The sequence below is a fragment of the Streptomyces sp. IBSNAI002 genome (genome assembly GCF_052244475.1).
Classification (GTDB): Bacteria; Actinomycetota; Actinomycetes; order Streptomycetales; family Streptomycetaceae; genus Streptomyces.
This window is the reverse complement of record NZ_JBQPXG010000002.1, coordinates 4,832,608-4,942,201: the sequence shown is the minus strand read 5'-3', so window position 1 is coordinate 4,942,201 and position 109,594 is coordinate 4,832,608. Positions and strand designations below refer to the sequence as shown.

At 72.4% G+C, this 109,594-nt stretch carries 109 protein-coding genes, 1 tRNA gene and 1 riboswitch (2 of these 111 running past the window's edge); of the genes, 54 read left to right on the top strand and 56 right to left on the bottom strand.

The window, feature by feature from the left end; all coding sequences use genetic code 11:
* A protein-coding gene (locus ACTVZO_RS23985) for an NACHT domain-containing protein (RefSeq protein WP_443300342.1) crosses the window boundary here: on the bottom strand, positions 1–1,775 show its 5' portion. Its footprint begins 826 nt before the window's first position; the window shows 1,775 of its 2,601 coding nt (coding positions 1–1,775); its start codon is at positions 1,773–1,775; its stop codon lies off the left edge, out of view.
* A 273-nt stretch (positions 1,776–2,048) separates the two neighbouring features.
* Between ACTVZO_RS23985 and ACTVZO_RS23980 the strand changes: the two genes are divergently transcribed.
* Positions 2,049–2,360, top strand: coding sequence for a hypothetical protein (locus ACTVZO_RS23980; protein WP_443300341.1), 312 nt, complete (start codon positions 2,049–2,051; stop codon positions 2,358–2,360).
* Here the strand turns inward: ACTVZO_RS23980 and ACTVZO_RS23975 are convergent.
* Positions 2,357–3,043 carry a GDSL-type esterase/lipase family protein gene (locus ACTVZO_RS23975; protein ID WP_443300340.1) on the bottom strand — a complete coding sequence of 229 codons (687 nt, stop codon included), beginning with the start codon at positions 3,041–3,043 and terminating at the stop codon, positions 2,357–2,359. The two genes, ACTVZO_RS23980 and ACTVZO_RS23975, sit on opposite strands and share 4 nt — an antisense overlap.
* 76 nt (positions 3,044–3,119) lie before the next feature.
* Between ACTVZO_RS23975 and ACTVZO_RS23970 the strand changes: the two genes are divergently transcribed.
* A complete protein-coding gene (locus ACTVZO_RS23970) occupies positions 3,120–4,115 on the top strand; it encodes a WD40 repeat domain-containing protein (RefSeq protein ID WP_443300339.1) in 996 nt (331 codons plus the stop codon).
* A 16-nt stretch (positions 4,116–4,131) separates the two neighbouring features.
* Here the strand turns inward: ACTVZO_RS23970 and ACTVZO_RS23965 are convergent, their stop codons facing one another.
* The 3 genes from ACTVZO_RS23965 to ACTVZO_RS23955 all read right to left on the bottom strand — a co-directional run bounded on the left by ACTVZO_RS23965 (position 4,132) and on the right by ACTVZO_RS23955 (position 8,224).
* On the bottom strand, positions 4,132–5,445 hold the full coding sequence (locus ACTVZO_RS23965) for an ABC transporter ATP-binding protein (protein ID WP_443300338.1): 1,314 nt from the start codon (positions 5,443–5,445) through the stop codon (positions 4,132–4,134).
* A gap of 10 nt (positions 5,446–5,455) precedes the next feature.
* Positions 5,456–7,198 (bottom strand): ABC transporter permease, encoded by a 1,743-nt coding sequence (locus ACTVZO_RS23960; RefSeq protein WP_443300337.1) that lies wholly within the window; start codon positions 7,196–7,198, stop codon positions 5,456–5,458.
* A gap of 108 nt (positions 7,199–7,306) precedes the next feature.
* Positions 7,307–8,224, bottom strand: a complete 918-nt coding sequence (locus ACTVZO_RS23955) for a DUF3027 domain-containing protein (protein ID WP_443300336.1) — start codon at positions 8,222–8,224, stop codon at positions 7,307–7,309.
* A gap of 327 nt (positions 8,225–8,551) precedes the next feature.
* On the opposite strand from ACTVZO_RS23955, the gene ACTVZO_RS23950 reads away from it, so the two are divergent.
* The 4 genes from ACTVZO_RS23950 to ACTVZO_RS23935 all read left to right on the top strand — a co-directional run bounded on the left by ACTVZO_RS23950 (position 8,552) and on the right by ACTVZO_RS23935 (position 12,181).
* Complete coding sequence (locus ACTVZO_RS23950; protein WP_443300335.1) at positions 8,552–9,931, top strand: MFS transporter; 1,380 nt, start codon at positions 8,552–8,554, stop codon at positions 9,929–9,931.
* A 166-nt stretch (positions 9,932–10,097) separates the two neighbouring features.
* On the top strand, positions 10,098–10,586 hold the full coding sequence (locus tag ACTVZO_RS23945; protein ID WP_443300334.1) for a DUF2771 domain-containing protein: 489 nt from the start codon (positions 10,098–10,100) through the stop codon (positions 10,584–10,586).
* Positions 10,587–10,599: 13 nt separating this feature from the next.
* Positions 10,600–11,325 (top strand): futalosine hydrolase, encoded by a 726-nt coding sequence (locus ACTVZO_RS23940; RefSeq protein ID WP_443300333.1) that lies wholly within the window; start codon positions 10,600–10,602, stop codon positions 11,323–11,325.
* The gene (locus ACTVZO_RS23935; protein ID WP_443300332.1) at positions 11,312–12,181 is read left to right on the top strand and encodes a 1,4-dihydroxy-6-naphthoate synthase; all 870 of its coding nucleotides are present in this window, start codon (positions 11,312–11,314) and stop codon (positions 12,179–12,181) included. Before ACTVZO_RS23940 ends, ACTVZO_RS23935 begins: the two co-directional genes overlap by 14 nt.
* Positions 12,182–12,261: 80 nt before the next feature.
* Here ACTVZO_RS23935 and ACTVZO_RS23930 read toward each other — a convergent pair whose 3' ends face one another.
* A complete protein-coding gene (locus ACTVZO_RS23930) occupies positions 12,262–12,645 on the bottom strand; it encodes a cold-shock protein (RefSeq protein ID WP_322975534.1) in 384 nt (127 codons plus the stop codon).
* A gap of 178 nt (positions 12,646–12,823) precedes the next feature.
* Here ACTVZO_RS23930 and ACTVZO_RS23925 point away from each other — a divergent pair, with 178 nt between their 5' ends.
* Positions 12,824–13,075, top strand: coding sequence for a hypothetical protein (locus ACTVZO_RS23925; RefSeq protein WP_362303208.1), 252 nt, complete (start codon positions 12,824–12,826; stop codon positions 13,073–13,075).
* Between the two features lie 34 nt (positions 13,076–13,109).
* Here the strand turns inward: ACTVZO_RS23925 and ACTVZO_RS23920 are convergent, their stop codons facing one another.
* Complete coding sequence (locus ACTVZO_RS23920) at positions 13,110–13,745, bottom strand: HAD family hydrolase (protein ID WP_443300331.1); 636 nt, start codon at positions 13,743–13,745, stop codon at positions 13,110–13,112.
* 94 nt (positions 13,746–13,839) lie between these two features.
* Between ACTVZO_RS23920 and ACTVZO_RS23915 the strand changes: the two genes are divergently transcribed.
* From ACTVZO_RS23915 to ACTVZO_RS23905, 3 genes are read left to right on the top strand one after another with little or no spacing between them, the layout of a single operon-like run.
* Positions 13,840–14,862, top strand: a complete 1,023-nt coding sequence (locus ACTVZO_RS23915; RefSeq protein WP_443300330.1) for a FecCD family ABC transporter permease — start codon at positions 13,840–13,842, stop codon at positions 14,860–14,862.
* Positions 14,859–15,902, top strand: coding sequence for a FecCD family ABC transporter permease (locus ACTVZO_RS23910; protein ID WP_443300329.1), 1,044 nt, complete (start codon positions 14,859–14,861; stop codon positions 15,900–15,902). The genes ACTVZO_RS23915 and ACTVZO_RS23910 overlap by 4 nt, the downstream gene beginning before the upstream one ends.
* Complete coding sequence (locus ACTVZO_RS23905) at positions 15,899–16,693, top strand: ABC transporter ATP-binding protein (RefSeq protein ID WP_443300328.1); 795 nt, start codon at positions 15,899–15,901, stop codon at positions 16,691–16,693. The genes ACTVZO_RS23910 and ACTVZO_RS23905 overlap by 4 nt, the downstream gene beginning before the upstream one ends.
* Positions 16,694–16,800: 107 nt before the next feature.
* Here ACTVZO_RS23905 and ACTVZO_RS23900 read toward each other — a convergent pair whose 3' ends face one another.
* Positions 16,801–17,814 (bottom strand): hypothetical protein, encoded by a 1,014-nt coding sequence (locus tag ACTVZO_RS23900; RefSeq protein WP_443300327.1) that lies wholly within the window; start codon positions 17,812–17,814, stop codon positions 16,801–16,803.
* Positions 17,815–17,899: 85 nt separating this feature from the next.
* Between ACTVZO_RS23900 and ACTVZO_RS23895 the strand changes: the two genes are divergently transcribed.
* The 3 genes from ACTVZO_RS23895 to ACTVZO_RS23885 all read left to right on the top strand — a co-directional run bounded on the left by ACTVZO_RS23895 (position 17,900) and on the right by ACTVZO_RS23885 (position 22,849).
* Positions 17,900–20,407, top strand: a complete 2,508-nt coding sequence (locus ACTVZO_RS23895) for a helicase C-terminal domain-containing protein (RefSeq protein ID WP_443300326.1) — start codon at positions 17,900–17,902, stop codon at positions 20,405–20,407.
* Between the two features lie 79 nt (positions 20,408–20,486).
* Complete coding sequence (locus ACTVZO_RS23890; protein ID WP_443300325.1) at positions 20,487–21,077, top strand: DUF4291 domain-containing protein; 591 nt, start codon at positions 20,487–20,489, stop codon at positions 21,075–21,077.
* A gap of 128 nt (positions 21,078–21,205) precedes the next feature.
* Positions 21,206–22,849, top strand: a complete 1,644-nt coding sequence (locus ACTVZO_RS23885) for a DNA repair helicase XPB (protein ID WP_443300324.1) — start codon at positions 21,206–21,208, stop codon at positions 22,847–22,849.
* 18 nt (positions 22,850–22,867) lie between these two features.
* On the opposite strand, the gene ACTVZO_RS23880 is transcribed toward ACTVZO_RS23885, so the two are convergent.
* Positions 22,868–23,053 (bottom strand): hypothetical protein, encoded by a 186-nt coding sequence (locus tag ACTVZO_RS23880; RefSeq protein ID WP_384229918.1) that lies wholly within the window; start codon positions 23,051–23,053, stop codon positions 22,868–22,870.
* A 347-nt stretch (positions 23,054–23,400) separates the two neighbouring features.
* On the opposite strand from ACTVZO_RS23880, the gene ACTVZO_RS23875 reads away from it, so the two are divergent.
* A complete protein-coding gene (locus ACTVZO_RS23875) occupies positions 23,401–25,533 on the top strand; it encodes a HelD family protein (RefSeq protein ID WP_443300323.1) in 2,133 nt (710 codons plus the stop codon).
* A gap of 137 nt (positions 25,534–25,670) precedes the next feature.
* On the opposite strand, the gene ACTVZO_RS23870 is transcribed toward ACTVZO_RS23875, so the two are convergent.
* Positions 25,671–26,357, bottom strand: coding sequence for a copper homeostasis protein CutC (locus ACTVZO_RS23870; RefSeq protein ID WP_443300322.1), 687 nt, complete (start codon positions 26,355–26,357; stop codon positions 25,671–25,673).
* A 110-nt stretch (positions 26,358–26,467) separates the two neighbouring features.
* Here ACTVZO_RS23870 and ACTVZO_RS23865 point away from each other — a divergent pair, with 110 nt between their 5' ends.
* Both ACTVZO_RS23865 and ACTVZO_RS23860 read left to right on the top strand, forming a co-directional pair.
* Complete coding sequence (locus tag ACTVZO_RS23865) at positions 26,468–27,148, top strand: HD domain-containing protein (protein WP_443300321.1); 681 nt, start codon at positions 26,468–26,470, stop codon at positions 27,146–27,148.
* 57 nt (positions 27,149–27,205) lie between these two features.
* Complete coding sequence (locus tag ACTVZO_RS23860; protein WP_443300320.1) at positions 27,206–28,432, top strand: Cmx/CmrA family chloramphenicol efflux MFS transporter; 1,227 nt, start codon at positions 27,206–27,208, stop codon at positions 28,430–28,432.
* 47 nt (positions 28,433–28,479) lie between these two features.
* Here the strand turns inward: ACTVZO_RS23860 and ACTVZO_RS23855 are convergent, their stop codons facing one another.
* Together ACTVZO_RS23855 and ACTVZO_RS23850 are read right to left on the bottom strand one after the other, a co-directional pair.
* A complete protein-coding gene (locus ACTVZO_RS23855; RefSeq protein ID WP_443300319.1) occupies positions 28,480–28,746 on the bottom strand; it encodes a DUF4031 domain-containing protein in 267 nt (88 codons plus the stop codon).
* Positions 28,743–29,114, bottom strand: coding sequence for a hypothetical protein (locus ACTVZO_RS23850; protein WP_443300318.1), 372 nt, complete (start codon positions 29,112–29,114; stop codon positions 28,743–28,745). The genes ACTVZO_RS23855 and ACTVZO_RS23850 overlap by 4 nt, the downstream gene beginning before the upstream one ends.
* A gap of 233 nt (positions 29,115–29,347) precedes the next feature.
* On the opposite strand from ACTVZO_RS23850, the gene ACTVZO_RS23845 reads away from it, so the two are divergent.
* From ACTVZO_RS23845 to ACTVZO_RS23835, 3 genes are all read left to right on the top strand, one after another.
* On the top strand, positions 29,348–30,202 hold the full coding sequence (locus ACTVZO_RS23845) for a MurR/RpiR family transcriptional regulator (RefSeq protein WP_443303253.1): 855 nt from the start codon (positions 29,348–29,350) through the stop codon (positions 30,200–30,202).
* 56 nt (positions 30,203–30,258) lie between these two features.
* The gene (gene murQ / locus ACTVZO_RS23840) at positions 30,259–31,194 is read left to right on the top strand and encodes an N-acetylmuramic acid 6-phosphate etherase (RefSeq protein ID WP_443300317.1); all 936 of its coding nucleotides are present in this window, start codon (positions 30,259–30,261) and stop codon (positions 31,192–31,194) included.
* Positions 31,195–31,279: 85 nt separating this feature from the next.
* Positions 31,280–32,755 carry a PTS transporter subunit EIIC gene (locus tag ACTVZO_RS23835; RefSeq protein ID WP_443300316.1) on the top strand — a complete coding sequence of 492 codons (1,476 nt, stop codon included), beginning with the start codon at positions 31,280–31,282 and terminating at the stop codon, positions 32,753–32,755.
* Positions 32,756–32,775: 20 nt separating this feature from the next.
* Here ACTVZO_RS23835 and ACTVZO_RS23830 read toward each other — a convergent pair whose 3' ends face one another.
* From ACTVZO_RS23830 to ACTVZO_RS23815, 4 genes are all read right to left on the bottom strand, one after another.
* Positions 32,776–33,174 carry a hypothetical protein gene (locus ACTVZO_RS23830; protein WP_443300315.1) on the bottom strand — a complete coding sequence of 133 codons (399 nt, stop codon included), beginning with the start codon at positions 33,172–33,174 and terminating at the stop codon, positions 32,776–32,778.
* A complete protein-coding gene (locus ACTVZO_RS23825; protein ID WP_443300314.1) occupies positions 33,174–33,440 on the bottom strand; it encodes a hypothetical protein in 267 nt (88 codons plus the stop codon). Before ACTVZO_RS23825 ends, ACTVZO_RS23830 begins: the two co-directional genes overlap by 1 nt.
* Positions 33,441–33,535: 95 nt before the next feature.
* Positions 33,536–34,198, bottom strand: a complete 663-nt coding sequence (locus ACTVZO_RS23820) for a hypothetical protein (protein ID WP_443300313.1) — start codon at positions 34,196–34,198, stop codon at positions 33,536–33,538.
* Positions 34,195–34,413: a hypothetical protein gene (locus tag ACTVZO_RS23815; RefSeq protein WP_443300312.1), complete on the bottom strand. Its 219-nt coding sequence runs from the start codon at positions 34,411–34,413 to the stop codon at positions 34,195–34,197. The genes ACTVZO_RS23820 and ACTVZO_RS23815 overlap by 4 nt, the downstream gene beginning before the upstream one ends.
* A 115-nt stretch (positions 34,414–34,528) precedes the next feature.
* Here ACTVZO_RS23815 and ACTVZO_RS23810 point away from each other — a divergent pair, with 115 nt between their 5' ends.
* The gene (locus ACTVZO_RS23810) at positions 34,529–35,365 is read left to right on the top strand and encodes a helix-turn-helix domain-containing protein (protein WP_443300311.1); all 837 of its coding nucleotides are present in this window, start codon (positions 34,529–34,531) and stop codon (positions 35,363–35,365) included.
* On the top strand, positions 35,349–35,603 hold the full coding sequence (locus ACTVZO_RS23805) for a DUF397 domain-containing protein (RefSeq protein WP_443300310.1): 255 nt from the start codon (positions 35,349–35,351) through the stop codon (positions 35,601–35,603). The genes ACTVZO_RS23810 and ACTVZO_RS23805 overlap by 17 nt, the downstream gene beginning before the upstream one ends.
* Before the next feature lie 25 nt (positions 35,604–35,628).
* On the opposite strand, the gene ACTVZO_RS23800 is transcribed toward ACTVZO_RS23805, so the two are convergent.
* Positions 35,629–36,828 carry a S8 family peptidase gene (locus ACTVZO_RS23800; protein ID WP_443300309.1) on the bottom strand — a complete coding sequence of 400 codons (1,200 nt, stop codon included), beginning with the start codon at positions 36,826–36,828 and terminating at the stop codon, positions 35,629–35,631.
* 273 nt (positions 36,829–37,101) lie between these two features.
* Positions 37,102–38,283, bottom strand: a complete 1,182-nt coding sequence (locus ACTVZO_RS23795; protein ID WP_443300308.1) for a S8 family serine peptidase — start codon at positions 38,281–38,283, stop codon at positions 37,102–37,104.
* 361 nt (positions 38,284–38,644) lie between these two features.
* Between ACTVZO_RS23795 and ACTVZO_RS23790 the strand changes: the two genes are divergently transcribed.
* Both ACTVZO_RS23790 and ACTVZO_RS23785 read left to right on the top strand, forming a co-directional pair.
* Positions 38,645–39,004, top strand: a complete 360-nt coding sequence (locus tag ACTVZO_RS23790; RefSeq protein WP_443300307.1) for a protease inhibitor I9 family protein — start codon at positions 38,645–38,647, stop codon at positions 39,002–39,004.
* Positions 39,005–39,096: 92 nt separating this feature from the next.
* Positions 39,097–40,743, top strand: coding sequence for a serine/threonine-protein kinase (locus tag ACTVZO_RS23785; RefSeq protein ID WP_443300306.1), 1,647 nt, complete (start codon positions 39,097–39,099; stop codon positions 40,741–40,743).
* 83 nt (positions 40,744–40,826) lie between these two features.
* On the opposite strand, the gene ACTVZO_RS23780 is transcribed toward ACTVZO_RS23785, so the two are convergent.
* The 3 genes from ACTVZO_RS23780 to ACTVZO_RS23770 form a co-directional block, all read right to left on the bottom strand.
* Positions 40,827–42,281: an alanine/glycine:cation symporter family protein gene (locus ACTVZO_RS23780; protein ID WP_443300305.1), complete on the bottom strand. Its 1,455-nt coding sequence runs from the start codon at positions 42,279–42,281 to the stop codon at positions 40,827–40,829.
* 89 nt (positions 42,282–42,370) lie between these two features.
* Positions 42,371–43,114, bottom strand: coding sequence for a beta-glucanase (locus ACTVZO_RS23775; RefSeq protein WP_443300304.1), 744 nt, complete (start codon positions 43,112–43,114; stop codon positions 42,371–42,373).
* A 69-nt stretch (positions 43,115–43,183) separates the two neighbouring features.
* The gene (locus ACTVZO_RS23770; protein ID WP_443300303.1) at positions 43,184–43,807 is read right to left on the bottom strand and encodes a phosphoribosylanthranilate isomerase; all 624 of its coding nucleotides are present in this window, start codon (positions 43,805–43,807) and stop codon (positions 43,184–43,186) included.
* A 27-nt stretch (positions 43,808–43,834) separates the two neighbouring features.
* On the opposite strand from ACTVZO_RS23770, the gene ACTVZO_RS23765 reads away from it, so the two are divergent.
* A complete protein-coding gene (locus tag ACTVZO_RS23765; protein WP_443300302.1) occupies positions 43,835–44,284 on the top strand; it encodes a GNAT family N-acetyltransferase in 450 nt (149 codons plus the stop codon).
* A gap of 69 nt (positions 44,285–44,353) precedes the next feature.
* On the opposite strand, the gene groL is transcribed toward ACTVZO_RS23765, so the two are convergent.
* The 4 genes from groL to thrC form a co-directional block, all read right to left on the bottom strand.
* Positions 44,354–45,976 (bottom strand): chaperonin GroEL, encoded by a 1,623-nt coding sequence (groL, locus tag ACTVZO_RS23760; protein WP_069921331.1) that lies wholly within the window; start codon positions 45,974–45,976, stop codon positions 44,354–44,356.
* A gap of 304 nt (positions 45,977–46,280) precedes the next feature.
* Positions 46,281–46,487: a cold-shock protein gene (locus tag ACTVZO_RS23755; protein WP_030009783.1), complete on the bottom strand. Its 207-nt coding sequence runs from the start codon at positions 46,485–46,487 to the stop codon at positions 46,281–46,283.
* Between the two features lie 382 nt (positions 46,488–46,869).
* Positions 46,870–47,145 carry a MoaD/ThiS family protein gene (locus ACTVZO_RS23750; RefSeq protein ID WP_069921330.1) on the bottom strand — a complete coding sequence of 92 codons (276 nt, stop codon included), beginning with the start codon at positions 47,143–47,145 and terminating at the stop codon, positions 46,870–46,872.
* Positions 47,146–47,182: 37 nt separating this feature from the next.
* On the bottom strand, positions 47,183–48,481 hold the full coding sequence (gene thrC, locus ACTVZO_RS23745; RefSeq protein ID WP_443300301.1) for a threonine synthase: 1,299 nt from the start codon (positions 48,479–48,481) through the stop codon (positions 47,183–47,185).
* Positions 48,475–48,626: riboswitch (SAM riboswitch) on the bottom strand. Its footprint overlaps the gene before it by 7 nt.
* A gap of 196 nt (positions 48,627–48,822) precedes the next feature.
* On the opposite strand from thrC, the gene ACTVZO_RS23740 reads away from it, so the two are divergent.
* Positions 48,823–49,800, top strand: a complete 978-nt coding sequence (locus tag ACTVZO_RS23740) for a glucosyl-3-phosphoglycerate synthase (RefSeq protein WP_443300300.1) — start codon at positions 48,823–48,825, stop codon at positions 49,798–49,800.
* 47 nt (positions 49,801–49,847) lie between these two features.
* Positions 49,848–51,308: an alpha,alpha-trehalose-phosphate synthase (UDP-forming) gene (locus ACTVZO_RS23735; RefSeq protein ID WP_443300299.1), complete on the top strand. Its 1,461-nt coding sequence runs from the start codon at positions 49,848–49,850 to the stop codon at positions 51,306–51,308.
* An 81-nt stretch (positions 51,309–51,389) separates the two neighbouring features.
* Here ACTVZO_RS23735 and otsB read toward each other — a convergent pair whose 3' ends face one another.
* The 3 genes from otsB to ACTVZO_RS23720 form a co-directional block, all read right to left on the bottom strand.
* Positions 51,390–52,238, bottom strand: a complete 849-nt coding sequence (otsB, locus tag ACTVZO_RS23730) for a trehalose-phosphatase (protein ID WP_443300298.1) — start codon at positions 52,236–52,238, stop codon at positions 51,390–51,392.
* A 62-nt stretch (positions 52,239–52,300) separates the two neighbouring features.
* Positions 52,301–52,537, bottom strand: coding sequence for a DUF3263 domain-containing protein (locus ACTVZO_RS23725; protein ID WP_069921326.1), 237 nt, complete (start codon positions 52,535–52,537; stop codon positions 52,301–52,303).
* A gap of 58 nt (positions 52,538–52,595) precedes the next feature.
* Entirely contained in the window at positions 52,596–53,900 is a 1,305-nt protein-coding gene (locus ACTVZO_RS23720) for an extracellular solute-binding protein (protein WP_443300297.1), read from the bottom strand.
* A 205-nt stretch (positions 53,901–54,105) separates the two neighbouring features.
* Here ACTVZO_RS23720 and ACTVZO_RS23715 point away from each other — a divergent pair, with 205 nt between their 5' ends.
* The 3 genes from ACTVZO_RS23715 to ACTVZO_RS23705 all read left to right on the top strand — a co-directional run bounded on the left by ACTVZO_RS23715 (position 54,106) and on the right by ACTVZO_RS23705 (position 57,186).
* A complete protein-coding gene (locus ACTVZO_RS23715; protein WP_443303252.1) occupies positions 54,106–54,999 on the top strand; it encodes an ROK family protein in 894 nt (297 codons plus the stop codon).
* A complete protein-coding gene (gene nagA / locus ACTVZO_RS23710) occupies positions 54,999–56,162 on the top strand; it encodes an N-acetylglucosamine-6-phosphate deacetylase (protein WP_443300296.1) in 1,164 nt (387 codons plus the stop codon). Before ACTVZO_RS23715 ends, nagA begins: the two co-directional genes overlap by 1 nt.
* A 100-nt stretch (positions 56,163–56,262) precedes the next feature.
* Complete coding sequence (locus ACTVZO_RS23705) at positions 56,263–57,186, top strand: 1-phosphofructokinase family hexose kinase (protein WP_443300295.1); 924 nt, start codon at positions 56,263–56,265, stop codon at positions 57,184–57,186.
* A gap of 15 nt (positions 57,187–57,201) precedes the next feature.
* Here ACTVZO_RS23705 and ACTVZO_RS23700 read toward each other — a convergent pair whose 3' ends face one another.
* Positions 57,202–58,236, bottom strand: a complete 1,035-nt coding sequence (locus ACTVZO_RS23700; RefSeq protein ID WP_443300294.1) for a CBM35 domain-containing protein — start codon at positions 58,234–58,236, stop codon at positions 57,202–57,204.
* A gap of 68 nt (positions 58,237–58,304) precedes the next feature.
* Complete coding sequence (locus tag ACTVZO_RS23695; protein ID WP_443300293.1) at positions 58,305–60,137, bottom strand: diguanylate cyclase domain-containing protein; 1,833 nt, start codon at positions 60,135–60,137, stop codon at positions 58,305–58,307.
* 386 nt (positions 60,138–60,523) lie between these two features.
* Between ACTVZO_RS23695 and ACTVZO_RS23690 the strand changes: the two genes are divergently transcribed.
* Positions 60,524–61,009, top strand: coding sequence for a flavin reductase family protein (locus ACTVZO_RS23690; protein ID WP_443303251.1), 486 nt, complete (start codon positions 60,524–60,526; stop codon positions 61,007–61,009).
* A 71-nt stretch (positions 61,010–61,080) separates the two neighbouring features.
* Here the strand turns inward: ACTVZO_RS23690 and arfB are convergent, their stop codons facing one another.
* Positions 61,081–61,506 (bottom strand): alternative ribosome rescue aminoacyl-tRNA hydrolase ArfB, encoded by a 426-nt coding sequence (arfB, locus tag ACTVZO_RS23685; RefSeq protein ID WP_443300292.1) that lies wholly within the window; start codon positions 61,504–61,506, stop codon positions 61,081–61,083.
* Between the two features lie 167 nt (positions 61,507–61,673).
* On the opposite strand from arfB, the gene ACTVZO_RS23680 reads away from it, so the two are divergent.
* Entirely contained in the window at positions 61,674–62,249 is a 576-nt protein-coding gene (locus ACTVZO_RS23680; protein ID WP_384218622.1) for a TerD family protein, read from the top strand.
* Between the two features lie 115 nt (positions 62,250–62,364).
* The gene (locus tag ACTVZO_RS23675) at positions 62,365–62,922 is read left to right on the top strand and encodes a GNAT family N-acetyltransferase (RefSeq protein WP_443300291.1); all 558 of its coding nucleotides are present in this window, start codon (positions 62,365–62,367) and stop codon (positions 62,920–62,922) included.
* Here the strand turns inward: ACTVZO_RS23675 and ACTVZO_RS23670 are convergent.
* A complete protein-coding gene (locus tag ACTVZO_RS23670) occupies positions 62,919–64,331 on the bottom strand; it encodes a M1 family metallopeptidase (RefSeq protein ID WP_443300290.1) in 1,413 nt (470 codons plus the stop codon). The genes ACTVZO_RS23675 and ACTVZO_RS23670 overlap by 4 nt on opposite strands.
* 39 nt (positions 64,332–64,370) lie before the next feature.
* Positions 64,371–64,931 carry a GlcG/HbpS family heme-binding protein gene (locus tag ACTVZO_RS23665; RefSeq protein WP_443300289.1) on the bottom strand — a complete coding sequence of 187 codons (561 nt, stop codon included), beginning with the start codon at positions 64,929–64,931 and terminating at the stop codon, positions 64,371–64,373.
* Positions 64,932–65,690: 759 nt separating this feature from the next.
* On the opposite strand from ACTVZO_RS23665, the gene ACTVZO_RS23660 reads away from it, so the two are divergent.
* From ACTVZO_RS23660 to ACTVZO_RS23650, 3 genes are all read left to right on the top strand, one after another.
* Positions 65,691–66,953 carry a sensor histidine kinase gene (locus ACTVZO_RS23660; RefSeq protein WP_443300288.1) on the top strand — a complete coding sequence of 421 codons (1,263 nt, stop codon included), beginning with the start codon at positions 65,691–65,693 and terminating at the stop codon, positions 66,951–66,953.
* Positions 66,950–67,573 (top strand): response regulator, encoded by a 624-nt coding sequence (locus ACTVZO_RS23655; protein ID WP_443300287.1) that lies wholly within the window; start codon positions 66,950–66,952, stop codon positions 67,571–67,573. Before ACTVZO_RS23660 ends, ACTVZO_RS23655 begins: the two co-directional genes overlap by 4 nt.
* Positions 67,574–67,641: 68 nt before the next feature.
* On the top strand, positions 67,642–68,145 hold the full coding sequence (locus tag ACTVZO_RS23650) for a hypothetical protein (protein WP_443300286.1): 504 nt from the start codon (positions 67,642–67,644) through the stop codon (positions 68,143–68,145).
* Positions 68,146–68,535: 390 nt separating this feature from the next.
* On the opposite strand, the gene ACTVZO_RS23645 is transcribed toward ACTVZO_RS23650, so the two are convergent.
* Positions 68,536–69,237, bottom strand: coding sequence for a pentapeptide repeat-containing protein (locus tag ACTVZO_RS23645; protein WP_443300285.1), 702 nt, complete (start codon positions 69,235–69,237; stop codon positions 68,536–68,538).
* A 118-nt stretch (positions 69,238–69,355) separates the two neighbouring features.
* Here ACTVZO_RS23645 and ACTVZO_RS23640 point away from each other — a divergent pair, with 118 nt between their 5' ends.
* Positions 69,356–70,348 (top strand): zinc-binding dehydrogenase, encoded by a 993-nt coding sequence (locus tag ACTVZO_RS23640; protein WP_443303250.1) that lies wholly within the window; start codon positions 69,356–69,358, stop codon positions 70,346–70,348.
* Positions 70,349–70,505: 157 nt separating this feature from the next.
* Here ACTVZO_RS23640 and ACTVZO_RS23635 read toward each other — a convergent pair whose 3' ends face one another.
* From ACTVZO_RS23635 to ACTVZO_RS23625, 3 genes are all read right to left on the bottom strand, one after another.
* Positions 70,506–70,985 carry a GNAT family N-acetyltransferase gene (locus ACTVZO_RS23635; RefSeq protein ID WP_443300284.1) on the bottom strand — a complete coding sequence of 160 codons (480 nt, stop codon included), beginning with the start codon at positions 70,983–70,985 and terminating at the stop codon, positions 70,506–70,508.
* 84 nt (positions 70,986–71,069) lie between these two features.
* On the bottom strand, positions 71,070–71,981 hold the full coding sequence (locus ACTVZO_RS23630) for an aminoglycoside phosphotransferase family protein (RefSeq protein ID WP_443300283.1): 912 nt from the start codon (positions 71,979–71,981) through the stop codon (positions 71,070–71,072).
* Positions 71,982–72,092: 111 nt separating this feature from the next.
* Positions 72,093–72,845 carry a DsbA family protein gene (locus ACTVZO_RS23625; protein WP_443300282.1) on the bottom strand — a complete coding sequence of 251 codons (753 nt, stop codon included), beginning with the start codon at positions 72,843–72,845 and terminating at the stop codon, positions 72,093–72,095.
* A gap of 155 nt (positions 72,846–73,000) precedes the next feature.
* On the opposite strand from ACTVZO_RS23625, the gene ACTVZO_RS23620 reads away from it, so the two are divergent.
* Positions 73,001–74,401 carry an NAD(P)/FAD-dependent oxidoreductase gene (locus tag ACTVZO_RS23620; protein WP_443300281.1) on the top strand — a complete coding sequence of 467 codons (1,401 nt, stop codon included), beginning with the start codon at positions 73,001–73,003 and terminating at the stop codon, positions 74,399–74,401.
* 40 nt (positions 74,402–74,441) lie between these two features.
* On the opposite strand, the gene ACTVZO_RS23615 is transcribed toward ACTVZO_RS23620, so the two are convergent.
* A complete protein-coding gene (locus tag ACTVZO_RS23615) occupies positions 74,442–74,603 on the bottom strand; it encodes a hypothetical protein (RefSeq protein WP_443300280.1) in 162 nt (53 codons plus the stop codon).
* A 71-nt stretch (positions 74,604–74,674) separates the two neighbouring features.
* Positions 74,675–74,749 (bottom strand) — tRNA-Thr (locus ACTVZO_RS23610).
* 209 nt (positions 74,750–74,958) lie between these two features.
* On the opposite strand from ACTVZO_RS23610, the gene ACTVZO_RS23605 reads away from it, so the two are divergent.
* The 3 genes from ACTVZO_RS23605 to ACTVZO_RS23595 all read left to right on the top strand — a co-directional run bounded on the left by ACTVZO_RS23605 (position 74,959) and on the right by ACTVZO_RS23595 (position 77,455).
* Positions 74,959–76,047 (top strand): ABC transporter ATP-binding protein, encoded by a 1,089-nt coding sequence (locus ACTVZO_RS23605; RefSeq protein WP_443300279.1) that lies wholly within the window; start codon positions 74,959–74,961, stop codon positions 76,045–76,047.
* A gap of 204 nt (positions 76,048–76,251) precedes the next feature.
* Positions 76,252–76,668 (top strand): hypothetical protein, encoded by a 417-nt coding sequence (locus tag ACTVZO_RS23600; RefSeq protein WP_384218584.1) that lies wholly within the window; start codon positions 76,252–76,254, stop codon positions 76,666–76,668.
* A 28-nt stretch (positions 76,669–76,696) separates the two neighbouring features.
* On the top strand, positions 76,697–77,455 hold the full coding sequence (locus tag ACTVZO_RS23595) for a nucleotidyltransferase family protein (RefSeq protein WP_443300278.1): 759 nt from the start codon (positions 76,697–76,699) through the stop codon (positions 77,453–77,455).
* 175 nt (positions 77,456–77,630) lie between these two features.
* Here ACTVZO_RS23595 and ACTVZO_RS23590 read toward each other — a convergent pair whose 3' ends face one another.
* From ACTVZO_RS23590 to ACTVZO_RS23560, 7 genes are all read right to left on the bottom strand, one after another.
* Complete coding sequence (locus ACTVZO_RS23590) at positions 77,631–79,154, bottom strand: DoxX family protein (RefSeq protein WP_443300277.1); 1,524 nt, start codon at positions 79,152–79,154, stop codon at positions 77,631–77,633.
* A 174-nt stretch (positions 79,155–79,328) separates the two neighbouring features.
* A complete protein-coding gene (gene rlmB, locus ACTVZO_RS23585) occupies positions 79,329–80,300 on the bottom strand; it encodes a 23S rRNA (guanosine(2251)-2'-O)-methyltransferase RlmB (protein ID WP_443300276.1) in 972 nt (323 codons plus the stop codon).
* 95 nt (positions 80,301–80,395) lie between these two features.
* Complete coding sequence (cysS, locus tag ACTVZO_RS23580) at positions 80,396–81,796, bottom strand: cysteine--tRNA ligase (protein WP_443300275.1); 1,401 nt, start codon at positions 81,794–81,796, stop codon at positions 80,396–80,398.
* Positions 81,797–81,890: 94 nt separating this feature from the next.
* On the bottom strand, positions 81,891–82,433 hold the full coding sequence (gene ispF / locus ACTVZO_RS23575) for a 2-C-methyl-D-erythritol 2,4-cyclodiphosphate synthase (protein WP_443300274.1): 543 nt from the start codon (positions 82,431–82,433) through the stop codon (positions 81,891–81,893).
* Entirely contained in the window at positions 82,423–83,169 is a 747-nt protein-coding gene (ispD, locus tag ACTVZO_RS23570; RefSeq protein WP_443300273.1) for a 2-C-methyl-D-erythritol 4-phosphate cytidylyltransferase, read from the bottom strand. Before ispD ends, ispF begins: the two co-directional genes overlap by 11 nt.
* Positions 83,170–83,471: 302 nt before the next feature.
* Complete coding sequence (locus ACTVZO_RS23565) at positions 83,472–83,954, bottom strand: CarD family transcriptional regulator (RefSeq protein WP_003953493.1); 483 nt, start codon at positions 83,952–83,954, stop codon at positions 83,472–83,474.
* A 316-nt stretch (positions 83,955–84,270) separates the two neighbouring features.
* Entirely contained in the window at positions 84,271–84,456 is a 186-nt protein-coding gene (locus ACTVZO_RS23560) for a hypothetical protein (protein ID WP_443300272.1), read from the bottom strand.
* A 207-nt stretch (positions 84,457–84,663) separates the two neighbouring features.
* On the opposite strand from ACTVZO_RS23560, the gene ACTVZO_RS23555 reads away from it, so the two are divergent.
* Complete coding sequence (locus tag ACTVZO_RS23555) at positions 84,664–85,365, top strand: DUF461 domain-containing protein (RefSeq protein WP_443300271.1); 702 nt, start codon at positions 84,664–84,666, stop codon at positions 85,363–85,365.
* 79 nt (positions 85,366–85,444) lie between these two features.
* Here ACTVZO_RS23555 and ACTVZO_RS23550 read toward each other — a convergent pair whose 3' ends face one another.
* Entirely contained in the window at positions 85,445–86,125 is a 681-nt protein-coding gene (locus tag ACTVZO_RS23550) for a response regulator transcription factor (protein ID WP_030387286.1), read from the bottom strand.
* Entirely contained in the window at positions 86,122–87,360 is a 1,239-nt protein-coding gene (locus ACTVZO_RS23545; protein ID WP_443300270.1) for a sensor histidine kinase, read from the bottom strand. Before ACTVZO_RS23545 ends, ACTVZO_RS23550 begins: the two co-directional genes overlap by 4 nt.
* A 214-nt stretch (positions 87,361–87,574) precedes the next feature.
* On the opposite strand from ACTVZO_RS23545, the gene phoU reads away from it, so the two are divergent.
* The 4 genes from phoU to ACTVZO_RS23525 all read left to right on the top strand — a co-directional run bounded on the left by phoU (position 87,575) and on the right by ACTVZO_RS23525 (position 91,080).
* The gene (gene phoU, locus ACTVZO_RS23540; RefSeq protein ID WP_112449136.1) at positions 87,575–88,252 is read left to right on the top strand and encodes a phosphate signaling complex protein PhoU; all 678 of its coding nucleotides are present in this window, start codon (positions 87,575–87,577) and stop codon (positions 88,250–88,252) included.
* Positions 88,253–88,364: 112 nt separating this feature from the next.
* On the top strand, positions 88,365–88,514 hold the full coding sequence (locus tag ACTVZO_RS23535) for a hypothetical protein (RefSeq protein ID WP_167344738.1): 150 nt from the start codon (positions 88,365–88,367) through the stop codon (positions 88,512–88,514).
* A gap of 195 nt (positions 88,515–88,709) precedes the next feature.
* Positions 88,710–90,299: a hypothetical protein gene (locus tag ACTVZO_RS23530; protein WP_443300269.1), complete on the top strand. Its 1,590-nt coding sequence runs from the start codon at positions 88,710–88,712 to the stop codon at positions 90,297–90,299.
* A gap of 559 nt (positions 90,300–90,858) precedes the next feature.
* A complete protein-coding gene (locus ACTVZO_RS23525; protein ID WP_443300268.1) occupies positions 90,859–91,080 on the top strand; it encodes a YozE family protein in 222 nt (73 codons plus the stop codon).
* 1,400 nt (positions 91,081–92,480) lie between these two features.
* On the opposite strand, the gene ACTVZO_RS23520 is transcribed toward ACTVZO_RS23525, so the two are convergent.
* The 3 genes from ACTVZO_RS23520 to ACTVZO_RS23510 all read right to left on the bottom strand — a co-directional run bounded on the left by ACTVZO_RS23520 (position 92,481) and on the right by ACTVZO_RS23510 (position 95,018).
* Positions 92,481–93,038, bottom strand: a complete 558-nt coding sequence (locus ACTVZO_RS23520) for a hypothetical protein (RefSeq protein ID WP_443300267.1) — start codon at positions 93,036–93,038, stop codon at positions 92,481–92,483.
* Positions 93,039–93,276: 238 nt separating this feature from the next.
* The gene (locus tag ACTVZO_RS23515; protein ID WP_443300266.1) at positions 93,277–94,524 is read right to left on the bottom strand and encodes an XRE family transcriptional regulator; all 1,248 of its coding nucleotides are present in this window, start codon (positions 94,522–94,524) and stop codon (positions 93,277–93,279) included.
* A gap of 161 nt (positions 94,525–94,685) precedes the next feature.
* A complete protein-coding gene (locus tag ACTVZO_RS23510) occupies positions 94,686–95,018 on the bottom strand; it encodes a GntR family transcriptional regulator (protein WP_443300265.1) in 333 nt (110 codons plus the stop codon).
* Between the two features lie 214 nt (positions 95,019–95,232).
* On the opposite strand from ACTVZO_RS23510, the gene ACTVZO_RS23505 reads away from it, so the two are divergent.
* The 5 genes from ACTVZO_RS23505 to ACTVZO_RS23485 all read left to right on the top strand — a co-directional run bounded on the left by ACTVZO_RS23505 (position 95,233) and on the right by ACTVZO_RS23485 (position 100,678).
* Entirely contained in the window at positions 95,233–96,150 is a 918-nt protein-coding gene (locus ACTVZO_RS23505; protein WP_053679338.1) for a sigma factor-like helix-turn-helix DNA-binding protein, read from the top strand.
* Entirely contained in the window at positions 96,147–96,920 is a 774-nt protein-coding gene (locus ACTVZO_RS23500; RefSeq protein ID WP_443300264.1) for an HNH endonuclease, read from the top strand. The genes ACTVZO_RS23505 and ACTVZO_RS23500 overlap by 4 nt, the downstream gene beginning before the upstream one ends.
* Complete coding sequence (locus ACTVZO_RS23495; protein WP_443300263.1) at positions 96,917–98,569, top strand: ATP-binding protein; 1,653 nt, start codon at positions 96,917–96,919, stop codon at positions 98,567–98,569. Before ACTVZO_RS23500 ends, ACTVZO_RS23495 begins: the two co-directional genes overlap by 4 nt.
* 250 nt (positions 98,570–98,819) lie before the next feature.
* A complete protein-coding gene (locus ACTVZO_RS23490) occupies positions 98,820–99,056 on the top strand; it encodes a helix-turn-helix transcriptional regulator (protein WP_443300262.1) in 237 nt (78 codons plus the stop codon).
* Positions 99,057–99,442: 386 nt separating this feature from the next.
* Positions 99,443–100,678 carry a tyrosine-type recombinase/integrase gene (locus tag ACTVZO_RS23485; protein ID WP_443300261.1) on the top strand — a complete coding sequence of 412 codons (1,236 nt, stop codon included), beginning with the start codon at positions 99,443–99,445 and terminating at the stop codon, positions 100,676–100,678.
* 78 nt (positions 100,679–100,756) lie between these two features.
* Here the strand turns inward: ACTVZO_RS23485 and ACTVZO_RS23480 are convergent, their stop codons facing one another.
* Positions 100,757–101,518 carry a phosphoglyceromutase gene (locus tag ACTVZO_RS23480; RefSeq protein WP_361759427.1) on the bottom strand — a complete coding sequence of 254 codons (762 nt, stop codon included), beginning with the start codon at positions 101,516–101,518 and terminating at the stop codon, positions 100,757–100,759.
* A gap of 151 nt (positions 101,519–101,669) precedes the next feature.
* Here ACTVZO_RS23480 and ACTVZO_RS23475 point away from each other — a divergent pair, with 151 nt between their 5' ends.
* On the top strand, positions 101,670–103,034 hold the full coding sequence (locus ACTVZO_RS23475; protein ID WP_443300260.1) for an MDR family MFS transporter: 1,365 nt from the start codon (positions 101,670–101,672) through the stop codon (positions 103,032–103,034).
* Here ACTVZO_RS23475 and ACTVZO_RS23470 read toward each other — a convergent pair.
* A complete protein-coding gene (locus ACTVZO_RS23470) occupies positions 103,006–103,494 on the bottom strand; it encodes a YbjN domain-containing protein (protein WP_443300259.1) in 489 nt (162 codons plus the stop codon). The genes ACTVZO_RS23475 and ACTVZO_RS23470 overlap by 29 nt on opposite strands.
* Positions 103,487–104,872, bottom strand: coding sequence for a D-inositol-3-phosphate glycosyltransferase (gene mshA, locus ACTVZO_RS23465; protein ID WP_443300258.1), 1,386 nt, complete (start codon positions 104,870–104,872; stop codon positions 103,487–103,489). Before mshA ends, ACTVZO_RS23470 begins: the two co-directional genes overlap by 8 nt.
* 218 nt (positions 104,873–105,090) lie before the next feature.
* On the opposite strand from mshA, the gene ACTVZO_RS23460 reads away from it, so the two are divergent.
* The 3 genes from ACTVZO_RS23460 (at position 105,091) to ACTVZO_RS23450 (ending at position 108,991) form a co-directional block, all read left to right on the top strand.
* A complete protein-coding gene (locus tag ACTVZO_RS23460; protein WP_443300257.1) occupies positions 105,091–105,912 on the top strand; it encodes a class I SAM-dependent methyltransferase in 822 nt (273 codons plus the stop codon).
* Between the two features lie 324 nt (positions 105,913–106,236).
* Positions 106,237–107,340: an NlpC/P60 family protein gene (locus ACTVZO_RS23455; protein ID WP_443300256.1), complete on the top strand. Its 1,104-nt coding sequence runs from the start codon at positions 106,237–106,239 to the stop codon at positions 107,338–107,340.
* Between the two features lie 316 nt (positions 107,341–107,656).
* Entirely contained in the window at positions 107,657–108,991 is a 1,335-nt protein-coding gene (locus tag ACTVZO_RS23450) for a PP2C family protein-serine/threonine phosphatase (protein WP_443300255.1), read from the top strand.
* 33 nt (positions 108,992–109,024) lie between these two features.
* Here ACTVZO_RS23450 and ACTVZO_RS23445 read toward each other — a convergent pair whose 3' ends face one another.
* Both ACTVZO_RS23445 and ACTVZO_RS23440 read right to left on the bottom strand, forming a co-directional pair.
* Positions 109,025–109,363 carry a DUF2516 family protein gene (locus ACTVZO_RS23445; RefSeq protein ID WP_443300254.1) on the bottom strand — a complete coding sequence of 113 codons (339 nt, stop codon included), beginning with the start codon at positions 109,361–109,363 and terminating at the stop codon, positions 109,025–109,027.
* 167 nt (positions 109,364–109,530) lie between these two features.
* Positions 109,531–109,594 carry the final stretch of a hypothetical protein gene (locus ACTVZO_RS23440; RefSeq protein ID WP_443300253.1) on the bottom strand. Its footprint extends 509 nt past the window's final position, so only the last 64 of its 573 coding nucleotides appear in the window; its start codon lies off the right edge, out of view; the stop codon is at positions 109,531–109,533.

The window sequence follows — 109,594 nt, the reverse complement described above, 5'->3', positions numbered from 1 at the left end:
CGGCTCCGCGCGTCCCCGCCCGCGCGCCGCGGCGTCCGCAGCAGGTGCTCCTCCGAACGGGCCGCCTGGGCCGCGGTGTTGCACACCATGGCCAGCGCCACGGCCGCGGCGCCCGGCACACTGGTGTGCAGCACCCCGGCCCGGTCCGCCGCCGCCAGCCACAGCACGGGGATCGCGAGGGCGCAGCCGGCCATGGCCACGGTCGGGACGACCTTCGGCAGGATCCCCTCCCGGCGCGACAGCCAGCTCAGGTCCAGCCGGTCCAGGTACAGGACGTGCTCGCCGCGTGCGGTGAGCGTCCGGGCCAGCCAGGTCAGCCAGGTCAGCGTCCGCTCCGGCGCGTCGTCCCGGCGCGGGCGCTCGCGCCGCAGGCACTCCTTCACGTACGCGTCGAAGATCCGGCTCCGGCGGTCGGCGGTACTGCCCCCGAGGCGCAGGTCGTCCGCCGGCCGGTTGGCGTACGCGACGCGGATGACGTGGAGCATCATCGGCGACTGGAGCAGCGGCCACAGGTCCTGGTTCTCCGCCAGCGCCGCGTGTACGTCGGCGAGGGCCGCCTCGTCGGCGTTGAGGAAGGTCTGGACGTCCTGCCGGGTCGGCGGCTGGATCTCGACGTAGCGCAGTGCCCGCAGGCCGCGGGCGAGGCGCCGCAGGTCGCCCTCGTCCGTCCGGCAGCCGACGGCCATGCCCGGGCACAGCGTGCGCAGGCGCAGCAACTCCCTGACGCACTGCGGCCGGTCCGCCTCCGGTACCTCGTCCAGGCCGTCCAGCACCGGGAGCAGCAGGTGCTCGTCCAGCCAGCTGCGCACCAGCACGCGCGAGACGCCCTGGAACCTGCTCATCACGGTGGCCAGCCATTCCTCGATCGGCTCGCCGCGGTAGCTGTCGAGGCGCAGGTAGACCGGGATGTACGAAGGGTCCGTGCCCTCGCCCCCGGCCAGCGCCTCCTCGGCCAGCCGGTGGGCGAGCAGGGCGAGCTGGGTGGTCTTGCCCATGCCCGGTCTGCCCAGCACCACCAGCTCGTCCATGTCCCCGTAGAGCGCGCGGACGCTGCTCACCGCGGTCGGCACCGGTACGGGCTCGGCCCGCCGCTGCGTGCGGCCGCGGCGCCGGCTCCCGGTGTCCTGCTCCGGCGGCTCCTCGAGGATCACGAACCGCGGCTCCAGGTAGTGGTGGGCCTCGGCGCGCCCGAGGTCTTCGGCGACCCGCCCCATGACCTGCTTGATCAGCCGCCGCCGCATCCGCACCGCGCGCCTGTCCCTGCGGGCGCGCACCGGGAAGGCGAACACCGCCGTCGCCCACGCGAGGAGGGTGCGCACGAGGCGGCGCAGGGGGTAGCGGCGCAGGGCGGCGCCGGGGCCGGAGAGGGGCTGCGCCGGGCCCGCCGGGCCTTGGGGGCCTGCGGGGCCTTCGTCGGCGACTCCGGGAAGCGGTGGGGGCTCCGCCCCCGCGGCCGGCTGCTGCTGCCGGGCCGCCGCCCGGTGCCAGCGCGGCTCCCACGCACCGGGGTCCCCGCCGAGCGCCCCGACGATCGAGCGGAAGGCGGTCAGGCCCGGGCGCCGCTTGCCGGAGAACGCCTCCGAGACGTAGGCGGGGCTGAGGTGTGCCGCGTCGGCCAGTGCCCTGACCGTCGGGCGGTCCGCTGGTTCCAGCTCCATGTAGAGCTCGTCGTGGACGCGGCGCATGAGCGCCGCCCAGGGCCGCAACTCCGGTGCTGCCGACTGTGGATCGGGCCGCTGCGGGCCCTTCGGACGGAAGCCCCCCGCTCCTGCCATTCACTCTCCCCGTTCGTGACCGGTTCATTCGCGTTCACCGTTCACCGCTGCCCGAAACCCCTGGTCAGGGGCTTGCGGCGGGCGTAGAAACGTTCTCGGCGGGGGTCGCCGCCGGCGGTGTCGCCGGGGTGCTCCGCCTCCGCCGCCGCCTCTGCCCGGGGCACCATCTTGGCCAGCCGGGCGGCGCTTGTACGGCCAACCGCCGGGTTCGGCCCGCTTGTTGTCGGATCCGCCGAAGTCCCCCTGCCCGCCCGTCCTTCGAGGAGTTCACCGATGACCGCAGCACGCCTTCTCGCCCCCCTCGGCGGCCTGTTGACGGCCGCACTGGGTGTCGTGGCCGAAGCACCCTGGTGGGTGGCCGTCGCCCTGCTGTTCGCCGTCCTGCTGGTGCTGCGGGCCGAGGCTCTCGTCAACGCCCGCAACGAAGCGCGCCGCGGGCTGCACGAGGACCGGCTCCTGGGCGAGGTGACCGGGAAACAGGCCCTGGACTACCTGAGGGAGATCAGGCGGGCCCAGCAGCCGGGCGCGGACCCGGGCGCGGCCGCGGACCCGGGCCCGGGCGCGGACCCGGAAGGGACGGCCTAGTCCCGCGGCCGGTACGGGCCGCCGATGCCCCAGGCCTGGTGGAGGACCGCCGCGAACTCGCCCGCCAGGCGGTGCTCCCCCGAGGCGTTGGGGTGGGTGCCGTCGTAGGTGTCGCGGTGGATGTCGTACGCCTCCGGGCGCGCGCCCAGCAGGATCGGCGAGGCGGCGGTGGTCAGATCGGCCACCGCCTTCGCCAGGAGCTCGTTGAAGCGGGTCACCTCGGCCGCGAAGGGGGCGTCCTCCTCGGCGCGGATGTTCGGGATCACCGGGAGGAGCACCATCCGGATGCCGGGGCGGGCCTCCCGGGCGGCCGCGACGAAACGGCGGACGTTGGCGGCGGTGTCGTCGGCGCCGGTGTAGAAGCCGAGGTCGATCAGGCCGAGGGAGACCAGCAGGACGTCGGGGCGGCCTTCGCGGGCGGCGGGACCGATCAGGGGGGCCATGTGCTGCCAGCCCTCGCCCCAGCCGGCCAGGTGGCGGCGGGCGTCCTGCGGGAAGCCGGGGTCGGCGTAGGCGTGGCTGGTGGGCGCGTCGGCGGCGGTGTCGTACAGCTCGCTGCGCGGGCCGACTATCCCGTACGGCCCGCCGGGGGTGGAGCCCAGGTGCTGCCACATCCGGTAGCGCCAGGTGTAGTCGCCGGCGCGTCCGATGGTCATGGAGTCGCCGACGAACATGAAACGCATCCGGTCATCATCGCGGATCACCCGACCCGAGCCCCTGTGATGCCGGACACGCCGGGCGGGCTGGCAGGCTGGGGGCATGCGCCTGCTGCCGTTGTCGTCCGCCTCCGCCGTCCTGGTACTCGCCGTGCTCCCGTCGTCGTCCGCCCTCGCGGCCGGGTCGGAGGGGCCCGCGGCCTCCTCGTTCACCATCTCCGATCCGCGGATCAAGGAGTCGAGCGGGCTGGCGGCCAGCCGTCTGCACCCGGGCGTGTACTGGACGCACAACGACAGCGACGACGGCCCGTACGTGTACGCGGTGGACTCGGCGACCGGCAGGACGGTGGCGCGGATCACCCTGACGGGGATCGGGCGGCCGCGGGACGTCGAGGCGATCTCGCTGGGGCCGGACGGGCAGCTGTACGTCGGAGACATCGGGGACAACAAGGACGGCACCTGGGACCACGTGTGGATCTACCGGTTCCCCGAGCCGAAGGAGCTGGGCGACGCCACGGTCAAGGCCGCGCAGTTCACCGTGAAGTACGCGGACGGGCCGCGGAACGCGGAGGCGCTGATGGTGCATCCGGTGACGGGACGGGTGTACATCGCGAGCAAGCACGAGAGCACGGGCGGGCTGTACGAGGGCCCGGAACGCCTGTCCGCGAGCGGGCCCAACGTGTTCCGGCGGGTCGCGGACGTGCCGTGGGTGACGGACGGGGCGTTCTCCCCCGACGGGAGCCGGCTGGCCCTGCGGGGCTACTTCACGGCCCGTACGTACGCCTGGAAGGACGGGCGGCCGGAGGGCGGGGGAGAGCGGGTGGACGCGCCGTGGCAGGGGCAGGCGGAGTCGGTGACGTACGCGCCGGACGGATCGGCGCTGATGTTCGGGTCGGAGGGCGGGTCCAGCCGCGTCGTGGCCGTCCCGCTGGCCGCCGCGACCGCCTCGCCCGCGCCGCCGAAGCCGGGCTCCCCCTCGCAGGCGGCTCCCCCGCCGGAGCCGACGGGCGAGTTCGGCAAGGGAGCCCTCGTCCTGGCGGCGGCCCTGGTGCTGGCCTTCGCCGCGAAGCGGCTGCTGCGGCGGCGGGGCTCGAAGTAGCCCCCGCCAGGACCCCCTACGACCGGTGCCGGGCCTCCTCGTCCAGCCGGTACTCCCCGGCGTCCGCGTGGTAGCCGTACAGCTCCCCGTAGCGGCCCCAGTCCGTGGCGGTCTCCAGCTGCTGCTCCACCTGTTCGCTCGTGTAGTGGTGCGACAGCAGGTCGCGGAAGAAGCCGGCCCGCTGCCGCGCCCCGCGCGACCGGCGCAGGGTGGTGTCGATGAGGCGGACCAGCGGGACCTCACGGGCGCCTTCGGCGAAGAGCTTCTTCGACTCCTGTACGTCGGCCCCCGCGAAGGCGGTGCCGCGCGGGGTCAGGACCAGGTGCAGGTCGCGCACCTCGGCCAGGCCCAGCAGCTCCAGCCCGTCCACCAGGGGCAGTACGTCGTCCACCTCCAGGCCCAGCTCGTCGGCGAGGTCCACCAGATCGTCGCCGTCCCCGCCGGCCGTGCCGCGCTGGAGGACGATCTCGGCCAGGCCCGCCATGCCGTCGACGCTGGCCTCCGGCAGCGGGGTGTTGGCCGGGGTCCGTTTGGCGGGCGGCGGTGCCGCCGGGGTCTTCGCGGCGCGGCCGGTCATCACCGCGTACACGGCGTCCACGATCTCCTCGAACTCCGGTGCGTCCCGGTCGCGGGGCCGCGCCAGGCCGACGGCGAAGGTCTCCTTGATGGTGCCGTAGGGGCGCGAGCCGAGGACGACGACCCGGTCGGCCATCAGCACCGCCTCCTCGATGTTGTGGGTGACCAGCACCACCGCCTTGGCGGGGAAGCGGCCGGAGGCCCACAGCTCCATCAGCTCGCCGCGCAGGTTCTCCGCCGTGAGCACGTCCAGCGCCGAGAACGGCTCGTCCATCATCAGCACGTCGGGTTCCACGACGAGGGCCCGGGCGAAGCCGACGCGCTGGCGCATGCCGCCGCTGAGCTCCTTGGGGTACGCAGACTCGAAGCCGTCCAGGCCGATCAGGTCGATGGCCTGGGTGGCCTGCCGGGCGCGCTCCTCGCGGTCCACGCCCTTGGCCTCCAGGCCCAGTTCGACGTTCTGCTGGACCGTGAGCCACGGCATCAGGGCGAACGTCTGGAACACCATCGCCGTGCCCGGGTTGGCGCCGCGCAGCTCCTCGCCCCGGTAGGTGACGGAGCCGGAGCTGGCCGGGATCAGGCCGGCCAGGCAGCGCAGCAGGGTGGACTTGCCGCTGCCGGACTTGCCGAGCAGGGCGACGATCTCGCCCTCGCGGATCTCCAGGTCGATGCCGCCGAGTACGGGCAGTTCGCCGTCGGCGCCCGCGTAGGACTTGGTGAGCGCGGCGGCCTTGAGGATCGCGGTCTCGGTCAACGGTGGTTCCTCACATCGAGTAGCGGCGGTCGGCGAGCCGGTACAGGGGCCGCCAGAACAGCCGGTTGAGCCCGACGACGTACAGGCTCATGACGGCGATCCCGGCGATGAGCTTGGGGAAGTTCCCGTCCTCGGTGGCGTGGAAGACGTACGCGCCGAGGCCGGTGGCGGTCAGGGTGGTTCCGGCGAAGGTGACGACCTCGCCGACGATCGAGGCGTTCCAGGCGCCGCCGGAGGCGGTGATGCCGCCGGTGACGTACGCGGGGAAGACGGCGGGCAGGATCAGCCGCTTCCAGCGCTGGATCCCGCGCACGCCGAGGTCGTCCATGGCCTCCTTGAGGTCGGAGGGGATGGCCATGGCCCCGGCGATGGCGTTGAAGAGGATGTACCACTGGGCGCCGAGCGCCATGAGCAGGACGCAGCCGATGTTGATGTCCAGGCCGGTCTTGAGGAAGAACCAGACGGCGACGGGGAAGAGCAGGTTGGCGGGGAAGCTGGCCAGGACCTGCACGACCGGCTGGGCGGTCTTGGTGAGGCGGGGCGAGGAGCCGATCCACACGCCGACGGGCACCCACACGACGGTCGCGGCGACGACGAGGACGGCGACCCGCAGGAAGGTGATCAGGCCGAGGTAGAGCGGTTCGCCGAAGACGCCGAGGCCGGTGGTGTCCTGGAGGTAGCGCAGGAGGTCGTAGAGCCCCCAGAGGATCACGACGGCGGCCAGTGCGGCGAAGGCGATGTCGCCGCTGCGGCGGCGTACGGGGTCCACGGACAGGGCCCGGTCGTCGCGGCCGAGGACGCGGGCGGCGCGGGCGGCGGCCTCGCGGCCGGGGGCGGTGGCGCGGCCGAGGAGGCCGGGCCACTGGGAGCGGCGCAGGAAGTCGAGTACGTAGCTGCGCTGGATGTCGCTCGCCTCGGACTGCTCGTTCTTGAACTTCTCGGCCCAGGCGGTGAGGGGGCGCCAGAAGACGAAGTTGACGGTGACGATGGTGACGGTCATGGCGAGGATGACCCAGCCGACCTTGCCGAGGTCCCCCTCGCCGATGGCGGTGCCGGCGTAGCTGCCGAGTCCGGGGACGGCGTAGTCGTGGCCGGAGACGCTGACGGCCTCGGAGGCGACGAGCATGAACCAGCCGCCGGCGAAGCTCATCATGCCGTTCCAGACGAGGTCGATGACCCCGGCCGGGACCTCGATGCGCCAGAAGCGCATCCAGCGGGTGAAGCCGAACGAGCGGGAGACCTCGTCGAGTTCGCGGGGCAGGGAGGTGAGGGTCGCGTAGAACCCGAAGGTCATGTTCCAGGCCTGCGAGGTGAAGATGGCGAAGATGACGGCGCATTCGAGGCCGAGCAGCGAGCCGGGGAACAGGGCGACGAAGAACGTGACGAGGACGGAGAGGAAGCCGAGGACGGGGACGGACTGGAGGATGTCCAGGGCCGGGATCAAGATCCGTTCGAGGCGCCGGCTGCGTGCGGCGGCGTACGCGTACGCGAAGGTGAAGACGACCGAGGCGAACAGCGCGATGAACATGCGCAGGACGCTGCGGGCGGCGTAGTACGGGAGGCGGGCGGGGTCGGTGTCGACGTCGGGGACGTCGGCGGGGTCGAAGTTGACGGTGGTGCCCTTGCCGACCTGGAGGACGAGGTAGAAGAGCACCAGCACCGCTGCGGCCACGGCGAAGTCCACCCACGTCAGGCGGCCCTTCGCGGGGGCGGCCTGACCGGTGTGCGGCGTGTCGGGGCGGGCGGTGTCCATCCGCTCCAGCGGACCACGCCCCTCCGCGTGCCGCGCCCCGGGTCACCCAACCGAGGGTCCCCCGGCGGAGCCGGGGGCCGGGTCGTGTCTTCCGGAGAAGGAGACGACCTAGGAGTGGCCCAGGTCGGCGGCCGGGAGGTCGGACGTGGGGACCGAGCCCGTGTCGGGGGACGGGCGGAGGGGGAACTCGTCCGCGGCCATCGAGTCGAGCACCGGCGGAGCCGGCCTCAGGGGCGCCGGCATGACCGCCGCCTCGGAGTGCCCGCCGCATCCGTACGACAGCGAGACCAGCCGCCCGTCGGCCGGGCTGAACTCGTTCGCGCACACCCCGAACGCCTGCCCCAGCGAGCCCCCGATCGCGACCAGGAAGCCGCAGGAGACACAGGACGCCGGCGCCGCCTGCGCCATCGGCGTCTTCGCGCCGAACGACTCGTCCCAGCGGTCGGCCGCGCTGTGCAGCCCGTACCGCGAGAGGACCCGCGTCCGGCGCATGCCCAGTTCCTCGGCCACGGCCGTGATGGACCCGCGGACCGGGACCACCGCGCGGTCGGTGACGTCCGCGTCCTCCGCCTCGACCAGCTCGGCCATCTCCGTGGAGACCACCGAGTTCGGCGGCGGCGCGTCCTCGCCCGACCAGCCCGGCTCCAGCCGCAGGTCCTCGGCGTCGGTGGGCAGCAGGTCACCCGGGCCCATGTCGCCGGGGCGCAGCCGCTCGCTCCACGGCACCCACTCGGGGGCCAGCAGCGCGTCGTCGCCGGGCAGCAGCACCGTTTCGTCGAGGGTGACGTTCTTGGCGCGGGAGGCGCGGGTCACGGTGACGGCCCAGCGCCAGCCGCGGTAGCCCGGCTCCTTGGACTCGAAGAAGTGCGTGACGACCCGGTCGCCCTCCGCCGCCGCGGAGACGTGCTCGCCCACCACACCGGGGAAGGCGGCCTCCTCGGCGGCAGCACGGGCGAGGTCTACCGCCTCGACGCACAGGCGGTCGGGGGTACGCGGGGTACGGCTTCGCGTCGTCGCAGCACTCACTGGTCTCGTTCTCTCCTACGCCGTCTCACGAGTGCGCCGTCCGTACTGTCGTCCACAACGACCCGTCGGTCCTGTCCGTACGTGGAACGGGCGGAGCGGACCAGAGGGCCGCGTCGACGTCCGCACCCGATCGGACTCCGGGCGCACCTTTATGCGATCCATTCTGCGGGATCGCGAAGAGGCGCGCGGCCAAGAGCAACCGCCGGTGGCGCGCTACGCACGCTACCTCCTTCGAAGCCCCGGGCCCACATGCAAGGTCCGATTCGCGGAGAAGGCGGCGCGGGGAGCGGCCCCCGCGACGCGCCGGGGAGGGTCCGGGAGGGACCTGTGGGGCACTATGGCCACGTGGCACCCGTACGGTCGTCCCGCGACGGCTCGGGACCGGCCAGGCGGGCCGGCCGGGCCCTGGGGCGTGCCCTGCACCTGCCCATCACCGGTACGGCGCGCGGCATTCGGCGGGCCACGCACGCGCACGGGGCCGGCGAGTCGGGCCTCGGCAAGCTGATCGAGCTGCACGCCATCAACGGCGCCGGCGACATGATGATCACCGTGGCGCTGGCCTCCACGGTGTTCTTCTCCGTCCCCACGGACGAGGCACGCGGCCGGGTGGCCCTGTACCTGGCGATCACGATGGCCCCTTTCACCCTGCTGGCTCCGGTGATCGGGCCGCTGCTGGACCGGTTGCCGCACGGGCGCCGGGCCTCGATGGCGGCGGCGATGCTGGCGCGGGCGCTGCTGGCGCTGATGATGTCGGCCGCGGTGGCCACGGGCGGTCTGGAGCTGTATCCGGCGGCGCTGGGGGTGCTGGTCTCCTCGAAGGCGTACGGGGTCGTGCGCAGCGCGGTGGTGCCGCGGCTGCTGCCGCCCGGGTTCTCGCTCGTCAAGGCGAACTCCCGGGTCACGCTGGCCGGACTGCTGGCCACGGGCGTGGCGGCGCCGGTGGGGGCCGGGCTGCACCAGATCGGCCCGCAGTGGCCGCTGTACGGGGCCTGCGCGATCTTCGTGTGGGGCACGTTCGCGGCGTTCACGCTGCCGCACAAGGTGGACGAGGCGCGGGGAGAGCGGCGGGCCCGGCTGTCCACGCACGAGGCGCACTCGAAGCGTCCGGGGCTGCGGACGGTCAGCCGGTCGGTGCTGTGCGGGCTGCTGGCGAACGCGTCGATGCGGGCCCTGTCCGGGTTCCTGATCTTCTTCCTGGCGTTCCTGCTGCGCGAACATCCCCTGGCGGGGCAGAGCGCGGCGGTTTCGCTGGGCATCGTCGGCGTGTCGGCGGGCGTGGGGAACGCGTGCGGCACGGCGGTCGGGGCGTGGCTGCGGGCGAGGGCGCCGGAGGTGATCATCGCGGCGGTGCTGTGCCTGACGCTCGGGGTCGCGGTGCTGGCGGCGGCGTTCTTCAGCGGGCTGTTCATGGCGGTGCTGGGCGCGACGGCTGGCTTCTGCCAGGCGCTGGCGAAGCTGTCGCTGGACGCGATGATCCAGCGGGACGTGCCGGAGGCGGTACGGACCTCCGCGTTCGCCCGTTCGGAGACACTGCTCCAGATGGCGTGGGTGCTGGGGGGTGCGATCGGGATCGCGCTGCCGTTGAACGGGGTGCTGGGGATGTCCGTCGCCGCGGGCGTGGTCGCCCTCGGCACGACCATGGCCCTCCGCGGCCTCATGGACGCCCCCCGCCACCACCCGGGCACCCCCCGCCCCCGCGTCGCGTGACCCGCCCGGCGCCGCGCCCCAACCCAGCCCCGCCGGCGTTTGAGGCGCGGAGTGCGGGGCGGAGCCCCGTGTCGTGGGCCGGGCGCAGCCGCGGGCGGAGCGGCGCGCCGCAGGCCGGGGGACCCCGTGCAGCGGCGCAGCCCAGCGGCCCGATAGCCTTCGGCTCATGACCGCACCGCTTTTCTCGGGTAGGGCCCGCCGCAGCGTCGCGGCCCTCGGAGCCGTGTCCGCCGGCCTCCTCCTCCTCTCCGCCTGCGACAAGCCGACACCGCTGGCGACCGTGACGGTCGGCACCTCGTCGGTGTCCGCCGAAGCCGCCTGCCACGGTGGCGCCGAGCCGCTGTCCATGGACAAGGTCCAGGACTGCCTCACGAACCTGAAGGACGCCAAGACCGTCGAGTACGCCCGCGGCGACACGCTGCGCCTCGGCGTCGAGCCGGACGTCGTCGAGGACGGCAAGAAGTGGCAGGCGGTCCTGGACGGGCAGCCCATCACCGAGCCCTCCTCGAACACCTACCGCAGCTTCCCGGGCGCCGACGTCTTCGCGACCGGCGGCCAGGGCGAGGCCCCCGCCTCGAAGAAGCTCGCGTTCGTCCAGGTCGGCGAGGACGGCAAGCCGCTCTCCGTCTGGACCTTCAACCTCAAGCTCAAGTAACCGGGCGGCACCGGTGCGCGCGCTCGTCGTGACCGCGGTGGCGGCGGAGGCTGACTCCGTCGTGACCGGGCTGACCCCTCATCCGGACGCTTTCGGTCCTGAGCCGCGCACCCTTCCCGGGGGTTACCTCGTCGCCCGCCGGGACCTCCCGGGCATCGCCTTCGACGTGCTCGTCGGGGGCGTCGGTCCGGCCGCCGCCGCAGCCGGCACCGCCACCGCCCTGGCCGTCGGCTCGTACGCGCTCGTCGTGTCGGCCGGCATCGGCGGCGGGTTCCAGCCCGCCGCCCCGCCCGGCTCGCTCGTCGTCGCGGACGCGATCGTCGCCGCCGACCTGGGCGCCGAGACCCCCGACGGCTTCCTGGACGTGGGGGCGCTCGGCTTCGGGCACAGCGTGCACCTGCCGCCCGCCGAGCTCGCCGCGCGCGCCGCCGAGGCCACCGGGGCGCTGCTCGCGCCCGTGCTCACCGTCTCCACCGTCACCGGCAGTGCCGCCCGGACGGCCGAGCTCGCCGCCCGGCACCCGATGGCCGGGGCCGAGGCGATGGAGGGCTTCGGAGTGGCGGAGGCGGCCGCCGCGCACGGGCTGCCCGTCCTGGAGATCCGCGCCGTGTCCAACGCCGTGGGCCCGCGCGACCGTGCCGCCTGGCGGATCGGGGACGCGCTCGCCGCCCTCGCCGACGGCTTCCGCGCGCTGGGGCCCGTACTCGCGAACTGGGGAGAACGCCATGAGCACCGGTGAACCGCTGAAGATCGCCTACTCGCCCTGCCCGAACGACACGTTCGTCTTCGACGCCTGGGCGCACGGCCGGGTCCCGGGCGCTCCCGCCCTCGACGTGACCTTCGCCGACATCGACATCACCAACGGCATGGCCGAGCGCGGCGAGCTGGACGTGCTGAAGGTGTCGTACGCGGTGCTGCCCTGGGTGCTCGAGGAGTACGCGCTGCTGCCCTGCGGCGGGGCGCTGGGGCGCGGCTGCGGTCCGCTCGTGCTGGTGAAGGACGCCGGCCCGGCCGGCGGGGCGGGGCCCGACCTGAGCGGCAAGACGGTCGCGGTGCCGAGCGAACGCTCCACCGCCTACCTGCTGTTCCGGCTGTGGGCGGCGGACGTGCTGCCGGCCGGGGTCGGCAAGGTCGTCGTACTGCCGTTCAACGAGATCATGCCCGCGGTGCGCGACGGCCGGGTGGACGCCGGACTGGTCATCCACGAGGCCCGGTTCACCTATCAGGACTACGGGCTGCACTGCCTGGCCGACATGGGCGAGCACTGGGAGTCCACGACCGGGCTGCCGATCCCGCTGGGCGCGATCATCGCGAGGCGTGCGCTGGGCGAGGCGACCCTGAAGGCGCTGGCCGAGGCGGCCCGGGCGTCGGTCCGGATGGCCTGGGACGACCCGGAGGCCTCCCGTCCGTACGTACGGGCCCACGCGCAGGAGCTGGACCCGGCCGTCGCCGACCAGCACATCGGGCTCTACGTCAACGAGTTCACCGCCGACCTCGGCGACTCCGGGTACGCGGCGGTGCGCGGGCTGCTGACCCGGGCGGCCGCCGAGGGGCTGGTACCGGCCATTTCGCCGGGCGCGCTGGCCTTCCCGTAGCCCGCGGGGCGGACGCGGCCACCGCATGCGTGTGCCCCGCCACTCCGTCGGGGGCGGGGCACGGACGTGGTGCGGCCGGCTCAGACGTCGAGCTGGTCGGCCACCGCGCGCAGCAGACCGGCGATCTTCGTGCCGTGCACCTTGTCGGGGTAGCGGCCGCGCTCCAGCATCGGCGTGATGTTCTCCAGCAGGGTCGTGAGGTCCTGCACGATCGAGGCGAGCTCGTCGGGCTTGCGGCGCTGGGCTGCCGCGACGGACGGTGCCGGGTCCAGGACCGTCACCGAAAGTGCCTGGTCACCGCGCTGGCCGGCGACGACACCGAACTCGACGCGCTGGCCGGGCTTGAGGGAGTCGACCCCGGCAGGGAGCACCGACGAGTGGACGAAGACGTCGCCGCCGTCGTCGCGGGAGAGAAAGCCGAAGCCCTTCTCGCTGTTGAACCACTTGACCTTGCCGGTAGGCACGTCCGTCCTCTGTCCTTGTGCTCGTCGGGGTCCGAAGTGCCGTGGAACGGCTCCGGATAACAGTGCAGCGGGTCAACTGTGACCCGCCACCTCAAGGCTAATGGTCGAGGGCCAGGTGACAAGACGTTCCCCGGTCCTTCGCCGTCGGCCACTCAGGCCAGGGAACTACCCTGGTGAGGTGACTGTTACTCCTCCTGCCGACGAAGCACGGCCCGGCGACGCCCTGGTGAAGGCCGGCGGCATCGTTTTCATCGTGGGCGCCGTGGCCACGCTCGCGACGATGGCTCCGCTGTTCCTGGACCTCGACCCGTTCCCCTCGTACGCGTGGGCCGTGTGCATGCTGATGGGCGTGGGCTTCGCGATCTCCGCGGCGGGCGTACTCCGCTCGGCCGCGGCCCAACGCCGCGCGGCCCGCGCCTCACAGGCGTAGCCGCGGCCGCCGGCACGGCCGCGGCCGTTGCCGGCTAGGCGGGCTGGACGGGCTGGGTCGCCACGTACTGTGCGAGCCACTCGGGCAGTGCGGTGAGGTCCGGGAGTACCACGTCGGCGCCCGCCGCGCGCAGTTCCGGCTCCGGGCACGGGCCCGTCGGCACCACCACGGACAGCGCGCCGGCCTTGCGGGCGCCGCGTACGTCTCCCACGTGGTCGCCGACGTAGACCTGCGCGCCGTACTCGCGCAGGGCCCCGGCCTTGGCCTCGGCCCACAGCCAGCCGATGACGGCGTCCGGCTCGATGCCCAGGTGCTTCAGGTGCAGGCGGGCGTTGGGCTCGTGCTTGGCGGTGACGACGATCGCCCGGCCGCCGAGCGCCTGGACGGCCTCGATCGCCTCGCGGGCGCCCGGCATCGCGGGCGTCGGCTCGATCGCGTATGTGGGATAGATCTCGCGGTAGCGGTCCGCCATGGCCGCAATCTCCGCCTCCGGGAACCAGTACGCCAGCTCCTCGTCGAGCGGCGGCCCGAGCCGCGTGACCGCCTCGCCGGCGTCGATGAACGTGCCCGTTTCGGCGGAGAGCGCCTGGTAGGCGGCCTTGATTCCCGGGCGCGAATCGATGAGGGTCATGTCGAGGTCGAAGCCGACGGTGAGGTTCATACCTGCCATTGTGCCGAGGCGGACCGACGCCCGGGCGGACAGCGGACCGACAACGGGGGAACGTACACTTAGGCTTGCCTTACAAGATCATGAAATAGGTGACATGTCTGCCCCGCCCGCTCTCCGGCGCGCCCTGACGACCCGTCGCATCGGGTGGACCGCAGCCGCCTTCGCCGCGCTCATATGCGCGGTGGTGCTCTCCCTCTCCGTCGGCGCCCGCCCCGTCCCGCCCTCCGTGGTCTGGGACGCCCTGGTCCACGGAGCCGCCGGCCCCGACGCCGACGTGGTGCGCAGCCTGCGCGTCCCGCGCACCCTGATCGCCCTCATGGTCGGTGCCGCCCTGGCCCTGGCCGGGACCGCGCTCCAGGGCATCACCCGCAATCCGATCGCCGACCCCGGCATCCTCGGCATCAGCCAGGGAGCCGGGGTCGCGGTCGTCTGCGCCATCGCCTTCGCGGGCGTGCACACGCTGAGCGGGTACGTGTGGTTCGCCTTCGCCGGAGCGGCCGTCGCCTCGGTCGCCGTCTACGCCATCGCCTCCGGCGGCCGCGGCGGCGCGACCCCGGTGAAACTGGCGCTGGGCGGGGCCGCGATCAACGCCCTGCTCGTGTCGGTCACCACCGGCGTGCTGACGACGAAGGCCTCGGCGCTCGACGAGTTCCGCTTCTGGCAGGTCGGCTCGGTGGCCGGGCGCGACCTCCAGGTCGTCCACCAGATCTGGCCGTTCCTGCTGGTGGGCCTCGTCCTGGTGGTGGCCGTGGCCCGGGGCCTGGACGCGCTGGCGCTCGGCGAGGACGTGGCCAAGGGACTCGGGCAGAACGTGGCCGCCGTACGGATCGTCGGCGGCCTCGGGGCCACCGTGCTGACCGGCGCCGGAGTCGCCGCCGCCGGGCCGATCGCCTTCATCGGGCTCGCCGTCCCGCACCTCGCGCGCGCCCTCGTGGGCGGCGACCACCGGTGGCTGCTGCCGGTGGCCGCGCTGATCGGGCCGGTGATGCTGCTCGTCGCGGACGTGGCCGGACGGGTCGTGGTGCCGCCGGGCGAGGTGCCGGCCGGGGTGATGACGGCGCTCATCGGCGTGCCGTTCCTGGTCACGCTGGTCCGCCGCAAGGCGGTGGCCGCGTGAGCGCCGTGCCGTCCGGATACGCCCTGGTCCGCCGCGGGCGCGGCTCCTTCCTGCTGCACCGCCGCGCCGCGTTCGTGGCGCTGGGCCTCGCCGCGCTGCTCGCGGCCGTCTGCGTCGTGTACCTCTCGGTCGGCGAGTCCTTCGTCTCCCCCGGCGAGGTGCTGAAGGTGCTGCTCGGGCAGCCCTCCCCCGACGAGCTGGTCGTCGGCACCCTGCGGCTGCCCCGGATGACGGCCGGGCTGCTCGTCGGCCTGGCCTTCGGGGTCGCCGGGGCGCTGATCCAGACCGTCGCCCGCAACCCGCTGGCCTCCCCGGACATCATCGGCATCAGCCAGGGCGCGAGCGCCGTCACCGTGGCGGCGCTGACGTTCGGCGTCACCTCGTACGCCGTGCTGCCCTACCTGTCGGTGCTCGGCGGCCTCGCCGCCGCCGTCCTCGTCTACCTCTTCGCATGGCGCGGCGGGCTGCACGCGACCCGCTTCGTGCTGATCGGGATCGGCTTCGCCATCGCCCTGCGGTCGGTGACCACGCTGCTGATGACCAAGGGCGACTACCTGGTCGCCCAGCAGGCCCAGATCTGGATGACCGGCTCGCTCAACGGACGCGGCTGGGACGTCGCCACCCCGCTGGCATGGGTGCTGCTGGCGCTGCTGCCGGGCGTGCTGTGGGCGGCGCGGGCGCAGCGCACCGTCTCCCTCGACGACGACACCGCCACCGCGCTCGGCGTGCGGCTGGGCCGGGTCCGGCTCGGGCTCATCGCCCTCGGCGTGGTCCTGGCCTCGGTGGCGACGGGCGCGGCCGGGCCGGTGGACTTCGTGGCGCTGCTCGCACCGCAGATCGCCCGCCGGATGACCCGAACCGCGCAGATCCCGCTGCTGTGCTCGGCGCTGACGGGTGCGGTCATCGTCGTGCTCGGCGACCTCCTCGCGCGCAGGCTCTTCTCCCCGACCGAGCTCCCGGTGGGCGTGCTGACCGCCGCCGTGGGCGCCCCGTACCTGATCTGGCTGATCGTCCGCAGCCGAACCGGAGGCAAGGCATGACCCCGACGAGCCGTCTCTCCGCGCGCCGGCTGACGCTCGCGTACGAGGACCGGGTGGTGGTCGAGGACCTCGACCTGGCCGTCCCCGACGGCAAGGTGACGGTGATCGTCGGACCCAACGCGTGCGGCAAGTCCACGACACTGCGGGCGCTCGGCCGGCTGCTGAAACCGCGCTCGGGCGCGGTGCTGCTGGACGGGGCCGCGCTGTCCTCGCTGCCGACGCGGCAGATCGCGCAGACCATCGGGCTGCTCCCGCAGTCCCCGGTGGCCCCGGAGGCGATCACGGTCGCCGACCTGGTGGCGCGGGGCCGGCAGCCGCACCAGCACTGGTGGCAGCAGTGGTCGCAGGAGGACGAACGGGCCGTGGTCGACGCGATGGCCCGTACCTCGGTCTCCGACCTGGCGGACCGTTCGGTGGACGCGCTGTCGGGCGGGCAGCGGCAGCGCGTCTGGATCGCGATGGCGCTGGCCCAGGACACCGGGCTGCTGCTCCTCGACGAGCCCACCACCTTCCTGGACATCGCCCACCAGGTGGAGGTGCTGGACCTGGTCCGGCGGCTGAACCGGGACCGGGGCCGGACGGTGGTGGCCGTCCTGCACGACCTGAACCAGGCGGCGCGCTACGCGGACCACCTGGTGGCGATGAAGGCGGGCCGCGTGGTAGCCGAGGGCCCGCCGGGATCGGTGGTCACCGCCGACCTGGTCCGCGAGGTCTTCGACCTCGAATCGATCGTCATCCCGGACCCGGTGACCGGCTCCCCGCTGGTCATCCCGGCCGCCCCGGCGCCGTAGCCCGACCCGGTGCACGCGGCCCGGGCCCGGGGACGGCGTCGCAAGGCGCGGGCCCGGCCCGCCATCGGCGGCGGGCCGAGCCGCCGCACCCGAACCCCCGTGCCCGGCTACCGCCGACGCGCCCGCCACACCAGGTACGCGACGGAGGCGAGGCCGGCCGCCCGGAGCAGCCACGGCCACATCCCGTGCAGGGCGGGGCTCAGCTGGTCCTCCGGCAGGGCCTCGCCCCAGCGCTCGTTCATCCGGCCCCACAGCCACACCACCGTCCCCGCGGCCACCACCCCCGGCGGCCCGAAGACGGCCCACTTCCGCTCGGCCGGTCCCAGCGCCCGCGAGGCGTACGGGAGCAGCCAGCCCACGACGAGCAGCAGCCAGTAGCCGGTGACCACGCCGGCGAGGAGGACGGCCGCGGCCAGCAGCAGGAAGGCGTTCGGCCGGGGACGGGCGGCGGCGCCGGCCTCCGCCCCCGCGGCCGGGGCCGCCTCCGCCGCCGCCTCCTTCTTCGCCCGCCGCCGCTCGCGCAGGAACCGTACGAAGCCCCGTACGCCCGATTCCCGCGCCCCGGCCTTGCCCTCCGCCCCCGGATCATCCGGCTCCGCGGCGGACCCGGGCTCCGGCGCGGCCTCGGGCTCCGGGAACTCGATGCCGCCCGCGAAACCGTCGACCTGCGGACCCGCCCCGTACGCGGCCGGGCTGAGCCGCCACCACTCGGGCTCCGACCCGCCCGAGGGGCCGAGTTCGTCGAGCCCGGCCAGGTGCGGCGGCACGTTCTGCGGCTGCGGCGGCTCCGGCGGCTGCGCCTTCCGCGGCGGCCGCACCGGCGGTTTCCGGCCACGCGGCCCCCGCTGTGCGGGCACGGCCGGGGCGGGAGCGGCCGGCGCGGCCCCCGGACCGGCGGCGCCGTGGCCGTCCAGGACCTCCTCCGGCGTGCCGAGCCGGTCCAGGATGCCGCGCACCGCGGCCGGGGTCTCCGGCTCGTACCGGGCGCGCCGACGGTCGATCTCGTCCCGCAGCCCCGCCACCAGCCGCATCCGGTCCCCGGAGGACAGCTGCCGTTGATGCGCCAAGTCCCCGACGCGGCTCAGATATTCGTAGACCAACTGGTCGCTTTCGATCCCCACGCCCGGCTCCTCCCTTACAGCCTGTCCCGAAGGTAGCGCGTGCGCCCGTGGAGCGGCCGCACGCTCAGCGGATACCGTTGGCCGGATGGGGACCGGCCGACTGACCGGCCGACGCGACCAGGAGGCGACGACCGTGCCCGAGGCAAGCACCGCAGGGGGCGCCGCGACGGGCGCCCCGCGCTCCCTCGCCGAGGCGCTGCGCGCCCGCGACGACGCGGCGCTCGCCGCACTGCTGCACGCCCGCCCGGACCTGCTCAGCCCGGTCCCGGGCGACGTCACCCAGCTGGCCACCCGCGCCGGGACCCGCGCCTCGGTGGTGCGGGCGCTGGAGCGGCTGGACCGCTTCGCGCTGCAGACCGCCGAGGCCCTGGCGGTGGCCCCCGACCCGTGCCCCTACCCGGCGCTGGAATCCCTGCTGACCGGCCAGGAGGGCACCACCGGCCACGACAACGGCGCCCGCGCCGCCCTGCCCGGCGCCCTGGCCACCCTGCGCGACCAGGCCCTGGTGTGGGGTGACGAGGACCGGCTGCGCCTGGTGCGCACCGCCCGCGAGCTGCTCGCGCCCGCCGCCCAGCGGCCCTCCCCGACGGGCCTCGGCCCGACCGTCGCCGAGGCCACGTCGGGGATGTCGCCGACCCGGATCCAGGAGATCGTGGCGGCCCTCGGGCTGCCCGCCACCCACGACCCGGTGTCCGCGGTCTCGGCACTGACCGGGCTGTTCACCGATCCGCGGCGGATGTCGGCACTGCTGGACGAGGCCCCGGCGGAGGCGCACCAGGTGCTCGGACGGCTCGTGTGGGGGCCTCCGTACGGGGAGGTGACCCCCAATCCGACCGCGCCGGTGCGCTGGCTGCGCGACCGCGGGCTGCTGCTGCCCGCCTCCGCGCGGACCGTGGTCCTGCCGCGCGAGGTGGCGCTGCACCTGCGCGGCGGCCTCGCGCACCGGGACACCGCGCCGACGGCTCCGCCGGTGCCCGCGCACCGCGAGCACCGTCCACAGCTTGTGGACGCGAACGCCGCCGGGCAGGCGCTGGCCGCGCTGTCCACCGTCGAGGAGCTGGTGAAGTCCTGGGAGCACGCCGGTCCGCTGGTGCTGCGCGCGGGCGGGCTCGCCGTACGGGACCTGAAGCGGGCCGCGGCCCTGCTGGACGCCACCGAGCCGGTGGCGGCGTTCTGGATCGAACTCGCCTACGCGGCCGGTCTGCTGGCCAGCGACGGGGAGGCCGACGAACGCTACGCGCCCACCCCCGCCTTCGACGACTGGTGCGAACTGCCGCCCGCCGAGCGCTGGTCGGTGCTCGCGGCGGCCTGGCTGCCGGCCACCCGGACCTCCGGACTGATCGGCGAACAGGACGGCAAGGGCCGCACCCTGTCCACGCTCGGCCCCGACCTGGACCGCTCCGCCGCCCCCGAGGTGCGCCGGCGCGTCCTCGAACTCCTCGCCGCGCTCCCCGAGGGCGGCGCACCGGCCCCCGACTCCCTGCTGGACCGCCTCGCGTGGGAGCGTCCCGTACGCGGTACGAGCGACCTGCGCGCCCGGCACGCGCACTGGACGCTGACCGAGGCCGAGGTGCTGGGCGTCACCGGGCGGGGCGCGCTCAGCGCGTTCGGCCGGGCCCTGCTGGAGCAGCGCGATCCGGCGCCTCTGCTGGCCCCGCTGCTGCCGGAGCCGGTGGACCACGTCCTGCTCCAGGCCGACCTGACGGCGGTGGCCCCCGGCCCGCTGCGCCGCCCGCTCGGCGACACCCTGGCGGTGCTCGCGGACGTGGAGTCCAAGGGCGGGGCGACGGTGTACCGGTTCACGCCCGGGTCGGTGCGCCGGGCCCTGGACGCCGGGCACGCCGCCGCCGACCTGCACGCCTTCCTCAAGGAACACAGCCGCACCCCGGTGCCGCAGCCCCTGGCCTACCTCATCGACGACGTGGCCCGCCGTCACGGCCACCTGCGGGTCGGGGCCGCGTCCTCGTACGTGCGCTGCGACGACGACGCGATGCTCGGCGAGATCCTGGCCGACAAGCGCTCGGCGGGGCTGGGCCTGCGCCGCCTCGCCCCCACCGTGCTGGCCGCGCAGGCCGAACCCACCACGCTGCTGGAGGGGTTGCGGGCCATGGGGTACGCGCCGGCCGCGGAGTCCCTGACCGGTGACGTGCTGGTGTCCCGGGCCGACGCCCGCCGCACCCCGGCGCGCTCGGCCCCCGTACCGGTGCCGGACGGGCCGCCGGTACCGGACGACACCCTGCTGGGGGCGGCGGTACGGGCGATCCGCGCGGGCGACGTGGCGGCGACGGCGGTGCGCAAGGAGCCGGCCTCGGCATCCGCCTCCTCGGCCTCCGCGGCATCGGGCTCGCCCGGCGAACTCCCGCGCACGAGCGCGGCGGAGACCCTCGCGACGGTCCAGGCGGCCGCGCTGACGGGGTCGGCGGTGTGGATCGGCTACGTGAACGCGGAGGGCGCGGCGAGCCAGCGCGTCATCGCCCCGGTCCGCGTCGAGGGCGGCTTCGTCACCGGCTACGACCACACGGCGGACGAGGTCCGCACGTACGCCCTGCACCGCATCACGGGCGTGGCGGAACTGGCGGAAGACCAGGTGTAGCGAGCCCCGGCGGCGGTCGCGTCGCCGCACCGCCCGAAAACCGCTGGCCGCCGGGTCCGCGCCACGCCAGGCTGCTCCCATGCCCACCCTCGCGCCGCGGGCGATCCGCGCGGCCCACACCGCCACCACGATCACCGTCTACCAGGCCTACTCCCCGGCCATCGGACTGCCGGCCGCCCGCGACGGCCGTTTCCCGCCCGCCTGGAAGCGGGAGCGGATGACGTGGATCAAGCCGTCGTTCCTGTGGATGATGTACCGCTGCGGCTGGGCCTCGAAGGCCGACCAGGAGACGGTGCTGGCGATCGAGATCACCCGGTCCGGCTTCGACGAGGCGCTCCGCGGGGCCTGCCTGTCCCACTACGAGCCCGGCGTGCACGAGGACCGCGCGACCTGGCAGCGGTCCCTGCGCGAGACATCGGCCCGGGTCCAGTGGGACCCGGAGCGCGACCTGCACCTGAACCCGCTGCCGTACCGCTCGCTCCAGCTGGGCCTGTCCGGCCCCGCCTCGCGCGCCTACGCCGACGCGTGGACGGTCGCCGTCCGCGACGTCACCCCGCTGGCCCGGGAGATCCGCTCGCTGCTCCGGTCCGGCGAGGAGCCGGCGGCACGGGCCCTGCTGCCCGTGGAAACCCCGTATGCGGCGGGTCCGTTGCCCCACCTGGGCGCCTAGGGCCTGTCGTTGCGCCCCGCGCCGGGACCGCGGGAGGCCCGTACCGCCCCGCCGGCGCCGTGATGCGGCACACTGGAGGTTTGGCCACCCGCGCCCGGGTGGACCACCCATGTCGGAAAGGGACGTGCGTGAACGGGCCTCTCATCGTCCAGAGCGACAAGACACTCCTCCTCGAGGTCGACCACGAGCTCGCCGGAGCCGCGCGGCGCGCCATCGCCCCCTTCGCCGAGCTGGAGCGTGCTCCCGAGCACATCCACACCTACCGGATCACCCCCCTCGGCCTGTGGAACGCCCGCGCCGCCGGGCACGACGCCGAGCAGGTCGTCGACGCCCTCGTCGAGTTCTCGCGGTACCCCGTCCCGCACGCGCTGCTCGTCGACGTCGCCGAGACGATGGCCCGCTACGGCCGGCTCACCCTCTCCAAGCACCCCGTGCACGGGCTGGTCCTGACCAGCACCGACCGGCCCGTGCTGGAGGAGATCCTGCGGTCCAAGCGGATCACCCCGCTCGTCGGGGCGCGGCTCGACGCCGACACCGTGGCCGTGCACCCCTCGGAGCGCGGGCAGATCAAGCAGACGCTGCTCAAGCTGGGCTGGCCCGCCGAGGACCTCGCCGGATACGTCGACGGCGAGGCGCACCAGATCGACCTGGCGGAGGACGGCTGGGCGCTGCGTCCCTACCAGCAGCAGGCCGTGGAGGGGTTCTGGCACGGCGGTTCCGGTGTGGTCGTGCTGCCCTGCGGCGCGGGCAAGACGCTGGTCGGCGCCGGGGCCATGGCGAAGGCCAAGGCGACCACGCTGATCCTGGTCACGAACACCGTCTCGGCCCGTCAGTGGAAGCACGAGCTGGTCAAGCGGACCTCGCTGACGGAGGAGGAGATCGGCGAGTACTCCGGGACCCGCAAGGAGATCCGGCCCGTCACGATCGCCACGTACCAGGTCCTGACGACCAAGCGGAAGGGCGTCTACCCGCACCTGGAGCTGTTCGACTCCCGGGACTGGGGCCTGATCGTCTACGACGAGGTGCACCTGCTGCCCGCTCCGGTGTTCAAGTTCACCGCCGACCTCCAGGCCCGCCGGCGCCTGGGCCTGACGGCCACGCTCGTACGCGAGGACGGCCGCGAGTCGGACGTGTTCTCGCTCATCGGGCCGAAGCGGTTCGACGCGCCGTGGAAGGAGATCGAGGCGCAGGGCTACATCGCGCCCGCCGACTGCGTCGAGGTCCGGGTGAATCTGACGGAGTCGGAGCGCCTGGCCTACGCGACCGCCGAGACGGAGGAGAAGTACCGCTTCTGCGCGACGACGGCCACCAAGCGGAAGGTCACCGAGGCGCTGGTGCGCAAGCACCAGGGTGAGCAGACGCTGGTCATCGGCCAGTACATCGACCAGCTCGACGAGCTGGGCGAGCACCTGGACGCGCCGGTCATCAAGGGCGAGACCTCCAACGCGCAGCGCGAGAAGCTCTTCGACGCCTTCCGCGAGGGCGAGATCAGCGTGCTGGTCGTGTCGAAGGTCGCGAACTTCTCGATCGACCTGCCCGAGGCGACGGTGGCGATCCAGGTGTCGGGCACCTTCGGCTCCCGCCAGGAGGAGGCACAGCGGCTGGGCCGCGTACTGCGTCCGAAGGCGGACGGCCACGAGGCGCGCTTCTACTCGGTGGTCGCGCGCGACACCATCGACCAGGACTTCGCGGCGCACCGCCAGCGGTTCCTCGCGGAGCAGGGCTACGCCTACCGGATCATGGACGCCGACGAGCTGCTCGCGAGCGACTGACCCGGCTCCTGGAGTGCCTCAGCGGCGTATGACGCCCGCGTCCTCGGCGTACTCGCCGAGGACGACGACGCTCACGGCGGCCGCGGCGAAGACCTTGGCGGCCCGCAGCATGCCGCCGACGCCGTGGCGCGGCCGGGAGTCGGAGATGGCGGTGGCGCCGCGAGGGCGGCCGCCCTGGATCGGGGTGAAGGTTGCGGTGCTCATGTATCCATGGTGCGTTTCCGCCCCTGCCGAAGCATCGCCCTGGGGGCGGAACCTGCGGGCCTCCGGTGTCCTCCTCCGGGCTCATGGAACCCCCTAGTGGCTCTGCCAAAAGTCTCACACCCCTGGGTATGACACCCGTTCGGATGACCCACGGGCGAGCACGTGCGGAAGGACGCGACGCGGGACTTCCGGAAGGACTTCCGGCCCCGTAATCCGTTCGCGCGGCCCCGCCGCGATGGCTACACTCTCCGCTCTTGCCGCCTCCCGCAGCACCACCGGGGAGAGCCGCCCACCGCACGGCAACCGGTGGGCCGTCTGTGTCCTCACCACCAGCTGGAGGCAGTCCCGTGCCCGCGCACGCCCCCGAGTCCGAACGACCCGCATCCACACCCGCATCCGCACCCGCATCCACACCCGCATCCGGCTCCGGCTCCGGCTCCGGTGCCGATCCCCTCGCCCGCGAACGCGCCCACCTCACCGCGTCCCGTGCCGCGCTCCGCGCCATGCGCGAGGACGTCGAGGCCCTCGACATCCGCGACGTCACCGCGAACTGGGTCAACGCGATCGTCCTCCAGGCCCAGATCGACGACCGGATCAAGGCCCTCGCCGACCTCGCCCACACCCCCCTCTTCTTCGGCCGCCTGAACTACCTGCACGCACCCGGCGCGGACCTCGCCGAGGGCGCGGAGGGCGAGCAGTTCTACATCGGCCGCCGCCACGTCCACGACGCCGACGGCGATCCGATGGTCATCGACTGGCGGGCGCCCGTCTCCCAGCCGTTCTACCGGGCTTCCAAGACCGACCCGCAGGACATCGCCCTGCGCCGCCGGTTCGGCTACACCGGCGGCGAGCTCACGGCGTACGAGGACGAGCACCTGTCCGACCCCTCCGAGGCGGCCGCCGTCAGCAAGCTGCTCCAGCAGGAGATCGAGCGCCCGCGCGTCGGTCCGATGCGGGACATCGTCGCGACGATCCAGCCCGAGCAGGACGAGATCGTCCGCTCCGGCCTCTCCGGCTCGGTCTGCGTCCAGGGCGGCCCCGGCACCGGGAAGACGGCCGTCGGCCTGCACCGGGTCGCGTACCTCCTCTACGCGCACCGCGACCGGCTCGCCCGCACCGGCACCCTCGTCATCGGGCCGAACCGTTCCTTCCTGCACTACATCGAGCAGGTCCTGCCCGCCCTGGGCGAGCTGGAGGTCAAGCAGGCCACCGTCGACGACCTGGTGGCGCGCGGCGGCGGCCTGGAGGTACGCGGCACGGACGCGTCCGAAACCGCCGTGGTCAAGGGCGATGCCCGGATGGCGGAGGTGCTCCGCCGCGCGGTCGCCTCCCACGTCACGCAGCCCACCGAGGCGCTGATGGTCGTGCGCGGTTCGCGGCGCTGGCGGGTGCCGGCGTACGAGATCGCCGAGATGGTCGAGGAGCTGCAGAAGCGCGACATCCGCTACGGGGCGGCGCGCGAGGCCCTGCCGCAGCGGATCGCGCACGCGGTGCTCGTACGGATGGAGCAGGCGGGCGAGGCGCCGGACGACCGGGTACAGGACGCGGTGGCGCGGGGCGCCGCCGTGAAGGCGGCGGTCAAGGAGATCTGGCCGCCGGTCGACCCGGCGAAGCTGGTGCTGCGGCTGCTGTCCGACCCGGAGTTCCTGGCGCTGCACGCGGCGGACGTGCTGACGCCGGAGGAGCAGCGGCAGCTGCTGTGGCCGAAGCCGTTTCGGAGCGTGAAAGCGGCGAAGTGGTCGGCGGCGGACCTGGTGCTGATCGACGAGGCGACCGACCTGGTGGAGCGGACGCCTTCGCTGGGCCACGTCGTGCTCGACGAGGCGCAGGACCTGTCCCCGATGCAGTACCGAGCGGTGGGGCGGCGCTGCACGACGGGTTCGGCCACGGTGCTCGGTGACCTGGCGCAGGGCACCACGCCGTGGGCCACGCGCAGCTGGGACGAGGCGCTGGCGCACCTCGGGAAGCCGCAGGCGGTGGTGGAGGAGCTGACGGCGGGCTTCCGCGTACCGCGCGAGGTGATCGCGTACGCCTCGCGGCTGCTGCCGTCGATCTCGCCGGGGCTGGCTGCGGTGTCCTCGGTGCGGGAGGCTCCGGGGTCGCTGCGGATCGCGGAGGCCGCGGACCTCGTCCCGGCGGTGGTCGAGGCCTGCCGTGCCTCGCTGGTGCACGAGGGGTCGATCGGGCTGATCGCGGCGGACGCGCGCGTGCCGGCCCTGGCGGACGCCCTGCGGGCGGCGGGCCTGTCCTACCTGTCCCCCGGCGAGGAGACGACGGCGGAGTCCCGGCTGACCCTGGTCCCGGCCTCCCTGGCCAAGGGTCTGGAGTACGACTACGTGGTCCTGGACGAGCCCGCCGCGATCGTGGACGGCGAGCCCGACGAGCGGACCGGGCTGCGCCGCCTGTACGTCTGCCTCACCCGAGCCGTCTCAGGCCTCACGGCCCTCCACTCGGCCCCGCTGCCGGCCGCCCTGTCCTGACCGGGGCGCTGCCGGGGCGCCGTGACCTGCGGCGCCGTTGCGGGGGCGCTGCCCCGAGCCCCCGCGCCTCAAAACGCCGGCGAGGCTGGGTTTGGCCCGCCAAATCCAGCCTCGCCCGCGGGCACCCCGGGGCGGGGTCAGCCCAGGGCCGTGCGCCAGGCCGATACGGCCTCGGCCGAGACCGGGTGGGTCCAGCCGGACGGGCGGGCCGCGCCGCCGATGTGGAAGGCGTCGACCCCGGCCTCGCGCAGCACCGGCAGGTGCGAGAGGGCCAGGCCCCCGCCGACCAGGATCCGCGCCCCGTACCCCGGCTCGCCCCGCCGCGCGGCCTCCGCGAGCAGCACCGGCATGCCCTCGTCGACCCCGGCCGCCGAGCCCGCCGTCAGGTAGGTGTCCAGGCCGGGCAGGTCCGCGAGGGCCTTGCGCAGGCCGTCGCGGTCCGCCGCGCGGTCGATCGCCCGGTGGAAGGTCCACCGGCAGCCGCCCAGCTCCGCCACCACGGCCTCGACCGCCGCGAGGTCGGGGGTGCCGTCCGGGTTCAGGAACCCGAGCACGAACTCCTCCGCGCCCTCCGCCCGCAGCCCGCGCGCCGCCTCCACCAGTCCGGAGACCTCGCCCGCCGCGAAGCCGTCCGTCTTGCGGATCATCACCCGCAACGGGATGTCGACCGCCGCCCTGATCGCCGCGAAGGTCTCGCGCGGCGGGGTGAGCCCGTCGGCGGCCATGTCGGTGACCAGCTCGAGCCGGTCCGCCCCACCGGCCTGGGCCGCGATCGCGTCCTCCACGTCGAGGGCGATCACCTCCAGGAGCGCACGGTTGCTCATTCGATCCCATCCTTCGAGAAGCTGCACGAAATAGGTCTAGTCCAATATCCAGGGTACGGGCCCGCGCCCGCGCTCCACCAGCACCATCACGCCACCCCCACAATGTGCGCATGGACACAGGCACCCCGCACACCGACGCCGCGGCCCTCCACGCCCGCCTCCACATCCGTTTCCGGGCCACCGCCACCGCCGCCGGCGCCCCCGCCGACCGGGATCCCGCCCCCTACGCCGACCGCCTGCTCACCGCCTGGGCGGAGCCCCAGCGCAGGTACCACACCACCGTGCACCTGGCCGACGTACTGGCCCGGATCGACATACTGGCGGCGCACGCCGCCGACCCCGCCGCCGTCGAACTGGCCGCCTGGTTCCACGACGCCGTCTACCGCCCCGACCGCTCCGAGAACGAGGAACGCAGCGCCGTCCTCGCCGAGCGCGCCCTGCCCGAGCTCGGCGTCGACGCGGCCCGCACCGCCGAAGTGGCCCGGCTCGTCCGGCTCACCGTCACCCACGACCCCGCCCCCGGCGACACCAACGGCGAGGCGCTCTGCGACGCGGACCTCGCCGTCCTGGCCGGCGCGCCCGAGGCCTACGCCGCCTATGCCGCCGCCGTGCGCGACGAGTACGGGTTCGTGCCGGACGACGCCTTCACCACGGGCCGCGCCGGCGTGCTCCGCCAGCTCCTCGCCCTGCCGAGGCTCTTCCGCACCCCGTACGGAACCGCGCACTGGGAGGCCCCGGCACGCGCCAACCTCGCCGCCGAACTGGCGCGGCTCGACCCGCGGGGAATTTGATCGTGTTCGCCACGGTTGGTGACAGTCATGCCCGCTGATGCCGCAAGCCGCCCCCGCATGCCCGTAGCCGTGTACGTCCTCGGCCTGTCCGTGTTCGCACTCGGCACCAGCGAGTTCATGCTCTCCGGGCTGCTGCCACCCATCGCCGAGGACATGGGCGTCACCATCCCGCAGGCGGGCCTGCTCATATCCGCCTTCGCGATCGGCATGGTCATCGGGGCACCGCTGCTGGCCGTGGCCACGCTGCGCCTCCCGCGCCGCACCACCCTCGTCTTCCTCATCAGCCTCTTCGGCCTCGGGCAGGTCGCGGGCGCGCTGGCCCCCTCGTACGAGCTCCTCTTCGCCTCCCGCGTGGTCTCCGCCCTCGCCTGCGCCGGCTTCTGGGCCGTGGGCGCGGCCGTGGCCATCGCCACGGTCGACAAGGACCAGCGGGCCCGCGCGATGGCCGTCATGATCGGCGGCCTGTCCATCGCGAACGTCCTCGGCGTGCCCGCCGGGGCCTTCCTCGGCGAGCACCTCGGCTGGCGCTCCGCGTTCTGGTCGGTGGGCGCGGCCTCCGCCATCGCCCTGGCCGGCATCCTGGCCCTGATCCCGAAGATCCCGCTGCCCGCCGAGAAGCCCTCGCTCGGCCGCGAGCTGCGCATCTACCGCGACCGCCAGGTGTGGCTCTCCATCGGCATCACGGCCCTGGCCGCGGGCGGCGTCTTCTGCGCCTTCAGCTACCTGTCACCGCTGCTCACGGACGTGGCGGGGCTGGACTCCGGCTGGGTCCCGTGGATCCTCGGCCTCTTCGGCGTGGGCGCGCTGGTCGGCACCACCATCGGCGGCCGGATCGCGGACGCGCACCTGTTCGGCGTGATGATCTGGGGCATCACCGCCTCGACCGTCTTCCTCGCCGCGCTCGCCCTGCTGGCCTCCGCCGCCGTCGCGGCGATCGCCCTGTCGTTCCTGCTCGGCGTCTCGGCCTTCTTCACCGCGCCGGCGCTCAACGCCCGCATGTTCAACGTGGCCGGCGCCGCCCCGACCCTGGCCGGAGCCACCACCACGGCCGCCTTCAACCTCGGCAACACCGGCGGCCCCTGGCTCGGCGGCACCGTCATCGACGCGGACCTCGGCTTCTCCGCCACCGCCTGGGCGGGCGCGGCCATGACCGCCACCGCCCTCGCCCTCACCGCGATCGCCCTGCGCCTCCACCGCCGCACCCCGCCCCCGGCCACCCGCGTGATCGCCTCCGGAGGCACCGGCCGGACCAGCGGCCTGCCGCAGCCCGCCGCACAGGGCTGACCGGGGCCGAGCGGCGCCGACCGGTCCGGGCCGCACCGGTACGGCTGTTACGCGGGCCGGCCCTTCGGGCGGCGCAGGCCGGCGTCCGTGAGGCGGCGGACGAGTTCCTTGCTGCCTATCTCCACCGCGCCCGCGCGGACCGCGTCCGCGTAGCGGTAGGAGGGCACGTCGTAGTGGTCCCGTTCGAAGGCGCGGGGCGGGCAGCCGATGGCCGCCGCGAACGCGTGCAGTTCCTCGTACGAGACGTCGCTGACCAGGTGCGACCACATGCGTCCGTGTCCCGGCCAGGTGGGCGGGTCGATGTAGACGGTCACGGGCGGAGGACGGGGCCGAGGCCGCCCACCGCAGCCACGCGCACGCCCGCCTCCGAACACACCCAGTGGGGGTCGGGTCCGAGTTCCGGTTCCACGTCCAGGGCGTGCGGATCGCCGTGCCCGCACACCGGGCACAGCGGCCAGCGCCCGTACTTCTCCAGCAGGGCGTCCTGCACGTCCTGGGCGACGAGTCCGGCGAGGTAGCCGACCCCTTCCGGCCACTGCTCCACCCACCACCGGCGGTGCGTGACCGAGGCCTCGACGAGGGAGGCGACATCGACGTCGGCGACCTCACCGGCGGCGAGATCGGCGAGCACAAGTGCGCGGGCGACGTGCAGCGCCTGTTCCAGGGGGGTCGCGTGGTCCATGGGGCCATTGTGACCCCGTACGGCCCAAGTGGCGAAGGTCCTTTCCAGGGCATGACCTTCGGGGTCTTGACGCCTCGCGTGGCCGAAAATAAGTTTCAGACGTGAGCGAGAATGCGGAAGAAACTTTCAGTCCGGTGCCGTCCGGAGCGGAGACGGACGCCACCGGCGACGGAGCCCGGCCCGCACGGGTCGCGGCCGGCGCCCCGCTCGCGCCGGCCCCGTCGGCCTCCGCGCTGCGGGCCCGGGTGCGCGGGCTCGGGCCCTCGATGACGCGGTCCATGCAGGCCGTGGCCGAAACCGTCGCCGCCGACCCCGCCGGCTGCGCCCGGCTCACCGTCTCCGCCCTCGCCGCCCGCACCGGCACCAGCGAGGCCACCGTCGTGCGCACCGCCCGTCTCCTCGGCTACCCCGGATACCGCGACCTGCGCCTCGCGCTGGCCGCCCTCGCCGCGCAGCAGGAGTCCGGGGCCGCACCCGCCGTCACCGTCGACATAGCGGTCGACGACCCCCTCGCCGATGTCGTCGCCAAGCTCGCCCACGAGGAGGCGCAGACCCTCGCCGACACCGCCGCCGGACTCGACCTGGCCCAGCTCGCCGCCGCCGTCACCGCCCTCGCGACCGCCCGGCGCATCGACATCTACGGCATCGGCGCCTCCGCGCTCGTCGGCCAGGACCTCGCCCAGAAGCTGCTGCGCATCGGCCTGATCGCGCACGCCCACAGCGACCCCCACCTCGCCGTCACCAACGCCGTCCAGCTGCGCCCCGGCGACGTGGCCGTCGCGATCACCCACTCCGGCTCCACCGGCGACGTGATCGAACCCCTCCGCACGGCCTTCGAGCGCGGCGCCACCACCGTCGCCCTCACCGGCCGCCCGAACGCCCCCGTCGCGCACTACTCCGACGTGGTCCTGACCACCTCCGCCGCCCGCGAGACCCAGCTGCGCCCGGCCGCCATGTCCAGCCGCACCAGCCAGCTCCTCGTCGTCGACTGCCTCTTCGTCGGCGTGGCGCAGCAGACGTACGAGACCGCCGCCCCGGCCCTCGCCGCCTCGTACGAGGCCCTCGCCCACCGCCACACCGCCCGCTGACACCGCCCGCCGACACCGCCCCGCCGACAGCCCCCGCACCACCAGGAGCCCCGCCCATGACCGCGTACGCCGAACTCCGCGCCCAGCTGGAGACGCTGACCACCGAGGCCTTCCGCCCCGAACTGGCCGAGATCGACCAGCTGTCCACCCTCGAGATCGCCCGCACGATGAACGCCGAAGACGCCACCGTCCCGGCCGCCGTCGCCGCGCGGCTGCCGCTGATCGCCGACGCCATCGACGCGATCGCCGCACGCATGGCCCGGGGCGGCCGCCTGATCTACGCGGGCGCCGGGACGGCGGGCCGGATGGGCGTCCTGGACGCCAGCGAGTGCCCGCCCACCTTCAACACCGACCCGGCCGACGTCGTCGGCCTCATCGCGGGCGGCCCCTCCGCCATGGTCAAGGCCGTGGAAGGCGCCGAGGACTCCAAGGAGCTGGCCGCCGAGGACCTCACCGCCCTCGCGCTGACCGCCGAGGACACCGTCATCGGCATCTCCGCTTCCGGCCGCACCCCGTACGCGATCGGCGCCGTCGAGTTCGCCCGTACCCGCGGCGCGCTCACCGTCGGACTGTCCTGCAACGCGGGCTCCGCGCTCGCCGCGGCCGCCGACCACGGCATCGAGGTCGTCGTCGGCCCCGAACTGCTCACCGGCTCCACCCGCCTGAAGGCGGGCACCGCGCAGAAACTCGTCCTCAACCTCATCTCGACGATCACGATGATCCGGCTCGGGAAGACGTACGGGAACCTGATGGTCGACATGCGCTCCTCGAACGAGAAGCTGCGCGCCCGCGCCCGCCGCATCGTGGCGCTGGCCACCGGCGCGCCCGACGCGGAGATCGAGGCGGCCCTGACCGCGACCGGCGGCGAGGTCAAGCACGCCATCCTCGTCGTCCTCGGCGGCGTCGACGGCCCGCGCGCCGCCGAGCTGCTCGCCGCCTCCGGGGGCCACCTCCGCGCGGCCCTGGCCGAAGCCGAAGCCCCGACCTCCTGAGCCGCTCCAGCCCCGCTGAGCCCGCTTCACCCGCTGAACCCCGCTGTCCCCGTTGCCCCCTCCCGAACAGCAAGGCGACCTGCACATGTCCACTGACAAGAACCGCGCCACAGCCGCCGCGATCCTTCCTCTGGTCGGCGGCCCGGACAACATCGCGTCCATCGCGCACTGCATGACCCGGCTGCGCATCGGCCTGCTGGACCGCTCGCTGGTCGACGACGAGGCCCTGCGCGCGCTGCCCGCGGTCCTGGGCGTGGTCGAGGACGACACGTACCAGATCGTGCTGGGCCCGGGTACGGTCGCCCGCGTCACCCCCGAGTTCGAGGCACTGGTCGCGGAGGGCCGCTCCGGGCCCGCCGCGCACCCGGTCACGGCGGACGAACTGGCCGCGCAGGGAGCCGCGCTGAAGGCGGAGCAGAAGGCCCGCAACGCGACGCCCTTCAAGCTCTTCCTGCGGCGCATCGCGAACATCTTCGTCCCGCTGATCCCCGCCCTCATCGGCTGCGGCATCATCGCCGGGCTGAACGGCGTGCTGACGAACGCGGGCTGGCTGCCCGGCATCGTCCCGGCGCTGGCCGCGATGGCCTCCGGCTTCATGTCGCTGATCGCCGTCTTCGTCGGCTACAACACCGCCAAGGAGTTCGGCGGCACGCCGATCCTGGGCGGCGCGGTCGCCGCGATCATCGTCTTCCCCGGCGTCGCGAAGATCACCGCCTTCGGGATGGAGCTCAAGCCCGGCCAGGGCGGCGTCCTCGGCGCGCTCGCCGCGGCCGTGCTCGCGGTCTACGTCGAGAAGTGGTGCCGCCGGTGGGTGCCGGAGGCGCTGGACGTGCTGGTCACCCCCACCCTGACCGTCCTGATCTCGGGCCTGGCCACCATCTTCGGCCTGATGTTCCTCGCCGGTGAGGCCTCGGCGGCCATCGGTACGTTCGCCAACTGGCTGCTCGCCACCGGCGGCGCCTTCGCGGGCCTGGTCCTCGGCGGACTCTTCCTCCCGCTCGTCATGCTGGGCCTGCACCAGGCCCTCATCCCCATCCACACCACCCTCATCGAACAGTCCGGCTACACGGTCCTGCTGCCCATCCTCGCCATGGCGGGCGCGGGCCAGGTCGGAGCGGCCATCGCCGTCTACTACCGCCTTCCGCGCAACGGCTCGCTGCGCACCACCATCAAGTCCGCGCTCCCGGCCGGCTTCCTGGGCGTGGGCGAGCCGCTGATCTACGGGGTCTCGCTGCCCCTCGGCCGCCCGTTCGTCACCGCCTGCATCGGCGGCGCGGCGGGCGGGGCCTTCGTCGGCCTGTTCAACCAGCTCGGCGTCGCGTTCGGCTCCACGGCCATCGGCCCCTCGGGCTGGGCCCTGTTCCCCCTGCTGGGCGGCACCTCGGGCTGGGGCGCGACCCTGGCCATCTACGCGGGCGGCCTGGTCGTCGGCTACCTGGTGGGCTTCCTCGCCACGTACTTCTTCGGCTTCACCCGCCAGATGCTGACCGACCTGAACACCGACCCGACCCCGCCCCAGACCCCCGACCAGACCCCCACCAGGGAACCGGCCCTGACCTGACCCCGCCCGGGCGTCGGCCGCTACCGGTCGGGATGGACCGCTTGGACCCCGGTGCCTTCGTACGCCTCTGGTGTCAGGGTGAGCAGGTAGCGGCCGGTGGGATACGCCGCGGAGGGCCGGGCCGCGTGAACGGCGTGAGCAGCTGCCCAGGAGTGCCCCGCGTACACCAGCTCGGTCGCGGTGAACGCCGCAGGGACGTCGAAGGGCTCGATCTCGATGAACCGCAGGCCATTGACGTACGCGAGCACCCCGGGGCGCTCACGGTCGGCCGCCGCCAGCGACAGGACCGGGGCGAAGAGCGTGCCGAGGCCTCCGGAGGCCTGTACGTAGAACGCGGCAACGGCCTCGTTGAACGGGTCCTTCGGATCGTGCAGGGCGGCGGCGGCCGTATGGTCCAGGACCACCGCGATCGCGCCCACTACGCGGCCGCCGAGTCCTGCGTGGCGCCCAAGCGCTCCAGCAGGGCACGCGCTTTCGTCTCCGCCTCCGGACTGGGCACGGTCCCCAGGAGCGAGGCGAGCTCGGCGCGTGCCCGGGCAGCCCGCTCCTCGTACTCGGCGTGGGTCGGGCGGCCCTCGGCGAGTTCCTCGACCAGTCCGCGGATCGTGGTGCCCTGTTCGGCCGCCAGGAGGGCCAGGCGGTTACGGGTCGCCTCGCTCACCTTGATGCTCGTTTCATCAGCCATGGCCCGACTCTACTCTCAGTAGAGGTGACGCACATCTGAATGGGCCGCCCGACAACGGTCCGGGGCACACGAGCGGGCGAGCCGCCCGAACCGGCTCAACCAACCGCGCCGCGCAGGAACCGCACCAGGTCGTCGATGGTGTAGCCGAGCTTCGGGCCGCGCTCGGCGGCCATCAGCAGCAGCTGGCCCACGATCTCCGCGCCCCAGCCGTCCGTACCGTCCTGCGACCACTCCCACAGCTTCTCGATGCCGAGGTCGGTCATCAGCAGCCCGTGCTCCTCGCGGACCTCCCGGCAGGTGTCCGCCACGGCGTCCAGCAACCGCGCGCCCGGCCGCTCGCAGCGGAGCCCGAGGTACCCGCCGACGTCCTCGACCGCGCACCCCTCCGGCGGCCCCGCCCTGAGTCCCTCGTACCGGGGATCGTCGAACCCCGGACGGTCCCCGACCGGACAGTGGACCAGCGTGAACCGCTGCCGCCCGGGCGCCGGGGGCGGCGGCGGCCGCCACGCCGTCAGCCCGAAGGCCTCCCGCACCAGCGCCGCCGCCTCGTCCGCCGTCCCGGCGGACCGCGACTCGCGCCGGACCCCGTCGTCCCCGACGGCGGTCCACAACCCGCCGCCGGCCTCGTCGCGTTCCACCCGCACGGAAAGTCCCGTACCCCTGCGCTTCCACCCACCACTGACAAGCGCGGCCTCCAAGGCCGCGAGCTTCCACCCGAGCTCGAAGCCGAACTCCGCGGCCTCCACCGCCTCGCTCACGCACGGCCCCGCTCGTGCAGTACGGCGGCCAGCCGGAGCGCGGTGTCGACGTTGCAGCGGCCGAGGTCGACCAGCGGCAGCCCGTACGTACCGGCCGCGGAGACCTGCTCGACGCCCAGCGAGGGGAACACCACCCCCACCCCGTCCAGCGCCCCCTTCAACTGCCGCACGGCCTCCTCGACCGCGAGCATGCGCTCCTTCGCCGTCATCACCATGACATGTCACCTTTCTACTCTGAGTGCTCGGTTTCTGTACTCAGAGTGGCGACGGGCTCGCTAGCCTTTCAATAACGGGCACCCAGCAACCGCACCTGTTGGACCGGGAGTTGTCATGCCACGAAAGAAACTCGACCCCTCCACCTCACCCCGCGCGATGCTCGGCACCGAGCTGCGCGTCGCCCGCGAGCGGGCCGGCCTCAGTCAGCTCGCCCTGGGGGAGAAGCTCTTCGTGAGCGGCTCGTACGTCGGCCAGATGGAGGCGGGCACCCGCCGGATCACGCTCGAACTCGCCCACGCGATAGACGAGATCCTGAAGACCGACGGCTTCTTCGTCCGCAACTGCGATGCGGGGGCCAAGTCCAAGTACCCCGACCACTTCACGGAGGCCGCCGAGGCGGAGGCGCTGGCGACAGCCATCCGCGAGTTCGCGCCGCTGATCATTCCGGGTCTCTTGCAGACCGAGGCCTACGCGCGCGAGGTGTTCCTCGCGTACCAGCCGACCGCGACGGCGGAGGTCATCGACGACCTCATCGCGAACCGGCTCGCTCGCACGGCCCTGCTCACGGATCCAACAACGCCCCTGTTGTGGGCAGTCCTCGACGAGGCGGTGCTACGACGGGTGGTGGGTGGGCCAGCGGTGATGGCCGAGGCCCTAGGCCACATCGTGACCCTGATCCGAGCCCGGCGGATCATCGTTCAGGTGGTTCCGTTCAGTGCAGGCGCACACGCTGCGCTCGCTGGGACCATCAAACTGATGTCCTTCGAAGACGCTCCCCCACTCGCCTACGTCACAGGCATGGGAACCGGCCGGCTGCTGGACGATCCGGCCACGGTCGCCCACCACACCCTGACCTACGATCTCCTCACGGCCAGCGCACTGTCGCCCACACAATCGCTGGCCTTGATCGAGTCCACGGCGGAGGATTATTCACATGATGAACATGCCTGAATATGACCTGTCGGCGGCTACTTGGCACAAGTCCAGCTATAGCGCAGGCGACGGCGGCGACTGCGTCGAGATGGGCACCTGGCGAAAGTCCACCTACAGCGGCGGCGACGGCGGCAACTGCCTCGAAGTAGCCGACGGCCACCCCCACCTCGTCCCCGTAAGGGACTCCAAGCAGCCCGAAGGCCCGCACGTGGTGTTCCACGCACGGGCCTGGGCGACCTTCCTCGCGGCGCTCTGACCGATCCTGGGTCCGAGGTCCGAGGTCAGAGACCGCTCGTGAACAGGAGCTTGTCGGGGCTGTTGTCGCTGAGGTTCTGCACGACGTCCTCGGTGGCCTCGTTCCTGAGGAAGTTCGCCACCTCCGCCGGGCGGGCATTGGGGTGCGCCGCCTTGTAGAGGGCTGCCACTCCGGTGACGTGCGGGGCGGCCATGGAGGTGCCGTTCATCGACACGAGGCCGCCGCCCAGCTTCGCCGAGAGGATGTCCTGGCCGGGGGCGTAGAGGTCGAGGAGCTCACCCCAGTTGGAGAAGTCGGTCTCCTGGTCGAAGCGGTTGGTCGCGCCGACCGTCACCGCGTTCGGGGTGGAGGCGGGCGAGGCCAGACGGGCGTCCCTGTCGTCGTTGCCCGCCGCGACGACCGGCAGGACGCCCCGGTCGAACAGCGCGGTGGTGGCGGTGTTGACCGGCTCGTACCGGTCCCCACCCACCGAGGCGTTCAGAACGGCCGGCTGCCGGGCGTTCGTCGCCACCCAGTCCAGGCCCGCGATGATCCCCGACCAGGGGCCCCTGCCGTCGCATCCGAGGACCCGGACACTGACCAGGGTCACCTTGTGCGCCACACCGACGTTCGTACCGCCGACCGTGCCGGCGACGTGCGTGCCGTGGCCGTTGCAGTCGGCGCCGTTGCGGCCGTCACCGATCGCGTCGAAGCCGAACACCGCGCGGGTCGTCCCGTTGCGCTCGAGGAACTCGGCGTGCCGGTATTCGATGCCGCTGTCGAGGATGTACGCGGTCACGCCCTGGCCGCTGGTGTTGGGGCTGTACTCGTTGTCGAGCGGCAGGCGGTTCTGGTCGATCCGGTCCAGCCCCCAGGAGTTCGCCGGCGCCTTGGTCGTGACCCCGCTCGCGGGTACCGGCGGGGCGGAGATCTGCGCGTCCTGTGCCACCGCCAGCACGCCGTACGTATGGCGGACGGCCTTGAGCTGCTGCCCGGTGAGCGTGGCGGCGAACCCGTTGAACGCGGCGCGGTAGGTGAACTTCGGCTTCACCCCGGCCTCCTCCGCGAACCTCACCGGGTCGACCCCCTTGGCGAGGGCGACGATGTAGCTGTCGGTGATGGCGTTCGCGGCGGTGACCAGCGGCGCCGGGGTCGGCTCCGGGGCGGCGGCGGTGGCCGTACCGGCCGCCACGGGGGTCAGTGCGATGACGGCGGCGGCGGTGAGGCGCGCGGCGAGCAGACGCATGGAGGGAACTCCCTGGAGTGCGTGTGGACCAGCGTGGATGAGCCGCGTCCGTCAGCGAGGAGAGGTGTCCCGGAAGCGGCCCCCTCCTTCATCGGGTTCCTCCCGGAGAAGACTTGAGCCGCCCGCCTCCGCCTGGCCGATCGGCCGGGAACCCTGCGGGGAGCCGCCCCGGGCGCTGCGGAAAGGATCATTCCCGGCTGTTCTCCGGGGCCGCGCCCCGAAGGCACGGCCCCGACAAGTTCATTCGTATGGGGGACGTGACCCGACGGGTGTTCAGAGGCCGCCGGTGTACAGGAGCTGGTTCGGGCTGGTCTTGCTGACGCTGGTCAGGACGTCCTTGGTGGACTCGCTGTCCAGGAACTCGGCGATGTCCCCCGGGGCCGCGTCGGGGTTCTTGGCCTTGTAGAGCGCGGCGACACCGGCGACGTGCGGGGCGGCCATGGAGGTGCCGTCCTGGGCTACGGAGCCGCCGCCGAGCTTCGCGGAGACGATGGCCTGGCCGGGTGCGTACAGGGAGACACACGTGCCGTAGTTGCTGAAGTCGGTCTCCTCGTCGTACCGGTTGGACGCCGCCACCGACACCACCCTGCTCGCGGAAGCCGGGGAGACGGAGCACGCGTCGACCGAGGAGTTGCCCGCCGCGATGACCGGGAGGACACCCGCGTCCGTCACGGCGTTCGCGGCGTTGTTGACCGCCTCCGACTTGTCGCCGCCCAGGGAGGCGTTCAGAACGGCCGGCTGCTTGGCGTTCTTGGCCACCCAGTCGAGACCGGCGATGATCCCCGAGTACTCCCCCTTGCCGTCGCAGCCGAGGACGCGCACGCTGACCAGGTTCGCCTTCTTCGCGACCCCGTACGTCTTGCCCGCCACCGTGCCCGCCACGTGCGTGCCGTGCCCGTTGCAGTCCGCACCGTTTCGGCCGTCGTTGACGGCGTCGAAGCCGAAGGTAGCGCGGCCTCCGAACTCGTCGTGCGCGTATTCGATGCCGGTGTCGACGACGTACACGTTCACCCCGGCGCCATTGCCCTCCGGGGTGTAGGTGTTGTCGAGCGGCAGTTCCTTCTGGTCGATCCGGTCCTGGCCCCACGAGTTCGAGGGTGCCCGCGTCGCCGACGCGGAGCTCTTCCTCGGCACCGACTGCACCTCGGCGTCCTCCTCGACCGACTTCACGCCCAGGGCGTTGCGGACGAGCGTCAGCTGGAGCGGGGTCAGCGGGACCGCGAAGCCGCTCATGGCCTTCGTGTACACGAACGTCGGCTTCACCCCCAGCCTCTTCGCGACCGCCGCCGCGTCCTGGCCCTTCTCCAGCGTCACGATGTACTGGCCGGGCACCGGATTCTCGGCCTTGAGCAGCGGCGCCGGGGTCGGCTCGGGGGCCGCGGCGAAGGCCGTACCGGCCGCCGCCGGTACGAGGGCGATGAGGGCGGCGGTGGCCACACGTGCGAGCAGGCGCATGAAAGTACTCCCTGACGGGGTGGAAGGTCGGCATGGGTGAGCCGCCCCCGCGGCAACACGTGCTCCCGGGGGCGGCCCTCAGTTGCATCGGTGCCACCTACACGCGGGTTGAACCACCGGCCTACCCGGCCGATCGTGCGGTGCACCCGTCCGCGCACACACGTCGTACGAGCAGCAGAAAGGGTTGTCCTCCTGCGGCGTCAAGGACGCGCCCCGGCCGCCCGGCCCGTCACCGCCCCGGCAAGATCACCCGTCCGGTCCGCCCCCACACCAGCGAGCGCACGCCCGGTGCACCGCCCGTGACCCCGCCTCACCCCCGGACCTCGTTGACCGGCCCCTCCGGCCGTGATGCCCTCACCCCATGCGCAACCGTCTGAGCCGATCCCTGCCCGTCGCCGTCGCCGTACTGGCCGCGGTCGCCGTCTCCCTGCCCGTGTCCGCGGCCGCCGCCGGCCTCGCCGTGTCCGTCTCCGCGTCCGGGCCCGTGCCCCGCGCGGCCGCCGCCGACCACCCCACGTACATCGTCACCGTGTACCCCGGTCTCGACCCGGCCGAAGTCGCCGAGCAGCACGGGATCACCCCGCTGTACGTCTACCGCAGCACCCTGAACGGCTTCGCCGCCAAGCTCTCCCCCGAGCAGGTCGACGCCCTGCGGGCGACCGCCGTCGTGGAGTCGGTCGAGGCGGACGGGCAGGGATCCTCCTTCGGCGCCCCCGCCTGACCAGGCCGTCTCCCCGGCAAATCCCCGGTCCTGCCAGCCGCTTAGGGTGAAGCCGATCAACCCACCGGTTGATCGGGGACCGGGGGGAGACGATGAACAGCGCGACCGAGGTGTTCCAGCCGCTGCGGGCGGACGATCCACCGGCCGTGGCCGGCTACCGGCTCGCGGCCCGGATCGGCGCGGGCGGCATGGGCCGGGTCTACCTGTCCCACACCCAGGGCGGACGCCCGGTGGCCATCAAGGTGGTGCGGCCGGAACTGGCCGAGGACCCGGCGTTCCGGCGGCGGTTCCGCCGGGAGGTGGAGGCGGCCCGCCGGGTGCGCGGGGCGTACACCGCCGAGCTGATCGACGCCGAGGCGGACGGGACGCCGCCCTGGCTGGCCACCCTGTACGTGCCGGGGCCCTCGCTGTCGGAGGCCGTGGCCCGCCGCGGACCGCTGCCGGTGCCCGCGGTGCTGTGGCTGATGGCGGGCGTGGCGGAGGCGCTGCAGAACATCCACGGTGCGGGCATCGTGCACCGGGACCTGAAGCCGTCGAACGTACTGCTGGCCGCCGACGGGCCGCGCGTCATCGACTTCGGCATCTCGCTGGCCTCCGACACCAGCATGGGCACCGCCACCGGCACGGCCATCGGCACGCCCCAGTACATGTCCCCCGAGCAGGCCCAGGCGGGCGAGGTGACGACGGCAAGCGACGTGTTCGCGCTGGGCCAGACCGCGGCGTTCGCCGCGCTGGGCGAGCCGCTGTACGGGGACGGGCCCTCCATGAGCGTGCTGTTCCGGATCGTCCACTCCGAGCCGGACCTGTCCCGGCTCCCGGAGTCGCTGCGCCCGCTGATCGCCCTGTGCCTGGCCGCCGACCCGGCGGACCGGGCCACCCCGGCGGAGATCGTGGCGGCGTGCCGGCAGCGGCTCGGCAAGGACGCCGACGCGGGCGGCGGACCGGCCGTCTGGCGGGAGGTGGCGGGACCGGAGGTGGTGGTCCCGGCTCCGGTCCCGCAGCCCACTTCGGTCCACACCCGGTCGCTGACCCCGCATCCGGCGGCCCCGCATCCGCCGGCTCCCGGGCATATGGACTGGAAGCCGGCGCCCACGGCGCCCCTCACCCCGGAGGAACAGCGCAGGCGCAGGCGGCGTACCGCGCTGACCGCCATCTCCGTGGTGACGGCCTCGGCCCTCCTGGTGATGGGCCTGGCCTGGACGGTCATGGACGCGGCGGACCGGGTGCGCGCACGGGAGGCGGCCGCGGACAGGTCCCCCGGACCGGCGAGCAGTGGCGGCAAGGCGTCCGGCGCGTCCGGAGCCTCCGGATCCGCGTCGGGCACGCCCAGAACCTCGCCCACGCCGACCAAGCCGCCCGCGCCCCACCCGTATCCGATGGTGCGGCTGGGCGAGGAGAACTCGATCGGCATCAAGGAGCCGGTCAAGCGCGACGACCGCGCGGGGGACATCCGCATGGAGTGCGGGAAGACCCAGTGCGATCTGGTGAGCGACGCGAGCGTGTTCACGATGCTGTACGCCCCTCCCGGCAGCGGCAGCCTCGAGAACTGCGGCCTCCTCACCAAGGCGAGCACGCAGCACACGCTCCCGCTGGCCGCGACGGCTCCCGGCACCGAGATCTGCGTCCGGCACCCCTCGGGGGACATCGCGCTGCTGGTGATCCAGATCAAGTCGGTCGTACGGCTGAAGGGCCTGCCCGACTGGATCTCCGCCGATATGACGGTCTGGCGGGCGGCCTGACGGACGGCCCGCCGGACCGCCCGGCGGCCCGTCCGTCGGACGGCGTGACGGCGTGACGGCGTGACCGCGTGACCGCCGCGGTCCTACCGGCCGCCGCCCGCCGGGGCCCGGACCGTCGTGCGGACCGGGTCCCAGCACTGGACCCCGCGCAGGCCCGGGATCCGGTCGCGGGTGAACACCGGGTCCAGACCCGCCCGGCGCTGGGCGAGGTAGTCGTCGAGCAGCCGGAAGGCGATCGCCGACAGCGGGAGGATCGCGAGCAGGTTGACCAGCGCCATGAAGCCCATGAAGACGTCCGCGAGGTTCCACACCACCGACACCGAGCCCAGCGAGCCGAGCACGACCGCCGCCAGGACCAGCGCGCGGTAGCCGGGCAGCACCCACCGCCTGCGGGTGATGAACTGGATGTTGGTCTCGCCGTAGTAGTAGTTCCCGATCATGCTGCTGAAGGCGAGCATGAAGACGACGACCGTCAGCACGTGCCCCGCCCAGCCGCCGAGCGTGTCGCCGAGCGCGGTCTGCGTGAGGTCCGCGCCCTGCCGTCCGGCGAGTTCCGGGCTGGTGACGAGCACGATGAAGGCGGTCATCGTGCACACGAGCAGCGTGTCGAAGAAGACGCCCAGGGCCTGGACGAGGCCCTGCTTGACCGGGTGCGAGACCTCGGCCGCCGCGCCCGCGTTCGGGGCCGAGCCGAGGCCCGCCTCGTTGGAGAACATGCCGCGCCGGATGCCCTGCTGGATCGCCGCGCCGACGCCGCCGGCCGCCAGCTCGCGCCATCCGAAGGCGCCGCCCACGATGTCCGCGAGGACCCGGGGCAGCTCCGTGACGTTCAGCAGCACGACCGCCGCGCCCAGCAGCAGGTAGACCACGGCCATCACCGGGACCAGGACGGTGGTCACCGAGGCGATCCGCTTGACCCCGCCGAAGACCGCCAGCCCCAGCAGCGCGGCGAGCAGCACGCCCGTCGCCGGCCCGAACCACTCCGAGCCCGTCTCCGGGAGCGATCCGCCCGCCACGGCCGTGATCGTGTTGGCCTGCACGGCGTTGAAGACGAAGCCGAAGGTGACGGTGATCGTCACCGCGAACAGCACGCCGAGCCAGCGCTTGCCGAGCGCGCGCTGCATGTAATAGGCGGGGCCGCCCCGGTATGCGCCGCTCGCGTCCCGGACCTTGTACAGCTGGGCGAGCGCCGACTCCACGAAGGCGGAGGCCGCACCGATGAGCGCCATCATCCACATCCAGAAGACGGCGCCCGCGCCGCCCAGGGTGATGGCGGTGGCCACACCGGCGATGTTGCCGGTGCCGACCCGGGCGGCCGCGGAGATGGTGAACGCGCCGAACGACGACACCTGCTTGCGTCCGTCGGCGCGCGGCGGGGTCTTCTCCTTCACCACCCGGAACATCTCCGGGAGCAGGCGCAGCTGGGCACCCCGGGACCGGATCGTGAAGTAGAGGCCGGCTCCCACCACCAGCGGGATCAGCAGGTACGTCCAGAAGTGGTCGTTGACCGTGACGATCAGGGAGTCGAGGGTGTCCATCCCCGAAGTCTTCCGAGGCGGAAGGCCCCTGGACAGGGACGTTGGTCCACTCCGGGCGGGCCCGAAGGCCTGTGTCGGCGCGGCCGGGTTCAGCGCCGGTACACGCGCAGCCGCGAGACCTCGTAGGCCATTTCCGTCACGCCCGGGCCGGGTGCCGGGTGGTAGCGGCCCGCCGACACGGACAGGTTCACGATGAGGTACGCCCACCAGGACCGGCCCACGCCCTTGCGGTCGGCGTACACGCGGGCGCCGTTGACCCACCAGACGACCGAGTTCCTGCCGAACTCGACCTTGAGGTCGACCCAGGCCCCTGGCCGGACCGACGGGTCGCGGTGGTAGCGGTGGCCCTCGCGGACGTGGTTCGAGAACTCCAGCAGGTCGGGGTTGTCGGGGTGGTACTCGAAGACGTCGATCTCCTGGCCGCCGTCCCGCCAGGTCCAGATCGCGGGCCAGGCCCCCACCTCCACGGGCAGTTTGACCCGCGCCTCCAGCACGTCGCCGGTGCGCAGCGCGAACTCCTCGTCGCTGCCCTCGGTGGTGAGCAGGCCGGTGTCCCAGTTCCCGTCGGGGCGGGGCGTCGCCCGGAAGACGCCGCCGCGGCCGTAGGCGGGGTCGGCGACGAGGTGGTCGAGCTTGTTGTCGCCCGGGTTGGTGGGGCCGCCGTCGGGATAGGCCCAGGAACGGCCGGCGACCCATTGGGTGGTGGAGGCGAAGTCGGCGGTGAAGACGGGGGTGCGGCGGGGCGCGGGCAGCAGCGGTCCGCGATCGTCCCCACCGCCCGGGGCGAGGCGGCGCGTCAGGCGCCGCAGCCAGGCGAGCGTGTCCGTGACCATGGGGACGTTCTGCCCCGGCCGGCGCGGGTCACGCACGCGTTCTCGCTCGGAGTAATCACATGAACACGCTCAGCGAGCAGTGGGTGCCGTTGCCGTTCCGCGGGCGGCCTCGATGAAGGCGCGGATCAGCTCCGGGGACTTCACCCCGCGCTCCCGCTCCACTCCGCTGGAGACGTCCACGCCCCAGGCGCCGGTGGTCTCGACGGCTTCGCGGACGTTGGCCGGGGTGAGCCCGCCCGCGAGCAGCCAGCGCCCTTCGGGCGGGGTGAACTCCGCGGAGCCCCAGTTCCACGGCATGCCGGAGCCGGGGTCGGGGGCGTCGAGCAGCAGCAGGTCCTCGCCGAGTTCCCCGCAGCGCGCGACCTGACGCGCGGTGGCCCGGATCAGGGTCCGGCCGGGCGCGCGCAGTTCCTCGTAGTACTCCGGTCCTTCGTCCCCGTGGAGCTGTACGGCGCGCACCCCGCTCTCCTCGGTGAGCCGCCGCACCTCGTCGAGCGGCTGGCCGCGGTACACCCCGACGGTGAGCACCCCGTCGGGCACCCGTGCGGCCAGTGCGCGCGCGGTGGCGGCGTCGACGGTACGGGGGCTGCCGGGGGCGAAGACGAAGCCGACGGCCCGGGCTCCGGCGCCGACGGCCACGTCGACGTCCTGCGCGGTGCGCAGCCCGCAGATCTTGATGAACGGTTCCGTCATACCGGTAGTCAACCTCAGAATGGCCGGATGGACGACAACGGGGTGGAGATCATCACAGGGGGTCCGGATGCCGGACTCGACGAGCGGCTGAGCAAGGAGCTGGACGCCTTCAACCAGGCGGCGACGCCGGGACAGGAGCAGTCCGAGTTCACCGTGCGGATCACGGACGCGGACGGCGCGCTCGTCGCCGGACTGAGCGGCTGGAGCTGGGGCGACCGGGCGGGCATCGGGATGACCTGGGTACGGGAGGACAGCCGGGGCGGCGGCTGGGGCGGCAGGCTGCTGGCCGCGGCGGAGGCGGAGGCGCGCCGCCGGGGCTGCGCGAGCATCCTGGTCTCGTCCTTCACCTTCCAGGCGCCGGCTTTCTACGCCCGGCACGGCTATGTGGAGACGGCCCGGGTGCCGGGCTTCCCGGGCGGCCACGAGGACGTGTACTTCCTCAAGCAGCTCCAGCGGGTGTCTGACGGAGGTCCGTGAACGCCCGAGGGCGGCACCCCCGCGGGGGTGCCGCCCTCGTTCGAGAACAGCCGATCAGCCAGGGGCCGATCAGAAGTCCATGTCACCACCCGGCATGCCGCCGCCCGCGGGGGCACCGGCCTTCTCGGGCTTGTCGGCGATGACGGCCTCGGTCGTCAGGAACAGCGCGGCGATCGACGCGGCGTTCTGCAGCGCGGAGCGCGTGACCTTCGCCGGGTCGATGATGCCCTCGGCGATCATGTCGACGTACTCGCCGGTCGCGGCGTTCAGGCCCCAGCCGATCTGCAGGTTGCGGACCTTCTCGACGACGACGCCACCCTCGAGACCACCGTTGACGGCGATCTGCTTGAGCGGGGCCTCGAGGGCCAGGCGCACGGCGTTGGCGCCGGTCGCCTCGTCGCCCGTGAGCTCGAGCTTCTCGAAGACCGCGGAGGCCTGGAGCAGGGCCACGCCGCCACCGGCGACGATGCCCTCCTCGACGGCCGCCTTCGCGTTGCGAACGGCGTCCTCGATGCGGTGCTTGCGCTCCTTGAGCTCGACCTCGGTCGCGGCGCCGGCCTTGATGACGGCCACGCCGCCGGCCAGCTTCGCGAGGCGCTCCTGGAGCTTCTCGCGGTCGTAGTCCGAGTCGGAGTTCTCGATCTCGGCGCGGATCTGGTTGACGCGGCCCTGGACCTGGTCGCTGTCACCGGCACCGTCGACGATGGTGGTCTCGTCCTTGGTGATGACGACCTTGCGGGCGCGGCCGAGCAGGTCGAGACCGGCGTTCTCGAGCTTGAGGCCGACCTCCTCGGAGATGACCGTGCCACCGGTGAGGATGGCGATGTCGCCGAGCATGGCCTTGCGGCGGTCGCCGAAGCCCGGGGCCTTGACGGCGACGGACTTGAAGGTGCCGCGGATCTTGTTGACGACCAGGGTCGACAGGGCCTCGCCCTCGACGTCCTCGGCGATGATCAGCAGCGGCTTGCCGGACTGCATGACCTTCTCCAGGAGCGGCAGCAGGTCCTTGACCGAGCCGATCTTGGAGTTGACGATCAGGATGTACGGGTCGTCGAGCGACGCCTCCATACGCTCCATGTCGGTGGCGAAGTACGCCGAGATGTAGCCCTTGTCGAAGCGCATGCCCTCGGTGAGCTCGAGCTCCAGACCGAAGGTCTGCGACTCCTCGACGGTGATGACGCCTTCCTTGCCGACCTTGTCCATGGCCTCGGCGATGAGCTCGCCGATCTGGGTGTCGGCGGCGGAGATGGAGGCCGTCGAAGCGATCTGCTCCTTGGTCTCGACATCCTTCGCCTGCTCGAGCAGGGCGCCCGAGACGGCCTCGACGGCCTTCTCGATGCCACGCTTGAGGGCCATCGGGTTGGCGCCGGCCGCCACGTTGCGCAGGCCCTCGCGGACGAGCGCCTGGGCGAGCACGGTGGCGGTGGTCGTACCGTCGCCGGCGACGTCGTCCGTCTTCTTGGCGACTTCCTTGACCAGCTCGGCGCCGATCTTCTCGTACGGGTCCTCGAGCTCGATCTCCTTGGCGATGGAGACACCATCGTTGGTGATCGTGGGGGCGCCCCACTTCTTCTCAAGGACGACGTTGCGACCCTTGGGGCCAAGGGTGACCTTGACGGCGTCGGCGAGCTGGTTCATCCCACGCTCGAGACCGCGCCGGGCCTCCTCGTCGAACGCAATGATCTTGGCCATCTGAAGTGGTCCTCCCGGACAGCGGTGGATTGCTCCCAGGACCGCGCCCGCGCCCGCGACGGACGGCCTGCGTGCCCGGCGGTTCCTTCCCGCCGGACGCTGCGGGCCTCACCGACCCGGTCCTCGTTTCAGTAGCACTCTCACGTGGAGAGTGCTAACGCCAATGATTAGCACTCGACCCCCGCGAGTGCAAGCGGCTTGGGGGAACACCCCGGTGAACGCACCGGAGACACGCGAGGGGCCCACATCCCGTGTCCGGGATGTGGGCCCCTCCTGTACGCGTGGGCGGTCGATCGCGCCGGGACTAGCCGAGTGCGAGCTTGACCATGTCCGCCTGCGGACCCTTCTGGCCCTGCGAGATCTCGAACTCGACCCGCTGACCCTCTTCAAGGGTGCGGTACCCGTCCATCTGGATGGCGCTGTAGTGGACGAACACATCCGCACCACCGTCGACCGCGATGAAGCCGTAGCCCTTCTCCGCGTTGAACCACTTGACGGTGCCCTGAGCCATGCCTAACTCCCCTATTACTGGCCCTTGCGCAGGAACGCACTTCGCGGTCCCGGGTCATCACTTGCGTCGGAACGCGTCGACCGAGGCTGAATGTATCCGCGCCGGTGCTGTCTGCAACAGGTCAATCCGACGAGAATTCTGGACACGGGGAAACATAGAAATAGAGTGAAAATCTGGCATATTCCAGGGCAACTCGGGCCCGGCATATCTCGCCAATGCCCCATACCGCGCTTGCACATTGACCCGATGTCGACCCTGACGCGAGCCGTTCATATGCGCCCGGCATGAGCAGCGGAGGGGACTTCCCCAACTCTACCGCGCCCAATCAAACAGAATTACCCCCTCCGCTTATTAACGGAGGGGGTAATTACGGTTTCGCGTGTCAGCCGCCGGCGACGGCGGGAATGATGGAGACGCCCGCGCCGTCCGGCGTCGCCGCCTGCAGCCCGCCCTCGAAGCGCACGTCGTCGTCGTTCACGTAGACGTTGACGAAGCGGCGCAGCTTGCCCTGGTCGTCCAGGACGCGCGCGGCGATGCCCGGGTGGTTCTTCTCCAGGGACTCGATGACCTCGGCCAGGGTGGCACCCTCGGCCGGGACCTCGGCCTGACCGCCGGTGTAGGTGCGCAGGATGGTGGGGATGCGGACGTTGACGCTCATGGCGCTACTGCCTTTCCGGTAGTACGGGGAGGGAGGGTCAGGCGAGGCCGGCGGCGCGGAACGCGTCCAGGCTCGGGCGGATGGTGGCGGTCTGCCCGCTGTCCGCGGCCACCGCCTCCAGGGTCTTGAGGCCGTCGCCGGTGTTCAGGATGACGGTGGTCAGCGTCGGGTCGAGCTGCCCGTTCTCGATGAGCTTCTTCGTGACGCCGACGGTCACGCCGCCCGCGGTCTCGGCGAAGATGCCCTCGGTCTGCGCGAGGGTCTTGATGGCCTCGACGACCTGCTCGTCGTTGACGTCCTCGACGAAGCCGCCGGTGCGCCGCGCGATGTCCAGGACGTACGGGCCGTCCGCCGGGTTGCCGATCGCCAGGGACTTGGCGATGGTGTTCGGCTTCTGCGGCCGGACCACGTCGTGACCGGCCTTGAAGGCGGAGGAGACCGGGGAGCAGCCCTCGGCCTGGGCGCCGAAGATCTTGTACGGCTTGTCCTCGACGAGACCGAGCTTGATCAGCTCCTGCAGACCCTTGTCGATCTTCGTCAGCTGCGAGCCGGACGCGATCGGGATGACGATCTGGTCGGGCAGCTGCCAGCCGAGCTGCTCGCAGATCTCGTACGCCAGGGTCTTGGAGCCCTCGCCGTAGTACGGGCGCAGGTTGACGTTGACGAAGCCCCAGCCCTCGCCCAGCGGGTCGCCGATGAGCTCGGAGCAGAAGCGGTTCACGTCGTCGTAGTTGCCCTCGATGCCCACGAGGTCGCCGCCGTAGACACCGGCCATGACGACCTTGCCCTGCTCCAGGTCGTGCGGGATGAACACGCAGGAGCGGAAGCCGGCCCGGGCGGCCGCGGCGCCGACGGCGCCGGCCAGGTTGCCGGTGGAGGAGCAGGACAGGGTGGTGAAGCCGAAGGCGCGGGCCGCCTCGACGGCGATGGCCACGACGCGGTCCTTGAAGGAGTGCGTCGGGTTGCCGGAGTCGTCCTTGACGTACAGCTTGCCGGTGACGCCGAGCTCCTTGGCCAGGTTGGCCGCGTCCACGAGCTTGGTGAAGCCCGGGTTCAGGCTGGGCTTGGAGGCCACGTCCGCGGGGACCGGCAGCAGCGGCGCGTAGCGCCAGATGTTGTTCGGACCGGCCTCGATCGCGGCGCGCAGGGCTTCGGGGTCACCGGTCGGGAGGTCGTAGGCGACTTCCAGAGGTCCGAAGCACTCGGCGCACGCGAAGATGGGTCCGAGTTCGAAACGGGTACCGCACTCGCGACAGGAAAGCGCGGTGGCGGGTCCGAGATCGACAGAGGTGGAAGCAGTCTGTGCAGCCATGATGGCGAGGCCCTTTCTCCTCATCTTCCCCATGGCGCACTTCGCCATGAGACGGAATTGGCACCTTCCCTAGCCGGGGCCCCGCAGGATGCGTGTCGCATCGCGAGAACCGACTGGAGGGTTGCCGGGGCTTCAACGGGCCGTGTCCCTCTGCCCCTCTGGATGAGCGGTATGGCACCGGCACACGCGCTCTATGGCGCGCCGGTGCGTTTGTACGCGAGGCCCCCCGGCATGCGGCGGTCCTGCGCGTTGTTCAAGACTGTAACCGAAGGTCCGAACGGTTGAGACAGCCGTCCGAACCGCGAGATGGATCACTTTTCGGTCAATCCGACCCGCAAGCCGATCGATGTGCAAGGAGTCTCAGAGTGCTGGAAGAGGTGGAGCGCTGGCTGGCCGACCGCTCCTGGTCCGCCGCCGACCGACCGCTTGACCAGCTGCTGGACCGGAAACGGGCAGCTGGGACCACGGTCAGCGTGGTGCTGCCGGCGCTCGACGAGGAGGCGACGGTCGGCGCGATCGTCGAGGTGATCCGCCGCGAGCTGATCGAGGGACTGCCGGTCCCCCTGGTGGACGAGCTCGTCGTGATCGACTCGGGCTCCGGCGACGCTACAGCCGAAGTCGCGGCGAAGGCCGGCGCCCGGGTGGTGCACCGGGACGACGTCCTGCCGCGGATTCCGGCGCTGCCCGGCAAGGGCGAGGTGCTGTGGCGCTCCCTGCTGGCCACCACCGGGGACATCGTCTGCTTCGTCGACGCCGACCTGCGGGAGTTCTCGGCCACCTTCGTCTCCGGGATCGTGGGGCCGCTGCTGACCGAGCCGGACGTGCAGTTCGTGAAGGCCATGTACGACCGGCCGCTCGGCCCGGAATTCGACGGGCCCCCCTCCGGCACGTCCCCCGGCCAGGGCGGCCGGGTCACCGAGCTCGTCGCGCGCCCGCTGCTCAACCTGCACTGGCCGCAGCTCGCCGGCTTCGTCCAGCCGCTGGGCGGCGAGTACGCCGTACGCCGCTCCCTGCTCGAACGCCTGCCCTTCCCCGTCGGGTACGGCGTCGAGCTGGGCCTGCTGGTCGACGCCCTGCACACGGTCGGGCTGGACGCGCTGGCCCAGGTGGACGTGGGGGTACGGCTCCACCGCCATCAGGACGGGCAGGCGCTGGGCCGGATGGCCGCCGCGATCTACCGCACCGCGCAGCTGCGGCTCTCGCGCGGCCATCTCGTACGGCCGGAGCTGACGCAGTTCGAGCGGGGGCCGGACGGGTTCGTGCCGCGCACCTACCCGGTGGACACCGAGGAGCGGCCGCCGATGCTGGGCATCAAGGAGTACGCCCTGCGGCGCGCGGCCTGACGGGTTTCGGAAGTTTGCGCGAGGCCGGGCCGGGCTAGGTTCGCGACATGGCTGCATCCCAGGTACTCGTCGCCGCCAACCGCGGCCCCCTCTCGTACTCGCTCGGCACGGACGGCTCGCTCAGCGCCCGGCGCGGCGGAGGCGGCCTCGTCTCCGGCCTCTCCGCGGCGCTGGCCCGGCAGCCGGACGCGCTGTGGATCTGCGCGGCGCTGTCGGACGCGGACCGGGAGGCGGTCCGCCGGGGCGTCTCCGAGCCGGGCGTCCGCATGCTGGACATCGATCCCACGATGTATGACGACGCGTACAACGGCATCGCGAACTCGGTGCTGTGGTTCACCCACCACCACCTGTACGACGTCCCGCGCGAGCCGGTCTTCGACGCGGAGTTCCGGCGGCGCTGGGCGTCGTACGTCGCGTACAACGAAGCCTTCGCGCGGGCGTTGGCCGAGGAGGCGGCGCCCGGCGCGTGCGTCCTGGTGCAGGACTACCACCTGGCGCTGGTCCCGGGCGCGCTGCGCGAGCTGCGGCCCGACCTGCGGATCGGGCACTTCACGCACACGCCGTGGGCGTCGCGGGAGTTCCTGGAGATGCTCCCGGCCGACATCCTGAGCCAGCTGACGTGGGGGATGCTCGGGGCGGACCGGCTCGGGTTCCACACGTCGACGTGGGCGTCCAACTTCGTCGGCGGCGCCACCCGCGACGACGCGCACGGCATCGCGGACGCCTTCTTCCCCCGCAACGGGGCGGCCGGGGTGCACCACCGGCGGATGACCGCGGACGGGCGGTACGGGGAGAAGCGGTTCACCGAGGTGACGGAGTACCCGCTGGGCGTGGACGCGGACGAGCTGCGGGCGCTGGCGCACCGGCCGGAGGTGGACGGGAAGCTGGCGGAGCTGCGGGCGGAGGTCGGGGACCGCAGGACGATCGTCCGGGTGGACCGGACGGAGCTGTCGAAGAACATCCTGCGGGGCCTGCTGGCCTACCGGGAGCTGCTGACGGTCCACCCCGAGTGGCGCGGCCGGGTGGTGCACCTGGCCTCGGCGTACCCGTCGCGGCAGGACCTGAAGGTGTACCGGGACTACACGGCGGCCGTCTCGGAGCTGGCCGCGGAGATCAACGCGGAGTTCGGCACGGAGGACTGGCAGCCGGTGCTGGTGTCCGTGCAGGACGACTTCGCGCGGTCGCTGGCGGCCTACCGGATGGCGGACGTGGCGCTGGTGAACCCCGTGCGGGACGGGATGAACCTGGTGGCGAAGGAGATCCCGGTGGTGTCGGAGGCGGGCTGCGCGCTGGTGCTGTCCACCGGGGCGGGGGCGTACGAGGAGCTGCGGGCGGACGCGGTGACGGTGAACCCGTACGACGTCACGGAGACGGCGGCGGCGTTGCACGCGGCGCTGTCCATGCCGGAGCCGGAGCGCGCGGAGCGCACGAAACGGCTGGCCGCCGCGGCGACGGCCCTCCCCCCGGCGGCCTGGTTCGAAGCCCAGCTCTCGGCCTTGCGCGCCTGACCTGCGGTCCGCTCCCACGCCCGGAGCCCCGGCTCCGCCCTGCCCCCCGGGGCTCCGCCCCCCGACACGCCGGAGCCCCGGTCAGGCCCGCAAGGCCGTGGCCAGGGCGGCCAGGAAGGTGACGACCGCGGACGGGCCCGGCAGGACCAGGTCGGCTCGGGAGGCGAGCTCCGGGACCTCCGCGGAGCCGCTGCACACCAGCAGCCCCGGCAACCCGTCGGCCCGCCGCTTCTCGACCGCCGAGTACGCGGCGAGGTCACCCAGGTCGTCGCCCGCGTACAGCACCGCCTCCGCGCCCGTCTCCGCCAGGAACTCCGTGAGGGCGACCCCCTTGTCCATCCCCGGGGGCCGCAGCTCCAGGACCGCGCGCCCCGGCTCCACCATCAGCCCGTGCCGGGCCGCCAGCTCGGCCAGCGGCTCGCGCAGGGCCGCGAAGGCCGCCTCCGGGTCCTCGGCGCGCCGCGTGTGCACGGCCAGCGCCCGGCCCTTCTCCTCGATCCAGGTGCCCTGCCAGGCCCCGATGGAGTCCAGGAAGCCCGGCAGCTCCGCCCGGACCGCCGCCACCCCGGGGTGCTCGGCGGGGGCGTGCACGATCCCGCTGACGGCGTCCCAGCGCTCGGCCCCGTAGTGGCCGAGGACGACGAGGTGCTCCAGGCCGGGGACCCCGGCGAATCCCCCGTAGCGGACGGCGACGCCCGCCGGCCGGCCGGTGATCACGGCGACGGAGGCCACTTCGGGTGCGAGCGCGGACAGCGCCGGCACGGCTCCGGGGTGGGCCCTCGCCTGGTCCGGGTCGGGGACGATCTCGGCGAGGGTGCCGTCGAAGTCAAGGGCGACCACGGAACGGCGGGGTGCGCGGAGCAGGGCCTCCAGGCCCTCGCGTCCGGCTGCGGTGACGGGCATCGGCAAGTCGTGCGGATGGCTCCCCATACGGACGACCCTAACGGCCGAGCAGAGCGACGGCTACGGCGCGGACCGCGCCGCCCGTCCGGCTACCGCCTGGCCCGCTGGGCCTCGCGGATCCGGCGCAGGCGGTTGACCGTGCCCGGCGCGTGGGCCAGCGCGCGCGGGTCGTCCATCAGCACGTTGAGCAGCTGGTAGTAGCGGACCGGGGTCATCCCCAGCCCTTCCCGTATCGCCCGCTCCTTGGCCCCGGGCCCGGGCCAGGTGCGTCCCTCGTACGCGAGCACCGCGGCCTCCGTGGCCGTCAGCCGCCCGTCGTCCGTCATACCGCCAGATTAACGCCGCCCACCGACACCGGCCCGGCCGCCCCGGCCGGCCCAGGGGTCAGCGCGGGTCGGCCGCCCTGGCCTTCGTCGCGATCTCCTCCAGCACCTTCACCGGCTGCCCGCCCGGCTCGACGGCCTGGCCGATGTGCTGCTTGATGTCCTCGCTGACGCCCGCCCAGGACTTCTTGCCGACCGGGTAGAGCCGCGAGGACGGCAGCGCGTCCAGGAAGGTCTTCAGCTGCGGCGCGGTCCCGCCCGCCGTGCCGCTCTGCGCGGCCCGGTAGCCGGTGGTGGTGACCGGGAGCAGGTCGTACATGGTGGTGAAGGCGGTCACGTTCTTCGCCTCGTAGAGGTGGTCCAGGAACTTCCCGGACTCCTTGCGGTGGCCGTTCTTGAAGGCCATCACCCAGTCCGCGACGCCCATCGCCGAGTGCTCGGTGCCGTCCGCGGTGGGCATGGTGACCATGCCGAACTTCACACCCTTGCCGGCCGCCTGCTTGATCAGCGTCGGGTGGCCGTTGAGCATGCCGACCTCGCCGCGCGTGAAGGCGTCGAAGGCGGCCTGCCGGTCCAGCTTGCCCGGCTCCACGGGCCCGGTCAGGCCCTGGCCGACCATTTTGTCCCGGAGGAACTCCAGCGCCTTGACGTTCTCGGTGGAGTCGATGGAGTACTGCTCTTCGTTGTCGGTGTAGCCGCCGCCGCCCGCCAGCATCCACATCATCGTCTCGGCCTGGGCCTCCTCGCGGCCCAGCGGCAGCGCGAAGGGGGTGGCGACGCCCGCGCCCTTGAGCTTCTTCGCGGCCGCCTCCAGCTCCGTCCAGCTCTTGGGCTGCCAGCCGTTCTTGGAGTCCTTCGGGATGACCCCGGCGTCGCCCAGCAGCTTCTCGTTGTAGAAGAGCAGCCGGGTGCTGGCGACGAAGGGCAGCCCGTACTGGATCCGCTTGACCTTGCCCGCGTCGGCGAGCGGCCCGAGGAAGTCGGCCTCGGTCTTCACGGAGAGCAGCTCGTCCGCCGTGTAGAGCTTGCCCGCCTCGGCGTAGTCGGCGTAGGCGCCGATCTGCGCGATGTCGGGGGCCTTGCCCGCCTTGACCATCTCGGCGACCTTGGCGTCGACCTCGGACCAGGAGTAGACGCTGACCTCGACGTTGATCCCGGGGTTGGTCTTCTCGAAGTCCTCGGCGAGCGTCTTCCAGTAGGTGGCCGACGAGTTCTGCGGATTGTCCCCGTACTCGGCCGCCACGACCCGCAGGGTCACCTCGTTGTTCCCGGTGAGTCCGCCGACGGCTCCGCAGCCGGTCAGTGTCACGGCCGTCAGGCACAGTGCGGCGCCGGACGCGGCCAGGCGCAGGTATCGGCGGTTCACAGTTCTCGGTCCACCCCTTGTTGTACGTACGATCCACGTAAGGTCTACACCACTTTGGCCGCTGGTCCACATCCTTGGTCCCGAATTTGTATGGCCACTCAACAATCCCTCTCAATGGACTAGACCTTTCCCCGTGAAGCACGCGAGACTGTCCTCTGTGAAACCCGTGAAACACGTCATCGCCCTCGATGTGGGCGGCACCGGGATGAAGGCCGCCCTGGTCGCCGCCGACGGCACCCTGCTGCACGAGGCGCGCCGCGCCACCGGCCGCGAGCGGGGCGCCGACGCCGTCGTCGAGACGATCCAGGACTTCGCCGCCGAGCTGCTCGCCATCGGCCGGGAGCGCTGCGGAGAGGCCGCCTCGGCCGCCGGAGTCGCCGTCCCGGGCATCGTCGACGCCGAGAACGGGATCGCCGTCTACGCGGCGAACCTCGGCTGGCGCGACGTACCGATGCGGGCGCTGCTCAGCGGCCGGCTCGGGGGCATCCCGGTGGCCCTCGGCCACGACGTGCGCACGGGTGGCCTCGCCGAAGGCCGCATCGGCGCGGGCCGGGGCGCCGACCGGTTCCTCTTCGTGCCGCTGGGCACCGGCATCGCCGGAGCCATCGGCATCGCCGGCCGCATCGAGGCCGGGGCCCACGGCTACGCGGGCGAGATCGGCCACATCGTGGTCCGCCCCGGCGGCCCGGCCTGCGGCTGCGGCCAGTACGGCTGCCTGGAGACCCTCGCCTCCGCCTCCGCCGTCTCCCGCGCCTGGGCCGCCGCCAGCGGCGAACCCGAGGCCGACGCGGCCGACTGCGCCAAGGCCGTCGAATCCGGCGACGCACGCGCCGTCGAGGTGTGGACGACCGCCGTCGGCGCCCTCGCCGACGGCCTGGTCACCGCGATCACCCTGCTGGACCCGCGCACTCTGATCATCGGTGGCGGGCTGGCGGAGGCGGGGGAAACCTTGTTCACCCCGCTACGGGCGGCCGTCGAGGAACGCGTGACGTTCCAACGGCTGCCCCACATCGTTCCGGCGGCCCTCGGGGACACCGCCGGATGCCTGGGCGCAGGGCTGCTCGCCTGGGACCTACTCGCCACGGAGGTACCTGCCTGATGTCCGGAAGCGCGCACAGCACTGTTCTCTCCGGCGCCAGGGTGGTGCTGCCCACCGGAACCGTGGCCAACGGCCGGGTCATCGTCGACGGCGACCGCATCGCCGGCAGCGCCCGGGAGGGCGCGCGGGTCGTGGACCTGTCCGGGCACTGGATCGTCCCCGGCTTCGTCGACATGCACAACCACGGCGGCGGCGGCGCCTCGTTCACCTCCGGCACCGCCGACGAGGTCCTGAAGGGCGTCCGCACCCACCGCGAGCACGGCACCACCACCCTGGTCGCCTCCACCGTCACCGGGGACCTCGACGAACTGGCCCGCCGCGCCGGACTGCTCGCCGAGCTCACCCAGCAGGGCGAGATCGCCGGCATCCACTTCGAGGGCCCGTTCATCAACGCCTGCCGCAAGGGCGCCCACAAGGCGGACCTGCTCCGCGACCCCGACCCGGCCGAGGTCCGCAAGCTGATCGACGCCGCGCACGGCGCCGCCCGCATGTTCACCCTCGCCACCGAACTCCCGGGCGGCCTGGACTCCGTACGGCTGCTGGCCGAGCACGGGGTCATCGCCGCGATCGGGCACACGGACGCCACGTACGAGCAGACGCGCGCCGCCATCGACGCGGGCGCCACCGTGGCCACCCACCTCTTCAACGCGATGCCCGGCCTCGCGCACCGCGAGCCCGGCCCGATCGCCGCGCTGCTGGAAGACGAGCGGATCACCGTCGAGCTGATCAACGACGGCACGCACCTGCACCCGGCCGCGCTCGAACTCGCCTTCCACCACGCGGGCGCGCACCGCGTGGCCCTGATCACCGACGCGATGGACGCGGCCGGCTTCGGCGACGGCACCTACCACCTCGGCCCGCTCGAGGTCGAGGTCAAGGACGGCGTGGCCCGCCTCGTCGAGGGCGGCTCCATCGCCGGCTCGACGCTGACCCTGGACACCGCCTTCAAACGCTCGGTGACCGTCGACAAGCTGCCCGTGGAGTCCGTGGTCCAGGCGATCTCCGCCAATCCGGCCAAACTGATCGGCCTCTACGACGAGATCGGCTCGCTGGAGCCCGGCAAGTACGCCGACCTCGTCGTCCTGGACGCCGAGTTCGACGTCCGGGGCGTCATGCGGCGCGGCGAATGGATCGTCAGCCCGCCCGCACAGCAGGGCGTCTGACGGCCAACCGGCTGTAGACGGCGAGCGGTCGGCCCGCAGGACTGGGCCGACCGCTTTCTCTTTGGCATGATCCCGGCAGCAACAGACCCGGGGGAGCCCAATGATCCTGACCGTCACGCTCAACACCGCGCTCGACGTGACCTACCGTGTGCCGCGGCTGCTCCCGCACGCCTCGCACCGCGTCGCCGCCGTCTCCGAGCGCCCCGGCGGCAAGGGCCTCAACGTGGCCCGCGTGCTGGCCGCCCTCGGCCACGAGGTGACCGCGACGGGCTTCGCGGGCGGGCCGGTCGGCGCCGTCGTACGTGACCTGCTCGCACGGTCCGGCGGCGTGGCGGACGCCCTGCTCCCCTGCGCGGGCCCCACCCGCCGCACGGTCGCCGTCGTCGACGAGACCTCCGGGGACACCACGCAGTTCAACGAGCCCGGCCCGCTGATCACGGCCGCGGAGTGGTCCGCCTTCCTGGACCGGTACGAGGACCTGCTGGCGGCCGGGACCCGCGCCGTGGCCCTGTGCGGCAGCCTGCCGCCCGGCGTGCCCGTGGGCGCGTACGCCGTGCTCGTACGGGCCGCCCGCGCCGCCGGGGTGCCGGTCCTGCTGGACACCAGCGGCGAGGCGCTGCGCCGCGGGGTCGCCGCCCGCCCCGAGATCATCAAGCCGAACGCCGCCGAGCTCGCCGAGCTGACCGGATCGCGCGAGCCGCTGCCCGCCACCCGCGACGCCCGCCGCCGCGGCGCCCACGCCGTGGTCACCTCGCTCGGCCCGGACGGCCTGCTGGCCGCCACCCCCGAGGGCGCCTGGCGCGCGGCCCCGCCGCGCACCCTGGCAGGCAACCCCACCGGGGCCGGCGACTCCGCCGTCGCCGGGCTGCTGTCCGCCCTGGCCGAGGGCCTGGACTGGCCGGAGCGGCTGACCCGCGCGGTCGCCCTGTCGGCGGCCACCGTGCACGCTCCGGCGGCGGGAGAGTTCGACCCCCGCACCTACGAGGAGGTACGGGGGTCGGTGAAGGTCACGCGGGCCGACTAGACGGCCTCACTCGCGTCACTCCTTCTCGAGCCACAGCTGGTCGAGGAGGACGTCGCACTGGTTGCCGGCCTCGCACGAGATCCTGATCGTGTTCGTGCCCTGCTTGAGCTGCACGCTCGACCACGTGTTGGTCCAGCCCTTGGCCCAGTCGCCCTCGGCGGCCTTGGAGAAGTTCTTCATGTTGACCGCCCGGGCCTGCGCCTCGCCGTTGACGGTCAGCGTGGTGGTGGCGTCCTTGCCCGGCACCCCGTAGGTCATCTTCAGCTTGTAGCCGCCCGCCTTGGGCACGTCGAGCGTCCACGTCGCCGCGGCGCCCTGCGCGTTCAGGCCGCCCACGTACTGGCCGCCCGCGCTCTTCGCACCCGGCACGGTGTTCTGCAGCATCGCGCCGCCCGTGAGGGACATGCCGGCGCCCGCGAAGTCGGCCTTCGGCAGCGGTGCCTCGGACGGCTTCGGAGCGTCGCTGGGGGCCGGGCTCGACGAGTTCTGCGGGGCGGCCGACTGCTGACCCCCCGCCGTGTCGCCGGACTTCTCCTTGCCGTCGTCGCCGAACGCCAGGGCCGCGCCGATGCCGATCGCGACCGCGCCGACCACCGCGACCGCCGCGATGAGCAGGCCCTTGCGGCTCGAACCGCCGGCGCCGTTGCCGCCGCCGTGCCCGCCGGGGTGCGCGATCGACTGCGTCTGGTGCTGCGGGGGCTGCTGCTGCGGCGGGACGCCGTAGCCGCCCGCCTGGAGTGCCTCGGGGGCCTGGTACTGCGCCTGGTACGAGGGCTGCGCGGGGCCCGGCTGCTGGGGCACGGGACCGCGCTGGCCGCCGCCGTTGCGGCGCTCGCCCACCGTGCGCACCTGGTGGTGCGAGGTGCGCGGGACCCCCGGCTGTGGACCCGGCTGACCGCCGCCCGTCGGCCCGGGGTAGCCGTATCCGCCGCCCTGACCGGGCGGTGTGGCTCCGGCGGCCTGGCCGTCCGCGTAGAGATAGCCGAACGGATCGTCGTCCTCGGGCTTGTTCGCCCCACCGTGCGGGCCGTTGTTCGCGGGCGTCGTCATCGCAGGTCACTCCTTTCGACCCCCGGGAGCCTACCCCGAACACGTGCACCCACGAGCGGCCGATCGCCTCAGCCGGCCCTGCGGTGCGCCTTGGAGCGGGACCTTTTCTCGATGTACATGCGCTGGTCGGCGGAGCGCAGCACCTCGTCCGCCGACATGCCGCAGCTGGCCCAGCCGATGCCGAAACTGGCCCCGACACGGACCGCACGGCCGTCGACGCGGATCGGCGGGATGATCGCGTTGCGCAGCCGGACGGCGAGATCGGCGGCGTCCGCGGCGCCGAGCCCGTCGGCGAGGACGACGAATTCGTCACCACCCAGCCGAGCGACGGTGTCACCGTCCCTGACGCCCGTCGTCAGCCGCCGGGCCACCTCGATCAGGACCGCGTCACCCGTGTGGTGCCCGAACCGGTCGTTGATCGACTTGAAGCCGTCGAGGTCGCAGAAGAGCACCGCGAGCCCCTTCGTCCCGTCGTCGACGTCGCTCGCGGGCGCCACGGTGTGCACGTGGTGGTCGTACGGGCCGTCCGCCTGGGCGGGCACCGCCCCGGGGTACTCGTAGGAGTCGGGCGCGCCGAACCGGTCGGGTCCGGGTCCGGGTCCGGGCCCCGGTCCGGGGCCGGGGCCGTAGCCGGGCCCCGGGCCGTAGCCGGAGCCGTGGGCGGGATCGTGGGCGGGACCGGGACCGGGACCGGGGCCGGGGCCTTGGCCGTCGGGTCGAAAGCCGTGCTCGCCGCCGCCACCCGCCCCCACGCGCACCTCGTGCCCGTCGCGCCCCTCGTAGGCCGCGTCCAGGGCCTCGACGGCGGTGGCCCGTACGGACTGCGGTCTGCGGCACAGGCGGGCGCCGAGCCGGGCCCGCAGCTCGGCGCTGTTGGGCAGGCCGGTCAGCGAGTCGTGGCTGGCCCGGTGGGCGAGCTGGAGCTCGTGGCGCTTGCGCTCCTCGATGTCCTCGACGTGCGTGAGCAGGAACCGCGGCCCGTCGGCGGCGTCGGCGACCACGGAATTGCGCAGCGAGACCCATACATACGTACCGTCGCGCCGGCCCAGGCGCAGCTCGGCGCGCCCGCCCTCGGCGGAGGTCCGCAGCAGGGTCCCGATGTCCTCGGGGTGGACCAGGTCGGAGAAGGAGTAGCGGCGCAGCACCGAGGCCGGGCGGCCCAGCAGCCGGCACAGCGCGTCGTTGGTCCGCAGCAGGCGGCCGTGCTGGTCCCCGCCCATCTCGGCGATGGCCATGCCGCTGGGCGCGTACTCGAAGGCCTGCCGGAAGGACTCCTCGCTGGCGCGCAGCGCCTGCTGCTCGCGCTCGAGGCGGACCAGGGCCCGCTGCATGTTCGCGCGGAGCCTGGCGTTGCTGATCGCAATCGCCGCCTGGAAGGCGTACATCTGGAGCGCCTCGCGGCCCCAGGCGCCGGGCCGGCGGCCGTTGCGCGGTCTGTCCACCGAAATGACACCCAGAAGTTCCCCGCCGGACGCGTACATGGGTGCGTAGAGCCGGTCCTCGGGATGCCATTCGTCCTCGAACCGCGGTTCGGGGCCGTCCGTGTGCCACTGGGGGACGTCGTCCTCCATGAGGACCCAGCCCTCGGTGTGCGGGATGAAGCGCAGCCCGTCCCAGTCCTCACCCATCATCAGGCGGCGTTCCCAGGAGGCCCGGGAGCCGACGCGGCCGGTGATGAGGGCTTCCGCGGCGGGGTCTCCGGCGAAGGCGGCGACGACGAGATCACCGTCAGGGCGTACGAGGTTGACACAGGCGAGTTCGTAGCCGAGGCCCACGACGATGCCGTCCACGACGGTCTGCAGAGTGTCCGCCAGGCTCCGGGCCGTATTGAGCTCGGCCACCACCCGGTGCAGCTGCCGCAGGGTCGCAAGACGGACGTACGGCTCCGACTCGGTCTCCATTGCTCGCTCTCCCCGAGACCTCGACAGCAACTCCAGGTTTGTCATCGGCGTTTCGTTGCGGTGTCCCGTCCACTGAATCACAGTGAGCTGTGCGGCAGGTACACAGGGTCAACAAATCTTGCTCTCTGTGACTCAAGTCACATGAGATGAATATGAACGAGTCGGGGCGGCTGCCGGCCGGGAACGCTCCCCCGCCGTTCCCGGGAGCAAACGATACGCCTGAGGCCTAGGACAAGGGGCGGGGACGCGACTCGGACCAGGGCCCGATGTGCGCGCGGGGAGGCGAGATTAGCGTTCGGACCGTGCTGAAGACGACCCCCGTACCCACAGTGCCCGACGACAGCCCCCATGCTGAGGGAGTGAGCGACGAAGAGTTCCGGGCCGCCATGTCCCGGCTGGCGGCGGGCGTGTGCCTGATCACCGCGCACGAGGCCCCCCTGTCGGCGGACGGCCCGCGCGGCGAGGACGTCGGGATGACGGCCACCGCCTTCATGTCGGTGTCCCTGGACCCGCCGCTGGTGCTGGTGAGCCTGCGCGAGGGCTCCCGGATGGACGACCTGCTGGCGGACCAGCCGCTGTGGGCGGTCTCGCTCCTCGCCGACCACCAGCTCCAGATCGCCGGCAGGTTCGCCATGAAGGGCCGGATCAGCGACCGGCTGCTCTTCGCCGACCTCCCGTCCGTACGCGGCGAGATCTCCGGGGCCCCGCTGCTGAGCGGGGCGCTGGCCACCCTCGAATGCCGTACGGAGAACCGCGTCGAGGCGGGCGACCACACACTGGTCATCGGCCGCGTCCTGAGCGCGGGCCTGCCCTCCCCCGACGGACAGCCGCTCACGTACTTCCGCGGCCGCTACCGGCACCTGGGCGGCTGAACGGCAGGGCCCGCCCCGCGGGCAGCCGGCCGAACGTGGCCCGTGCCCGTGCCTGTGCCTGTGCCCGTGGGCTACCAGTCGCGGCCGGTGCGGCCGCGCTTGGTCTCGGCGCGCGCCTTCTTCTCGCGCAGCCGCCGTTCGTTGATCCCCCGCGGGATCTTCGTCGCCCTGCGCGGCTTCGGCGGCGGCGCCGTCGCCTCGGCCAGCAGCGAAGCCAGCCGGACCAGCGCCATCTCCCGGTTGCGCAGCTGCGAGCGGTGCTCGGAGGCCCGTACGGTCACCACCCCGTCCACGAGCCGCCCGGCGAGCCGCTCCAGTGCCCGCGCCTTCCACACCTCCGGCAGCGCCTTGGTCGCCGCCACGTCGAACAGCAGCTCCACGCGCGAGTCCGAGGTGTTCACGTGCTGGCCGCCCGGTCCGGAGGACCGCGAAAAGCGCCAGGCGAGCTCGCCCTCGGGGAGCACGACCGAACCGCGGATGACATAGGGACCAGGCATGCCCCCTATGATCCGTGCCCGCCCGCGCCCCGTCACCCTCATTAAACGGCCGCGCGCGGTCGCGCGTATTTCACCCCGGGAACCCGACGGCCCTCTCGTGGCGTTAGAGGGGTGAGCGGTAACTTGACCGCCGTACGTGCATGTCGGATGAGGAAAGGGACATTCCCATGGCTGTCAGCCTGTCCAAGGGCGGCAACGTCTCGCTCACGAAGGAGGCCCCGGGCCTCGCTGCCGTCACGATCGGCCTCGGCTGGGACGTCCGTACGACCACCGGCGTCGACTTCGACCTCGACGCGTCGGCGATCGCGGTCAACCCGACCGGCAAGGTCGTCTCGGACGGCCACTTCGTCTTCTTCAACAACAAGTCCACCCCGGACCAGACCATCGTCCACACCGGTGACAACCGCACCGGCGAGGGCGCGGGCGACGACGAGGCCATCAACGTCAACCTCGCCGGCCTCCCCGCCGACGTGGACAAGATCGTCTTCCCGGTCTCCATCTACGACGCCGAGGCCCGCAGCCAGAACTTCGGCCAGGTCCGCAACGCGTACATCCGCGTCGTGAACCAGGCCGGCGGCGCCGAAATCGCCCGCTACGACCTCTCCGAGGACGCGGCGACCGAGACCGCCATGGTCTTCGGCGAGCTGTACCGCAACGGCGCCGAGTGGAAGTTCCGCGCGGTCGGCCAGGGCTACGCCTCCGGCCTCACCGGCATCGCGCAGGACTTCGGCGTCAACGTCTGATGAAGTCCTGACGCCGGCAACACCGGCAACACCGGCGTCACCGGCATCACCGGCGGTTTTGCGGTGAAGCCCCCTCCCGGCCGTCCGGGGAGGGGGCTTCGCTACCGTTCGACAGGTGATTCTTCAACCGCTCGTCCCCGTGGACGGCGCCCTGCCCGGTCCGGTCCTCACCGAGATCGCCGCCCTGTACGCGACGAACCACGCGTTCTTCGAACTCAGCGGCGACTTCCCGGCCCCGGACCGCATCACGGTCGAACAGGTCGCGGCCTCCCTCGCCGACGAACTCGCCCATGACGGCGCCGAGGTCCTCATGGCCCGCTCCGCCGGCCGGCTCGTCGGCCTGGCCGCCACCCTGGCCCACCCGCCCCGCCCCGCTTCCGGAGATCCGGCCGCCGAGGACCAGGACCCGGACCAGGACCCGTGGATCGGCCTGCTGCTCATCGACGCCACCGCGCACCGCGAGGGATACGGCCGCGAGCTGGCCGCCCTGGTCGAGGACCGGTTCCGCACGGCGGGCCGCACGGGCGTGCGCCTCGCCGTACTGGACAACAACCCCAAGGCCCTCGCCTTCTGGCAGGCCCAGGGCTACCAGCCCGTGCGCAAGGCCGTGGACCGCGAACTGGGCCGCCCCTGCACCGTACTGCGCAAGGCGCTGGCCCCCGGACAGCCTTAGCGGGGGCGGGCCTTCCCGTACAGCCAGACGTCCCAGACCTTCTTCAGGTCGTGCCCGGTGTGCCGCTCCGCGAAGGCGGTGAAGTCGGCCGTGCTCGCGTTCCCGTGCCGGTGCTCGGCGGCCCAGTCGCGCACCAGGGCGAAGAACTTCTCGTCCCCGACCTCCTGCCGGATCCGGTGCAGCACCATCGCACCGCGGTAGTACACCGGGTTCCCCGAGATGTGGTCCGGGCCGGGCGGGTCGGCGGGCGGGAAGGCGTCCCAGTCGGAGTCGGCGGCCTCGTCGACCCCGGTGTCGCCGGCCAGGAACGCGTCGAACTCCTGCTGCGCCGTGGTCCCGCCGTGGTCCTCGGTCCACAGCCACTCCGCGTACGTGGCGAAGCCCTCGTTGAGCCACATGTCCTTCCAGGACTTCGGCGACACCGAGTTGCCGAACCACTGGTGGGCGAGCTCGTGCAGCACGAGCTCCTCGCTGCCCGGCGCACCGGAGTAGACGGGCTTGGTCTGCGTCTCCAGCGCGTACTCGAGCGTCCCGGCGGGCAGCACGATCGACCCGGCGGTCCCGAAGGGGTACGGGCCGAAGCGGCCCGCGCCCCACTCCACCATCTCCGGCAGCCGCGCGAGGTCCGCCGCGCTCGCCGCCGCCTCCGCGGGCGTCACCGCGTTGTACACGGCCACCCCGGACGGCGTCCGTCCGGTCTCCACCCGGTACTTGCCGACGACGGCGGTCGCCAGATAGCTCGCCATCGGCTCCGGGCTGTGCCAGGCGAAGGTGGTCTTCCCGTCGGCGCGCGTGGTCCGGGCGCGCAACTCGCCGTTCGACACGGCCTCGTAGCCCTTCGGCACCGTGATCGTGATGTCGTAGGAGGCCTTGTCGCTGGGGTGGTGGTTGCCCGGGAACCAGGTCATCGAGCCGACCGGCTGGCCGACGCCGACGGCTCCGTCCTCGGTGGTGACCCAGCCCTCCGCGGTGCCGTCCGCGTCCTTGAGCGCCTTGGGCCGGCCGGAGTAGTCGATCTCCGTACGGAAGACCTCGCCCTTCTCCAGGTCATCGGCCGGACGCACGGTCAGCTCGTTGCCGGTCCGGTTGTACCGGGCCCCCTCGCCCTGGACGGTGACGCCCTCGACCTTCAGGCCGCTGAGGTCGAGGTTGAAGGAGCTGAGCCCCTGCTCGGCGCGGGCCGTGATCACCGCCTTGCCTTCGAGGCGCCCGTCGGCGCGGTCGTAGTCCAGGTCCAGTGCGTAGTGCTCGACCTGGTAGCCGCCGTTGCCCGCCTTGGGGAAGTACGGGTCGCGCAGCCCCGACGCACCCGGCCGCCCCTGCACCGTGCCCCCCGTACACCCCGTGGTGAGGGCGAGCAGGGCGGCGACGGCAGGGGCGGCGAGGCGGGAGAGCGCGCGGTGGTCCACGTATCGATCCTAGGCGGGCCGACCGCTCGGCCCGTGGGACTACTTGGCGAGCGCGTCGACGCCGGCCTTGGCGAACTTCTCGTCCAGGTCGCCGCTCGGGGCGCCGGCCACACCGATGCCGGCGACCGGGGCGCCGTTCGCCTGGACGGGGGCGCCGCCGCCGAGGAACAGGGTGCCCGGGATGTCCTTCAGGTTCGGGGTCTGGGCGAGGCGGCCCGCGAGCACCGAGGTCGGGGCGTTCCAGGACACGGCGGTGAAGGCCTTGCGCTGGGCCGACTCGTAGGACTGCGGGCCGGCGCCGTCGCCGCGCAGCGTGACGATGGTGTTGCCGTTGCGGTCGACGACCGCGACCGTCACCTTCTGGTTCTCGGCCTTGGCGGCCTGCAGCACGGCCTGGGCGGCGCGGGTGGCGGCGTCGACGGTGAGGTGGGTCGAGGTGGTGAAGTTCTTGTCGTCGTGCTTCGAGGCGGTCGCGACGGCGGCCGAGGCGGAAGCGGAGTCGGCGGCGGGCGTGGCACTGGCGCTGACGGCGCCGAAGGCCCCGGCGCCCAGGGCGACGGCGAGAGCGGTACCGGTGAGGACGCGGGTGCGGGTGTTCATCTCTGCTCCTGAGGACGGTGACACGGTGACGGCATCGGGGGCGGCGATCGGTACCCGGCCCGGTGTCTCGATCCCACCGGCCGGCCCGTTCCCTGCCCTGCTCCAACCCTGGCCCCGATCCCCCCGCCACCCCGTCCCCGTACCGGCTCGCCCCGCCCACCGCACCGGCTGACCCAAGGGTCAACCGATCGGCCGATGCGACCCCGGCAGCCGACAGTATTGGCTGACCGAACCCCAGCACCTCCCTCAGCCCGCGCCGGACCGAACCCAGCCCCGCCACCTCCCACAGCCCGCGCCGGACCAAACCCAGCCCCGCCACCTCCCACAGCCCGCGCCGGACCAAACCCAGCCCCGCCACCTCCCACAGCCCGCGCCGGACCAAACCCAGCCCCGCCACCTCCCACAGCCCGCGGCCAACCCCACCCCACCCGCACCCTCAAACCGCGCCAGGCCACATCCAGCCCCGCCTGGGGGCACCTCCCAGCGGTAGCTGGGGGAGCTTGAGGCGCGGGGACGCGGGGGCGCGGGGGCAGCGCCCCCGACAACGGCCCCGCACCCACCCCCGCACCTCGCCCCTCACCAACCCACCCGGCTCGCCGACACCAAACCCAGCCCCGCAGCCCTCCGCAGCCCGCGCCGGGCCAAAGCCAGCCCCGCCGGGCCAAAGCCAGCCCCGCCGGAGCTTGAGCCGCGGGGCCGCGCCCCGGCAACGGCACCGCACGCGAGAATGGGCGAACGCCCCCGACCCAGGAGCCCCCCGTGACCCAGCCCCCGCGGAACCGCGGCACCCGCACGCTGGCCACGGTCGCCCACACCGCGTTCTTCCTCCTGCTCGGCGCCTCCGTGGCCCGCTTCCTCCTCCGCCACCCCGGCGAACCCCGCACCCCCTGGGTCATCGCCCTCAGCATCACCCTGGCCCTGCTCTACGTCCTCGGCCCCGCCCTCGGCGGAACCCCCCCACCCCCCGGCGCAGCCCCGGCCACGGCCACGGCCACCGCCACCGCCACCGCCACCGGCCCAGCCCGCCAGCCCCCCGGCCGCCTCGTCTGGCTCGGCCTGGTCGTCACCACCTGGGTGGTCCTCGTCGTCCTCGCGCCGAGCTTCGCCTGGTGCGCCGTACCGCTGTTCTTCACCGCCCTGCGCACCCTCCCCCCACGCGCCGCGATCGTCCTCGTCGCCGTCCTCACCCTCTTCGTCGTCATCGCCCAGCTGAAGCTGGCCGGGTCCTTCGACCCCAACCTGCTCCTCGCACCGCCCGCCGTCGCCGCCCTCGCCACCGCCGTGTTCGTGCACATGGAGCGCCAGGCCCAGGCCCAGCGCGCACTGATCGACGACCTGATCCGCACCCGCAGGGAACTGGCCGCCACCGAACGCCGCGAAGGCACCCTCGCCGAGCGCCAGCGGTTGTCCATGGAGATCCACGACACCCTCGCGCAGAACCTCTCCAGCCAGCAGATGCTGCTCCAGGCGGCCGACCGCACCTGGGACACCGACCCCGGCACGGCCCGCGCGCACGTCCGTACCGCCACCGGCATCGCCGCCCGCGGCCTCGCCGAGGCCCGCCGCCTCGTGCACGACCTGGCCCCGGCCGAACTCGCCGACGGCGCCGGCCTCGCCGAGGCCCTGCGCGCCCTGGACGCGGGCCCGGACATCGAGGTCCGCTTCCACCTCGAGGGCGCCCCGGCCCCGCTCCCCGACCGCGTGCAGTCGGCCCTGCTGCGCATCGCCCAGGGCGCGCTGGCCAACGTCCGCGAGCACTCCGGCGCCCGTACGGCCGCACTCACCTTGAGCTTCCTCGGCGACCAGGTCGTCCTGGACGTCGCCGACGACGGCCACGGCTTCACCGAGCACCGCGCCGGCCCCGGCACGGGCCCCGGCCCCGGCCCCGCCGCCCAGCGCGGCCACGGCCTGCCCGCCATGCGGGCCCGCGTCCGCCAGCTCGGCGGCGCGCTGACCATCGAATCCACCCCCGGCGAGGGCACCGTCCTCTCCGCCGCCATCCCCCTGGAGCCGGCCCCATGACGACGATCCTGCTCTGCGACGACCACGTCGTGGTCCGCGCCGGACTCCTGGCCCTGCTCGGCAGCGAGCCCGACATCGAGGTGCTCGGCGAGGCGGGCAGCGGCGAGGAGGCCGTCGCCCTGGCCGCCAAGCTCGGCCCCGACGTCGTCCTCATGGACCTCCAGCTCGGCGAGGGCATCGACGGGGTGGAGGCCACCCGCCGCATCACCGCCGCCCCCAACCCCCCGCACGTCCTCGTCCTCACCACGTACGACACCGACGCGGACATCACCCGGGCCATCGGCGCGGGCGCGACGGGCTACCTCCTCAAGGCGGAGCGCCCCGAGGAGCTCTTCGCCGCGATCCACTCGGCCGCGCAGGGCCGCACCACGCTCTCCCCGCCGGTGGCCAGCCGCGTGATGGCCCACATGCGCGGCACCCGCCCCACCCTCACCGACCGCGAACTGGACATCCTCGGGCAGCTGGCTCGCGGCCTCGGCAACCGCGACATCGCCCGCGCGCTGTTCATCAGCGAGGCCACCGTCAAGACCCACCTGGGCCGGATCTACGACAAGCTCGGCGTCGACACCCGCGCCGGCGCCGTATCGGTCGCCAAGGAACAGCGCCTCCTGCCCTCCTGACCCGCCCCTCCCCCTCCTCCCCTCCACCGGGGTGGGGGCGCGCCCGGAGCCGTGACACCATCGGGTACGTGCTCGACATCGGCTACTCCCTCTCCCGGCGCTTCCCCGACCCCCCGCAGACCGACTACCGCTCGGCGGACGTCCACACCCTGCGGCACGACCTGTTCTGCGGGGACGTCTACCTCGCGGACACCGACAAGGACCGGGAAGTGTCCACAGCCTGGGGATGGGTGCCGGTACTGGACTTCGCCTGGGCGCTGTGCGACATCGTCGAGCAGCTCGACCGCGACCCGCGCGGCAACCGCTCCGCGAACCGCCAGTACGCCGAGATCGACTTCACCGAGTCCACGGACCGGATGCTCTTCGAGCGCCGCTTCGGCTGGGTCGACGTCGAGGCCGACTGGATGCCGGGGGACGAGGACCCGCTGACCTTCAGCCACCGCCTGCTGCGCCGCGAAGCCCGCGACTTCCTGCACGACCTGATCGCGGACCTGGTCGACATGCACGAGGCCCTGGCCGACAACCCAGCCATCTGGACCCTCCAGTCCCGCTTCCCCCGAGTCCCGGCCTGACCGCCTGCGGCTAAGCCCGACCACACCTGGTCAGACTCCGTCCGGGAGATCCGGATCGGCGAAGCCCCAAACCCACACGCCACAACCCCAACCGGCCCGGCCCGGCCCCGATCCCATGCCCGGGCGCACCCCGACCGACCCGATCCCGATACCCGGCGCAGCCCGACCGACCCGGTCCCAGTGCCGGGCAGAGCCCGAACGGCCCGATCCCGAGCCCGGGCGCAACACAACCGGCCCGATCTTGTGCCCGGTGCCAGGCGCAGCCCGAACGGCCCGGTCCCAGTGCCAGGCGGAGCCCGAACGGCCCGATCCCGAGCCCGGGCGCAGCCCGAGCGGCCCAGGTCCGGTCCCGGGTCCGGGTTGCGCCCGAGCGGCCGGGCCTCGGCTCGGCTACGCCAGCACCCTCAGCCCCAGCTGCGCAGCCATCGCCGGAGCCAGGTCCAGCAGCTGCGCCGGGCTGATCACCGCCCCCGCCAGCCCCTCCAGCCCCCGCGCCAGCGTCAGCTCCGCCACGCCCCGCAAGTCCACGTCGGACATCCGCACCCCGCCGAAGTCCGCCCCCCGGACCACGCAGTCCACGAACTCCACCCGCTCCAGCACTGCCCCCGCGAAGTCCGGTTCCACCAGGACGCACGCCTCGAAGACCACGTCCCGCAGCCGCGCCTCCCGCAGGTTCAAGTAGTCGATCTTGCCCCCGCGCACCACCACCCGCTCCAGCACGGCCCCGTGCATCTGCACGCCGCCCAGCCGCGCGTCCACCAGCTCCACGTCCCGCAGCGAGGACCCCGACAGGTCGGTCCCCACCCCCCGGACCCCGTCCAGCACCGAGTCCAGGATCCGCGCCTTCCCCAGCCCCGCCTCGTCCAGCACGCAGCGCCGCAGGGCGCAGTCCATGAAGCGGGCCCCCGCCCCCTCCTGGCCCGTCAGGTCCAGGTCCGCGAACTCCAGCCCGTCGTAGTCCCCGTCGGGCTCCAGCTCACCCCCCTCCCACACCGCCGGCTCCGGCAACCGCACCTCCGGCCGCCGTGCCGCCTTCACCGTCGCCCGCTGTTCCCGCTGTTCCCGCTGCTCCCACTGTCCTTTGCGCGCCATCACCCCATCGTGGCCCACGCCACTGACAATCCCTTGACCTCAACCACACTCGAGGTCAGAAGCTGCCCCCATGACCACACACGAGGCCACACACGAGGCCACACACGCGCCCACCCACATGAACGCCATCCGCCTACACGCCTTCGGCCCCGCCGAGAACCTCACCTACGAGACCGCCCCCACCCCCGTCCCTGCCCCCGGCCAGGTCCGCATCGCCGTCGCCGCCGCCGGGGTCCACCTCCTCGACACGGCCCTTCGCGAGGGCGCCCAGGGGCCCGCCCCCACCCTCCCCGACCTCCCGACGATCCCCGGCCGCGAGGTCGCCGGCACCGTCGACGCGCTGGGCCCCGGCACCGACCCCGCCTGGCTCGGCAAGCCCGTCGTCACCCACCTCGGCTTCGCCCCCGGCGGCTACGCCGAGTACGCCGTCGCCGATGCGGGCCGCCTGCACGCCGTACCCCCCGGCCTCGACCCCGCCCAGGCCGTCGCCATGATCGGCACCGGCCGGACCACCCTCGGGATCCTCCAGTTCGCCGACCTCGGCCCCGGCTCCGTGGCCCTGGTCCCCGCCGCCGCGGGCGGCATCGGCACCCTGCTCGTCCAGTACGCCAGGAACGCCGGCGCCACCGTCGTCGCCCTCGCCGGCGGCCCCGCCAAGACCGCGCTCGCCGCCGCCAACGGCGCCCACCTCGCCCTCGACTACACCGCCCCCGGCTGGGCCGACGCCGTACGCGCCGCACACCCGGGCGGCGCCACCGTCTTCTTCGACTCGGTCGGCGGCGACACCGCCCGCACCGCCCTCGGCCTCCTCTCCCCCGGCGCCCTCCACCTGGTCTTCGGCTGGTCCTCGGGCCCCCTCGCGCTCACCGACGCCGAACGGGCCGGACTCACCGCCCGCTCCATCACCACCCACCAGGTCCTCGGCCCGGCCATGCTCGAAGCCGTCGGCGCCCCCGACCCCCTCCGCGTCCTGGAGACCCGCGCCCTCGCCGAAGCCGCCGCCGGCCGCCTCCGCCCGGCCCTGCACCGCGTCCCCCTCGCCGAGGCCGCAGCCGCCCACCAAGCCCTGGAATCCCGCGCCACGACGGGCAAGGTGGTGCTGGAACCCTGAGACCACCGCCACCGCCACCACCCGCCCGGCGGCTAGTGACCCGAGTCGGAAGTTCTCTGCTAGATACGGCGTTCGAGTTGAGTGGCCGTCGCCTGCTGGCAGGGAGGCCTACCCAGGCCGGTCGGTCGGAGATCTACCAGGAGATCTCTGACTCAGGTCACCAGTGCGACCCGGCCAGCTCTCGCAGGGCGTCGTCCGTCAGGCGGTGCACGGTCCACTCGTCCATCGGTACCGCCCCCAGCGACCGGTAGAAGTCGATGGCCGGCACGTTCCAGTCGAGGACCGACCACTCCAGCCGCTCGTAGCCGCGCTCCACACAGATCCGCGCCAACTCGCGCAGCAGCGCCTTGCCGTAGCCGCCGCCGCGGGCGTCCGGGCGGACGTACAGGTCCTCCAGGTAGATGCCGTGCACCCCGCGCCACGTCGAGAAGTTGAGGAACCACACCGCGAATCCGACCACCTCGCCCTCCGCCGATTCCGCGATGTGCGCGAACGCCGCCGGCCGCTCCCCGAACAGCGCCTCCCGCAGCTGCTCCTCGGTCGCACGCGCCTCGTGCGGCACCTTCTCGTACGTGGCGAGCTCGCGGATCATCGCCTGGATGACGGGGACATCGGTGACTTCAGCGTTGCGGATCATCCCCGCACCCTAAGCGCGCCGCCCGAGCCGGCGCCCAGGGCCGGTGCCCCGAGCCGCCCCCCGAGCCCGTCCCGCGACCGGTGTTCAAGGGGCGCGGCCCAGCAGTTCCTGCGCCACCGCCACCTGCTCCTCGTCCAGCCGGTCCTCCCCGTCCTCGACGTCCCACAGGCAGTTCTGCACCACCCGCCCCAACGTCCACGCCCGCGCCCGTTCCCGGTCCCCGTCCAGACCCGCCGCCTCCGTCAGCAGGTCGAAGCGCCAGCGCACCTCCTGCGCCCGGAAGTTGTTCACGATCGCCGGCAGCAGCTCGAACCCCGGATCGCCCGACAGCGGCTTCGGATCGATCGCCAGCCACGGCTCCCGCTGCCCCGCCAGCACGTTGTCGTAGTGCAGGTCCCAGTGCAGCAGCCGGTCCCCCGGTTCCCCCGCGACCTCCGCCAGCGCCGCCGCGCAGTCCCCGAGCAGCCGCCGCTCCCGCCCGTCCGCCAGCCGCCCCAGCGCCCGCGGTACGCCGTCCAGCATCTCGGCGGCCATCGCGCCCAGCCCGCGCAGCCCGGCCGGCGCCGGCACCGCCGTCAGCCGGGCCAGCAGCTCGCCGATCACCCGGACCGCCCGGCGCGCATCGCGCTCCGCGAGCGCCGACAGGTGCCGCCCCTCGTCCAGCCGCTCCAGCAGCAGCGTGCCCGTCTCCCCGTCGTGCTCCAGCAGCCGTACGGCGCCCTCCCCGCCCCAGGCGCGCAGCGCGGCCGGCTCCCCGGCGCTCTCCTCGTCCACCCGCTGCAACTTCAGCGCCGCCGCGCTCCCGTCGGCCCGGACCACCGGCAGCACCAGCGCCGTCACCCCGTGCATCAGCGGCCCCGTGCGCCGCAGCTCCCACCGCTCCAGGAACCGCGCCGCCCGGTCGGGCAGCGCCGCGATGAACGCGCGCCCCTCATCGCCGTTCCACCTGATCTGCGCCTCGACCAGCCCGCCGGGAATCTCCCCGATGTCCACCATGCCCCGAAGATAGCGCCGCACCGCGCACCCTTACCCGACCGGCCCGACCGGCCCGACCGGCCCGACCGGCCCGACCGGCCCGACCAGCCCGACCAGCCCGACCAGCCCGGCCTACCCGATCCCCGCCCCCTCCAACGCCGCGCCGAAGGCCTTCGCGTCGAACATCGAGCGGTCCTTCGCCCCGACCGGCCGCCCGTCCACCAGGACCAGCGGCGTGCCCTGCGCCCCCGTCGCCTCGAAGGCCCACTCCGCCTCGCCCGCCCAGCCCTCGTACGTCTTCCCCGCCACCGCCTTGTCGAAGGCCTCGCCCCGCAGCCCCGGGACCCGGTCCGCGATCCGCAGCAGCAGCTCGTCCGTGAACCGGCCGCGGGGCTGGCTCGCGAAGACCGCCGCGTGGTACTCGGCGAACTTCCCCGCGTCCACCGAAGCCCGCAGCGCGTTCACCGCCTTCACCGAACCGCTCGCCCCGTCCCGGTCCAGGAAGGACGCCAGCAGGTACTCCACCTTCACCGCGCCGTCCGCCGCCCGCTTCAGCAGCGTCTCGCCGCCCGCCCCCTCGAACTTCGCGCAGTAGCCGCACTTCGGGTCCACCAGCACCTGCGCGGTGTGCGGCGCGTCCGCCCGCCCCACGACCACCTTCGCCCCCTCCACCCGCGCCGGCAGCTTCGCCAGCAGGTCCGCGACGGGACTCGTCCGCACCGCGTCCGCGGCCCCGCCCGTGGCCGCCGCCGACCGCTGCCCGCCGTCCGTTACACAGCCGGCGGCCGCGCCGCCCAGCAGCGCGACCAACGCCGCCGCCGTGGCCGCCGTGCCGATCCGCCCGGCGCGCCCTGCCCCGCGTACGTCCCGCCGTCCGCCCACCATCAACCGAACCTCTCACCTGAAAACATGACAAAACCCTCCCCACCCTACGGCCCCCGCCACCCCACCCACATCGACCATCAGGCCTGGAATCCCACCCTGAAGCGCGACAGCCAGTCCCTGGACGCACCACCGGAACGGGGTGTACCAACTCCCCCATGACGATCAACGGCGGCATTTCCTTCTGGTACGCGACCGACCGCACCGACCGCACCGACCGCACCGCCCCCGCCACCCCACCCCGCGCACCCCTCACCGCCGACGCCACGGCCGACGTCGTCATCGTCGGCGGCGGCTACACCGGCCTGTGGACCGCCTACTACCTCAAGACCGCCGCCCCCGACCTCCGCGTCACCGTCCTGGAGCAGAAGTTCTGCGGCTACGGGGCCTCCGGCCGCAACGGCGGCTGGCTCTACAACGGCATCGCCGGCCGCGACCGCTACGCCGCGCTCCACGGCCACCAGGCCGCCCAGCGCCTCCAGCAGGCCATGAACGCCACGGTCACCGAGGTCATCGAGGTGGCCGCCAAGGAGGGCATCGACGCCGACATCCACCGCGGCGGCGTCCTCGAAGTCGCCCGCACCCCCGCCCAGCTCACCCGGCTGAAGGCCTTCCACGCCGCCGAACTCGCCTTCGGCGAGACCGACCGCGAACTCCACGACGCCACCGCCACCCGCGCCCGCATCGACATCGCCGACGCCGTCGGCTCCAGCTGGAGCCCGCACGGCGCCCGCATCCACCCCCTGAAGCTGGCCCGGGGCCTGGCCGCGGCCTGCGAAAGGCTCGGGGTCGTCATCCACGAGTCCACGCCCGTCACCGAGATCACCCCGCGCAAGGCCGTCACCCCGTACGGCACCGTCCGCGCCCCGTACGTACTGCGCTGCACGGAGGGCTTCACCGCCGCCCTCAAGGGCCAGAAGCGCGCCTGGCTCCCGATGAACTCCTCGATGATCGTGACGGCCCCGATCCCGGAGTCGGTCTGGCAGCAGCTCGCCTGGTCGGACTCGGCGCTCCTGGGGGACATGGCCCACGCCTACATGTACGCCCAGCGCACCGCCGACGGCCGCATCGCGATCGGCGGGCGCGGGGTCCCGTACCGCTTCGGCTCACGCACCGACAACGACGGCCGCACCCAGCCGGCCACCATCGACTCCCTGCGCGACCTGCTCTTCTCGTTCTTCCCGGTGCTCACGGGTACGGAGATCACCCACGCCTGGTCGGGAGTGCTGGGCGTACCCCGCGACTGGTGCGCCACCGTCACCCTGGACGCCACCACCGGCCTCGGCTGGGCGGGCGGCTACGTCGGCTCCGGCGTGGCCACCGCCAACCTCGCGGGCCGCACCATGCGCGACCTGGTCCTCGGCGACACCACGGACCTCACCGCGCTGCCCTGGGTCAACCACCGCGTACGCCGCTGGGAGCCGGAGCCCTTCCGCTGGCTCGGCGTCCAGGCCCTGTACGCGGCCTACCGCCAGGCGGACCGCCACGAAACGGCCACCCACACCCCGGCCACGACCCCCCTGGCCCGCCTGGCCGACCGCATCTCGGGCCGCCACTGACACCACCCCCGGCCACCCTCACCGCGACCCGCGCTACGCGCTACGCGCTGTCGAGGATGCTGCCGACGGTTTCCGTGATGCGGTGCTTCCACTTGTGCCGGCGGTTGCAGTACTGCCTCGGAAACCAGCGCCGCTCCTGCGGTATCGGCCGGTTGCACCACTTGCACAGCACCGTGCGACCCCTGCTCGCGAATTCCCCCATCCACGGATCCTAACGCCCCACCGAAACACGAAAGCCCAGCTCAGACGAGGTCTGAGCTGGGCTTTCCGCGGGGCCCCCTGTCGGATTCGAACCGACGACCTACGCATTACAAGTGCGTTGCTCTGGCCGGACTGAGCTAAGGAGGCGCGTGCCGCGCGCCCGGATGCCGGGCACGGAGCGGCTTCACTCTACACAGCAGGCCAATCCCGAAGCCATCACGTTGTGAATCGATGCCCGCCGGGTGCTGACAGGAGGCGGGGCGGGCGGGTAGCGTCGAGCGGAGTCCAGGGCACTGGACTAGACCTTCCACTCGGATCGTCCGGCACGTTCCTGCCGGTAGAAGGGATCATCACCCATGGCTTCTGTCACTTTCGACAAGGCGACCCGTCTGTACCCCGGCGGCGACAAGCCCGCCGTCGACCAGCTGGAGCTGGAGATCGAGGACGGCGAGTTCCTCGTCCTCGTCGGACCCTCCGGCTGCGGCAAGTCCACCTCGCTGCGCATGCTCGCCGGTCTGGAGGACGTCAACGGCGGCGCCATCCGCATCGGTGACCGCGACGTCACGCACCTGCCGCCCAAGGACCGGGACATCGCGATGGTGTTCCAGAACTACGCGCTCTACCCGCACATGTCCGTCGCCGACAACATGGGCTTCGCGCTCAAGATCGCCGGCGAGGACAAGGCCACCATCCGCAAGAAGGTGGAGGACGCGGCGAAGATGCTGGACCTGACCCAGTACCTCGACCGCAAGCCGAAGGCGCTCTCCGGCGGCCAGCGCCAGCGCGTCGCCATGGGCCGGGCCATCGTGCGCAAGCCGCAGGTGTTCCTCATGGACGAGCCGCTGTCGAACCTCGACGCCAAGCTCCGCGTCTCGACCCGTACGCAGATCGCCGCGCTCCAGCGCGACCTCGGCATCACCACCGTCTACGTCACCCACGACCAGGTCGAGGCCATGACCATGGGCGACCGCGTGGCCGTGCTCAAGGACGGGCTGCTCCAGCAGGTCGACACCCCGCGCAACATGTACGACCGCCCGGCGAACCTGTTCGTCGCCGGGTTCATCGGCTCCCCGGCCATGAACCTGGTCGAGGTCCCGATCACCGACGGCGGTGTGAAGTTCGGCGACAGCGTCGTGCCGGTGTCGCGCGAGGCGCTGTCGGCCGCGGCCGACGCGGGCGACCGCACCGTCACGGTCGGCGTGCGCCCCGAGCACTTCGACATCGCGGAGAGCGGCGGTCTGACGATCGTCGTGAACGTGGTCGAGGAACTCGGCGCCGACGGCTACGTCTACGGCTCCACCGCGACCGCCGAGGGCGCGCAGGACCTCGTGGTCCGCGTGGGCGGCCGCCAGGTCCCGGAGAAGGGCTCCAGCCTCCACGTGGTGCCGCGCGCGGACGAGATCCACGTCTTCTCGACCTCCTCCGGCGAGCGGCTGTCCAAGTAGCAGCTCCCGCGGGGTTCAGCAGGGTTGGAGGGGCGTCCCGTCAAGGGGCGCCCCTCCGGCGTTCGTTGCCGGGTGCCCGAACCCCGGCAGACCGGGCCATTCGGCCCCAACCGTCAACCCCTAATTCGAAAAACCACGTCGAACCATCCCCCGACAGAGTGACTAAATGTCGCCAAATCTTCACCGAGCGCTACTCTCGCCCTCGTGACCCACACTGCCCGCCGTATCGGCCGTTCCCTCGCCCTGGTCCTGCCCGTCGTCCTGGTCCTGTCCGGGACCCTCGCGGTCACCATGGTCCCCTGGGCGGACACCTCTTCGTCCCAGATCCTGACCGCCTCCGCCGAGGACGTCTCCGTCCCCGCCAAGCCGCGCCCCGCGCCGCACGAAGTACTGCGCGACACGCTCGTCGGCGAGATCCAGCAGGGCAAGGAGCCGGGTGACGTGCTCACCCACCTCCAGCAGGAGGTCGACAAGCGGCCGTCGCTGGCGTCGCACTGCGTGGGCATCGCCCGCGCGCTGGGCCGGGCCGCGGTCGACGCCTACGGTCCGACGAAGGCGCAGTCCTTCGCCCGCCCGGTGTGCGACACCTCCTACGCGTCCGGCGTCGCCTCCATGGGTTGAGGCGCACCGCGTCCCTACCCTGGCCCGCATGACCGACACCCCCCGATCCGCCCCTCCCGCAGCCGCGTTCCCCGCCGCCCCCACCCAGGCCGTCGTCCTGGCCGGCGGCCAGGGTTCGCGGCTGCGCCCGTACACGGACGACCGCCCGAAGCCGATGGTGGAGATCCCGGGCACGGGGGTGCCGATCATCGGGCACCAACTGGCCTGGCTGGCGTCGGAGGGGGTGACGGACGCCGTGGTCTCGTGCGGGCACCTGGCGGGAGTGCTCCAGGAGTGGCTGGCGCAGGCGGAGTTGCCGCTGCGGGTGACGACCGTGGTGGAGGAGGAGCCGCTGGGGCGGGGCGGGGGCCTGAAGTACGCGGCACGCAGCCTGCCGCATCCCGACCGGTCCTGGTACGCGACGAACGGCGACATCTGGACGCGGTTCTCGCTGCGCGAGATGGCCGCCTTCCACGCGGAGCGCGGTGCGGTCGCGACGCTGGCGCTGGCCCGTCCGCGGATTCCGTGGGGCGTGGTGGAGACGAACGAGTTCGGGCAGGTGCTGGACTTCATCGAGGCCCCGCCGTCGCCGTATCCGGTCAATGCGGGCGTGTACGTCTTCGGGCCCGGATTCGCGGCGCTGCTGCCTGACTTGGGGGACCACGAGCGCACGACGTTCCCGCGGCTGGCCCGCGAACGGCGGCTGGCGGGCTTTCCGCTGCCCCAGGGGGCCTACTGGCGGGCGATCGACACGGCGAAGGACCTCACCGAGGCCGCAAGGGAGTTGGCGGCTCAGACGGCCTTCTGAGCCTTTTCGCACACTTGCACCCGGTTCGCTCGTACAAGCCCGTCCGCCCTTCCGCCCGTCCACCCCCCTCTTCCCTTACGGTGCTTCGCGCGCTCGGGACGCGCAGAGGGGCCCGGCACGCCGTGCGCGCCGGGCCCCTGTGCTGTCGATGCCGGTCGGTTCCGGACGGCCGGGTTCAGCCGAGGAGACCCCCGACCAGACCGGGCTGCTTGGTCGGGGTGCTGCTGCCGCCGGTGCTGCTCCCGGAGGAGGTCGGCGGCTTCTGCGGGGCGGACTGGCGGGGGGTGCTGCGCGGGGTCTGCCGGCCCGTGGCGCCCTTGGTGGCGCTGGGCGACTGGGAGCCCGTACCGGCGGTCTCGCGGGCGGGGCCGCCGGACGCGCCCTTGCCGGACTTCGCGGCGGGTTCGGAGGCACTGGCCGAGGGCTGCGCGGGCTTGGCGGGCTGCTGCTGCGGGGACTGCTGCTGCGGTCGGCGGGCCGGCTCCTGCGGGAGCGGACGGCCGGGCAGGTAGTTGCTGGGGGCCTGGCCGGGCCCAGGGACGGTGACGACGGTGGTGGAGCGGACGGCCCCGCCGAGGAGGGAGCCGACGAGCAGGGTGAGTCCGCAGATGACGCTGGCCATGAGGGCTCCGCGGCGCAGGACGCGCCGGCGCAGCCGCCAGACCTCGGAGCGCGGACCGAGGGTGCGCCAGGCCTCCCCGGCGAGGCGACCGTCGAGGGAGTAGACGGGGGCGCCCGCGATGATCAGCGGGCTCCAGGCGGCGAGGTAGATGATGTCGGGCGCGTCGTAAGCGGGAACGGTCTTCCAGCTGACGGTCATCAGGAGGGCGGCGGACAGCAGCGCCCCGAAGCAGGCGGCGAACCGCTGCCAGAGCCCGAAGACGGTCAGGACGCCGACGATGACCTGGAGGAAGGCCACGCTCAGGCCGGCGCCGACGGGGTGGGCGAGGGCGAAGTCGCGCAGGGGTTCGGCGAGCGCCCAGGGCTGGAGGGTGTGCAGCCAGGTGACCATGGAGCCGCGTTCGCCGCCGTCGAAGTAGACGGGGTCGCACAGCTTGCCCATGCCGGCGTAGATGGAGATGAAGCCGAGGAAGACGCGCAGCGGGAGCAGGACGACGCCGAGGTTCATCCGGCGGCCCGGGTAGTAGGAGGCCTGGCCGCGGGAGTCGGTGCCGCGCCGGGCGTCGGACCCGTGGTCGGGTCCTCCGCCGCCGTGGTGGCCGGGCCCGTGGGGCAGGTCGCGTACGGCGGCCAGCGGACGGGTCTCGTCGGGGTCGCCGTAGGTGCGCTGGCCGATGACGGTGGGGGTGGCGAGGGTGTCGTCGGCGAGGTCGTGTGCCAGGTCGATGCGCGGGATGACCTGGGTGGCGCCGCCGTCGTACTCGTCGTTGCCGCGGCCGGCCTCGCGTACGGCCTGGAGGAGCCCGCCCATGGCCGCTCCGTCGCCGGGGGCGGCCTTGCCGCTCCAGACCACGGGGGCTCTGCGGCGGGTGGCTCCGGCCGCGGCGACCACGGCGCCGCCGAGGACGGGGGCGCGGCCGGGGGCGTTCGCGGGCTTGGAACGCGCGCTCGGGCTCGGTGCGAGCCGCACGCGGAAGCTGGCGTGGTTGACGATGACCTGTGCGGGGTCGCACGGCACCTTGACCATGCTCAGCGCGGGCTGGTCGTCGAACCCTGACGTTCTGGTGTCCACACTCATCTAACCGAGTGATCAGTGTTTAGGACACTGCCTTGACAGCAGGGATCTGTCCGAGACCCGTCAAGATCAAGCCACCCCGCCCGAAACGGGCGGGGTGACAGCCTCACGGGTCACTTTCCGTGAGCCAAGTGGATCAAGCGGATCGATCCGACCGGATCGATCCGACCCCGCGGATCAGGTCCGGCCGCGGTCCGCGCGGCGGCGGGCGGCCTCGTAGAGCACGACACCGGCCGCGACACCGGCGTTGAGGGACTCGGCGCCGCCCGGCATCGGGATGCGGACGAGGTAGTCGCAGTTCTCGCCGACGAGGCGGCCGAGGCCCTTGCCCTCGGAGCCGACGACGATGACGACGGGCCCGGCGAGCGCTTCCAGGTCGTTGACGGTGTGCTCGCCCTCCGCGGCCAGGCCGACGACCGCGATGCCGGCCTTCTTGTACTCCTGGAGCGCGCGGGTCAGGTTGGTGACGCGGGAGACCGGGGTGCGGGCGGCGGTGCCGGCCGAGGTCTTCCAGGCACCGGCGGTCATGCCGGCGGCGCGGCGCTCGGGGATGACCACGCCGTGGCCGCCGAAGGCGGAGACGGAGCGGACGATCGCACCGAGGTTGCGCGGGTCGGTGACCCCGTCGAGGGCCACGATCAGCGGGTCCTCGCCGTTGTCGTACGCGGCCGCGGTGAGGTCCTCGGGGTGCGCGTACTCGTACGGCGGGACCTGGAGGACCATGCCCTGGTGGTTGAGCCCGTTGGTCATGCGGTCGAGCTCGGGGCGCGGGGCTTCCATCAGGTTGATGTTGCCGCGCTCGGAGGCGAGCTGCAGCGCCTCGCGGACGCGCTCGTCGTTGTCGATGAACTGCTGGACGTACAGGGTGGTGGCGGGTACTCCGTCACGCAGCGCCTCGAAAACCGGGTTGCGGCCGACGACCATCTCGCTGGTGCCCTTGGGGCCGCCGCGACGGGGGGCGGGGCGGCGCTTGGCGGCCTGGCGGGCCATGGCGCCGGCGATGCGGTTCGCCTTGTGCTTCTTGCGGTCCTCGGCCTTGGGCGTGGGGCCCTTGCCTTCCAGACCCTTGCGCCGCTGGCCACCGCTGCCGACCGTCGCGCCCTTCTTGTTGGACGTGCGGCGGTTCCTGCGCTGGCTGTTCCCGGCCATGACTTCTACCTGTTTTCGTTGATGCTGCGGTATGTACGTATGAAGAGTGTGCCGCCCGGAGCGCCGGGCGGCACACCAAGCTCAGCTGCCCGGGCTCAGCGCGGACCGAGCGTCCAGCGCGGGCCCGCCGGACTGTCCTCGATCACCAGTCCGGACTGCTGGAGCTGGTCGCGGATGGCGTCGGCGGTCGCCCAGTCCTTGCGGGACCGGGCCGACTCGCGCTGTTCCAGGACGAGGCGCACGAGGGTGTCGACCGCGCCGTGCAGGTCCTCGCCGCGGTCGGCCTCGCCCGCCCAGTGCGGGTCGAGCGGGTCCAGGCCGAGGACGCCCAGCATGGCGCGCACCTCCGACAGGCGCGCGATGGCCGCGTCCTTGTCGTCGGCGGCCAGTGCGCTGTTGCCCTGGCGGACGGCGGTGTGGATGATCGCGAGCGCCTGCGGGACGCCGAGGTCGTCGTCCATGGCCTCGGCGAAGGCGGGCGGGACGTCGGCGGCCGGCTCGACGGGCTTGCCGGCCTTCTCGATGACGCGCTGGTAGAAGCCCTCGATCCGCGCGAAGGCGGACTCGGCCTCGCGCAGCGCCTCCTCGCTGTACTCGATCATCGAGCGGTAGTGCGGGGTGCCGAGGTAGTAGCGCAGCACGATCGGGCGCCACTGCTTGACCATCTCGGAGACGAGCACCGAGTTGCCCAGCGACTTGGACATCTTCTCGCCGGACATGGTGACCCAGGCGTTGTGGACCCAGTAGTTCGCGAACTCGTCGCCGAAGGCCTTGGCCTGGGCGATCTCGTTCTCGTGGTGCGGGAAGATCAGGTCCAGGCCGCCGCCGTGGATGTCGAAGGCCTCGCCGAGGTACTTGTGCGCCATGGCGGAGCACTCCAGGTGCCAGCCGGGGCGGCCGCGGCCCCACGGGGTCTCCCAGGAGGGCTCGCCGGGCTTGACGGACTTCCACATGGCGAAGTCGCGGGGGTCGCGCTTGCCGGTCTCGCCGGTGGACTCCGGCTGGCGGATGTTGTCGAGCTCCTGGCGGGACAGCGAGAGGTAGCCGGGGTAGGACTTCACGTCGAAGTAGACGTTGCCCTCGGACTCGTAGGCGTGGCCGCGCTCGATGAGGCCGCGCATCATCTCGACCATCTCGGTGACGTGGCCGGTGGCGCGGGGCTCGTAGGTGGGCGGGAGGCAGCCCAGGGCGGCGTAGCCGTCGTTGAAGGCACGCTCGTTCTCGTAGCCGATGGACCACCAGGGGCGGCGCTGCTCGGCGGACTTCGCGATGATCTTGTCGTCGATGTCCGTGACGTTGCGGATGAAGGTGACCTCGTAGCCCCGGTACTCGAACCAGCGGCGCATCATGTCGAAGTTGAGGCCCGACCGGATGTGCCCGATGTGCGGGGCCGCCTGCACCGTGGCGCCACACAGGTAGATCGAGACGCAGCCCGCGGTGAGCGGGGTGAAGTCACGGATCTGCCGGGCGCTGGTGTCGTACAGGCGAATAGTCACGGCATCCAGGGTAGTGCGCCTGTAGCAGTGCCCCGCGACCCTTTGGGGACGCGGGGGCCTCTTTGTTGCGGAAGAAGTGTCTCCGTACGGGGCACTACGCGGGATTCGTCCGGTACACGAGGGCTGTCGCGATGGCGGCGAGCCCTTCGGCGCGGCCGGTGAGGCCCAGTCCGTCGGTGGTGGTCCCGGATACCGACACGGGGGCGCCCGCGGCGGCGGCGAGCGCCTTCTGCGCCTCTTCGCGCCGCTTGCCGATCTTCGGGCGGACGCCGATCACCTGGATGGCGATGTTGCCGATCTCGAAGCCCTCGGCGCGCACGATGCGGGCGGCCTCCGCCAGGAGGGTGACGCCCGCGGCTCCGGACCACTCGGGGCGCGAGGTGCCGAAGTGCGCGCCGAGGTCGCCGACGCCGGCGGCGGAGAACAGGGCGTCGCAGGCGGCGTGCGCGGCGACGTCGCCGTCGGAGTGCCCGGCGAGGCCGTCCTCGCCCTCCCACAGCAGTCCGGCGCACCACAGCTCGCGGCCCGCCTCGAAGGCGTGCACGTCGGTGCCGATGCCGACGAGCGGCAGGAGGGGGGCGGGGGCGGGGGCGGCGCCCGTGCCGTCGCCGGCCGGGCCGGTGGGGCTAGTACGCATCGGTGGCCCTCCTGCGGGCGAGTACGGCCTCGGCGAGGACCAGGTCGAGGGGGCGGGTGACCTTGAAGGCCTCTTCGTTGCCCGGGACCACGAAGACGGTGACGCCGAGGCGCTCGACCATGCCCGCGTCGTCGGTGGCTCCCTCGCCGGCCACGGCGATCTCCTCGTGCGCGCGGACGAGGGTGGCGCGGTCGAAGCCCTGCGGGGTCTGCACGGCGCGCAGCCGGGCCCGCTCGGGCGTGGCGACGACCGGCTCGGGCTCGCCGGGCCTGCCGGGCTCGACCTCCTTGACGGTGTCGGCCAGCGGCAGGGCGGGCACCACGGCCGGGGCGCCCTCGCGTACGGCCTCGACGACGGAGTCCACGGTGTCGACGGGGACCAGCGGGCGGGCCGCGTCGTGGATGAGTACGGAGGTGACGTCCTGCGGCAGGGCGTCGAGACCGGCGCGTACGGACTCCTGGCGGGTCTCCCCGCCGGGCACGACCACGATCTCGGTGCGTTCGGGCAGCGCGTGCTCGTCCAGGAGGAGGCGTACGCCGTCGGCTCCGTCGGGCGGGGCGACGACGACCACGAGGGAGACCGCGCGGGAGCGGGCCATCGCGCGGACGGCGTGGACGAGCATCGGGATACCGCCGAGGGCGCGCAGGGCCTTGGGGGCGCCGGGGCCGAGGCGTACCCCGCGGCCGGCGGCCGGGATCACCGCGGCCGTGCGGTGGGGGCGCGTTTCGTCAGACATCAGTAGGTAGCTCCGAGCCAGGTTTGTGACTTCGGCCGACATGGGTATGGCCTGAAGGGTGCCGGGTGCGACGCCCTCGCCCCTTCCGTGACGACCGGTCGAGCAGGCTGCCCGGGCCCGGCACGCCAGTGAGGTGGTTCAACAGGCGTGAGTGCGGTGTGAGTGCGGAAGGTGTGGGTACAGACATGCCGCAGCGCCCGGCAACAGGCCCCTCGTGGAGGAGAGGCCTTGTCAGCGGGCACCGCGGCACAACTGTGTACACATTGTTCTGATGAACACTGTTTGCTGTACGGGGTCTCGCGTCAGGACGCGAGCACCTCGTCGAGGAGGGCCTCGGCCTTGTCCTCGTTCGTGTTCTCGGCGAGCGCGAGTTCGCTCACCAGAATCTGGCGCGCCTTCGCGAGCATGCGCTTCTCACCCGCGGAAAGCCCGCGCTCACGCTCACGACGCCACAGGTCACGCACCACTTCGGCGACCTTGATGACATCGCCAGAAGCGAGCTTCTCCAGATTTGCCTTGTAGCGCCGGGACCAGTTCGTCGGCTCTTCTGCATACGGTGCGCGGAGCACCTCGAAGACCCGGTCCAGCCCGTCCTGGCCGACTACGTCGCGAACACCGACGAACTCCGCATTGTCCGCAGGCACACGAACCGTCAGGTCGCCCTGGGCGACCTTGAGCACCAAGTAGGTCTTGTCCACGCCTTTGATCTGACGAGTCTCAATGGCCTCGATCAGCGCGGCCCCGTGATGGGGATAGACCACGGTGTCGCCAACCTTGAACGTCATGTGACAGGTACCCCTTCCGTGGCTATCCAGGGTAACACGAGAACCGACTGTTATGAATGGCGTTTTCGCAGGTCAGAGCACATCTCAGGGCTTGACAACAGCGACACGAACGTGCTGCGGAGGGCTTCCGGAAGGGGGTATTCGCAGGTCGGGGGTGCTGTGCGGACCGGGCGAAAGGGCCACGCTACACCCGTCCGGCTCCCCCGCCAGTGTGAGGTACGTCCCGTTTTGCCGGTTTCCGAGTCGGGAAACCGAACTACTCCGTTCGACTGGCGGCCGGCCCGCGCGGAGCGGTTCCGGCCCAATCCCGAATTGATCACGCGGCGGGGTCCGGCGGAATCCCGGAATTGATCACCGGGCGTGCGTCTCGCGATATGCGGTGCCACATGATCGGTGTGTGATCGCCGCGTGAACGGCGTGGTGATCGGCTCGGTGATCGCTCCACGATCGGCCCGGTGATCGGCCCGGTGATCGACACCGTGATCGACACCGTGATCGACACCGTGACCGGCCTGCGGATTACGAGATCGCGGGAGTGGGCGCGGACCCCCGGCAGGGCGGGCGCCGTACTGCGGAGGGTCGGGTGCGGGGGCGGGGCGGCGGCTCGGTAACCTAAGGCCCGCTGACACACCCTTAGAGCGGCTTTACCTCGGCCGTTCCCAAGGGAGCCCACCCTCCCGTTCCGTACGTCCAAGGAGTTGCCGCCGCCGTGAGCCGCAGCCTTCGACGCGGCGCCCTCGCCGCCACCGCCGTCGTGTTCTCGATCGCCTCGCTGGCCGCATGCGCAGCGGGCAACGACGCGGAGACCCTCCGGATCAAGCCGGACAACGCCGCCGTCACCAAGGGCGACATCAAGGTCCAGAACGCACTGGTGATCAGCCAGGGCGCGAAGGAAAAGAAGGGCCCGGCCGCCGTTTCCGCGACGGTCTTCAACTCGGGCACCAAGGAGCAGACGCTTGACGGCATCACCCTCCCGGGTGGCAAGGGCAAGGTCGTACTGAAGGCGGCCACGGGCACCGGCAAGATCATCGTGCCGGCCGGCGGCTCCGTGGTGCTGGGCGGCAAGGGCAACCCGTCCGCCACGATCGAGAACGGTGCCGAAGGCCCCAAGGACGGCGACGTCCAGGAGATCGTCTTCCAGCTGAGCAGCACCGGCGACGTCGGCCTGCAGGCCTTCGTGGTCCCGGCCACCGGCATGTACGCGGGCTACGGCCCGACCGCGCCCCCGGCCGCGGGCCCGACCCCCTCGGGCAGCGCCGCGGGCACTCCGTCCGGCAGCCCCTCGGGCAGCCCGTCCGGCACCCCCGCGGGCACGCCGTCCGGCACCCCCGCGGGCACGCCGTCCGGCACCCCGTCGGGGACCCCCGCGGGCACCCCCTCGGGCACGGCCTCGCACGCCGCGGGCCACTGAGCACATCGCACGAGGGAAGGGCCCCGGTCGCATCGACGACCGGGGCCCTTCCCACATCCCTGCGACGTGCACCGTCGGCTTACGGCTCGAACTTGTAGCCCAGGCCGCGCACCGTGACCAGGTAGCGCGGCGCGCCCGGGTCCGGCTCGATCTTGGCGCGCAGGCGCTTGACGTGGACGTCCAGGGTCTTGGTGTCACCGACGTAGTCGGCGCCCCAGACCCGGTCGATCAGCTGCATGCGGGTCAGTACGCGGCCCGCGTTGCGCAGCAGCATCTCCAGCAGGTCGAACTCCTTCAGCGGGAGGTCCACCTTCCCTCCGGCGACGGTGACCACGTGGCGGTCGACGTCCATCCGTACGGGGCCCGCCTCCAGGGCCGCCGGGGTGACCTCCTCCGGCTCGCCGCGGCGGCGCAGGACCGCGCGGATGCGGGCGACCAGCTCCCGCGAGGAGAAGGGCTTCGTGACGTAGTCATCGGCTCCTATCTCCAGCCCGACGACCTTGTCGATCTCGCTGTCCTTCGCGGTCACCATGATCACGGGGACATTGGAGCGGCCGCGCAGCTGCCGGCAGACCTCCGTGCCGGGCAGGCCGGGGAGCATCAGGTCGAGGAGGACGAGGTCGGCGCCGTTGCGCTCGAACTCGTCCAGCCCGTCGGGCCCGGTCGCGGCGATGGCGACCTCGAAGCCCTCCTTGCGGAGCATGTAGGACAGGGCGTCGCTGAATGATTCCTCATCCTCGACGACGAGCACTCGGGTCACGGAAGGACCTCCGGGGCAGGAATGGCTGTTGCTGGTTCAGTCAGGGGTGGGGCGGGTGCGGGGGTCGTCGCCGGGGCCGGCGCGGCCGCTTCGGGGAGTCGCAGCGTGAACGTGGAGCCCTGGCCCTCCGAGCTCCACACCGACACCTCCCCACCGTGCGAGGCGGCCACGTGCTTCACGATCGCAAGGCCGAGGCCCGTGCCTCCCGTGGCGCGGGAGCGGGCCGGGTCCACGCGGTAGAAGCGCTCGAAGATGCGCTCGCGGTCCTTTTCCGGGATGCCGATGCCCTGGTCGGTCACGGCGATCTCGATCAAGTCTCCCCCGGGAGCCGCGACCCTGCGCCCGGCTATGCCGACGCGGGTGCGGGCGGGGCTGTAGTTGACGGCGTTCTCGACCAGATTTCCGAGGGCTGCCGCGAGCTGTCCGCGGTTGCCCCAGACGCGCAGGTCGGCGGTGCCGCCCGCGGCCATGGTGATCTGCTTGGAGGAGGCCGTGTGGCGGCAGCGGTCGATCGCCTCCGCGACCAGCGTGTCCACGCGGACGGGCTCGGCGTCCTCCAGCGGGTCGTCGTTCTGCACCCGGGAGAGGTCGATGAGCTCCTGCACGAGGTTGATCAGGCGGGTGGCCTCGATCTGCATGCGGCCGGCGAAGCGGCTGACCGCCTCGGGGTCGTCCGCGGCGTCCATGACGGCCTCGGAGAGCAGCGAGATCGCTCCGACCGGGGTCTTAAGCTCGTGGGACACGTTGGCGACGAAGTCGCGGCGTACGGCCTCGATGCGGCGGGCCTCGGTGAGGTCCTCGACCAGGAGGAGCACCAGGCGGGAGCCGAGCGGGGCCACGCGCGCCGAGACGGCGAGGGCCTCGCCGCGGCCGGTGCCGCGCCGGGGCAGGTCCAGCTCGACCTGGCGTATCTCCCCGTCGCGGCGGGTGTCGCGGGCCATGTGGAGCATGGGTTCGACGGCGAGCTTGCCGCCGCGGACCAGGCCCAGGGCGTACGCCGCCGAGCTGGCCTTGACCACCGCGTCGCCCTCGTCGAGCACGACGGCGGAGGAGCGGAGCACGGAGAGGACGGTGTCCACGCCGGGCGGGAGCACCGCGTTGATGTCGGGGCGCATGGAGCTCCGGGTGGGGCGGGCTTGGTCGCGCTCGCTCCAGCGGAACGCCAGCATCGCGATCACACCGGTGCAAAGACCGGCGATCGCTGCAGCTGCGGCGACCGCCGCGTTCACGTCCATGCATCCAGGTTAAGCAGGCACGACGACACTTCCACAGCCGTTCGGGTGCCACCTCGAACACTCGTCGCCCAGAGTTCACCCTGGCGACGGGGTTGATTCATTTGTGATGCCGGAGTCGGACGCGTTTACGGCTCACCGTGTCAACGTGGGGCCAGCGGCCGCCCCGGCCGGCCCCCGGGCAGTAGTGCTGTAGGTCAAGAGAGGGACACCAGACATGCGTGACGCGTACCACGAGGAACTGGACTCGATCGGAGAGGGCCTGGTCGAGATGGCCCGGCTGGTCGGTTCCGCGATCGGGCGGGCCACGACGTCCATGCTCGACGCCGACCTGAAGCTCGCCGAGAGCGTCATCGCCGCGGACCAGAAGGTCGACGACCTCCAGCACGACCTGGAGGCGCGGGCGATCGCCCTGCTGGCCCGGCAGCAGCCGGTCGCCACCGACCTGCGCATCGTCGTGACCTCGCTGCGCATGAGCGCGGACCTGGAGCGCAGCGGCGACCTGGCCCAGCACGTGGCGAAGCTCGCCCGGCTGCGCTTCCCGGACACGGCCGTGCCGCGGGACCTGCACGCCACCATCCTGGAGATGGGTCAGCTGGCGCAGCGCCTGATGGCGAAGGCCGCCGAGGTCATCATCACCAAGGACGTCGACCTCGCGCTCCAGCTGGAGCAGGACGACGACGAGATGGACCAGCTGCACCGCACGCTGTTCCAGCACCTGATGGACGACCGCTGGAAGCACGGCATCGAGACGGCGGTCGACGTGACGCTGCTGGGCCGCTACTACGAGCGCTTCGCCGACCACGCGGTGTCGGTGGCCAAGCGCGTGGTGTACCTGGTGACGGGCGAGCACGCGGACGAGCTCCAGCCGCCGACCCAGGTCGAGGGCGTCTGACGCACGGGCGTGAGCCCCAATGCGCCGTTGACGCGCCGGTGTGGCTGGGCATGAATGAGGCGAGGCGGTCCGTCGTACGGCGGCCCGTACGCCGCCTGCGCGAGGAGGAACCATGCCCGATTCCCCCGTCCCCATCACACCGGAACAGGAGCAGCCGCCCCGACCGGAGCCGCTGCGCCTCCCGCTGCTCGCAGCGTGCGGCTGCGGCTCGGGCTGCGGCTGCGGATGCCAGTCCGGCGCGCCGTGCCAGTGCGGCGGCTGATCCCCGCCGCCGTCAGTACTCCGAGGGCCCCGTCCCGCCCGAGCGGTGTGGACGGGGCCCTCGTGTGCGCGGTCGGCGGTCAACCCCTGCCCCGCCAACTGCGGGAAGGCCCTCGGTAGGCTTGGGCGAGCTCATACTGAGCGCGTTCAAAACGCAGAAAAATCGGGGGGTTTGGTGCGCAATCGTCGATTCGCCATGTCCGCTGCCGCCGTCGTGGCGGCAAGCATCGGTTTCATACCCGGCACGGCTCAGGCCGCTGATCCGGTCACGCCCGCCGCGCGGGCGGCTGGTCCGGCGACTGGTCCGGCAGCAGGTCCGGCGACTGGTCCGGCAGCAGGTCCGGCATCAGGTCTGGCGGCGGGTTTCGAGACCTTCACCAGCACCGCCGCCGGCAGCGCGCAGCCGAGTCTGTTCCTGAGCGCCCGCAACTCGTCGGCGCACGGCTTCGAGCTGACGACCTCGCTGGGCAGGGGCACCCCTCCGCTGGACACCGTCATCGACTGGGGTGACGGGGCCACGGAGACGGTGGTGGCCTCCGGTTCCTCGGAGACGCGGACCAAGCACATCTACAAGGAGCTCGGCGAGTACACCATCAAGGCGACCGTCGTCGATCCGGTCCTCGGAACGCAGGACACCAAGGAGGTCCGGGTCAGGACACTGGGCTCGGAGTTCACCCCGTACGGCCCCACCCGCCTGCTGGACACCCGCGACGGCACGGGCGCGGTCAAGGGCAAGGTCCAGGGGTACTCGTCGATCCGCCTGAAGGTGGCGGGGAACGGCGGCATCCCCACCGGGGTCACCGCCGTCGCGCTCAACGTGACCGCCACCAACACCACCGGCGGCGGTCACCTCAACGTCTTCGCCTCGGGCACCACGCGGCCGACCTCGTCGAACATCAACTTCGAGGCCGGTCAGACCGTCCCGAACCTGGTGATCGCGCAGGTCGGCGCGGACGGCTACGTCGAGCTGTACAACGGCGGCTGGGAGCCGGTCGATCTGATCGCGGACGTCACCGGGCACTTCGACCGGCAGGAGGCCTCCGGGTACGTCCCGCAGGCGCCGGTCCGGGTCGTCGACACCCGCTACGGGACCGGCACGCAGCGCGGTCCGGTCGCCGGCCAGGGGTCCTTCACCGTCAAGGTGGCCGAACCGGGAGCCACCGCCGTCGCGCTGAACGTCACGGCCACCAACCCGCAGGAGGCCGGTCACCTGACCGTGCACCCGGCCGGGCAGGCGGCGCCCGCCACGTCCAGCGTGAACTTCACGGCCGGGCAGACGGTCGCCAACTCGGTGATCGTGCCGGTCGGCAAGGACGGCGAGATCACCGTCCGCAACGGCTCCTGGGCCCCGTCGGACGTCATCGTGGAGCTGGTCGGCGCGTACAGGACCTCGAGCGCCGTCGCCTACGTACCGGTCACGCCCGTCCGGCTGACCGACACGCGGGAGATCTGGTCCAAGGGGCCGTGGCCCGCGCGCGACTACCTCTGGCAGGCCTTCTCCACGCAGCAGGAGGCCTGGGTGCTGAACACCGCGGTCACCAACACGCGCGGCGCGGGGTTCCTGTCGGTCGCTCCGGACCCCAACTCCAGCATGGAGTACTACGACAAGACCGCCGTCACCCCGGAGCGTCCGGTGTCCTCCACCCTGAACTGGACCGCGGGCAGGACCGTCGGCAACCTGGTCCAGGCGAGCGCCGGCCGGCACGGCATCGTCGACTTCTGGCACCAGGGCTGGGACCCGGCCGACCTGGTCGTCGACATCTTCGGCTACTACGACAACGAGTGACCGCACAGGCCCACGGCAGGACCTGAGCAGCACGAAGCCCCTGCCCCGCACCGTGCGTGCGGGACAGGGGCTCGATCGCTTCGGGTGTTACTTCTTGCCCTGGGTCTGGCGGGCCCGTTTTCCCGCCCTGGTCAGAGGCCCGCACACCCCGCCTGACCTGCTGCCGAGCGGTCGTCATTGGTCGTTGTCCGTCGCCCCCGGTCACCCTCGCAGGGCCCAGAGAGGGCCTAGGAACGGGGCCCCGGCCGGTGCCGGCCTACAGTCCCGCCGCCCACGTAGCGGCTTGTCGCTTGTCGCTTGTCGCTTGTCGGCCTTGTTTCGCCAGGTCACGGCTGAGCGGCATCGCACCGGACAGCAGTTGGGGCTTAAGGCGACAAGCGACAAGGACAGGAAGAACCGCCTTCCGGGCGGCGACCCACCGGCGCCCCGCCAGCGCGACTCCGGGAGCGTGGCGGATACCGGTTCGCATTCGGGCTTACCAAAGAGAAGCGCTTCTGGGGGTGGGCTTGGGGATTGCCGTTTCCCCACCGCGCCGCCGCGGTGGTGGAACGATGTCGGAATGAGTCGAATCCAGGGCTTCACATCGTGGTTGAAGACGCACGCGAAGGATCAGAGCGCGATCGGTGACTTGGCCCGTGATGTCGCTGCCGATCCCGACTGGCCAGGTCGGCGGCAACTCAGCGGCCAACGGGAGTATCTGGAGGAGCGGGGCGCGATCCCCGCTGCGGTGGAGACCCTGGAACGTGCGTGGGAGCTCTACGAGGCTCAGCAGGAGCGGTGACACACAGGCAAAAGGAGCACGCCCGCCGACGCCGGGGGTGCTCCTCTTGCCTGTGGCTGCGGAAAGCTGCCGCCCCACCTGGGCGCCTACTGGGTAGTGGGGCGGGCACCCCACTACCCAGTTGAAGAGCCGCGTGGAGGGGGCCTTCCAAGAGGGCGGGTCGGGGCGCCCGCGCCCTTGGAAGGCCTCTCCAGTCGCAGGCAACGACAGCTCTCCAGAGAAGACGGCCGCAGCCACCTGTAGAGCCGTCGGCGTCACGGGAGACATGCAGCTCTTAGCCGGGGGCACCTGCGTCCTAGAGAGTTGAGGGAAGACAGTGTCCGCAGCGTCCGCTGGACGCTCTCGCTCTGCTCTGACCTGCACGAATCGTGCGGACGCTAAGAGAATTGGCTAGCGTCCGACAGTGTCCGCAGTGTCCGCAGCGCCCACCCCCGACTAAGAGCATCACCGCAGATCAAAGCCGTCCCCAGGGAAAGCCCCTTTGGACGCTCGCCCCCCACCTGGCTCGGCATCGCGACGAAGAGGCCACCAAGGCGCGGCCAGGTGGCCTTTTCCACACGGCTGCCAGCGCGCGACGGCAGGGAGATCAAAAAAAGAGTCAGAGACATCGGACGCGGTTACCGGTTACAGGCCCACGACGTCGTCCCTCACCCCACCTGAACAGCGCGAACCGGCGTCCACGCGACCGGTAACCGGTAACCAGTAACCGCCCCACGGCGCATCGGAAGGAGGCCCGGCGTCACGGGCGTCACGGTAGCCGTGACGCCAGAGTCACGCAGGTCCAAGGCACCGAGACCGGCCAGGCCGTCACGTGCAATGAGGCATGACGCGGGGGCGCCACACCCATGGCGTCCCGCCAGTCGTCCACATGGCCATGCCCCACTGAGCGGCGAGCGCGAGCGCAGCGAGCTGCCAGGGGGTCGGCGGCCGAAGGCCGCTCCTTCTAGCTCCTTCTCCGGCTCGCAAAGCCCCCGAAACGGGTGCTAGGTCTAGCAACAGGTGCCGCTAGGTCTAGCACCAGTCCTAGCACTTGAAGGGCCCCTGACCTGGGAACTAGCGACTAGCAACGGATAGACGAAACCCCGGTATCCGAAGGGGCAGCGGGGCGTTCGTCATGCCGCGGCGACTGCCGGTGGCGCCCTCCCCGGCCCCCACTTCGGTCAAGGTCCGTGCTTGGGTGATTGCAAATCGTCAGCTGATGAGTCACCGCTGTTCGGGCACCAAGTCTCTGGGGGTCGGTCTGTGCATCTCCCCGGCTCGGCGGGGCTCGGAATCCCGGGCAATGCGGCCACCTGCGCAGATGCGCCTGCGAGGCGGCCCTGCACTACCGCCGGCGGACCGTCCAGGTGTGGGCCCACAAGGCCCCGACCTTGACAAATGCAAGATCATTAGGACTTGAACTAGCCCTGAGGGCCGGACAGGAAGACCGAACCGCCGACCTGGGAGCAGGTGGTGCCGCTACCGGTCTCGCACGTGCCAGCCGAAATTACTCCTTGCGGAGTAATGGAGACGGGAAAAACCCAGTGATCGTTTTCATTCACGTATTCGATGAATCCGGTTGCGCCTGTGCAATTTCCGTTGTCGAACGTCAAGGTGGCAGGTGCGTTGCCGAGCGGGTCAGTAGAAGCCGGAGGGACGAGTAGAGAGGAGGGAGTCGCCGACAAAAATGTGGCGGCCTGGGCGGCTCCGCTGATGGCGACGATCCCCAGAGTTGGCCGCGTCGTGCAAGAGGGTGAGGCAAGTCCTCTCAGCGCCACGGCCTGTCCGCTGCCCGTGGTCGCGTTGTCGCCGTACTTGATGCTGCCGCAGGCGTTGTGATTGTGGCTGCCTTCGACGCGGATGAAGCAGACGTTCTCGCCGTGGTCTCGCCCGTGATCGTCGGCGTGCGCGGTGGTAGCGAGTCCGGCGAGCGTGAGAAGTGCCGCGGCGGCTGCGAGCGCGGTTCGTGTGGAGCCCATCCGATTTCTCTCCCTCTGGCGATTAGTGTGGCTTCTATACCTTGGGAGTGCGTTGCAGCGGAGCGGGTGAGGCGTGGCCGTGTAGCTTTCACCAGTCACTGAAGCTGCGTAAAGCTCACTACAAAATCTCGGGCAGCTCACGCCAGAGCAATCACGATCTGACGTTCGAGCGAGGGAACCAGCTGGCCGTGCACAACGAAGCCCCGAAACCGGGGGCTTCAGGGCCCAGCACAACGCGCTAGCCAGGCAGGAACCCCGGGTTCTCCTGTCCCAGCGTCCGCAGGTTGGCGAGGTAGTCCTGAGCCGCCGGTTCGGGGCTGTACCGGCGCTTCATCTCCGCCGCGAGTTCGCGACTGGTCATGATGAGTGACGGCACCGACTGCCGGTCACCCTGGAGTGCACGTTCACCCATGATGAGGGCTCCCTCAAGGTCACCCTCTCGGGCGGCCGTCACCCCGAGCGTGACGCGAGCCTCCGCGTTCCTCATAGGCGCCCGCTCCGTCCCGTCGAAGTCCGTCCCCGCGCGGAGTACCTCCTCAGCGAGGGTGCTCGCGAGCTTGTCCTCGCCCACCAGCCGATAACAGTCCATCGCGTAGAAATCGAACTTGGCCGGGTCCACTACGAAGTGGTTGTCGAGGTTCTGCGGGGGCGGCATCCCTTCGAGCATGCGCCGGCCACGGTCGAGAGCTACCTCGACCTGCCGCCGGTCTCCGAGCCGCGCCCACGCCTTCGCTTCCTGCGCAGCGAGCTGGACGGCGACGCCGTGGTGTTCCGCAACCTCGGCCCCCGCTTGAGCCGCCGCGATGACGCCGCGGTAATCGCCGGTCGTAAGAGCGAACCAGGCACGCATTTCATGGGCCCACCCCGCAACCTCACCATGGTCGGACTCGGTGGCGATGGAGAGCGCGGCGCGGCGGGTCGACTCGGCCGCGTGGCGCTGGCCAGAGTCGTACTCGACACAGCCAACAAGCAGGGCGAGCCAGCCCGAGAGCGCGAGTACCTCGCGGTGCTGGGCCAGTGTGAGGCTCTTCGAGTGAAGGTCGACCACGCGCCGCAGCCACGCACGGCCCTCAATGAGGAGCTGGGCACTGGGCATGAACGGGTACTCAGAGCACAGCCGGTCGGTCGTGATCCGCAGCGCGTCCAGCGTCGCGTTGTCGACATCGGAGCGATTGAGCCGACTTACGATCTCCAAGGTCTCCATGCCGCTCGCCTCCATGATCTCCCGCTCCCCGTCCCTCCTCGCGGGCGCCGGGAAGAGCGCGTGCGTCACGGTGCCGAACAGAGCCGCGATGACGGGACGGTAGAAGTCGTTCGGGGTGGCGCCTGACTCCCAGCGCTTCCACTGACGGATCAGGCTGTCGTCGGAAGGAAGCTCGCTTGGGGCATGGGCTCGAAGAGCCCTTACCGCGTCTCGTTGCGACCAGTCCCGAGCCGCACGCTCTGCCGCCATCCGTCGTGCCCATGCAGGCCTGTCGTCGCCCATGTGCCCTCTCTCCCGAGTGCTTAACGCGAGTCTTGCCTGTCACCCCTGGGGACACGCAAGGGGACAGCCAGGGGACTTGGCGGGAGTCCCCACCGCCTGACGAGCTGTCACTTTGCTGTCACTTACGGATCAACACCCCGACACAGCAGGCTGGTTACAGATCAAGCACCACCAGCGCCGCATCGCAATTCCAGCTCTGCGACGCGTTCAGCCAACGCCTGAATCTGGGAGCGGATTTCCTTGATCTCGTCCGGCTTATCGCCCTGCCCTGCACCGCCAGCAGCGAAGTTCCCGAGGTTGCCCGCAGACATGATCGCCCCTTCAGCGCGCAGGATGGCCAGGCCGTTCTGGATGGTCTGGCCGGCGTACCCGAAGCGCTCAACCAGTTCCCTCTGCGTAGGAAGCCTCTCGCCGGGACGCATCGACTTCAGCTCCGCCCGCAGCGCGTCGGCAACTTGGGCGGCTTTCGACTTGGGTCCTCCCGTAGCTGTCATGCACTGAGCGTACCCACCAGAGCGAACTAGTGCACGCCACTCCACGACCCTTGACGACTAGCGTGCACTAGTGCACGCTAGTCAATAGCTGGGGCGCTCGAAAGGGCCACCGGAAAGCAGAAAAGCCCTGGTCAAAGCCAGGATTCATGCAGGGAGCGGCCACCTACCGCCAAGCAGTCAGCCGCTCCCCGACCCACTGAAGGGTGTATCCATCATGCCTGGAACTCTCACGAAGCGGATCGCTGACCGCGCCATCACCACGGGGCCGACGGGGAACGGCCCTGGTGGCCGGAAGTTACAGAACGGGGAGATCATCCCGCTGACGCCCGAGCAGTCGGAGCGCCTGGCTGCCCTCTACGCCGAGTTCGGTGGCGGGCGGCTGGAGAGCTACGCGCAGCGCAAGCTGATGAACCGTGGGATGCGCCGCTCGGAGGCCGTCACGCTGGCGGAGGACATCGTCCAGGAGACGTGGGTGGCCGTGGCCCGGGAGACCACCAAGCCGCTCATGGGACCGAAGCCGCTGAGCGAGGACGACCGGCGCATCCTGTTGTTCGCACAGGTCAAGACCCAGATCCACCAGCACCTGCGCCGGGGCATGGCTGGTGAGGGCCCGGTGGACTGGAGCGATCCGGTCGTCTGCAACTGGCTGTGCCCGCTGGTGTCCAGCGAGTGCGTGCGAACGATCCTCCCGGCCTACCTGGACAGGATGGTCGCCGCCCTCCCGGAACGGGAGCGTCAGGCGCTCCTGCTCCGGCTGGAGGGCATGAACATGCGGCTCGTCGCGGAGCACGTCGGGTGCAGCTACCCCACGGCCAACCGACTGGTGGAAACGGCACTGTTGCTCCTGCAGATCGACAACCCGGAGCTGTCGGGTGAGCCCGTCGCGGTGGAGACGCTGCCTCGCTGGGAGCGGGACGAGCTGAACCGGATGAGCGCCGCCCAGCAGGCAGCCCTGCTGCGGATGGACGAGGTCTCCCGGCGCGCTCTGCTGCTCCACGTCGGGCAGGGCCTCAACATCACGGACGTCTCCCGGAAGCTCGGGGTGCCGCGCTACCAGGTGCTGCCCGTACTGGGCGCGTGCGCCAAGTCGTTGCGTGCCCTGAACGCAGACGACATGACGGTGGCGGCGTGAGGACCCACCAGCTCAACGCACGCCGGCGGCGAGCGCGGAAGTTCCAGCTCGCCGTCCGCGACGGGGCCCACTGCACCTACTGCCTGGCCCCGTTCACCCACTTGCGGCACGCCACCCTCGACCACGTCGTGCCGTACCACCTCCTGCGCACCTGGTCGGCCGGTCATCTCGTCCTGGCCTGCCGACCGTGCAACCACGCCAAGGCCGATCGCTTCCCGCTGCTGATCGCCCTGGTGCTCATCCACGTGGTGGACGGGGTGGACGCCTCGATCGTCCACCCCGACATTCACCCGCCTTCCACCCTCGAGCGATCGACCACCCCGACCACCGGATCCGCGCCGGTCGAGTCGGGTGGACGCACGGTGGATCGAGTGGATGCTCACGCGTCCACCACCGTGTTCACGCAGGGCTGCTGGGCGCTGCTGGCCCGACTGGCGCACGCCCGTCAATCGGCCGACCGGACCGCCCTGGAGTCGGGTGGACGGTCGACCGTCCACCAGGACGTTCACGGTGCTCACGATCTCGTTCACGACGCTCACGCTCCCGTCCATGAGACGGCCGACCGCACGGCTGTGGAGTCGGGTGGACGGTCGGCTGTTCACCCGGGCGCTCACCGTGCTCACGCACACCTTCCTGATGCTCACGAGCGCGCTCAGGAGTCCGTCCGGCGCAGGTCACGGGGTACGCGGGAGGCCGATCGATCGACCCGCACGCGCCTCTGCTTCAACCCGCACGAGTCCATCCGTCCGCCCCGAAGGGAGTCGGCGTGAACGCTCCGATGAACGCCGTGAACGATCACGTCCACACGCCCGATCCGCACGCTCCCGCACAGCCCCACACGGCCGATCCGCACATCCCGCACGAGGCCCGCACGGCGCCGCGGCCGTCCACGGTGAACACCGGTGAGGGGAAAGACAAGAAGCCCTCGGCCGCCGCCCGGCTCGTCTCCCTGGCCCGCGAGGGGTACACGTTCGTCACCTCGACCGACGGCCGCCCGTACGCGGTCGCGATCGACGGGCCGAACATCGCGCTCCCCCTCCGCGGCCGGGCCGGACTGCGCCAGCGTCTCGCCCGGAAGTACGCCGACACCTACGACGGCGACGTCGCCTCACAGTCCGCCCTCGCCGACGCCATGATGGTCCTTGAGGGAGTCGCCGAGAAGGACGACCCAGCGCCTGTGGACCTGCGGGTGGGCGGCGGCCCGAGCGGCATCGTCGTGGACCTGGGCGGCGCGGACGGCCGGGCGGTGACCGTGTCGGCCGGCGGCTGGCACATCGTGGACCGCTCCCCGATCCTGTTCCGCCGATCCGGCGCCATGGCGCCCATGCCCGCCCCGGTCCTGGACGGCGACGGCCTGGCCAAGCTCCACGCCCTGCTGAACATGGACGCGCCCACCTTCCACCAGCTCGTCGGATGGCTCGTCGCGGCCTGGATCCCCTACATCCCGCACCCGGTGATCACCTTCAAGGGCGAACAGGGCACGGGGAAGTCGAAGACCGCGCAGATGGTCGTCAACCTCATCGACCCCTCCCCAGCCAGCAAGCGGAGCCAGCCCCGGGACGTCAAGGCATGGTCGGCTCAAGCCTTCAACTCCTGGGCCCTGTGCCTGGACAACATCAGCACGATCCCGCCGTGGCTGTCCGACACCCTGTGCAAGGCCGTGACCGGCGACGGGATCGTGGACCGCGCCCTCTACACCGATGACGACGTGGTGGTGCTCTCCTTCCGGCGGGTCCTCGCCATGACCACCATCGACGCCGGAGCTCTGGCCGGGGACCTCGCAGAGCGCCTCCTCATGCTGGACTTGCAGCTCATCGAGGAGGACCAGCGCCGCACCGAGGAGGAACTCGACGCCGCCTTCGATGCAGTCCGCCCCGCCGTCCTGGGCGCCCTGTTCGACCTCCTGGCGGCCGTCCTCGCCGTCCTGCCCGACATCAAGCTGGAGTCCATGCCCCGCATGGCCGACTTCGCCCGCGTCCTCGCGGCCGTCGACCAGGTCCAGGAGTGGCACACCCTGGACTCCTACCTCGCCACCTCAGCGAACGTCGCCGGGGACGCGCTCGAGGGCGACCCCTTCGGCACGGCCGTGGCCACCCTCGTGGAGGAGTGCGGGACCTGGAGCGGGACCGCCGCCCAGCTCCTGGAGCAACTCCCGCTCCCCGGGGGGTTCCGGCCGCAGGGCTGGCCCAAGGACGCCACCCGGGCCAGTGGGCGCATCAAACGGCTCGCGCCGCTCCTGCGGTCGATCGGGGTGGCCGTGGACGACACGCAACGTAGCCAGGACAGGCACCGTCACCGCCTACTCGTCCTCTCCCGCATCGACCCCGCACCGCCCGAAGCGTCCACACCCCCGCAAGACCCGCTCTGGCCCGAAGTGGCATCACTCGGGCAAGGCCGCACTATCCCTGAGCAGCACTGACACCGCCGGATCAGCCCCGGACCGGGCCGCGCACCAGCGGCCCGGGCACGTCAGCCCCTGCGGACGCTAGCCCCCGCCAGCGCCCGCAGCGTCCGTACCAGCGTCCACCCAGAAAACCGCGTCCGACCTGCACAGATAGAGACGCTGCGGACGCTCGGGCGCTATGGACGCTGCGATGCAGCAACTCTCTAGGACCGCGACCGCACCGACCCTCAGCACGCCGCCACGGACACGAGGAGTCACCCCGCCCATGCCCGCCAACAGCCCGGACAACGGCCCCCGCGCGATCCTTCGCGCCGGACTCCCCGACCGGTACCTGCCCCCCGAAGACCTCGCCTCCATGCTCGTCGTCCCCATCGAGACCATCTACGGCTGGCGCAAGAAGCGCACCGGCCCGCCCGGATTCCGTGTCGGCCGACACATCCGCTACGACCCCGCCGCCGTCCAGGCCTGGATCCACGAGCAGACCGACCGCGAAGTCGCCTGACAGCCCTGACGCGTCAGACGCGTCTGACAGAAGGACCGCCCGAAACCCGGGTCATAGGCACGCGCGAGGGGTGTCTGACGCGTCAGACACCCCGTCTGACACCAAGCGCTGACACCCCTGACACCCGGCCTCGGTGTCATGGCTGACCTCCACTCGAACACCCCCGGAACGGCCATCAGCCCAGGGAGTCAGGGAGATCTCCCTGACTGCCTCCCTGACCCGCCTCCCTCTGTCTGACCTGCCCGAATACCCCCTCAGGGAGGCAGGGAGGCACACCCACAGCACCCCCGGAAAGCCCCCAGGAAGGCGCCTGGTCAGCCCGCCCCTGCCTCCCTGAGCCGCGTCCGCGACCGAAGTCGCCAACCTCATCGAAGGAACCGTCTGACATGGCAGGAAGCATCCAAGACCGTTGGTTCAGGACCGAGACCGACGGCAACGGCAAGACCACCCGAGTGAAGACCGAGCGCCACGGCACCGGCATGCGCTACCGGGCGCGCTACTTCGCCCCCGACGGCAAGCGGAAGTCCAAGTCCTTCGAGGACGGGCAGAAGCGCCTCGCCGAGCAGTGGCTCAGCACCATCAGCGCCGACGTCGCGCGCGGCCAGTACATCGATCCGAGCGCGGCCCGGACGTCCTTCAAGGAGTTCGCGGAGAAGTGGCTGGCGAGCCAGAGCGGCGACCCGAACACACGAGCGTCGATGACGTCACAGCTCAAGCTCCACGCCTTCCCGCGGATCGGGGACCGTCCGCTGGGCTCGTTCCAGCCCAGCCACATCCGTGAGTTTGTGACGCAGCTTGAAGCCTCCGGCATGTCCGGCTCCTACGCCCGCGTCATCTTCTCCAACGTGCGCGCCGTCCTCAGCGCGGCCGTCGAGGACGGCTGCCTGCCCCGGAACCCCTGCAACTCGCGCACGGTGGCGCTCCCGGAAATGGGTGCGCGCCGTGTGGCCCCCTGGCAGCCGGAACGGGTCTTTGCCGTGCGGGGCGCCCTTGTCGAGCGGTTCCAGCCCATGGTGGACGTGGGCGCCGGATGCGGGCTGCGGCAGGGCGAGATCCTGGGGCTGTCCGTCGAGGAACTCGACTTCGACAACGGCACACTGCACGTCGTCCAGCAGCTCAAGCAGAGCCTGAGCGTCCCCGTGTTCGCCCCGCCGAAGGGCGGCAAACTGCGGGACGTACCGCTGCCGGACCCCGTGGTGGACGCGCTCAAGGCGCACATGAAGCTCTTCCCACCCGTGGAGATCACGCTGCCCTGGATGCGCGCCGGCGGCCAGCCCGTCACGAAGCGTCTGATCTTCACCGGCCCGCAGGGCGGCCACCTGTGGCGCACGTCGGTGAACGAGGACCACTGGAAGCCCGCGCTCGCCAAGGTCGGGGTCATCCCCGCGGCTAAGAGCCGTGAGCACGCCGCCGCGCGGGAGCACGGCATGCACGCGCTGAGGCACTTCTACGCGTCCGTGCTGCTGGACGTGGGAGAGAGCATCAAGGCCGTGAGCGAGTATCTGGGGCACTCGGATCCAGGACTCACGCTGAAGGTCTATGCCCATCTCATGCCGAGCAGCAGGGACCGCGCGCGGGAGGCTCTCGGCAGGGCTCTGCGGCCTGGCGGTCCCACACTCTGAGGGCCCACAGTGGGCCCAGGACAAACGAATGCCCCTGATCTGCGCCGTGTGCGCAGGTCAGGGGCATGATCGCTTTTCTTACTTCTTCTTGCCCTGGTTCTTGACCGCCTCGATCGCGGCCGCGGCCGCGTCCGGGTCGAGGTAGGTGCCGCCCGGCTTGAGGGGCTTGAAGTCGGCGTCGAGCTCGTAGGCGAGCGGGATGCCGGTCGGGATGTTCAGGCCCGCGATGTCCGCGTCGGAGATGCCGTCCAGGTGCTTGACCAGGGCGCGCAGGCTGTTGCCGTGCGCGGCGACCAGGACGGTGCGGCCGGCGAGGAGGTCCGGGACGATGCCGTCGTACCAGTACGGCAGCATGCGGACGACGACGTCCTTGAGGCACTCCGTCTTCGGGCGCAGCTCCGGCGGGATCGTCGCGTAGCGCGGGTCCTCGGACTGGGAGAACTCCGTACCGTCCTCGAGGGCCGGCGGCGGGGTGTCGTACGAACGGCGCCACAGCATGAACTGCTCCTCGCCGAACTCGGCGAGGGTCTGGGCCTTGTCCTTGCCCTGGAGGGCGCCGTAGTGGCGCTCGTTCAGGCGCCACGAGCGGTGGACGGGGATCCAGTGGCGGTCGGCGGACTCCAGGGCGAGCTGCGCGGTGCGGATCGCGCGCTTCTGGAGGGACGTGTGGACCACGTCGGGGAGCAGGCCGGCGTCCTTGAGCAGCTCACCGCCGCGGACCGCCTCCTTCTCGCCCTTCTCGTTGAGATTGACGTCCACCCAGCCGGTGAACAGGTTCTTCGCGTTCCACTCGCTCTCGCCGTGGCGGAGGAGGATCAGCTTGTACGGTGCGTCGGCCATGCGTACGAGCCTAATGGACGGGGCGGGGCGCTCGCGCGCGGCGTCCGGGGCCGTCGATTGACACCGGACGTCAATTGACTGGCGCCGGCAGACCGCCACTCGTAACGTGCGGATCACCGAGGAGACACTTACATCGCCGGGGGGATCCCTTATGTCCGCTGCCAGTTTGAGACGGGCCGCCCGGGAGAGCGTGTCGGGTCTGCCGCCCGCGTTCTGGTGGTTGTGGACGAGCACCCTGGTGAACCGGCTCGGGGCCTTCGTCGCGACATTCATGACCTTGTACCTGACCCTGGACCGGGGCTACTCGGCCTCCTTCGCGGGACTTGTGGTCGCCCTGCACGGGCTCGGCGGCGTGATCTCCTCGCTCGTCGCCGGGGTGATGACCGACCGGCTCGGGCGCCGGCCCACGCTGATGGCCGCGAACGTCGCGACCGCCCTGTCGGTCGCGCTGCTCGGCTTCATGGAGCACCCGGCGGCGATCGCGGCCGTCGCACTGCTCGTCGGCATGGCCTCCAACGCCTCGCGGCCCGCCGTGCAGGCGATGCTGTCCGACATCGTCCGCCCCGAGGACCGGGTACGGGCCTTCGCGCTGAACTACTGGGCCATCAACCTCGGCTTCGCGATCTCCGCGACGGTTGCCGGCTTCATCGCCGAGTACAGCTACCTGGCCGGGTTCCTCGGCGAGGCGGCGCTGACGCTGGTGTGCGCGCTGCTCGTCTTCGTGAAGCTGCCCGAATCGCGGCCCGAGAAGGGCGACGCGGCCACGGCGGCGGACGAGTCCGAGATCGGGCTGGGCGCGGTGGTGCGCGACGGGCGCTTCATGGCGGTGGTCGGGCTGTCGTTCCTGATCTCGCTGATCTTCATGCAGGGGTCGTTCGGGCTGCCGCTGGCGATGGGCACCGCGGGCTTCTCCACCGGGGACTACGGGCTGGTCGCCGCCGTGAACGGCGTCATGATCGTGGTGCTGCAGATCCCGGTCACCCGGTTCATCGAGCACCGCGACCCGCAGAGACTGCTCGTGGTCTCGGCGCTGCTGGCCGGGTACGGGTTCGGGCTGACGGCGTTCGGCGGCTCGCTCGGGGTGCTGGCGCTGACCGTCTGCGTGTGGACGCTGGGCGAGATCATCAACTCGCCCACCCAGATGGGCCTGGTCGCGCGGCTCTCCCCGCTGCACGGCCGCGGCCGCTACCAGGGGATGTACACCATGTCCTGGGCGGTGGCCTCGCTGATCGCGCCGCTGCTCGCGGGCGGGGTCATCGACCGGTTCGGCGCGGGATGGCTGTGGGGGTCGACGGCGGTCCTGGGGACCGTCGCCGCGCTCGGGTACTGGCTGCTGATGCGCGGCCTCCCGCAGGAAGCGGGGACGGCGCCGGTGCCGGTGCCGGGGCCGGTCGCCCCGGAAGCCGAAGCCCCGGAAGCCGAAGCCCCGGAAGCCGTGGCCGCGGAAGCCGTGGCCCCGGAAGTCGCGGGAGCCGGGCCCGCCGAGGTCAGGCCGACGGCTGCGTCAGGTGCTTGAACGCGTCAAGGTTGTGGGTCGGTTCGCCGCGGGAGACGCGCCACTCGTACTCGCGGCGGATCGCCCCGGCGAAACCGAGCTCCAGGAGGGTGTTGAAGGCGCCGTCCGCCGCCTCCAGGACCGTGCCGAGCAGCCGGTCCAGCTCCTCCGGGGTGACCACGGCGAGCGGTAGCCGGCCGGTCAGGTAGACGTCGCCGAGGCGGTCCACGGCGTAGCCCAGCCCGTACAGCTTGAGGTTGCGCTCCAGCAGCCAGCGGTGCACGCCGGCCTCGTTCTCGTCGGGGTGGCGGATCACGAACGCGTTGACCGACAGCGAATGCCGGCCGACCCGGAGCGAGCAGGTGGTGCTCAGCTTGCGGGTACCGGGCAGCCGGACGACGTACGAGCCCGGCTCGGGGCTCTCCCAGCTCAGCTCGGCGCCGGCGAGCGTGGCCTCGATGATCTCGGCGGTGTCAGCCATGGTGGGAGCGTACGCGACGGCGGTGATCATGCATCGCCGCGGTGTACACCTCCGCCGTGCCGCCGGCGGCCGTGTCCCAGCCGAAGAACTGCGCGTGGCGCGCGGCCTCGGCGCCCATCCGGTCGGCGAGCCACGGGTCGTCCACGAAGCGCCGCAGCTCACGCGCGTAGTCCACCGGATCGTGGCCGGGTACGAGGATGCCGGTGACCCCGTCGTCGACGGCGACGGGCAGTCCGCCGACCGCGGCGGCGAGCACCGGCGTGCCGGTGGCCTGCGCCTCTATGGCGACCAGCCCGAAGGACTCGCTGTACGAGGGCATGACCAGCACGGACGCCGCGCGGAACCAGTCGGCGAGGCTGTCCTGGCCCACCGGCGGGTGGAAGTGCACGAGATCGGCGATGCCCAGCTTCGCCGCGAGCTTCTGCAGACCCTCCGGCTTGGCCAGGCCGCTGCCGCTGGGCCCGCCGACGACGGGGACGAAGAGGCGGCCGCGCAGCGAGGGGTCCCGGTCGACGAGCTCGGCGACGGCCCGCAGCAGGATGTCGGGAGCCTTCAGCGGCTGGATCCGTCCGGCGAAGAGCGGGATGACGGCGTCCTGCGGCAGGCCGAGGCGGGCGCGGGCGGCGGCCCGGCCGTCGCCGACGGTGAAGCGGTCGAGGTTCACACCGGGGTGCACGACGGCGACCTTGCCGGGGTCGGCCTCGTAGTGCCGGACGAGTTCGCCGGCCTCCTCGGCGGTGTTCGCGATCAGCCGGTCCGCGGCGGCCACGATCTGGGTCTCGCCGATGACGCGGGCGGCGGGCTCGGGCGTATCTCCCTCGGCCAGCGCGGCGTTCTTGACCTTGGCCATGGTGTGCATGGCGTGCACGAGCGGGACGCCCCAGCGCTCGGCGGCGAGCCAGCCGACGTGGCCGGAGAGCCAGTAGTGGGAGTGCACGAGGTCGTAGTAGCCGGGGCGGTGGCCGGCCCAGGCCTGCATCACGCCGTGCGTGAAGGCGCACAGCTGGGCCGGCAGCTCCTCCTTGGCGAGGCCTTCGTACGGGCCCGCGTCCACGTGCCGTACGAGGACCCCGGGGGCCAGCTCGACCACGGGCGGCAGGCCGCCGGCGGTGGCCCGGGTGAAGATCTCGACCTCGATGTTGATCGCGGCGAGGCGTTTGGCCAGCTCCACGATGTAGACGTTCATTCCGCCGGCGTCGCCCGTACCGGGCTGGTGCAGCGGCGAGGTGTGGACGCTGAGCATGGCCACGCGGCGCGGCTTGCGGTGGTGGCCGACGGCCGGCAGGCGCAGTCGCGGCGGCTCGTGCCGGGTGACGACGCGGGTGGCCGAGAGGCGGCCGGTGAGGCTGCCGCCGAGGCGGGACACGTACTGGCTCAAGGGAGCAGTTCCTCTCGCTCGACGACACGGGACGGGACGCCGCGGGGCCGCCACTCGGACGGCTGCCGGGCATGCCGACAGGGGCGCGCCGGGCGCCCTGCATGGAGTGCAACCCGGATGGCCGTCCCGCGCATTCCGGGGTGGCCGGATTTCCCTGCCTTTTTCTCGGCCGGAGCACGTTTTTCATCCGGCGAGGGCCCTCCGCTTACCCTCGGCTCATGGCCCCCCGCACCCCTCCGACCCCGAGCCGCGCCCCCGGCCGTCCCGTGGGTTCGGTGACGCGCGGGACGACGAATCCGAACCGGTTGCGCCGTATGGACCGCTGGATCGCCGCCACACACGGGGCGGCGCTGCGGCGCGCGCAGGCACCGCTCGCGGTGGACCTCGGCTACGGGGCCGCGCCCTGGACGGCGGTCGAGCTGCTGGCGCGGCTGCGCGAGGCGGCTCCGCTGGTCCGGGTGGTCGGCATCGAGATCGAGCCCGCGCGGGTGGCGGGGGCGAAGCCCTACGAGCGGGAGGGGCTGAGCTTCCGGCACGGCGGGTTCGAGGTGCCGCTGGAGGACGGGGTCCGCCCGGCGCTGATCCGGGCGGCGAACGTGCTGCGCCAGTACGACGAGGAGCAGGTCGCGGCGGTGTGGGAGCGGCTGTGCGCGCGGCTGGCTCCGGACGGGCTGCTGGTGGAGGGGACCTGTGACGAGATCGGGCGGCGGCACGTGTGGGTGGCGCTGGGGCCTGAGGGGGCGCGCACGGTGACGTTCGCGACCCGGCTGGGCTCCCTGGAGCGCCCCTCGGACCTGGCGGAGCGGCTGCCGAAGGCGCTGATTCACCGCAACGTGCCGGGCGAGCCGGTGCACGCGTTCCTGCGCGACTTCGACCGGGCGTGGGCGGCGGCGGCTCCGTACGCCTCGTACGGAGCCCGGCAGCGCTGGATCCGGACGGCGCGGGCGCTGTCCGGCGACTGGCCGCTGGCGGACGGGCCGGTGCGGTGGCGGCAGGGGGAACTCACGGTGCGGTGGGAGGCGTTGCGCCCGAGGGGGTGACCGGGTCAGGGGGTGACCGGGCGACCGGGTGAGCGGGCGACCGGGTGAGCGGGGCGCTCGGGGTGAGTGGGATGATCGGGGCGCTCTGGATACTCGGGGCGCTCGGGGGTGAAAACGGGGCGGCGGGGAACCGGTGATACGGATCGCCCGTTGAGCCGTGAGGGGTGGGGTCCGTTGGGGCGGACAAGATCCGGAGGACATCCACAAGGGTGTCGGATTTCACCGGCTCGTGGCACCATCCCGAAGGCAGAGACAAGTTACTGACGAATAGTCAGATCTGATGCAGGGTACTGCGGGATCTGACTCCGGGTGCCTGGGGGGACCATGGGAGCCGAACGGCGACGGCGCGGCGTGAGCGGGCTCGTACTGCTGTGCGCGATGGCGATACTGACGGCGCCGGGCCTGGCGACGGGTATGGCGTACGCGGCGCCGGCCGCGCCCGTGGCACCGGCAACTCCCGGGGCCCCGGCGGCTCCTGCCCCGCAGCCGGGCGCGAAGTCCCTGGAAGAGGTCCGCAAGGAGATCGAGGAGCTGTACCGGCAGGCGGGCACCGCCACGGACGCCTACAACCAGGCCGAGGCCGAGTCGAAGGCCCAGTCGGACAAGATCGTCGAGATCGCCAACCTGATCGTGGCCGGCCAGGAGCGGATCTCGACCCTGAAGGGCCGCGCGGGCGCCGCCGCCCGCGCCCAGTACCGCTCGGGCGGCCTGCCGCCCGGCGCGAAGCTGGCGCTGAGCGACGATCCGAACCAGTTCCTCGACGGGGCGAACCGGCTGCGCCAGGGCGAGAAGGCCGCCTCGGACATGCTGACGGAACTGGACCGCACCCAGAACGACTTGAAGCGGTACGCGGAGGACGCGAGCGCGCAGTGGGCGCTGCTCGAGGACAACCGGATCAAGCAGGAGAACTCGAAGAAGCAGATCGAGGACAAGATCAAGGCTGCGGAGGAGCTGGAGAACAAGCTGGAGGCCGAGGAGAGGGCCCGGCTCATCCAGTTGGAGCAGGAAGCGCAGTACAAGGCGCAGACGGCCTGGCTGTCGACGGGCGCGATGAAGGACGTCAACGGCGTGGCCACGGACGCCGGGAAGCGTGCCGTGCAGTACGCCACCGCCCAGATGGGCAAGCCGTACGTCTGGGGAGCCGAGGGCCCGGCCGCGTTCGACTGCTCCGGCCTGACCTCGCAGGCATGGCTGGCCGCGGGCAAGTCGATCCCGCGCACCTCGCAGGAGCAACTGCGGCTGCTGCCGAAGGTCGCGCTGAAGGACATGCGTCCGGGCGACCTGATCATCTACTTCGACGACGCGAGCCACGTCGCGATGTACGTCGGCGACGGCGCGATGGTCCACGCCCCGCGCCCGGGCCGCCACGTGACGATGGCCGGCGCGGGCTCCATGCCGATCAAGGCGGTCGTCCGCCCCGACGCGTAACCCCCGCGGGGCGCGGCGGCGGCGCGGGTTCGGGCGGGTGGCGGGTGGCGGGTGGCGGGTGGCGGGTGGCGGGTGGCGGGTGGCGGGTGGCGGGTGGCGGGTGGCGCAGGCAACCAAAAGGGGTTCCCGGACGTCTCGGTAGACGGGACGGAACACGGCCCCGCCGTGACCTTTGTCATCCAGTGAGACCGATTTTCCCCCGCGATAACGGCATATGACGGAGGCCCTGGCCCAGCTCGGCATTCCGCCCGCCGGGCCGGGCCGCTAGGGTCGGCGCACGAGCGCACCCTCGGGGGGAGGGAAGGAACCGGAGACGATGCCCGTACCCGTACCGCGGCAGAGGGACACCCCGGCCACGGAGAACGGTCAGGCTGTTCTGACCGCCGCCGCCCCGCCCCTGGCGCAGGCGACGCCACAGGCGACCCCTCAGGCGACCCCGTCGGCAACCGCACACGCGACCACCCACACGACGCCGCTGACCCTCCTGGTCATCGAGGACGACCCCGCCGGCGGCCTGACCGTCCCCGAGATCCTCGACACCGACGGCCACCGCATCCGCCTCCGCACCGCCCGCAACCTCACCGAGGCCGCACGGCTGCTCACGCCCGACGTCCACTGCATCCTGCTCGACCTGGCCCTGCCGGACCTGGGTCCCCGGACGGCGGCCACCGCCGTGGACCAGCTGTCCAACCTCCGCCAGGTGCTCCGCCTCGCCCCGCGCCACGCCGTCCTCGTCCTCACCGCCGAGGAGGACGCCGAGCGCGCCGCCGAGGCCGTCCGGGTCGGCGCCCAGGACTTCCTCTTCCGGGACGAGCTCGACGGCCGGCTGCTGAGCCGCGCCATCCGCTACGCGGTGGAGAGAAAACGGGCCGACATCGCCCAGTACAAACTTGCAGAATCGAAACTGCGCGCCCAGGAGAACGCCCGCCTGGAGCGCGGCCTGCTCCCCAATCCGCTCCTGGAGGGCTCGGACCTCCGCTTCGCCGCGCGCTACCGCCCCGGCCGCAGCCGGGCCCTGCTGGGCGGCGACTTCTACGACACCGTCCGCACCCCCGACGGCACCGTCCACGCCATGATCGGCGACGTCTGCGGCCACGGCCCCGACGAGGCGGCCCTCGGCGTCGAGCTCCGCATCGCCTGGCGCGCCCTGACCCTGGCCGGTCTGTGCGGCGACGACCTGCTGGCCACCCTCCAGCAGGTGCTGGAGGTGGAACGTCCCTGCGAGGAGATCTTCGCGACGCTGTGCACGGTGGACATCTCCCCCGACGGCCGCCGCGCCGGACTGTGCCTGGCCGGCCACCCGGCACCGCTGATCTCCAGGCCGGGCCGACCCGCGCGACTGCTCCCGTACGAGAACAGCGGCCCGGCGCTCGGACTGCTGCCCAAGGCCCGATGGCCCCGGCGCCAGGTCGAGCTCGGCGGCACCTGGAACCTGATGCTCTACACCGACGGGCTGATCGAGGGCCGGATCGGCGCGGGCAAGGAACGCCTCGGGCAGGACGGCATGGTCGAGATGATCAACCGCCACCTGGACGAGGGGCTGAGGGGCGAGAACCTGCTCGAAGCCTCCGTCACCGAGGCCCGCCGCCTCAACGGCGGCGAGCTCACGGACGACGTGGCCGTGGTCCTGCTCTCCCGCGGCGCGTCCTGACGAGGGGCGGGACGGCGCTCCGCCCGCTCCGGTCTACCTGCCGCCGTTGTACGGACCGTAGGGCCCGTCACTGCTGCTGCCGCCGCTGCGCCGCCCGCCGCCCGAGACCTGCTTGAGCGCGGGGCGCACGTCGACGAAGAAGACGATCGTGGCGACGAGGCCGGCGATCTGCAGGAACAGCATCTGCAGGACGAAGTCCACGAGCACGGTGATGCCCAGGATGACCAGCCAGAACGTCTTGGTCTGCTTGCCGGCCGCCCGGTACGCGTCCTCGCGCGCGAGCACCGCGAACACGAAGGCCACGACGGCGAGCACCAGCATGGCGAGCCCCAGAATGGGGATCACGCCTTGATCGAACCCGTCCATCAACATCGCTTCGACCGCCTTCTCATGCTCTTGCCTCGCACTCCCGACGGAATGCCGCCCGATTCCACGCTACCGGCACGGCCGCCCTCACGAATGACAACGGGCCGGACACCCTCAAGGTGCCCGGCCCGCCGCCGCTCATGCCTGTCGGCTCTCGCGCCCGGCCCTCGCGCTCAGCTCTCGTCGCCCGCCGTGACGGTGGCCTTCTTGGCCGTGTTCTTGCGCGCGGTGGTCTTC

Excerpts from the sequence above, each read along its gene's own strand:
- ACTVZO_RS23980 (WP_443300341.1), top strand. The coding sequence starts at position 2,049 with ATGACCGCAGCACGCCTTCTCGCCCCCCTCGGCGGCCTGTTGACGGCC.
- ACTVZO_RS23975 (WP_443300340.1), bottom strand. The coding sequence starts at position 3,043 with ATGCGTTTCATGTTCGTCGGCGACTCCATGACCATCGGACGCGCCGGC.
- ACTVZO_RS23970 (WP_443300339.1), top strand. The coding sequence starts at position 3,120 with ATGCGCCTGCTGCCGTTGTCGTCCGCCTCCGCCGTCCTGGTACTCGCC.
- ACTVZO_RS23960 (WP_443300337.1), bottom strand. The coding sequence starts at position 7,198 with ATGGACACCGCCCGCCCCGACACGCCGCACACCGGTCAGGCCGCCCCC.
- ACTVZO_RS23945 (WP_443300334.1), top strand. The coding sequence starts at position 10,098 with ATGACCGCACCGCTTTTCTCGGGTAGGGCCCGCCGCAGCGTCGCGGCC.
- ACTVZO_RS23935 (WP_443300332.1), top strand. The coding sequence starts at position 11,312 with ATGAGCACCGGTGAACCGCTGAAGATCGCCTACTCGCCCTGCCCGAAC.
- ACTVZO_RS23920 (WP_443300331.1), bottom strand. The coding sequence starts at position 13,745 with ATGGCAGGTATGAACCTCACCGTCGGCTTCGACCTCGACATGACCCTC.
- ACTVZO_RS23915 (WP_443300330.1), top strand. The coding sequence starts at position 13,840 with ATGTCTGCCCCGCCCGCTCTCCGGCGCGCCCTGACGACCCGTCGCATC.
- ACTVZO_RS23905 (WP_443300328.1), top strand. The coding sequence starts at position 15,899 with ATGACCCCGACGAGCCGTCTCTCCGCGCGCCGGCTGACGCTCGCGTAC.
- ACTVZO_RS23895 (WP_443300326.1), top strand. The coding sequence starts at position 17,900 with ATGGGGACCGGCCGACTGACCGGCCGACGCGACCAGGAGGCGACGACC.
- ACTVZO_RS23890 (WP_443300325.1), top strand. The coding sequence starts at position 20,487 with ATGCCCACCCTCGCGCCGCGGGCGATCCGCGCGGCCCACACCGCCACC.
- ACTVZO_RS23880 (WP_384229918.1), bottom strand. The coding sequence starts at position 23,053 with ATGAGCACCGCAACCTTCACCCCGATCCAGGGCGGCCGCCCTCGCGGC.
- ACTVZO_RS23870 (WP_443300322.1), bottom strand. The coding sequence starts at position 26,357 with ATGAGCAACCGTGCGCTCCTGGAGGTGATCGCCCTCGACGTGGAGGAC.
- ACTVZO_RS23865 (WP_443300321.1), top strand. The coding sequence starts at position 26,468 with ATGGACACAGGCACCCCGCACACCGACGCCGCGGCCCTCCACGCCCGC.
- ACTVZO_RS23860 (WP_443300320.1), top strand. The coding sequence starts at position 27,206 with ATGCCCGTAGCCGTGTACGTCCTCGGCCTGTCCGTGTTCGCACTCGGC.
- ACTVZO_RS23850 (WP_443300318.1), bottom strand. The coding sequence starts at position 29,114 with ATGGACCACGCGACCCCCCTGGAACAGGCGCTGCACGTCGCCCGCGCA.
- murQ (WP_443300317.1), top strand. The coding sequence starts at position 30,259 with ATGACCGCGTACGCCGAACTCCGCGCCCAGCTGGAGACGCTGACCACC.
- ACTVZO_RS23835 (WP_443300316.1), top strand. The coding sequence starts at position 31,280 with ATGTCCACTGACAAGAACCGCGCCACAGCCGCCGCGATCCTTCCTCTG.
- ACTVZO_RS23825 (WP_443300314.1), bottom strand. The coding sequence starts at position 33,440 with ATGGCTGATGAAACGAGCATCAAGGTGAGCGAGGCGACCCGTAACCGC.
- ACTVZO_RS23815 (WP_443300312.1), bottom strand. The coding sequence starts at position 34,413 with ATGGTGATGACGGCGAAGGAGCGCATGCTCGCGGTCGAGGAGGCCGTG.
- ACTVZO_RS23810 (WP_443300311.1), top strand. The coding sequence starts at position 34,529 with ATGCCACGAAAGAAACTCGACCCCTCCACCTCACCCCGCGCGATGCTC.
- ACTVZO_RS23805 (WP_443300310.1), top strand. The coding sequence starts at position 35,349 with ATGATGAACATGCCTGAATATGACCTGTCGGCGGCTACTTGGCACAAG.
- ACTVZO_RS23800 (WP_443300309.1), bottom strand. The coding sequence starts at position 36,828 with ATGCGTCTGCTCGCCGCGCGCCTCACCGCCGCCGCCGTCATCGCACTG.
- ACTVZO_RS23795 (WP_443300308.1), bottom strand. The coding sequence starts at position 38,283 with ATGCGCCTGCTCGCACGTGTGGCCACCGCCGCCCTCATCGCCCTCGTA.
- ACTVZO_RS23790 (WP_443300307.1), top strand. The coding sequence starts at position 38,645 with ATGCGCAACCGTCTGAGCCGATCCCTGCCCGTCGCCGTCGCCGTACTG.
- ACTVZO_RS23785 (WP_443300306.1), top strand. The coding sequence starts at position 39,097 with ATGAACAGCGCGACCGAGGTGTTCCAGCCGCTGCGGGCGGACGATCCA.
- ACTVZO_RS23780 (WP_443300305.1), bottom strand. The coding sequence starts at position 42,281 with ATGGACACCCTCGACTCCCTGATCGTCACGGTCAACGACCACTTCTGG.
- ACTVZO_RS23775 (WP_443300304.1), bottom strand. The coding sequence starts at position 43,114 with ATGGTCACGGACACGCTCGCCTGGCTGCGGCGCCTGACGCGCCGCCTC.
- ACTVZO_RS23770 (WP_443300303.1), bottom strand. The coding sequence starts at position 43,807 with ATGACGGAACCGTTCATCAAGATCTGCGGGCTGCGCACCGCGCAGGAC.
- ACTVZO_RS23765 (WP_443300302.1), top strand. The coding sequence starts at position 43,835 with ATGGACGACAACGGGGTGGAGATCATCACAGGGGGTCCGGATGCCGGA.
- groL (WP_069921331.1), bottom strand. The coding sequence starts at position 45,976 with ATGGCCAAGATCATTGCGTTCGACGAGGAGGCCCGGCGCGGTCTCGAG.
- ACTVZO_RS23755 (WP_030009783.1), bottom strand. The coding sequence starts at position 46,487 with ATGGCTCAGGGCACCGTCAAGTGGTTCAACGCGGAGAAGGGCTACGGC.
- ACTVZO_RS23750 (WP_069921330.1), bottom strand. The coding sequence starts at position 47,145 with ATGAGCGTCAACGTCCGCATCCCCACCATCCTGCGCACCTACACCGGC.
- thrC (WP_443300301.1), bottom strand. The coding sequence starts at position 48,481 with ATGAGGAGAAAGGGCCTCGCCATCATGGCTGCACAGACTGCTTCCACC.
- ACTVZO_RS23735 (WP_443300299.1), top strand. The coding sequence starts at position 49,848 with ATGGCTGCATCCCAGGTACTCGTCGCCGCCAACCGCGGCCCCCTCTCG.
- otsB (WP_443300298.1), bottom strand. The coding sequence starts at position 52,238 with ATGGGGAGCCATCCGCACGACTTGCCGATGCCCGTCACCGCAGCCGGA.
- ACTVZO_RS23725 (WP_069921326.1), bottom strand. The coding sequence starts at position 52,537 with ATGACGGACGACGGGCGGCTGACGGCCACGGAGGCCGCGGTGCTCGCG.
- ACTVZO_RS23715 (WP_443303252.1), top strand. The coding sequence starts at position 54,106 with ATGAAGGCCGCCCTGGTCGCCGCCGACGGCACCCTGCTGCACGAGGCG.
- nagA (WP_443300296.1), top strand. The coding sequence starts at position 54,999 with ATGTCCGGAAGCGCGCACAGCACTGTTCTCTCCGGCGCCAGGGTGGTG.
- ACTVZO_RS23705 (WP_443300295.1), top strand. The coding sequence starts at position 56,263 with ATGATCCTGACCGTCACGCTCAACACCGCGCTCGACGTGACCTACCGT.
- ACTVZO_RS23700 (WP_443300294.1), bottom strand. The coding sequence starts at position 58,236 with ATGACGACGCCCGCGAACAACGGCCCGCACGGTGGGGCGAACAAGCCC.
- ACTVZO_RS23695 (WP_443300293.1), bottom strand. The coding sequence starts at position 60,137 with ATGGAGACCGAGTCGGAGCCGTACGTCCGTCTTGCGACCCTGCGGCAG.
- ACTVZO_RS23690 (WP_443303251.1), top strand. The coding sequence starts at position 60,524 with ATGTCCCGGCTGGCGGCGGGCGTGTGCCTGATCACCGCGCACGAGGCC.
- arfB (WP_443300292.1), bottom strand. The coding sequence starts at position 61,506 with ATGCCTGGTCCCTATGTCATCCGCGGTTCGGTCGTGCTCCCCGAGGGC.
- ACTVZO_RS23680 (WP_384218622.1), top strand. The coding sequence starts at position 61,674 with ATGGCTGTCAGCCTGTCCAAGGGCGGCAACGTCTCGCTCACGAAGGAG.
- ACTVZO_RS23665 (WP_443300289.1), bottom strand. The coding sequence starts at position 64,931 with ATGAACACCCGCACCCGCGTCCTCACCGGTACCGCTCTCGCCGTCGCC.
- ACTVZO_RS23655 (WP_443300287.1), top strand. The coding sequence starts at position 66,950 with ATGACGACGATCCTGCTCTGCGACGACCACGTCGTGGTCCGCGCCGGA.
- ACTVZO_RS23645 (WP_443300285.1), bottom strand. The coding sequence starts at position 69,237 with ATGGCGCGCAAAGGACAGTGGGAGCAGCGGGAACAGCGGGAACAGCGG.
- ACTVZO_RS23640 (WP_443303250.1), top strand. The coding sequence starts at position 69,356 with ATGAACGCCATCCGCCTACACGCCTTCGGCCCCGCCGAGAACCTCACC.
- ACTVZO_RS23635 (WP_443300284.1), bottom strand. The coding sequence starts at position 70,985 with ATGATCCGCAACGCTGAAGTCACCGATGTCCCCGTCATCCAGGCGATG.
- ACTVZO_RS23630 (WP_443300283.1), bottom strand. The coding sequence starts at position 71,981 with ATGGTGGACATCGGGGAGATTCCCGGCGGGCTGGTCGAGGCGCAGATC.
- ACTVZO_RS23625 (WP_443300282.1), bottom strand. The coding sequence starts at position 72,845 with ATGGTGGGCGGACGGCGGGACGTACGCGGGGCAGGGCGCGCCGGGCGG.
- ACTVZO_RS23620 (WP_443300281.1), top strand. The coding sequence starts at position 73,001 with ATGACGATCAACGGCGGCATTTCCTTCTGGTACGCGACCGACCGCACC.
- ACTVZO_RS23615 (WP_443300280.1), bottom strand. The coding sequence starts at position 74,603 with ATGGGGGAATTCGCGAGCAGGGGTCGCACGGTGCTGTGCAAGTGGTGC.
- ACTVZO_RS23605 (WP_443300279.1), top strand. The coding sequence starts at position 74,959 with ATGGCTTCTGTCACTTTCGACAAGGCGACCCGTCTGTACCCCGGCGGC.
- ACTVZO_RS23595 (WP_443300278.1), top strand. The coding sequence starts at position 76,697 with ATGACCGACACCCCCCGATCCGCCCCTCCCGCAGCCGCGTTCCCCGCC.
- ACTVZO_RS23590 (WP_443300277.1), bottom strand. The coding sequence starts at position 79,154 with ATGAGTGTGGACACCAGAACGTCAGGGTTCGACGACCAGCCCGCGCTG.
- rlmB (WP_443300276.1), bottom strand. The coding sequence starts at position 80,300 with ATGGCCGGGAACAGCCAGCGCAGGAACCGCCGCACGTCCAACAAGAAG.
- ispF (WP_443300274.1), bottom strand. The coding sequence starts at position 82,433 with ATGCGTACTAGCCCCACCGGCCCGGCCGGCGACGGCACGGGCGCCGCC.
- ispD (WP_443300273.1), bottom strand. The coding sequence starts at position 83,169 with ATGTCTGACGAAACGCGCCCCCACCGCACGGCCGCGGTGATCCCGGCC.
- ACTVZO_RS23565 (WP_003953493.1), bottom strand. The coding sequence starts at position 83,954 with ATGACGTTCAAGGTTGGCGACACCGTGGTCTATCCCCATCACGGGGCC.
- ACTVZO_RS23545 (WP_443300270.1), bottom strand. The coding sequence starts at position 87,360 with ATGGACGTGAACGCGGCGGTCGCCGCAGCTGCAGCGATCGCCGGTCTT.
- phoU (WP_112449136.1), top strand. The coding sequence starts at position 87,575 with ATGCGTGACGCGTACCACGAGGAACTGGACTCGATCGGAGAGGGCCTG.
- ACTVZO_RS23535 (WP_167344738.1), top strand. The coding sequence starts at position 88,365 with ATGCCCGATTCCCCCGTCCCCATCACACCGGAACAGGAGCAGCCGCCC.
- ACTVZO_RS23530 (WP_443300269.1), top strand. The coding sequence starts at position 88,710 with ATGTCCGCTGCCGCCGTCGTGGCGGCAAGCATCGGTTTCATACCCGGC.
- ACTVZO_RS23525 (WP_443300268.1), top strand. The coding sequence starts at position 90,859 with ATGAGTCGAATCCAGGGCTTCACATCGTGGTTGAAGACGCACGCGAAG.
- ACTVZO_RS23520 (WP_443300267.1), bottom strand. The coding sequence starts at position 93,038 with ATGGGCTCCACACGAACCGCGCTCGCAGCCGCCGCGGCACTTCTCACG.
- ACTVZO_RS23515 (WP_443300266.1), bottom strand. The coding sequence starts at position 94,524 with ATGGGCGACGACAGGCCTGCATGGGCACGACGGATGGCGGCAGAGCGT.
- ACTVZO_RS23510 (WP_443300265.1), bottom strand. The coding sequence starts at position 95,018 with ATGACAGCTACGGGAGGACCCAAGTCGAAAGCCGCCCAAGTTGCCGAC.
- ACTVZO_RS23505 (WP_053679338.1), top strand. The coding sequence starts at position 95,233 with ATGCCTGGAACTCTCACGAAGCGGATCGCTGACCGCGCCATCACCACG.
- ACTVZO_RS23490 (WP_443300262.1), top strand. The coding sequence starts at position 98,820 with ATGCCCGCCAACAGCCCGGACAACGGCCCCCGCGCGATCCTTCGCGCC.
- ACTVZO_RS23485 (WP_443300261.1), top strand. The coding sequence starts at position 99,443 with ATGGCAGGAAGCATCCAAGACCGTTGGTTCAGGACCGAGACCGACGGC.
- ACTVZO_RS23480 (WP_361759427.1), bottom strand. The coding sequence starts at position 101,518 with ATGGCCGACGCACCGTACAAGCTGATCCTCCTCCGCCACGGCGAGAGC.
- ACTVZO_RS23475 (WP_443300260.1), top strand. The coding sequence starts at position 101,670 with ATGTCCGCTGCCAGTTTGAGACGGGCCGCCCGGGAGAGCGTGTCGGGT.
- ACTVZO_RS23470 (WP_443300259.1), bottom strand. The coding sequence starts at position 103,494 with ATGGCTGACACCGCCGAGATCATCGAGGCCACGCTCGCCGGCGCCGAG.
- ACTVZO_RS23460 (WP_443300257.1), top strand. The coding sequence starts at position 105,091 with ATGGCCCCCCGCACCCCTCCGACCCCGAGCCGCGCCCCCGGCCGTCCC.
- ACTVZO_RS23455 (WP_443300256.1), top strand. The coding sequence starts at position 106,237 with ATGGGAGCCGAACGGCGACGGCGCGGCGTGAGCGGGCTCGTACTGCTG.
- ACTVZO_RS23450 (WP_443300255.1), top strand. The coding sequence starts at position 107,657 with ATGCCCGTACCCGTACCGCGGCAGAGGGACACCCCGGCCACGGAGAAC.
- ACTVZO_RS23445 (WP_443300254.1), bottom strand. The coding sequence starts at position 109,363 with ATGTTGATGGACGGGTTCGATCAAGGCGTGATCCCCATTCTGGGGCTC.